We start from the raw sequence: 115,343 nt of genomic DNA, 5'->3' as shown, positions 1-115,343 counted from the left end.
CAAATAAAAAAGGAACTAAAAAAAATATTTATTGGGATTATAAAACATCTGATACGAATGTAAAATGGCTGGATAATGACACAGTATCTATAAACGGGCACGAAATTAACGTAGAAAAAGATGTATATGACTTTAGAAGAAAATAATCCGATAGTTTGTATTGAAACTAAAAGAAATTCTTGAATAATTGCGTAATATGAAAACCCTAGTAAACAAAATGTGTTAAATATACTACTTTACAATCCGTATACAGAATAAATATTGATGTGGAATTGAATTTTCCCTTTAAAATCAACATTTTCGGGGTAGTGTCATGATGTTCACACTACCCTTAATAAATAGTATTTTGTTACATTTAAACTATTTATTAATATATTTATACATAAATCAATTTCATAACTTGGAGCCTTAGAGCCCCAAGGGTTTCAGGAGCTTAAAAAAGTAGCACCTCCCCAAGTTTTACTTACAAACATGTGTTAAAAACTCGATAATCCCTGTAAAAACGCAGTTTTTAATGGGTAATTATGAAATTGATTAACATAAAATTCAATTTTGGTATTTACATCCATATTAAATTACATTATAATTCAATTATATTCCAATTTTTATAATATTTGAGGAGAGAGAAACTATGAAAAAAAGAAGTATTGCAGCAGTGATTTTATCGTAAGCATTAACACTAACAACGGGGGTTAGTGCAATGGCTTCTGAAGAAGCACCAAATTCAGTTCTACAAAAGACTGATGTGCAAGTATTAGCTAGTTACCCAAATATTACATCTAGCTTCTCGAAAACCTTGAAAAACAATGCTGCCTATATTGCATACTATGCTATGTGGGATAAAGATCAAGGAACATATCCTGCAGGTACAGGACTAGAATTTGCCTCCAAAGTTAAAAGCGGTGGGGAATGGGATTATAAAAGGACTCTCGGCCCTTCTACTAAATATGAATACAATGGATATGCTATGAGAGGTGAGGATCTCGGTAACGTACATTATGGTTTTGTTGGTAGAGCGGCAGGCTTCGCTCCTACAATTTTAAGAAGCGCAGCAGGTGCTTATCAAATTTATAGCGGAACTTCCATGCCTAACTGGTGGAGTTCTTATTTTGACGATCCGATAGACCAACAATATATTAATTTTGGAATAAATATGTGGGACAATGGTACTCTTCCTAAAACCCTTTCTGCAATGCAAACAGAATCTATGACCCCTTCTATTGAAGATGCACAATTATTTAACTTATTAACTGACAGCGAGAAAAAGGAGATAGAAGAGAAAGCTAAGAAAAATTCAGCTAAGATTAAAAAAGAATTAAAAGAACAAGAACAAAAGCAACAACAAGAAAATAAATAGTTTTTTAAAAGCAAAAAGCCGATTTTTTTTACCTGAAAAATCGGCTTTTTGCTTTTAATCAAAGAATGGCTGGAAAAATCATATTAAATAAAGATTTAGATCAATAAACACATACATCATGTTTATGTAAATCACTAGACTTGCCCAAAATTAGAAACAAAATTTGCCATCTACAAAGAAACGAAGGATTCCCTATGCAGCTTGCAGCTGTTTTTGAATAAAATCCAGCGACTCTCCTGCTCTTGCTGCCCGATAGACAAATTCAATCCAGCTTTGGCTTTTTTTACCCGCCATCGCTGTAATCCATCTAGAAGTGTAGCGTGTCCTGTAAGGATGCAAAAAGCAGCGGTAAAAGATAGCAGTGTCCAGAAACGATGAATTGCTTTTGTACTTCGTACTTGATAACGGTCAAACGAAAAATTACCCTTTATCGTTCGAAAGTATGTTTCAATTACCCATCGCTTGCTATAGTAGGATAGAATTTGTTCACTAGATAACGAAATATCTGTACTTAGAAAAGCTCGCATGTTTTTCAAGGTAAGCGACTCAGCGGCATCCCAACATAAAAGCACTACAGCATTTTCAACCATGTTTAGTTTTCCTTCATAACGATAAACACGATAGGAAGTGTGACCGACGGTCACAAGGTCGGTATCACTTTCTCTAATATGGTTCGCAAATTCTTTCAATGATTGACGAATCCCTTGCGGATAAAAAATGCGATTGGTTTTTAAGCCGCTGATTACATGACATCCAGATTGTGCGGCTGTTTCAAGTACACTTTTGGCAGGATACCATGTATCAATAAGAAGATATTTCTTCTGTGAACAACGTGGTAAATTCGCTACAAGCTCACAGGCCAGTTGAATTTTACTTTGCTTCTTGGATTCATATCGTTTGAAATCATAGGGAATCACGCAATCACCACAACGCAGTACTTGTTGAACCATCTCATACCCCCATACCTGTTTTCCTTTTGTATGGGAATAATGAAAACCAGTTCCCTGTATGGATAACATCGCCTGTGACGAAGGCTTTTTTTTCTCACAAATGGTATCGTCTATGATAATGAAGATCGGTTCTTCTGTGCGTTTCGCTTCTTGTCGAATCATTTTCCAGGTTTTTTCCTGGATGATGCGCATGAGGTAGTTTTCATCCCATTTTCCGTGTGATAAGAAATGACTGAGTGTACGCTGATTTCGTGAATGGCAGCCTTCTCGGTGAATATCGGTAAGGGTACCAGAGAAGCCACGGGTCATGACACCATCTATAAAGAAGCTGACCTGCCAAACAAAGGAAGTCAGCTTCTTTATACATAGAATTAATCATCTTGCTCCTCATGCTTATCGTTTTTTTCTGCCTGCTTATTGTCATCTGTGGCAGATACATCTTTCTTTTCCTTCTCTTCCTCTTTTGATTTTTTTTCCTTTTTTGGTTTGCGTGGCACTTGTTCCATTACGGCTGCCAGATTCGGATTCCCGTTTTTGCGAAGCGAATGGGCAATCTCTTTCGGATCTATTCCTTCCGCGACCATGCGGTCAATTTTCGCCAAATCCCCTTCGCGGATGCCGTAACTACGAAGCTGGTTTATTGTATTCGCATCTAATCCCTGACCTGCGGCCGAAGCCTCGGTTACGGCCTGTTGTCCTGGGTTAGCGGGTGTGACGCCGGAAGAGGTGGCTACCGAAGATGAATAAGAGGCACTCGCTTCTCTTTGTTTTTGGGATGTTTTCGTTTCGTTTTGTTCTTTGCTTGCCGAAGAGGAAGATACCGTATAGCCTGGCTCCGAATAAAGGCCTTCCGCTTTCGCTTCGTCGAGCGTTTTATTAAGTGGAATGAGTACGACTCCGGTTTCCGTAACTTTAGAAGAGGTTGCATTTTCTGTTTTGGATAAAGGGGTGTTGGTTGCCGATTGTCCGTTTGAAGGCGAAACGTTGTTAGGTTTTATAAACAGAGTGGCGAACGCGAAAGCGAGAAGAACCATCGCAGCTCCTCCAGCGATAATATACAGACGTTTTACTGACGTTCGCGATTGCAACCATTTGTTCATTTGCCGATGCTTCCTTTCTTTCAAAGTCCTCCTACATAATATTCGCATATTCTCTTCCCTTTTTGAAGGGTGTATATAAAATTGATAGCGTTTTTTAACAAATTGCAAACGATAAGAGGATGTGAATTTATCAAGTTAAATGTATTATTTAAAGAGAAAACGGGAAAGCAGGGGGAGTTATGCAAATCAAATGTTCAGATCAGCGCCCTGTTGTTGCGATAGCCGGGGCAAGCGGTTTTGTTGGACAGGCACTAATGAAGCGGCTTATGAACAATTACCGTGTGATTGGATTGACACGGAACGAGAAAAAGGTCAGCGAATCCGAACGGAGCAGATGCCTGAACCTGGAATGGCGACAAGCGGATTTGTTTTCCTTGTTGGAAGCGGAAAAAGGTTTGCAAGGGGTGGACTACGCTTTTTATCTTGTTCGCACGGGAGTACCGTCGGCGCGCCTGACACAAGGGAAGATTCAGGATATGGATGTCATCTTGGCGGACAATTTTGCGCGTGCCGCGAAAAAAGCGGGCGTCAAACAAATCATTTATCTGGGCGGCCTTATTCCGGAGCAGGCAAATGGTGTACCCGGCTGTTTGCAAAGCCGCCTTGAAGTAGAAGCAGCATTGCGGGCGCATGGCGTACCGGTTACGGTTTTGCGAGCTGGCATTGTCATAGGAGCTGGCGGTTCCTGTTTTCGGATGATTTTGCGTTTGATTCGCCATCTTCCGATGATGATCTGCCCGCGTTGGATGTCGTCCGAGGTGCATCCGATTGCGCTTCAGGATATTGTGGTATTGCTTGCAGCGTGCATAGGGCGGGAAGAGACGTATAGCCAGTCTATCGATGTAGGCGGTTCGGATACGTTGACATATAAACAGATGATTTTGCAAATTGCTGAGCTTATGGGGAAGAAGCGCCGCCTGTATTCCGTACAATTTTTGGCACCGGTAGTGTCGAGCCTGTGGTTGACAGCGGTAACCGGGATACCGTTACAACAGGTCAAGTCATTCGTTGGTAGCATGAAATATCCACTTATAGGGAAGAGAAGATGGTTACAGCAACGATTGGGGTTGCCCGGATTGCCGTTTGCTGAGGCGGCTTGCCTAGCATTGCAGGAAGAAGCAAGGGGAAAAACGGAAAAGAGAAAGCAAGCTGCTTTATTTGGCGGCAAGCACAGGAAAAAGAAACGGCTTAATAATGTGCGTTCAGTGCAGCGTTTCGTTCTCCCCAGGGGAAGAAACGCGGACTGGGCGGGACGAGAGTATGCAGAATGGTTGCCCAGGCATTTAAAACCGATGATTAGGGTATACCAAAAAAAGGATGGACGCTTATGGTTTTTGCTTGCAGGCGTGAAAAAACCATTATTGGAACTGACATACTCTAAGGAACGGAGTACACCTGACCGCACGCTTTATTACATTACCGGGGGAATATTGGCCCGGGTTGATACGCAACGCAGGGGAAGGATGGAATTCCGCCAAGTGTTGGATGGAAGATATGTAATTGTTGCGATTCACGAGTTTATTCCGCGAATGCCATGGTTTTTGTATAGAGCAACACAGGCGCTTGTGCATCTTTGGGTGATGCGCAGTTACGGACGGTATCTTCATCTACAGGCGGAACGTATTGGAGGCTAAGTAATAATAGTTCCGATTTGTTCACCGTATCGCAGAAAAGTTCCTCCCCTGATCCGTTCGTTAAGCGCAATTTTATCCTTTTTAAACAAAAGGATAACCGTGGAGCCGAACTCAAACAGGCCGACTTCTTCCCCCTTTTTGTATACCGGCCCATCGTTTAGGCGCTTTGAATACATTTGACCGTTTTTGACGTTTGTGGCGTGTTCGCCATACGCTACCTTTACGCTTCCCACGATAAACGCTCCGACCTTGACGATCGCTATCTCTCCGGCAGAAGTGCTGGCATACGTAATGAGGCGTTCGTTTTTTGTAAACAGACCTGGCACATGGTATACACCGATGCTGTTTACGGGAAACAGGCGCCCAGGAATGTATGTCAGTTTCGTTAACCGCCCGTCGAGCGGCATGTGAATGCGGTGATAATCACGCGGACTCAAATAAATTGTAAGAAATGTCCCACCTTCATATTTAGCGGCTGTTTCTTCTGAACAACCAAGCAATTGTTTGACGGTATAATTTATATTTTTTGCCTGAATAAGCGTTCCCTGATGAATGGGACCAAACTGTGCCACCTTGCCGTCTACAGGACTTACGATGGCTTCCGGAAGCGGGCAAACCGGCCGGGTGCCCGCTTTTAATTTCCGGGTAAAAAAAGCGGTCAGATGCGGATATTCGGCAACCGGCTTTTCAATCTCTTCAGTGTTTATATTAAAAATAGAGATATACGGCTTAATGAAGTATTTGCTCAATCGCGAGCGTCCCAGTCTTCCGGCCAGCCTGGAAAGCGTGTTTTGCGGCAGTAGGGTTATTATTCGTTTTGCCAAAGGACCAATCACTTTTGTTATCCTTTCTATAACAGTATAGTTAACTTTCTTATTGTAGCACAAAACCGTTTACCAATCTCTTATCTTTTCATCGTCCTCATTGTAATCTCCGTCTCCGTTTAAGTCCCACCAGTTTTTTCCTCGCAAAGACCTGGCGTATTCGATTTCTGACGCGGAGGCCCCCATGCTTTCCAGAGCTTGAATTTGAATTTCAAGGCATTTCATTTCTGCATCCATTCCTGTCCATACTTCATTGGGAACGGCCTCCTTATACGTATAGAGGTAGTCGTGGTACAGCTTGGAATGGTAAGCGTCATGGGCGATTGTGCTGGCGTACCATGTAAGCGAAGCGTTAACAGTCGACGCCCCGACTTTATAAGTTGGCGGTGTTTCGTACGCGGCCATTCCGCTAAAGTTATGCTGTTGGATTCTACCGATGTAAGTGACCGTTATCTTGTAAGCGTCTGGCGCTTTTTCTTGTAATAATTTTAAAGCAGCTTTTGTTTTAGTAATAAAATTTTTGTCTCCGGTGATTTGAATGGATGGAGAAGAGAGGGCGCTATGTCCGGCTGGTGCAGCTTTTACTTTAACCGTGCGGGTAGTCGCCGCGTTCACGGATAGATCGCCATGAAGAAAGAGTGTACAAATAATAAGAAGCAAAATAACAGGATTCATAGGGGCGCGGCTCCTTTCCTAGGGAAATGTTGTATCATTCATTTCGAGGAACGCACCAGAAATCCTTTAGTTATTATTTCTTAATATGGAAGAAACATGGAGAAGAAGTTGAAGAATAGGAGAGAGGAGTACGGCAAAAAATACAATCATCTAAAATAAACTTGAGAAGGAGTGTGAAATAGATGGGTGAAAGAAGATTTCGGCAGTATACTCACCAAAATCCGCTGGGGCATATTCATGAAGAAGATACCCCGTATCTCGGGGAAGCAAAAGAACCGGCAAAACCTGCCCCATCCGGACAGGTAAGAAATGCTTCGAAAATGGAAAATTCGGGGGATATGCGGCTAGGAAAAGAATAAATCAAGACTTTTAAGGGCGCTTTGAATGAGGCGCCTTTTTATATTAGATGGAACCGGTGAAGCGGCAAAAGACAAGCGCGCTCCCATTTTTTGAAAGCCATGATGTTGATGAAATATAGTAAGTTTGAAGACTTTACACTAATTGAGCAGTTTAATATTTTCATAAAGAACAAAAGTACATGTTTCTAGTGTATGATAAACCATAAATGAGACGTTAGATATAAAGGGACGAGGAATTGGAATGAAACAGGTGATAATTTGGCTTATTCGAGCTGGTTTATTTGGCGTATTTTTCTTATTGACTTTTTATTTATTTGATTGGGACTTTGTCAGGCGGCAGGGAGAGCGGCTGTTGTGTCATCCCGGCTGGTTGGTGTGGATGGCGCTTGCTTATTTGCTAGCATTCGGGTTACGCGCTCTGGCGTGGCGGACGTATTTGCGGGGGCATGTCTCTTTTTCCGCCTGCCTGCATGGGCTATTTTACAGTTTGTTTATAAACCATGTGCTACCTGTAAAAGCAGGGGATATCATTCGAATTGGATATATAGTGAAGCGGGAGGCGATCTCTTGGAGCGAAGCCGTTCATTCCGTGGTAGTACTACGCTTGCTTGATATGCTTGTGTTGGGCGGTATGGCAGCTGCTGGAATTTTAGCATTAGGGCTTTCATTGCCTACCGTCGTATTTTGGTTTGCGCTTGCGGGAAGTATTGCGGTGGTAGGTGTAGTGTATACGTGGTTAAAAAAAAGTGAGCGGGGCTTTTTGCGAAAACACGTCCACATGCTACGGGATGGATTGGCCGGCCAGCGCGGCTTCTTGATTGTCGTAGCCACAATTTTCAGTTGGGTACTTGAAGCGTGGGTGATCTATGGTGTTGTCCGCGCGCTTGCGCTCGACATTTCATTTCTGGAAGGAGTCTGGGCAAATAGCGTGACAATTGCCGGACAAACGTTTCATTTTACTCCAGGTGGTGTGGGGACATATGAAAGCGTGATGAGCTTTTCATTGGCAGCACTGGGCACGGAATGGCAGGACGCCTATCTTGCGACGCTACTAAGCCATGCGTTTAAGTTTGTATTTTCATATGTGGCAGGACTTTACGTTTTGTTTTGCGCTCCGCTTTCCGTAGGTGAGATGCGTGAATGGATAAAAGGAAGAATGCAGCCGAATAATGAAAAATGAAATGTGTCATACTATTATAATGACGAATTTTACGAAGATGAAAAAAGAGGTGAACGGAAATGAAGGCGGGCTGGTGGAGGCGCTGGTTGCGCGAAAAACGGAACACCAAGCGTAAAACGGAAGAGCGGGTGCTTCTTATGCCTGAAGAAAGGGAGTTAGCTTTAATACTTCAGGAGTTAAGAGGAAAAGTAGAGCAAGCTCAGGAAGAAAGGCGGCTGGATTATGAAATGTATGATGAATGTCGCCAGCTTTTGTTTCGGCTCGATTTGCTGGTGCCGTATTCAGGCATCATGCCGCCCGCTTTGCAGGAAAGGATCGCCAATCTGATTATGGAAGATACGCCCAGATTGCTTTATCCGTATTTGGCTCTGGGAGAAGAAAGCATGCGGAGTGTCCGGCGCGAGGCGGTTGCAGGCATCCGTTTCATGGCGGCGGAAGCGAAGCGGATTGTGGGCGCCATCCAAGAATATGAGCGCCAGGGATTGGCGAGCCAGGCTGCTTTTATTTCCAGCTGGTACAAAAAAAAGTAAAACACATTTTGCAAATATGATTGACAAAAAAAGTTCATCTGGTTTAATATTATGTTTAATTAAAAGATGTAACCGGTTACCTATTTTATAGCTTTTTGTTTTTGTATGTTTTTTTATAGTGTGTGTAACCGATTACATAAAATAGTGATGGGAAGGAAGAAACAGATGCCCACCATCAGAGACGTATCGAAGCTTGCGGGGGTTTCCGTGGCGACCGTATCACGCGTACTGAATCGTAGCGGCTATGTTCACGAGGAAACGGAGCGCAAAGTGTTAAAGGCGATTAAAGAATTGAATTATACGCCCAACTTCGTTGCCCGGAGCTTAACCAACAAGAAAACGGGCACAATTGGCCTGATGGTGCCCGATATTACAAACCCGTTCTTTCCGGAATTGGCTCGTGCTGTGGAAGACGTGATGCAACAGTATGGATATACAACCATTCTCGGCAATTCCGATGAAAACCCACAAAAAGAAAAGCAGTATATCCAATTGCTGAAACAAAAATATATTGATGGCGTGATCCTTGCTTCAACGGCGTTGACGGCAGAAGAGGTACATACGTTCAAAGTACCGGTTGTTGTATTGGATCGAGTGGTTTTATCCGACAACATTCCGATGGTGACTTCGAAAAACAGGGAAGGAGCCCGGGAGGCGACTCGCTTTCTTTTGAAACAAGGTTGCAGGAAAATCGCGCATCTTAGAGGGCCTGTGCAGCTCAGAATTGCTGATGAGCGTTGCCATGGATACCTCGATGTGGTAGAAAAATTGGAATGGTTCCATCCAGGGCTTATTGTTGCCAGCAATTACGATATGCGCCAGGCTATGCAGGCGACGCTGGAACTCCTGAAGAAGCATCCGGATATTGACGGGATTTTTGCTGGAAACGATATAATAGCCATCGGCGCGATGCGGGCGGTGCAGCTGCTTGGTATTTCAATACCAGAAGAAATGGCGATTATCGGCTACGATGGCATCACGATGGGAGAAATCGTGTATCCGGAACTGACGACAATGGCTCAGCCGATTTATGAGATGGGCGCGCTCGCCGCGCGTATGCTGATTAAGATGATCGAAAAACAGCCGCTTGATACTTTGTATTATGAACTGGATGTGCAGCTCATCGAGCGAGGGACTACGAGGAAGGGATAAATAATGAAACGACCAAAGATTGTTGTCATAGGCAGTATTAACATGGATCTGGTAACAGAGACACCGCGGGTACCCGCATTGGGGGAAACCGTGCTCGGCAGCAAATTTTCCACGCTTCCCGGCGGAAAAGGTGCTAATCAGGCAGTGGCCTGCGCACGACTCGGAGCTGATGTTTATATGATTGGGTGCGTAGGAGAGGATAGCTTCGGCACCATGCTTATAGATAATCTCAAAAAAGAAGGGGTTCGCGTGGACGGTGTGGAACCGGTTACACAAACAGCGACAGGCATTGCTTCGATTGTGGTCGAGAATGGGGATAATTCCATTATTGTCGTCCCGGGCGCTAACCATGCCCTGACCCCGGACAAAGTTCGCCGTGTCGAAGCCATGATTCGGGAAGCAGATGTGGTATTGCTGCAATTAGAAATTCCGCTGGACACTGTGGTAGAAGCGGTGCGTATTGCGCGCAAGGCTGATGTTCCGGTTATCGTAAATCCGGCCCCAGCGGCCGAATTGCCGCAGGAAGTGCTTAAAGATATTACCGTTCTGACGCCAAACGAGTACGAACTGGCTATTCTCCTTGGCAAGAAGCCGGGGGAGCATGGGGACTTCAGGGGCCTTATGGCGTCGTATCACGGAAAGTTGGTGATGACCAAAGGAAGCGACGGTGCATACTACAGCGATGGTAACGGAAATATTCGACATCAGCCTGGCTTTCAAGTCGAAGTGGTGGATACGACGGGCGCAGGCGATACATTCAACGCAGCGCTGGCCGTCATGATTGGCCAGGGCTGTTCGATAGCAGAAGCGGTACACTATGCGGTTGCGGCAAGTGCGTTATCGGTTACAAAGTTCGGGGCGCAAGGCGGCATGCCGTCTCATGAGCAGGTAGTCACTTTTTTGAAGCAAACATAGTAAGACAACAAGGAGTAGAGTCATGAAGAAAATTGGCGCTTTAAACAGCGAGATTACAGCCGTGATTTCTCAATTGGGGCATACGGATACGATTGTAATTGGTGATTGTGGGTTGCCGATTCCGGATGGGGTGAAGCGGATCGATCTGGCGCTGAAGCCGGGGCTTCCTTCCTTTATTGATACGCTGGAAGTTGTCCTGGAGGAAATGCAGGTCGAAGCAGCGGTGCTGGCGGAAGAAATTAAAACGCATAACCCGAAGATAGAGCAGCAGGTGCGGGAGATACTGCATGATGCAGAAATGTCTTACGTATCCCATGAACAGCTCAAACGTTTGAGCGAGCGGGCGAAAGCGGTGATTCGCACGGGGGAAGCGACACCGTATGCCAACGTGGTTCTAAGATCCGGCGTAATTTTTTAAGCAAAAGGATGTTGCGCAATGAGCAATCTGATTGAAATGACAGGCATTAGCAAATCGTTTGGCAAAGTGCAGGTGCTAAAAGATGTTTCATTTTCTCTAAAAAAAGGGGAAATTCATGCGCTGATGGGTGAGAACGGTGCCGGGAAGTCAACGATGATGAAAATATTAACCGGCATTTATCCGAAGGATTCTGGTACGATCCGGGTTCGTGGCCAAGAAGTAAATTTCAGTGGTCCGAAAGAAGCGGAACAGATGGGCATTGCTGTTATCCATCAGGAACTAAACATCATTCCGCAGCTGACGGTCATGGAGAACATGTTTCTTGGGCGCGATCTTTGCTATGGCAGAACAGGGATTTTACGCACGCGGGAAATGAAGCAAAAAACGCGTGAATACTTGGGGCGTCTAGGTGTCGACATTGACCCGGATGCGGAAGCGGGCTCTCTATCCATCGGGCAGCAGCAAATGATTGAAATCGCCCGCGCCTTGTCGTTGAACGCGGAGGTGCTGATTATGGACGAACCGACGGCGGCGCTGACCGACAGGGAAATTGAGGCACTGTTTGAAGTCATGCGCGATTTGCGGGCGCAAGGTGTCGGGATCGTATATGTATCGCACCGCATGGAGGAAATCTTCGCAATTTGTGATCGGATTTCTGTTTTGCGCGATGGTATCTTTGTCGGTACCGAAAATATTAAAGAGACGGATTTGGATACGATTGTCCACATGATGGTCGGACGTCAGCTTGGTGAACGTTTCCCGGAACGCAACGTGGCAATTGGCGAAGAGCGTCTGCGAGTGGAGGGACTGAGCGATAGCGGGGCGATTCGGGATATCAGTTTTTCCGCGCGACGCGGCGAAGTGCTTGGCATCGCTGGCCTGATGGGCTCCGGACGGACGGAAATTGCGCGCGCGTTGTTTGGTGTAAGCGAGAAGCAAAGTGGCCGAATCTTCTTGGATGGCCAGGAGATTCACATCCGGAAACCGGACGATGCGATTCGGCACGGTATTGCGTTTGTAACGGAGGACAGAAAAGGAGAGGGGCTTGTGCTCGGATTGTCCGTGCGAGAAAATATTGCGCTGACCAATTTGGGGAGACTCTCGAAAAATGGCGTGGTATCTTCTGTGAAAGAAGCAGGGTTTGTGCGGGAGATGATTCAGCGGCTGAACATTAAAACGAGCAGCGGCGAGCAAACGGTAAAGTCGCTGAGCGGCGGAAATCAGCAGAAAGTCGTAATCGGCAAATGGCTGGGCATTCAGCCGAAAGTGCTCATCCTCGACGAACCGACACGTGGCGTTGATATCGGCGCCAAAAAAGAAATTTATAACATTATCAATGAACTTACTGCTGTAGGTGTCACCATTATTATGATTTCATCAGAGCTGCCGGAAATTCTCGGTATGAGCGATCGCATTCTGGTTATGCATGAAGGAAGGCTGGCAGCAGTTATGGATAAAACAGAGGCTACGCAGGAAAAAATCATGCATGCGGCCACCGGAGGAAAGTAATATGGCAGATAAAAAATCTTTTGTGATGAATTTTCAAAAGCTGGGGCCTTTTATCGGACTTTTGATTATTACGGTTATTCTTGCAGTGCTGAGCCCTAACTTTTTAACGTTGGACAATATTTTAAATGTGTTGCGTCAGGTTTCGATTAACGCACTGATTGCGTTTGGCATGACTTTTGTCATTTTGACTGGCGGGATTGACCTGTCGGTTGGTGCGATTCTTGCGCTTGCGGGTGCGCTGACGGCCGGAATGATGACTGCGGGTATGGATCCGCTTCTGTCCATTCTCATTGCACTTCTCTCCGGCGTATTGATGGGGACGGCGAACGGTCTTTTGATCGCGAAAGGAAAAGTAGCGCCATTTATTGCAACGCTTTCCACGATGACGATTTTCCGCGGTCTTACGCTTGTATATACAGAAGGAAGACCGATTACCGGATTTGACAGCGAGATGTTCACCATGCTCGGCGCCGGATACTTTTTCGTAATCCCAGTTCCGGTGCTCTGGATGCTTGGATGTTTCGCGGTGCTGTATTTTATCCTGAAGAAAACAGCGTTCGGCCGCCGCATCTACGCAATCGGCGGCAACGAAGAAGCGGCGATTCTGTCCGGCATTAAAGCAGACAGGGTAAAAATTTATATTTATGCGCTGACTGGTTTGTTATCGGCGCTGGCAGGGGTTATCCTGACTTCGCGCCTCAATTCCGCGCAGGCAAACGCCGGAATGGGGTATGAATTGGATGCCATTGCTGCGGTCGTGCTGGGGGGAACCAGCCTATCTGGCGGTCGTGGCTGGATTTTTGGTACCCTTATCGGTGCGATGATTATCGGCGTGCTAAACAACGGTTTGAATTTGCTGGAAGTTTCTTCGTTCTACCAGCAGGTGGTAAAAGGAGCCGTGATTTTGCTTGCTGTTTTGCTTGATCGCAAAAAAACAGCGTAAAAAACATATCCATCACCATACAAATGTACAAACATTAAATCAATATTTGTCTAAGGGGGATCAGAAGAAAATGAAAAGATTAGTAAAAGGTTTTGCGGTAAGTTTGCTCGGTTTATCCATGCTGGTAGGTTGCACCACCCAGGCGCCAGGTACAGGAGATAAAGCAGCTGGCGACAAAAAAGAGCAGATTACGGTAGGGCTGGCTATTTCCACACAAAGCAACCCGTTCTTCGTGACGCTGAAAGAGGGGGCGGAGAAAGCGGCGCAGGAAAACAATATAAAGCTAGTAACGGTTGACGCACAGGATGACCCAGCGAAACAAATCTCGGGAATCGAAGATTTAATCCAGCGGCAGGTGGATGTCATTCTTGTAAACCCGACCGACTCCGCAGCCGTTGTGTCTGCCATTAAATCCGCGAATCATGCCAACATCCCGGTCATTACCGTTGACCGTAGCGCCGAGGGAGGCGAGGTCGTATCACACGTAGCTTCCGACAACGTAGAAGGGGGCAGAATGGCGGCTAAATATTTGCTTGAAAAAATCGGAAAACAAGGCAATATCGTTGAACTTGAAGGAATTCCAGGTTCTTCCGCGGCACGGGAGCGCGGCAAAGGTTTCCATGAAATCATTGACAAAGAAAAAGGTGTGAAAGTGGTGGCCAAGCAGCCGGCCGATTTTGACCGCGCGAAAGGTATGAGTGTTATGGAAAACATTTTGCAGGGGAATAAGGATATTAAAGCCGTATTTGCTCATAATGATGAAATGGCGCTAGGGGCTCTGAAAGCGATTCAGGCTGCTGGATTGAAGGATGTAGTTGTTGTCGGCTTTGATGCAACGGATGACGCAGTGGCTGCGGTGAAAGAGGGCCGCATGAGCGCGACTGTCGCGCAGAAACCCGAGCTTATCGGCAAGCAAGCGGTTGAACTTGCGAAGAAAGTAGCAAACGGCGAAAAAGTAGAGAAAAATGTGCCAGTGGAGCTTGAATTGATTAAAAAATAACGAATAGAATGATGAAAAATCCCCGGTTTCGGTTCGTAGCGGCCAATCCGGGGATTTTTTGATGCTTTTTTAATATTCATTATTTTGCAAAAGGGAATTTCTGTGCATATATGCCCGTTCAAATGAACCGCTGGAGGAATAGATGCTGTCTTTGTAATCTTCATACCATCTGCGGATAAGTTCCAGCTTTTCGCGGTCGGATGCTTTTTTTAAATAGAGTAGTTTTGCTTTTTCATCAGGCGGCATGTTGTCAGTAACTTCGGCTTTTTCAGCAGCGAACAGTTGGTTCATGTTGCTGATAAAGAAATTGAACATATATTTTTGCGTAATCTCAAACGCATATTCTTCCGGATGTCCCTTGTCGCGTCGTTCGCAGTAGACGCCCAGCAGATCCGGTTCCTCAAACATTGCCATATTGTTCTCCCCTTCATGTCCTTTTGCTTTTACTATAACAGAAAGTGAAACCGTATAAAAAGTCGGCCACTGTCGCTTTGTTCAACATGTAAAGCGGAGAAGTCAAAGTAAAGGACTAGACTTGCCCAAAATAAGAAACAAAATTACCATTTAGTGATAGAAAAAGAGAAGGGATTCAAAAATGAAAAGGGCAGGAGATACAAATGATTAAAAAAATCGAACACGTAGCATTGATTGTTTCCGATATGGATCGTTCCATTGCGTTTTATTCATCGATGTTTGGGTACAGGGTACGCCTTCGCGGTCAGAACGCGGTGCGCGAGATGGCGTTTTTGTACTGATTGCTCATTACAAGGCGAAGGGAATTGTTTTTAACACTGAGGAACCGAAACCGACGCTTGGAGGCGGTCGGATGATTTTATTTTATGGCCCGGATCGAGAGCTCTTGCAATTCGTTGAACCGGGCCAGCGGGAGCGGTAGCATTCGCTTGAACGGTAAGTTCAACATAGTGGCTATATTAATAATTTTTCTTAAAATATTGACGATTGGCTGTTTAAAACGATATAATTTCTGATAAATAGTACGATTTTAAAACGTAATATTATATTTTTATGATATTAAGGTATTGATTTTTTATGGAGGGGATACGATGGTTAAGCTGATCGCGATTTACAAAAAGCCGGAAAATGTGGAGGAATTTGATAAACATTACAAAGAAGTACACGCGCCGCTCGCGGAAAAAATGCCGGGTCTTCTAAAGCTGGAAGTTAATAAAATTTATGGCTCTCCTGCAGGTGACAGCAATCTTCATTTGATTGCAGAAATGTATTTTGAAACAAAAGAAGCGCTTATGAACGCGCTTTCTTCTCCGGAAGGAAAAGCAGCAGGCAAAGATTTAATGGGCTTCGCTGGCAAGGTTGTATCCATGCACTTCGCGGAAGTAGTATAGGAGAAAGGTTTAAAAAGCATGTTGAGTGAGACGGAAACACATCGCAGGTACCGGGAACAAATCACTCGGTATGTGAGTCGCGATCCGTACGCGCGCCATTTAGGAATCCGGCTGGTTGAACTTGGAGAGGGAACGGCTGTGGCGGAAGTAGACGTGCGTGAGGAAATGTTGAATGCGCATGGCACAACACATGGAGCCGTCATTTTTGCGCTGGCTGATTTTGCGTTTGCTGCGGCCTGCAATTCATATGGACGTCCATGCGTGGCGTTATCGATGAACGTTCAGTATATGGCTCCAAGTGGAAAGGGCGCACGGTTACGTGCAGTAGCGACAGAAAAGAAAAAAACAGCACGCGCCGGTTTTTACCAAATCGAGGTGGAACACGACGGCGAAAGCATCGCTCTGCTTGACGCGGTCGCTTACCGCAAGAGTGGGTTTTTTCTTGAGGAAATCGGACAGAACGCAGCTAATGAAGAGTAACAGGACGCGTTGGCAGCGCTGGATTGGCAGGAGAGACTACCATGAAATCAAACAATCGTTTTAACCAATATCTTGGTATTGAAATCGAGCACCAGGACGAAAATAGCTGCACGGCAGTGCTTCATATTCGCCCGGAATTGTACAATAGTATCGATGGAGTGGTGCATGGCGGAGTGACAAGCACGCTTGCTGATGTGGTCATGGGGCACGCGGCCGCGCCTCATGTTAACGGTGTGCAGCAGTGCGTAACATTGGAGAGCAAAATCAACTATTTGGCGCCTGCTAGGGGAAATAAGCTGATCGCACAATCTAGGGTAATCAAGCGCGGAGGCCGTACTATTATCATGCAAGCGGAAGTGCGCACGGACGATGGGGAGCTGGTTGCCGTCGCGCTTGGCACATATGCCCGTGTAAAGACAACTCCACAGTGATGTGGAGTTGTCTTTACATTCGTATAAGAAAGTATATGTTGCTTTATAAGGAAGGAGAAGAACGGGTGAAAGGATTACAACCGGGAGAGACAGAGACGTTGGAAATTGTCGTGCAGGACGATATGCGTCCTACGTTTGACGGCAACGTGGTTCACGATGTAATGTCGACCGTGACTATGATTTATTATATGGAAAAAGTCGGACGCCATGTTATTTTGCCTTACCTTGAAGAGGGGGAGGAAGGAGCCGGATACGAAATTCAGGTTAAGCACATTGGGCCTGCGGTGGTGGGGCAACGGGTAAAATTTACAGCCTTATGTACGGAAGTTACTCCGAAGCGAGTCGTTTGTGAAGTGACCGCGGAAACATCAGAAAATATTGTTGGTACCGGAATTTTTACACAGGCGATTTTTAAAAAAGAAAAAATGGAGGCACGTATCACGGAGTTACGGCAAACCATTGCACAAAAATAATGAAACAGGAAGACCGTGGAATTTTCAATCGCGGTCTTTTTTATCGGATCATTAACAACCTTATCAAAACAAATATTGCTACTATTCGATATAGTATTAAGAATTAAATGTAAATTTATTGACCGCGAAAATATACAGCTACTATAATCAATATAAATATGGTGTTATCTGCATATACAATGATAAACTGTGATGGTTTTTATATGTCTCAGCAATGTAGGAGAAAATTAAAAAATCTATAATTCCTAGTTGACATTATGGTTTAATGTGTTAGAATAAAATCAACAAATTGAAAAGGCAAATGATTAGGACTCTTATCCAGAGAGGTGGAGGGACTGGCCCAGTGAAGCCTCGGCAACCATCAAAGAAACTCTTTGACACGGTGCCAATTCCAGCAGCGCTCGCGCGCTGAAAGATGAGAGGTCCGGCAAACTTGTGATGAGTGTACGCCGACCTCTTGCAGCGCAGGAGGTCGTTTTTATTTCCCCTTGTGCAATCTAGGAGGAATAAAGGAGTGAGGAGTATGATTAAATTACAGAGTATTAGTAAAAGTTATACCACACCGAACGGGACATTTCAGGCAGTAGCTCCAACGTCGCTGCATGTGGAGCCAGGGGATGTGTACGGTATTATCGGGTTCAGCGGTGCTGGTAAGTCAACTTTGCTTAGACTGGTTAATTTGCTGGAGCGACCGGACGAGGGAAAGGTATATGTGGATGGTCAGGAGTTAACCGGTCTATCAAATCGAGAGCTGCGCAAAGCGCGCCAGTCCATCGGCATGATTTTTCAGCATTTTAATCTGTTGAATAATCGGACGGTGGCGGACAATGTGGCGTTTCCGCTAGAAATAGCCGGTCTTCCAAAAGAAGAGAGAAAAAAAAGAGTACAGGAGTGCTTGGAGATTGTAGGGCTGGCCGAGAAGGTGGACAGCTATCCTGCCAAGTTGAGCGGGGGACAAAAGCAGAGGGTCGCTATCGCCCGGGCGTTGGCCAGCCGGCCGAAAGTGCTGCTATGTGATGAGCCTACCTCAGCGCTTGATCCGCAGACGACGCGTACCATTTTATCTTTTCTTAAAGAAATCAACCAAAAGCTAGGCGTAACGATTCTCATCGTCACGCATGAAATGAGTGTAGTGAAAGAGATTTGCAACAAAGTAGCAGTCATGGAAAGAGGTCATCTCGTCGAAAAACTTTCGCTTTCTGAACGGGAAGTAAAGCCGAAAACTGAAATCGCCCAGCTATTATTCGAAGAGGAAACAGGCAAGGAGAGAGGGATAGCCAATGTTTGATAATGTGATTGCTTTATTGCCGGAAATTGGGGTTTCTATCGTAGAAACTTCTATTATGGTCGGCATTTCAATAGGCTCAGCGCTTTTGCTTGGCATGCCGCTGGGGGTTCTGCTTTTTCTGACAGGTAAAGGACAATTGCTGGAAAGCCCCATTTTATTTCGAATTTTAAGTTCGCTCGTTAACATTGTCCGATCGTTTCCCTTTCTTATTTTGCTCGTGGCATTGATTCCGTTGACGCGAACATTGGTCGGAACGACGATCGGTCCGGTGGCTGCGGCTGTTCCGTTGTCGATTGCAGCCATTCCATACTTTGCACGTCTGGTGGAGCAATCGCTTCGTGAAGTTTCGAGAGGAGTTATTGAAGCCGCGGTGGCAATGGGGGCGTCTACATATCAGATTGTTTGGAAAGTGTTATTGACAGAAGCGCGCGCTGGGCTTACGCTCGGACTCACAGTATTGATTGTCAGTTTTCTTTCCTATTCTGCGATGGCCGGCGTTGTCGGAGGCGGAGGGATCGGGGATTTAGCGATTCGCTTCGGCTACTACCGATTCCAGACGGATGTTATGATTGTGACCGTGCTTTTATTGGTGGTGCTTGTACAAGTCATTCAATTTGCGGGCAATCGTCTTGCACATTATCTTGATAAACGTTAAGGGAGAGATCTTTGTGAAACAAAAACCGTTTATTCTTATTGCATTAATTTCATTAATAGTAATCTTTTTGACAGCTTGCGGAGGACAAGAGAGCGAAACGGCAACAGGAAAAACGCAGGGGAACAGTAAAGAACTGGTTATTGGTGCGACGGCGGGGCCGTATAGTGATCAGGTGCGTTTAGGAATTAAACCTATTTTAGAAAAAAAAGGATACAACGTGAAGATTGTTGAGTTCAACGATTACGTGCAGCCGAACCAGGCGCTGGCTGAAGGTTCGCTGAATGCGAATGTGTTTCAACATGTCGTGTATTTGCAGAACTTTGCGAAAGAGCATAACTTGGATATTCAAGATGTTATCCAGGTTCCGACGGCTCCGATCGGCATTTACTCGCATAAGCATAAAACACTGGAAGAAGTGCAGCCGGGAGCGACCGTTTCGCTTCCGAATGATCCTACTAATCAGGCCCGCGCGCTTGTCATGATGCAACATTTCGGTTGGATCAAGTTAAAAGAAGGTGTAGATCTGCTTCGCGTATCGGAAAAGGATATCGTGGAGAACAAGAAAAATATCAAGCTCCTGCCGCTGGAAGCAGCCCAGCTTCCGCGCTCGCTTGAAGACGCAGACTACGCATTTGTCAACGGGAACTTCGCCATCGCATCGGGCTTGAAACTTACGGAAGCGCTGGCGCTCGAAAAGATTCCGGATCAATATATGAACGTGGTCGCTGTGAAAACGGCGGACAAAGACAGCCAGTTTGTTAAAGATTTAATCGAAGCATATAAATCTCCGGAGTTTAAAGAAGTTATCGAGAAAGAATTCCAGGGATTTGTCAAACCTGATTATTTAAAATAAGCACATAGGGGGGAAGAAAACGATGAGCACAACAATCGGAGATGTTCTTGAATGGTCAGTCCGTAATTTTCCGGATAAAATTAGCTTAATTTATGAATACGAAACGAAGCATCACCGCTGGACATATACAGAATTGAATCAAAAAGTAAACCAATTTGCCCGGGCGCTTAAGCGCCTGGGTGTCCAAAAGGGTGACGTTGTTTCTTCCTTCTTATATAATACGAGCGAGTTTGTGGTTACATTGTTTGCGACGGCAAAAATCGGCGCCATTTTTAATCCGATTAACTATCGGCTAGCTGCACATGAATTGCAATATATCCTACAGGATGGAAAAGCAAAAGTATTGTTATATGAAAGACAGGGCTCAGACGTGGTGGAGAAAGCGCGTGAGCTTGGGAATCCGGTCGAACATTATATATATGTGGATGAACCGTTGACAGAAGGAGCGCTTGGATTTTACGAACTGCTTGAAGCAGAAGATGTTTCCCGTCCGGAAGTGGAGGTATCGGAAACCGATTATTGCATTATGATGTACACAAGCGGTACTACCGGACGCCCGAAAGGCGTACTTCACACGCATCGCAGCAAAATTCATCATAATTTTATGATGATGCAATGCATGGGCCTAACAAAGGATGACATTGGTCTTGCCGCCGCGCCGCTCAACCATACGGCGGAATTGCATACTTCTTTCCTGCCGCGTGTGCAGGTGGGAGCGACTAATGTGCTTTTGCACCATTTTGACGCTTCCCGTGTGCTGTACACGATCGAAAAAGAAAAAGTCACGCATATGTTCGCGGCACCAACAATGGTCAATATGTTGCTGTATGCCGACGATTTTGAAGCGTACGATTTATCATCATTGCGTCTGCTCGAATACGGCGGAGCGTCCATGGCTCCTGTCCTTATCCGCGAGTTTGAGGAGAAAGTAGGCGCGGACTTAATCCAGATTTACGGTACAACCGAAATGGGCCCGTGTATGTCTGTGCTGTACGCAGACGAACAATTAAAAAAAGCCGGCTCTGCTGGAAAGGCAAGTTTGACGCATGAGTTGCGTATTTGTCGCGTCAATCCGGACGGCACGCCAACGCATCCAGATAACATTTGCGAGCCAGGCGAAATCGGCGAAATTCTTGTCAAAGGTCCGTGCATGATGGAAGGTTACTACAACCGCCCCGAAGCGACGGAAAAAGCGCTGGCTTACGGCTGGTATCATACGGGCGATATGGGCGAGTACGATGAAGACGGCTACATTTGGATTCGTGATCGCATAGATCATATGATTATTTCCGGTGCAGAAAATATTTATCCGCGCGAAGTGGAGGATCAATTGCTGGAACATCCGGGCGTACGCGAAGTGGCCGTGGTGGGCAAACCGGATCCGAAGTGGGGACAAATTGTGTTTGCCTACATTGTCCGCAGCAAGGAAAGCAATGTGACTGCGGAAGAGCTGGATACGTTTCTTGTGGAAGGAGAGCGACTGGCGAAATACAAACGTCCACGCGCTTACTGCTTTGTCGACGAGCTTCCGAAAACGGCCAGCGGCAAAATACAAAAATTCCTTCTCGAAAAGCAAGCGGTTCATGTGTAACCGAGAATCCCTCACTGCTCATTGCAGGGAGGGATTTTTTAGCGTACGTATAAGTAAGAAAATAAATGATAACGTTACGGGGTTTTATGCGTGGCTACACAGTAGAGAAAGGAAATATCAAGCTCATATCGAATATTTATACTTAAGGAAAAATGGAGATGGGGTGGAAGCTTGAAACTGTATATTTCCGTTGATATGGAAGGAATTACTGGACTGGTGGATCAAACGTTTGTTGATTCAACAGGACTCAACTACGCGCGTGGTCAAAAATTGATGACAGATGAGGTAAACCACGTGATTGAAACCGCGTTTCAGCAGGGGTTTAAAGAGATTATTGTCAATGATAGCCACTCCAAGATGAACAATTTATTAATCGAACGACTGCATCCGGAAGCACAATTGATCTCTGGAGATGTGAAACCGTTCTCTATGGTGCAGGGGCTGGATGATACATATACGGGCGCGATATTTCTCGGCTACCATTCGCGCGCTGGCAGGAAAGGTGTATTGAGCCATACGATGATTTTCGGTGTGAGAAATATGTATATTAATGACGCGCCTGTAGGTGAACTCGGTTTCAACGCGTATGTGGCCGGCCACTATGGCGTACCGCTTTTGATGGTAGCGGGCGATGACGGTGTGGCAGAAGAAGCGGAAGCGCTCATCCCTGGCATTACCACTGCGGTGGTGAAAAAACAAATGTCCCGTACATCCGCGCTGTGCCTGACACCGGAGAAAGCAGGCTGGTTGCTGCGCGAGAAAACGAAACTGGCGATTGAAAGCAGAGAAAACGTCGCCCCGCTTACACCGCCGGAAAATCCGGTATTAACGATTGAGTTTGCGAACTACGGGCAGGCGGAATGGGCACATCTATTGCCGGGAACGGAACTGGACGGGGAAGCGCCGCTCGTTCGCTATAAGGCGCAAGATATTCTTGAGGCGTATAAAGCGATGATTGTCATGACGGAATTAGCGATGAAGGCGAAATTTTGCTGATGTTTATTGTATCAGACTACAAGAAAGGAAAATGAAGGGGGATATAACATGGATTTAAAACTAAACGGAAAAGTAGCGCTCGTTGTAGCATCAAGCCAGGGCCTTGGCCGGGCGATTGCCGAACAGCTCGTAAAAGAAGGTGCGCATGTTATGATTACGAGCCGTAACGAAGAAAAGCTTCAGCAAGTAAAGCAGGAGCTTGAACAGTATGGGATGGGCAAAGTAGCCTATCACTGTGCCGATATTACGAAATATGAAGATATTAAATCGCTCGTGCAGGCGACACGTGAGAAGCTTGGCAAGATTGACATCCTTATCAACAACGCGGGCGGCCCGCCGGGCGGCACGTTTGAACAACTGGACGACGAACAGTGGCAACAAGCGTTTCAGTTGAACCTGTTAAGCTACATCCGCCTTATTCGCGAAGTATTACCTGATATGAAGCAGGGTGGCGGACGCATTATCAATATTGCCTCTTCTTCCGTTAAACAGCCGATTCCAGGCCTTATTCTTTCCAACACGTTCCGTCTCGGTATTGTCGGGCTTGCCAAGACACTGTCCGTAGAGTTAGCACCCTATAATATCCTTATTAACACGGTGGCGCCAGGTCGTATTGCAACTGACCGCGTAGCGCATCTGGACGAGATGAACGCGCAGAAGCAAGGGATTTCCAAGGAAGAAGTGGAAGAAAAAGCGAAGCAGGACATCCCGCTTAAGCGGTATGGGGAACCGGAAGAGTTTGCAAAAGTGGTTACTTTCCTTGTATCAGACGCAAGTACATATATTACTGGAAGCACGTTGCTTGTGGACGGTGGAATGGTGAAGTCGATATAAACCAGAGTTCAAACCGCTGAAACAATAGTTATTGGACTGATATATTTATAGAAAGAAGGATTCTGATGAACGAAATACGAAATATTTTTTGTGTGGGAAGAAACTATCGGCTGCATGCAGAAGAACTGGGGAATGCGGTGCCGACTTCCCCTTTTCTTTTTTCCAAACCGACCCATGCGCTTGTAGAGGCGAACGGGCAAACGATTACGTTGCCGGGCAACCGTGGTGAAGTGCATTATGAAACAGAGCTTGTGCTCTATATTGCTCGCCCTTTTGAACCCGGAATGAAAGTGGAAGATGTCGTGAACAAGATGGCGCTTGGTATTGATTTTACGTTGCGTGACGTGCAGAATGAACTAAAGGAAAAGAGCCATCCCTGGCTGAAAGCTAAAGGTTTTCCGAATTCGGCCGTACTTACGTCTTTTCGTCCATTTCCCGGTGTAGAAGCATGTCGTGGCACAGACTTTTCGCTATTTAAAAATGGGGAGCAGGTACAGTGTGGCAATATAAGCAATATGTTATTTGATATGCAGACCATTATTGAATTTACAGACGAACATTTCGGCCTGGGTGAAGGTGATATTATTTATACGGGTACACCGGAGGGTGTCGGTGCCGTGGCGGACGGCGATAAGCTGGAACTGCGCTGGGGTGAAGAGGTCTGGGGCACGTTCACTGTTCAATTGCAAAAATAAGAAGAGCAAAGCAACAAAAGAAGCCACCGTATAGCCATCGACTGACGGTGGCTTTGCTTTACGGGCGGTACGTCACGCCAAGGATAGGATCAGCAGCCCTTTTTTCGGATCACGTCGCACAGAAGTGCTGGAAGGAAGGAGGATAACATTTTGAAAAATCTAGTCAGAAATTAGTTTTTTTGTTCATAGCATAATAGCAGATGATTGGAGGAACGCATCTTCTTCGCTTTGCCTGTACGTACGACTAAGAGCGTCAGCAGCACTCCGGATTTGTTCTGGGGTTGCATTGCCCAAGCCGATATCGGCAAGCGTGGTCGGCAGTCCAACAGAACGGCAGAACACAATAACTTCCTCAAGTTCCTTCATGCTACGGTTCTCTAGGACAAGCTGAATAATCGTGCCGAACGCAACTTTTTCTCCGTGGCAGTATGGATGTGTTTCTTCGAGTATGGTTAATCCGTTGTGAATGGCATGGCACGCGGCGAGCCCTGCGCTTTCGAAGCCAAGACCGCTTAGAAGCGTATTTGCTTCTACAATATTGTTCAATGCTTCCGTTACCACGTTTTGCTCGCAGGCAATTTTCGCTTGATAGCCGTCACGTAACAAAATTTCATAGCACAGCTTAGCGATAGCCAGCGCTGCCTGCGTCATGGTGCCGCCCGCTATGTTCCTGGCCCGGGCACGGGCGCAAGCGGCCGCTTCAAAATATGTGGATAGTGCGTCGCCCATTCCAGCTACCAGTTGACGAACCGGCGAATGGGCGATTACTTTTGTATCAAGTAAAACCAAATCCGGATTTCGCGGAAGCACAAGATACTGTTCGAATACGCCCTCGTCATTGTAAATAACGGAGAGGGCGCTGCATGGTGCATCAGTGGAAGCGATGATTGGTACGATAGCGACAGGACAATTTAATTTAAAGCTTACTGCTTTAGCCGTATCGATCGCCTTCCCACCGCCCACGCCGATAATAATATCAACCGCTTGGGCTTGTCCGATTTTTTTCATTCGGTTAATTTCATTGTTGGAGCATTCCCCTTTAAATGGTTCAATTTGATAGCTTATGCCGTGAGAATTTAAGCTTGTCGTAATGTTTTGCTTTATCGCTTCAATTCCTTGTTGTCCACCGAGAATAAGTGATTTTTTACCCAAAGGAGCAATGTAGTGGCCAATTTCCTTTGCTTCTTTTTTTCGAGCCAGTTCCGTTAATCTTTGCAACAGAATATGTTGGGGCGTATGCGTAACTTGCTCGATAGGCACATTTAATTCTTCAGACAGCCTTTTTGCGGTTCCTAGGGAGACAGGATTTGGTTTTATAGTTCTATAAATATTATATGGAGATGAAGATGCTTATTGCACTTGTGAGCTTTTTTTCTGCGTGTTAGATTTATCATGATAAGCAAACGGAGGAACTGCATGGAAAGAAAATATCATTGCTGTGCTACATGCCGTCATTTTCAAGTGGTAAAGCAACCGGGACAGAAAACATCGTATCGATGCGCACGGCTCGGCTATGAGACCCGGCCTGTCTACCAATTTAACTGCTGGAATCCGAAAGAAATTGTTTCGGAACGAATGAAACAAGAAAAAAAGAGCGAATAAGGAGGATACGATGGGCGCTCTAACACTTCGTGACATTGTGGATGTGGAAGTGTTGCAGGAAGTTCAAGACCGTTTTGCGGACGCTACCGGCTTTGCGGTGATTATTGGTGATGAGCAAGGAAATCCGATTACTAGGCCGAGCAATTTTACCTCTTTTTGCTCCTATATCCGTTCCTGCCCGGAGGGTTTGCGCCGCTGTATTCTGTCGGATGAGCGGGTAGGAATTCTCGTGGCAAAAAAAGGAAGACCGGTCATTCATCGTTGCCATTCAGGGTTGGTAGATTTGGCGGCACCTATTATTCATAATGAGAAATATCTTGGTTCCGTACTATGTGGACAGGTGTTGATGGCAGGGCATGAGGAAGAACAATTGCAAAATGTTTATCAAAATATCAGCGAGCTTCCGGAAGGGAAGGCGATGATGGTTCGTGTATTGGGCCGGTATGAGGAAGACAAGATTTTATTTGAGGTAGAGGATAATGGAAAAGGGATGCCAGACATCCGGTTGGAAGATATGTTGTCCACCATCCAGCGTCATGCCGTCGGACATACTACCGGGATTGGGATTTATAATATTCATCGCAGACTTCAATGTCAATTCGGTGAACAATACGGTTTTCCGGATTCGAATTATTTTTCGCGTATATTCCGTAAACGTGAAGGGATAGCACCGACTGAATATCGGAAATGGCAGCGAACGATAACAGTTTTGCCTACTTATCAATTCCAAAACTCGCTTTTCTAGTAAAGAAAGTGCTAATAAAGGTTATTTGAATACAGATACAAAAAATAGATTGAAAATTATAATTATTCTTGAAAGAGAAGGATTAAGAGGAGAAGAGGTGAAATGATGCAGGTTTCACAGTTGACAAAGCGCTCTCAGCGCTTTTTGATGCTTGAACGGCAACCGATTAATCAGGATGGGTTTGTCACGGAATGGCCGGAAATGGGGTTTGTGGCTATGTCGAGCCCGAACGATCCGAATCCTTCCGTGAAAGTGGAGAATGGAAAGATCGTTGAGTTGGACGGAAAGTCGAGAGCTGGATCGTTTTATCGCCGATTATGCGATAAACGCGAAGATAACCGAAAAAGTCATGGAGATGGACGGGCTGGATATCGCGCGTATGCTCGTGGACATTCATGTTCCGCGCGCAGAGATTGTTAAACTGGCGGAGGGCATGACCCCGGCGAAAGTCGTTGAAGTTCTTAATCATATGAACGTGGTTGAAATGATGATGGAGCTTCAGAAAATGCGGGCCCGGAAAACTCCTTCCAACCAATGTCATGTTACCAATGTGAGGGACAATCCGGTTCTTATGGCCGCTGATGCCGCGGAGGCGGGGCTTAGGGGATTTGATGAACAAGAAACGACCGTAGGCATTGTGCGCTACGCACCGTTTAACGCCTTGGCGCTTCTTGTGGGTTCCCAGACTGCGCGCGGCGGTATTTTAACGCAGGATGCGCTGGAAGAAGCGACTGAATTGCGGCTTGCTATGCTGGGTCTGACTTCTTACGCGGAAACGATTTCGATCTACGGTACCGAGTCCGTATTCGTTGACGGGGATGATACGCCGTGGTCGAAGTCATTTCTTGCTTCCGCATACGCATCCAGAGGAGCAAAAATGCGCTTTACGTCAGGCACAGGATCAGAGGTACAGATGGCAGGCGCGGAAGGAAAGTCAATGCTTTATCTGGAAGTGCGCTGCATCATGATGGCCAAAGGCGCAGGAGTCCAAGGATTACAGAACGGATCGATCAGCTGCATCGGCGTACCGGCAGCCGTGCCGAGTGGCCTTAGAGCCGTACTGGCTGAAAATTTAGCGGCCATGATATTCGGTTTAGAAGTAGCATCTGGAAATGATCAGACGTTTTCCCATTCGGCAATACGCCGTAGCGCTAAAATGCTTTGTCAAATGTTGCCGGGAACAGACTTTATTTTTTCCGGCTACAGCGCTGTACCGAACAGTGACAATATGTTTGCGGGATCGAATATGGATATCACCGATATGGACGATTATTTAGTATTGCAGCGCGATATGATGGTGGACGGAGGCCTCAGGCCGGTAGACGAAGAAAGCGTGATTCAAATCCGGTATGAAGCGGCCAAGGCGCTCCAGGCAGTGTTTGATGAACTGGGCTTCCCCGTCATTACGAACGAAGAAGTGGAATGCGCGGCGTACGCCAGCAGCAGCGAAAACATGCCGCCACGGAACGTGGTAGAAGATTTAAAAGCAGCAGAACGGATTTTAACTGAAGGGATTACAGGATTGGATGTGGCATTAGCGCTTGCAAAACGTGGATACAGAGAAATTGCCGAGCGTGTGTTTGCTATGCTGAAACAGCGGGTCGCCGGAGATTATTTGCACACGTCGGCTATCATTAATAAAAACAATGTCGTCATTAGCGCGGTAAATGATGAAAACGATTACGGAGGTCCGGGTACGGGATATCGCCTCAGTCCGGAAAGATGGGAGGAAATAAAAAATATTCGCCAAGCTATCAGCCCGCAGGACTTTGACTAAGGAGGAGAGGGTATGCCATCTACTGCTGTTGCGTTCAAAATAAACTGGAAGGAAAAAGGAACGGCAAAAAAAGGTGACGATCCGCATGAAGTAGTGGTTGCCGTCGGCCCGGCCTTCGGTGCGGCGATAAATAAGACGATCGTTCAAGTGGATCACGCGAGCGTGTTGCGAGAAGTTCTCGCCGGTATTGAAGAGCAGGGTGTAAAAGCACGTGTTATCCGCAGTCTTTCAACAGCGGATTTGGCATTTATGGCGCATCAGGCAGCTAAGCTTAGCGGTTCCGGTATTGGCATCGGCATTCAGTCGAGGGGGACGACCGTGATCCATCAACGAGATTTGGACCCGCTTAGCAATCTGGAACTGTTTCCCCAATCCCCGCTCATTACGTTGGAAACGTATCGGGCCATCGGGCGTAATGCTGCGATGTACGCGCTCGGTGAAAGCCCAAGTCCAGTGCCGGTTGTAAACGATCAAATGGCCCGTCCGAAATATCAGGCGGTAGCTGCCATTCTTTATCTCAAAGAATGCCAGTCGCTTATTCCGGACATGAAGCCAGTTGAGTTGGACGTTGAATTCACAATAAGGGAGCAGGGGGGAATGTAATGGAGGCACTTACTAGGGAACATTATCCGCTCGGTTTAAAAAAGCCGGATTTATTGCGAACACCAACTGGAAAACAGTATCGCGAGTTGACGCTGGATGCGGCGATTCGTGGGGAAGTACAGGCTGAAGATTTGCGGATCAGTTCAGAAACCCTGCAAATGCACGCACAAATTTGCGACAGTCTGGGCAAAACGCAACAGGCGAAAAATTTCCGCCGTGCAGCCGAACTTATCGGTATCTCTGATACGAGAATTCTTGAAATTTATCATGCATTGCGCCCGCGACGCTCAACCAAAGAGGAGCTTCTTGCCATCGCTGAAGAACTGGAGAAGCAATACGGTGCCAGAGAAAACGCTGCGCTTATACGCGAGGCCGCCAAAGTGTATGAAAAGCGGAATTTGCTAAGGCAAAGTGAGGAGTAACGGTGGATTCCCGAATTATTGCTGGTGTAGATATCGGAAATTCCTCGACAGAAGTAGCGCTTGCCTGTGTAGGAAACGGACGAGTCGAGTTTCTTTCTCAGTATTTGGTCAAAACAACCGGGGTTAAAGGAACGGTGGATAATGTCCTTGGAATTCGGCAGGCACTAAAGGAGGCTGCGGGAATGGCGGGCGTATCCTTTTCGGAAATTGCTGCGCTCTATCTGAATGATGCGGTTCCGGTTATCGGCGATTTGGCGATGGATGTGATAAGCGAAACGGTCATTACCGAATCATCTATGATCGGTCACAATCCAGATACACCCGGCGGCACCGGATTAGGAATCGGGACGACCGTGCAACTCGATGAACTTCCTGATACATGTGACGGTCAGGATTATATTGTAGTTATTCCTGAGGGAACTGACTACGAATGGGCGGCTGTAGAGGTAGCATTGCCTGGACATGTGATTCGCACGCTTAGCAACCCGTATGGTCTGGCAACCGTTTTCGGGTTAACGCCGGAGGAGACGAAACGGATCGCCCCAATTGCCCGGGCGCTTGTCGGTAATAGGTCCGCGGTTGTTATCCGCACACCGCAGGGGGAAGTGATAGAGCGGAAAGTGGAAGCTGGTCGCATCACTTTCCACGGTCAAAGAAACAAGGTAGAAGTATCGATAAACGACGGAGCTGACATAATTATGCAGGGAATGGAGAGAGCGGGGCAGTTGCTGGATGCGGTTGGAGAAGCTGGTACCAACGTAGGGGGGATGCTCAACGGATTACGCCAGAATCTGGCCGATGCAACCGGACAACCGTTTGACGCGATAACCATTGGCGATTTGCTGGCGGTCGATGCGATGATTCCGGTATCAGTTAGCGGGGCGATAGCAGGAGAACTTTCTATGGAAAGCGGTGTGGCCATTGCGTCCATGGTCAAGACGGGGCGGGTTCCGGTGCAGAAAGTGGCACAGGCCGCGGTCAAAGCATTTGAGAAGATGGCAACGCAGGTTAAGGCATAACTTTTCATTATGTAAAAAATGAAAAAAACAAGCTCGCGGTCATTGCCTGCGAGCTTGTCTTACTACAATAACCGCTTTTTCATAACATAATTCAAAAAAACCGAACCGTTGTGTTCTTTATTTTGGCTTTGTACGCACTGATAGCCCTGTGCTAAAAAGAACGGACGGGCTGTAATGCTCGCTTCTGCAAATACTTCCGTAAGACCGAGCGCTCTGGCTTCGGTTTCAAGCTGAGCTAACAAGCCGGAGCCTACGCCTTTGCGCTGAAAGTCTTTGTGCGCATACAGGCAATTGATATAGCCGTTGCGCGCCAAGTCGCCGAAGCCAATAATAACGCTATCTTGTTCGGCTACGTATGAGATATTATACGCAAGCATTTGTCCCCACTTATCGGCAGCCAGTGCTTCCGGAGCCCAAGCGTCTACCTGTTCTTTTGAATAGTCTCTGGCGTTAATCGTATGAACCGTATCGTAGAACAACTGCCGAATTTGTTCTGCGTCCTGTGGTTCAAATCTTCTAATCTTCATTTTTCTCCGTTTTTTCTTGTTTGGCCAGTTCGGTTATTTTTTGGAGCAGAATGTGCTGGGGCATATGCATAATCTGCTCAATCGGTATATTTAGCTTTTCAGATAGCATTTTAGCTGTTTCAAGTGAAATAGGGTTTGGTCTCATAGTATAAGCCTCCTCTTTTTATATCATACCATTATAGCAGACAAAAAAAGAACGACGCTAAGGTCGTTCCCGGTTAACATGACAGGGAGGAGAGAACCTCGCGCAGCTCACGGACAATCGTCTCCTGGTATTTCGTGCCTTCACCATACTCCGCAAGCATTTTTGCGCGCGCTTCTTTGATTTTTTCTTCGTAATCGGGCGCGTTGCGTACTACGTCGCCGCACCAATCGGCTGCAAGGATCAAACAACGCCAGTCACTCTTTTGGCGCAGAGATGTGAAAAACGCCTTTTCTCCTTTCGGCCACGTAAAGCGGTGGTACCAATCATGGAACACTTCCTTGTTTTTTGTCATTCCTTCCATAAATTGAGCCGGAGTCAATCCTGTGTTGAACTTTTCTTTCAAGTTTATGCCCACTATTAAAGCCTCCTTACAGGATATATATTTCCTAATGTTTCGACATTCTGTTTTGCCAAAGAGCATATATTATGTGTGTTTCGGTAAAAGAAAAAAACTCCTGCCTACAGATGTGCGATAAGGTTCTTGATTTTTTGGTGGCAATAAGGAAAAGTGTACATGTGCGGAAGAATGGTATATCGTACCAGGCGCACAATTACGACGGAAGCACGGGTGGAAGCGGAAAGCGGAACGTTGCTGGCGATGGCGACGGGAAGTTTTCGGGTGTTGAAATCATCAAGCGACACAAGCGATAGGAGGAAAATCAAAAGAAAAGAACGAGGCGATCTTATGCATGATTACGAACCGCCTCGTTTTTTATTCATTCCTTTTAAATATCCGAACAAAATTTATTGAACTCTTCACGCGAGACTTTGCATCGTCCATCCGGAAACAGGAGGTAGACGTCGTTCTCCGTTTCTTTAATCACCATGCCGTGTTGCGGCAGAATTTTATCGTAACCTTTTGTTGTACGGATTTGTACAAGTTTCATGACATACAACCTCCTCGTTTGGATTGGTTTTGTAATTAACATATTAACATTTCATTAATTTAATGTAAAGATTTTGTTAAAAAATATTCCAATCTATTGACAAACCTGTCTTTTTTGAGTTTTCATGGCTTTTCGCAAAGAAGAAGATTGGCCCGTATTATTCTTATATATATATATGAGATAAAATTTTTTAATTCCAAAGAAATTTCTATATCGTGGATATTTATTGGCAGTGGTTTTTCTATTCTGTAAAATAAAAAAATACAAAAAATAAAACGGCAGAGAGGGGAGAGGAAATGAAAGTTTCTTTGTTTATCACCTGTCTTTCAGATGTGTTTTTTCCACATGTTGGACAGAGTGTGGTAGAAGTATTAGAACGGTATGGAGTAGAAGTCGATTTTTCGCAGGCGCAAACGTGTTGCGGCCAGCCCGCGTACAATAGCGGTTACCATAAAGACGCTCGCAAAGCGGCGAAACACATGGTGGAAGTGTTCGGAGACAGCGAATATGTGGTTGCCCCTTCAGGTTCCTGTGTGGCGATGATTCGCCATTATTATCCTGAGTTGTTAAAAGACAATGCGCTCTGGTATAAGCGTGCTAAAGCGGTAGCCGAGAAAACATATGAGTTCTCCGAATTTCTTGTTCATGTGTTAAAAGTGGATAAAGTTGACGCCCATTTGCGGACGACTGCGACATATCATCACTCCTGTCATATGAGCCGCGGCCTTGGGCTTAAGCAAGAACCAGCGGCGCTGCTGTCGCAGGTGGAGGGTCTCAGAATGGAAGAGTTGCCCTATTGTCAGGATTGTTGTGGCTTCGGGGGAACGTTTGCAGCGAAAATGAGCGCGATTTCAGAAGCGATGGTAGATGAAAAAATTAAGCATATCGAAGAGACGGGAGCGAACGTCCTTATTGGCTCAGATATGGGGTGCTTAATGAACATTGGCGGACGGCTGCGCCGGAGTGGAAAAGAGATACAAGTGATGCATGTAGCCGAAGTGCTGGCGAGAGGAGGAACGAAATGAGCGGGCAACCGATCACGTTTTTTGGGCGTGTAGAAAAAGCGCTTGGTGATGAACAGCTGCGCAAAGCGGTGCCGTTTACGCAGGATAGGCTGCGCGCTGGTCGATTTCAGGCGGCGGACGAGCTGGGGAATATAGAAGAATGGCGCGATTTAGCGGCACAAATACGGGCCCATACGCTTGAAAATTTAGATAGCTATTTGGAACAGCTGGCGCTGAACGTAGAGAAGAACGGGGGGGATGTTCATTTTGCTTCTACGGCGGCGGATGCGGTAAATCACGTACTTCGCATCGCGCAAGAAAAAAACGCACGTTCCGTTGTGAAATCAAAATCCATGGTTTCGGAAGAGATTCACTTAAACAAGCACTTGGAAGCACAAGGGTTGCGCGTCATTGAATCCGACTTGGGCGAATATATTATCCAGCTGGCCAAAGAGACGCCCTCCCATTTGATCGCGCCCGCTATTCATAAAACGAGGGCGCAAGTAGCGGAGCTGTTTTCAGAAGTGGCGGGACGTGCGCTTTCGGATGAGACGGAAGTGTTGTGCCAGTTCGCGCGCGAAGAATTGAGACGCGAGTTTCTGGAAGCGGACATTGGCATTTCTGGCTGTAATTTCGCTGTAGCAGAATCAGGCTCAATTGTGTTAATCAGTAATGAAGGCAATGCGCGTCTGACGACGACACTGCCGAAGGTTCATATCGCCATTATGGGCATGGAGCGGCTTGTCCCGACTTGGAGCGAACTCGACATTGTGGTTTCGATGCTGACACGCAGCGCGACCGGACAAAAAATCAGCGTATACATGACGGTAATGAGCGGACCGCGGCGTCGTGGAGATATTGACGGGCCAGAGGAGTTTCACTTGATTGTGCTGGACAATGGGCGCTCCGACATTCTTGGCACGGCTTATCAAGAGGTGCTGAAATGCATTCGCTGTGGAGCTTGTTTAAATGTATGTCCGGTATACCGTCATATCGGCGGCCATGCGTACGGCGGCGTATACAGCGGACCGATCGGAGCTGTGTTGACACCGCTTTTCGAAGGGTACGAAGAATGGAAAGAGTTGCCGTATTCATCGAGCTTGTGCGGCGCCTGTACCGAAGTTTGTCCGGTCAAAATTCCGCTTCATGATTTGCTGATTGAGCACAGGAAAGATGAAGTGGAACAGGGACATGTCTCTTGGCAGGAGAAGTTTGCATTTAAAGTGTTCGGCTATTTAACCTCTCATCCTTCCCTGTACGACAAAGCGGTACGTACGGGGCACGTAGCCACCGGTTGGCTTGCGAAAGAAGGTGTCATCGAAAAGGGACCTGGCCTGCTTGCTGGTTGGACAAGCATACGCGATTTGCCGCGCCCGGCCAAGCAATCGTTTCGTGAATGGTGGAAGCAAGAGAAGGAGGGACGAGGACGTGACAATTAAGCAGCGGGAAGAATTTTTGGCACGGATCGCTAACCGCCTTGGACGTCCACGGCGCAGTGGAGTGATGCCGCCTGATTGGATGGTGAAACCGTATGTGCATTTGCATGCAGGGTTGAACCAGGAAACGTTAATCAAGCAGTTTATCGAAAACCTGCGGGCATTGCACACTGAAGTGCTACGGGCTTCGCGCGGGGAGCTCGGGAAGGCGTTGGAGCGTATTGTTGAAGATTCTGCGGCACGTTCTGTCGTTTATTGGAATGATGAACGGTTACAGAAGATTGGACTCGACGATTGGCTGACACAGCGCGGGATTGCGCATCAAGTTTGGGATGTTTTGTTAGATGAACAGGAACTCCGCCATTGTGCAGCAGGGGTTGATATGGGGATTGCATACGCCGAACTGGGATTGTCGGAAACAGGAACAGTTATGCTCTGGAATGGCGGCGGACGCGGTCGCTTGGTAAGCTTGCTTCCGCCTGTGTTTGTCGCTGTGCTTTCCGAAAATACGATCATTCCGCGTCTTACCGAAGCGATGGCGTATGTACGTGGGAAGATGTCAGAAGGATTGCCGGCTTGCATTAATTTTATTACGGGACCGAGCCGGACAGGGGATATTGAGGCAGATCTTGCGTTTGGTGTACACGGGCCTGGCAAGGTTTATGTCATACTGTTGCAAGAGCAAGAAAATATCTACGAATAAAGGGGACGAAAAGCTTATTTCTCTTTTAAAGATGAAACAAAAATAATAGAATAAAAATGAGATAGAAGCGGCACGCGGGCCGCTTTTTTCTTTGTTGGCTCGCGGAATAAAGACGATGTTTTCTTTCGCTTAATGCGCGAGCTGAGAGAAAGGAGAAAAGATGGATCAAGAAATGACATGGCTAATTGGCTACGCTGTGGTGATAAATGTAGCAGGGTTTATTTTGATGGGGGCTGACAAGCGGAGGGCCCGGCGCGGTTTGTGGCGGATTAAAGAAAAAACGCTGTTTCTTGCGGCGCTGCTCGGCGGAGCGGTTGGTTGTTTGGCGGGAATGTACACATTCAGGCATAAGACGAAGCATTGGCGGTTCGTTGCCGGGATTCCCACTATTTTGTTGCTGGAAATACTACTCGTATGGTTCTTGATGAATGAGAGGTAAACTTTGGACATGATGAAGAGAATTTTCATGAAGAAAAAAAGAATCGTATTTGGTGCGTGCGTATTTTTTTTGATTGCTATTTTTTTATTATACAAACCGATTTTAAATGGAATGGCACACTATCTTGTATATCCTGACAAAAAGCAAAAAAGCGATTATATCATTCTGCTTGGCGGAGAGAGGGATGGCCAGCGCACGCGTAAAGCGGCTGAATTATATAAAGCCGGGCTTGCACCCAAAATTATCGTATCGTCCGGCGCGCAAATTTCCTGGCGCACAACCGAGAGCAAAGAGATGGTGGCGCTGCTTAAGCAACTGGGTGTTCCGAATGAAGACATTATTCTTGAACAGAAATCGCGCAGCACGTACGAGAACGCATTGTATACGCGGGAATTGCTGAAAGGGAAAACGCTGCATCATAAGCGCATTACACTGGTAACGGACAACTGGCATACACGTCGCTCCATATTTATTTTCCGGAAGGTGTTTATGGACAGTGGGATCGAAGTGAATAGTGTTGCCTCTTATTCATTGGAAAAGGTGTGGCTGGACAACTGGTGGCAAGACCATGAAAGCACGCAGGAAATTTTAACGGAATGGGCGCGCCTGGTTGTATATTGGATTAAATACTAGCTTTCTTATGCTTTCTGGTGCGAATAATTTGGTAAGATGGAAATGAGTACGTAATCCAGCGTGAAAGGAAGATAGTATGGAGCAACTGAAGCAATACGGCATTCATCAGGTTACCGTACCGCTGCCGTTCCGTCTAAATCATGTACATTGCTACCTTGCACGTGTTGAGAATAAATGGACGGTTATCGATACGGGATTGAACCGTGAAGAAACGAAGCGGACGTGGCAGGCAGCGTTTCGTGAATACGGAATCGCGCCTGAAGATGTGGGAAGGATTATTCTTACGCATTATCATCCGGATCATTTTGGGTACGCAGGCGGCTTGCAGAAATGGACAGGCGCCGACGTTTACATAAGCGAAACTGCTCAAGACCGGGGGCTTTACGTCTGGACCGAAGAAAATTTTGAACGCAATGAACAATTTTATCTTGCCGCCGGAATGCCGGAGGAGTTGGTTCGTAAGCTCAGAGAAAATGACGATGCGTTTTACGGATTAGTTCGCCCGTTTCCTGAACAAACACAAATCATTCATGAGGGCGATACATACCGTATTGGAGAGCTTACATATGAAGCGATTCATACGCCCGGCCATGCGGAAGGACATATGTGTTTTTATAACAAAGAAGAAAAAGTATTGCTGGCAGGTGATCATCTGCTGAAGAAAATTACGCCTAATATATCTTACCATGGCTATGGAGACCCGAATCCGCTACGCACCTATCTTGCCTCGCTTGAAAAAATCAAGACATTGGAGATTTCACTTGTGGTGCCGGGGCACGGTCCTGTATTTACGGATGCGCAGGAAAGAATTGAAGAATTATTGCGCCATCATGAAGAACGGCTGGCCTTCGTGCTGGAACAAGTTCGGGGTGAAATGACGGCTTATCAGGTTTCGCAACAATTGTTTTCCCGTGTTCTGACCGTGCATGAGCAACGGTTTGCTATTGGTGAAACCATCGCCCACCTTTCGTATCTGGAGGAAAAAGGGGAATTGGAGCTGTGCCGCGATACAACTCCGTACGTGTATAAAAGGAGATAAGCAAAGGAAAAACTCGCGGGCTCTGCCTGCGAGTTTTTCCTTCTAACTTGCTTGCAAAAATATGATTGGTAAATCATTGGCCTGAATGTACAAAAAGAGAAAAAACCCGGGAAGACCCGGGATATTAGTCAGCATATAAAAGAATTTATTCCGCTTTCGGTGCGGCATTTTTGATGCTTTCCGGCATATCGGCGAACTTCTCGAAGTTTTTAATGAACAGATCGGCAAGTTTCTTTGCCTGCGCATCATATGCTTCTTTATCTGTCCATGTGTTGCGAGGATTGAGAATTTCGGATGGTACGCCTGGGCAGTTCTTCGGCATAAGAACGCCGAATACCGGATGGCTTACGAATTCCTCTTTATCCAGTTCACCGTTCAGCGCGGCGGTTATCATCGCGCGGGTATATGGTAAATTCATGCGTTTGCCGACACCGTACGGTCCGCCGGACCAACCAGTGTTTACAAGATATACTTTCGCCTTATGCTTGTCGATCTTTTCACCCAGCATTTCTGCGTATACGCGAGGCGGGAGCGGAAGAAATGGGGCACCAAAGCAGGTAGAGAACGTCGCTTCCGGCTCGGTTACGCCGCGTTCTGTTCCAGCAAGCTTGCTAGTGTAGCCAGACAAGAAATGGAACATTGCCTGTTCTTTTGTTAATTTTGCGATGGGCGGCAGCACGCCGAACGCGTCCGCAGTCAGGAAGATAATAACGTTCGGATGCCCGGCCACGCTCGGAATTAGAGCGTTCGGAATATAATGCAGCGGATAAGCCGCACGTGTATTTTCCGTCAGGCTGTTGTCATTATAATCAGCTTCGTGCGTTTTTTCATTGATTACAACATTTTCAAGTACAGAACCGAATTTAATTGCATTGAAAATTTCAGGTTCTTTTTCAGCGGATAGGTTAATGCATTTTGCGTAGCAGCCGCCTTCGATGTTGAATACGCCGTCATCTGACCAGCCATGTTCGTCATCCCCGATTAGTTTACGATCCGGATCAGCGGACAGCGTCGTTTTGCCTGTACCGGAAAGACCAAAGAATAGCGCCACATCCCCGTCTTTTCCCATATTGGCAGAGCAGTGCATAGAAAGCACGCCTTTTTGCGGTAACAGGTAGTTCATAACGGAGAAGATGGATTTCTTCATTTCGCCTGCGTAACGCGTGCCGCCGATAAGTACGATTTTTTTCGCAAAGTTAATAATGATGAACGTTTCAGAGTTCGTGCCATGAATTTTTGGATCAGCTTCAAATGTTGGGGCGCTGATTACTGTGAATTCAGGTGTGTGAGTTTTCAGCTCTTCTTCCGTCGGACGAATAAAGAGCTGGTGCGCGAACAGGTTATGCCATGCAAATTCGTTTACCACGCGGATTGGCAGACGGTAGCGTTTATCGGCGCCGGCGAAACCGTCAAAGACGAGCAATTCTTTTCCGTACAGGTAGTTGATAACGTCTTGGTATAGTTTATCGAACTTTTCTTCGGAAATTGGCTGATTTACGGTACCCCATGCGATTTTATCATGTACGGAAGGTTCGTCTACAATAAATTTGTCTTTCGGGGAACGACCTGTATATTTTCCGGTTTTAGCAGTGAGCGCACCTGTGGAGGTCAGTTGGCTGCGTTTGCGTAGAACAGCCATTTCAACAAGCTGTGCTACGGATAAATTAAAATGTACATTCTCTCCGTTGAGAATATCCTTCAACTCTTTGTTTGTTTGTGTTTCCATTTTCCCTATCCTTTCCTGCATTCTTTCATTATTATCGAAAGATTAGTATGTCACTTATACAGTTATTAGTATGTCTTAATAATAGTATGCTTTCCTCCATTGTGCAACCTTTCCGCGAAAAATTCCTAAGAAGTTGCTGGTTTTTAAAAGGAATATTAAAGAAATGTTAAGATAAAGCGGTCATTCAGAAGAAATGTTCTAAATTCGATGAAATATTACAAAAAATGACCGGATGTTTCATTTTTCATCCGCTTTTTTTTATGATAAGATAACTTTACAATTAAATATTCGTTGCAATGCCACCACGAAGTTAACTTCTCGCATGATTTGTAGCCCTATTTCTTGTAAGTGTATAACAAGAAGGAGGATGGAAGAGTGCTGAGAAATAAGGAACTGTCAGGTGTTTCGAAGCCGTTGAGTCTGGTGGAAGAAATTTTAACAAAACAGGGGTTCCAGCGCAAGGGAAGCAAGGAAGAGCCGGTGTTTCGGATTCATATGCGGGATGCCTCGACCAATAAAATATACGCGCTGGAGATTCCTTTTAAAGAAGAAGGAACCAGTTCCGAACGTATTGCCCGTTTTGGTGAACCGTATATTGCTGTAAGTTCGTCTTCGGCTATGCACAATGGAGGGATTGATGATATTCCGCTCTCCATCTCCTGGGCTGCGGAAAGCAAATTGGCGGAGGTGGCTGATTATTTAGCGACGGCATACCGTTCCAATCATGCAGGATAACTGTAAGTGACAGATATATCAAAACCTCTCCCGCAGTGGAGAGGTTTTTTATTTACCAATTGTTGGAGAGGAAAAATTTGTGAAAGGTTTACCTGCAATGATATAAAGCTGTCATTTGGCTTTTCGGAGGAAAAAGGGCGAGAGGCAACGCCCGGGAGTTTTTCTAACATAGAGTGAGGAATTGGCTTCCTCGTCCGTAGAATGATAATGGAAAGACGGTGGAGGATAAAAACGGATGAAGGTTTATCATGAGGCTTGGCCTGTCGAAGAAGAAAGAGGCAGCGTTGTGATTATCCACGGTGCAGGAGAATATTTTGGACGTTACCATTGGGTGGCGGAAAAATTAAATGAAGCTGGCTATTCAGTATTTGGCGGGGATTTACCGGGATTAGGCCGTTCAGAGGGACGCAGGGGTCACATTGACACCTTTGACGAATATTTGGCGGCTGTTGATGATTGGCTTGCAGCGGCTCATGACAGAAAGCGTCCTGTGTTTTTGCTCGGACACAGCATGGGAGGGCTTATTGTAGTGAGGTATGTAGAAGACAGAAGGCCGGATGTGGATGGGCTCGTTCTTTCTTCTCCTTGCCTTGGAATTGCACGTAAGATTCCCCCGGTTTTGGAACGTTTTGCTTCGCTTTTAAATAAGGTAGCGCCCGGCGTTCGGCTTTCCACAGGAATTAAAGCGGAAGCGATTAGTCGGGATGAAGCTGTAACGATGAAATACGTAAATGATCCGTTCATCACGATGAAAGTGAGCGTACGCTGGTATAAAGAACTGAAAAAAGCGGTTCGGCTTGCTCATGAAGAAATAGACGCGTATCCCAATATTCCTACGCTTGTGATGCAGGCAGGGGCCGATCAGATTGTTCGTCCTTCCGCTACGAGGGAGTGGGTAAGAAAGTTGCCTGTTGATGCAAAGAAATACATAGAGTGGCCGGAGTGTTACCATGAGATTTTCAATGAACCGGAGAGAGAAGAAGTGGTAGCGGCTATGCTTGAATGGATGAAAATTATAGCGTAGGCGTAAGTAGTGGGAGTGTTCAATATAGTAGAGAGGAACGATGACAGAAAAAATATTGCGAAGAAAGGACTTGCATAATTTACTAAACTTTATTATCGTTGTTTTAGCTATAGGCAAAAAAAGAAACTTTTCTTTTTGCCAAAGCGTCAAAAAATAGACTACTAGTTTAGGAGAAAGCTGGAGGTGCGAGATTCCTATATGTCGCAGGAACTATCTCGCAAAGCGAGTAAAAGCAAAGAAAAAGCTCGCAAAGCGAAACGGAAGCGAAAGTGGTTGACTATTTTTACTATTATATTATTTATTATGGGCGGCTCGGCGACCGCCGCGTATTTGAAGTTTCAAAGCTTTATACATAATATTCAGGATAAAGCCGAGCTGTCGACGAAAGAGGCTGGTGTGGCCAAAGCAGAAACGATTTATGAAGCGGATAAGCCGATGTCAATTGTGCTGCTCGGCAAAGACTCACGCGGAGAAAATGAGGAGTACGGAGGCGGTCTGACAGATGTTATGATTTTGATGACGCTGAATCCGGAAACGAAGAAAATCACAATGCTTTCTATTCCGCGTGATACACGGGTTGTTATTCCGGGAGAAACGCTTGATCATAAGATTAACTTCGTATATAAGCGTGGCGAGATGATGCGTGAAGAAGCGGAACAAAAAAAGGAAGAGCCAGAAGAGACCGGGGTTTCACTGGTAAAAAAAACGCTTGAGAGTATCTATGGTATTCCGGTTAATAATTATGTGCTTATCGACTTCGAAGGATTTAGAAAAGGGATTGACGCGCTTGGTGGCATTGAGGTCAATGTGGATCGCAGGCTTGTATATCACGACCCGACGGACGGGACGAGCATTGATTTAAATCCCGGATTGCAAACATTAAATGGGAAGCAGGCGCTTGACTTTGTACGTCATCGCCACGATGATCGCGGCCTGAAATATTATTCAACCGATTATGAGCGAAATGATCGACAGGTGGCTGTTATCCAGGCGGCAATGGAAAAGATGAAGTCGTTTTCAGGTATCGCGAATTTCTTTAAAGTGTTGGATGCGGTTGGAGAAAATGTAAAGACCGACCTTTCCCTTGAGCAAATGAAGGCACTTGCTATGACATTCGGCAAACTTGACGCCTCCAGCATTGTAAAGCTTGAGAATACGGGCGTTGATTGGGATGCTAAAACAAGTCGCACAATTATCCCGCAGGAAACGTTGGACAAAAACCGGGTTGCGCTGCAATTGTCCATGGGTATTGATCCTTCTACGGTAACCAGCTATAATGATTCACCGGCTGGCGGAAGAACTCGTTCTAAAAAAACGCTTGGTGAAGAAGAGATAAAGAAAACCGCTGCAGAAGGAGAAAAAAAGCCAGCCCATTCGAAGCGAGGCGAAGCCTGGAAAGAAGAGGAGCCCAAGAAGCAAACAAGAAAGACAAAATCGAGCGAGGAAGAGGATAAGCACAGCAAATCTTCTGAACGCAAGAAAAAATCATCCGATAATGACAGTGAACATAACAAAGAGAGTAATCGGTTAGACCGGGAAAAGTCGGTAAGTGAAAACGTATCTTCTCATTCTAAAAACGAGCGTCCGGATGCACCGGAGGCCCCGACTCCGCCGGAGGCTCCTGAGGAGCCTCGTGTTCCAAAGGTTGAGGGAAATAAGGATGAAAAGTAAGCGAAAAAAGAGAGCCAAACTTGGCTCTCTTTTTTCGCTTTACACGTTGACTCCATATTTCGCTTGCTTTGCGGCCTTTTCACGCTCGGATTTTTTCAGATATTTTTTGCGTAAACGGATCGATTGCGGCGTTACCTCACAATATTCATCGTCATTCAGGTATTCCAGCGCCTCTTCCAATGTCATGATGCGCGGCGTTTTCAGTTTTACCGTCTCTTCCTTTGTCGCGGAACGAACATTGGTGGCGTGCTTCTCTTTACAGATGTTGACCACCAAATCATTGTCGCGGTTGTGTTCACCAACAATCATACCTTCGTAAATCTCCGTTCCTGGATTCACAAATAGGGTGCCACGGTCTTCTACGCTCAGCATGCCGTATGTGGTGGCTGTACCATCAATCATAGATACGAGAACACCTGCACGGCGTCCGCCGATACTTCCAGATACAACTGGACGGTAACTGTCGAATGAATGGTTCATAATGCCGTATCCACGCGTTTGGGTCAAAAATTCAGTCCGGTAACCAATAAGCCCGCGGGATGGGATTAGAAATTCCAGGCGTACAGAACCAAAACCATTGTTTACCATATTAATCATTTCTGCTTTGCGCGCGCCGAGAGATTCCATAACAGCTCCTGTATATTCCTCTGGAACGTCAATGATAAGACGTTCGGTTGGCTCGCATTTTACGCCGTCGATTTCCCGGATAATGACTTCAGGTTTAGATACTTGAAGCTCATACCCCTCACGGCGCATATTTTCAATCAGGATGGACAGATGTAATTCCCCACGCCCGGATACAGTAAATTGCTCTGGTGTTACTTCTTCGACGCGCAGGCTAACGTCCGTTTCCAGTTCAGCCATCAGACGCTCGCGCAGTTTGCGGGAAGTTACGTGTTTCCCTTCGCGTCCGGCAAATGGGCTATTGTTGACGAGGAACGACATTTGTAGGGTCGGCTCGTCAATTTTTAGCAGCGGTAATGCTTCCGGCTGTTCCGCATCCGCGATTGTTTCTCCGACATTAATATCTTCCACTCCAGCAACCGCGATAATATCTCCGGATTTTGCTTCTTCAATTTCAATTCGTTTCAATCCGCTAAATCCGAACAGTTTATTGATGCGTACTTGCTTGATGGAGCCGTCACGTTTGATGTGGGCGACCGTATCGCCTTTGCGGATGGTTCCTCTGTGAATGCGCCCAATACCAATTCGGCCAATGTAATCATTGTAGTCAAGCATGGTTACCTGGAATTGCAGCGGGGCGTCAGCATCGCCACCAGGACCTGGGATATGCTCTAGGATGGTATCGAACAGAGCTCGTAGATCGCTATCCTGTTTATCCGGTTCTATGCTTGCGGTTCCGTTAATGCCAGAAGCATAAACAATCGGGAAATCTAATTGTTCTTCTGTAGCGTCCAAGTCGATAAAGAGGTCATACACTTCGTCGACCACTTCCGCTGGACGTGCATTTTCGCGGTCGATTTTATTAATGACAAGAATGGGTGTTACGTTTTGCTCGAGCGCTTTCTTTAGTACGAAGCGCGTTTGAGGCATACAACCTTCGAACGCATCCACAACGAGCAGGACACCGTCTACCATTTTCATGATACGCTCCACTTCGCCGCCGAAATCGGCATGTCCGGGCGTATCCAGAATGTTAATGGTCACGTCTTTATACGTAATCGCGGTATTTTTAGCAAGAATTGTAATTCCGCGTTCCCGTTCTAGATCATTCGAATCCATTACCCGCTCTTGCACCTGTTCGTTAGAGCGGAAGGTTCCGGATTGGATCAACATTTTGTCGACCAGTGTCGTTTTTCCGTGGTCGACGTGGGCAATAATCGCGATGTTGCGAATATCGTGGCGTATACTCATACAGTATGAAAGCTCCTTTCCATATTTCCGCTTGTAGCGGGCAACATGCAGGTTCAATTATACCATGCATATTTCGTATTATAAAACGGTACGGTGTTTTCCGCCTACTTCTTTTTTGGATATTAAGGAAGTTTCCCTATCAAAAAAAGCCTTCCGGAAGCCGGAAGGCAGGGAGGTTAGAGTGTATAATCTGGGGGGTTCACTATATAGCATACGAAACGAAATGGAAAAAGGTTTCGTTTTTTGTCATCATCAAACGCGCTCTCTATCCACACTTACATAAAAGGAGTATACTGTTATAGGTGTGGAATTAAGAGTGTCAACTGCCCAATTATGACCGTTTTCATTATACAATCGTTTTTAAGTTTTTAGTGGATGGAAACGAGGGATTTACGCAAAACATGAAAAAGAAATGAACAACAGATTGAAAAGGGAACATGCTCATCTTCGCAGGAAGAAGGCGCTGTTCTTTCTCATTTGGAAAGGAGAGAGAGTCGGTGGATGCTTTTATTATATTAGCAATTATTATTGCGCTCGGTATTTTTTCAAAAAATGCGGCAGTCTGGATCGCGTCCGGCGCGCTTATTGTGTTCAGGTTACTTCCGAACGAGCAACTGTTGAACTGGACGAACCAATATGCGGTCAAAATTGGCATCGCCATTCTTACAATGGGGGTACTTGCACCAATCGCACTGGGGAAAATTACAATAGCAAACTTGCTTGATACCGTAAAAAGCGGAGCGGGTATTTTGGCGATAATTATAGGGATTGGTGTGGCTTATCTTGGCGGAAAGGGAACTGGCCTGCTGGCTGCTCAACCTCAAATTGTAACAGGACTGATGGTTGGGACAATTATTGGTGTTGCGTTTTTTCGCGGTGTTCCGGTGGGACCGCTTATTGCTGCAGGTATACTGGCCCTGTTTGCGAATTTGCTAAAGTGATTTATACTTTCTGTATGGAGGTTAAGAGTAATGAATCAAGCCCAACCAACAACACTCCCATTGATGTGGGGGGATAAAAGATACCATACATGGAATTACCATTTGCGTCAGCAATTTGGTGATAAAGTGTTCAAAGTGATGCTTGACGCAGGATTTACTTGCCCGAACCGAGACGGTACGATCGCGATCGGCGGTTGCACATTCTGTAGTGCCCGGGGATCGGGAGATTTCGCCGGTTGGCGCCGTGATGATTTGGTGACACAGTTTAATGAGGTAAAAGAAAGACAGCATAAAAAATGGCCGAATGCTAAGTACATCGGATACTTTCAGGCATACAGCAACACATATGCTCCGGTAGATGTACTGCGGGATTACTATGAAGTAATTCTGAAGCAGGAAGGCGTGGTCGGGCTCTCCATTGCGACGCGTCCAGATTGCCTGCCGGATGATGTGGTGGAACTTTTGGCGGAGATAAACGAGAGGACGTATCTTTGGATCGAACTCGGTCTGCAAACGATTCACGAATCAACATCAAAATTGATTAACCGCGCGCACGATACGGCTTGTTACTATGAAGGCGTAGAGAAACTGCGCAAGCATAATATTCGTGTATGCTCACATATCATTTTTGGTCTGCCGGGCGAAACGGAGGAAATGATGATGGAGACCGTGCAGGCAGTGGCCAATATGGATGTACAGGGAATCAAGATTCATTTGTTACATTTGCTGCGCAAAACACCGATGGTAAAGCAGTATGAAGCTGGTCTAGTGAAATTTTTAGAGAGAGATCAGTACGTTCGTCTTGTCGTAGACGCGCTTGAAATCTTGCCGCCGGAAATGATTGTCCACCGCTTAACGGGAGATGGGCCACCGGATTTGCTTATCGGTCCGATGTGGAGCCGGAAAAAATGGGAAGTGTTGAACGCGATTGATGCGGAATTAAAGCGCAGAGACACGTGGCAAGGAAAGAAATTTGCTCGGAAATGGTAATAAAGCCCGGAATACGGCTACGTATAGCCGCATTCCGGGCTTTTAGTTTTCTTCTTATTTATTTTTATTTGTATTCTACGCGATGCAATTCGGAACAAAACTGATAAACAAAGTTAGCTAACCGGCAAAGGAGTAGGGGTCGGCTTGGCAAATCCTTCTTTATATTTGTTGTCGATATATTTACGGATGTCCAGCAGGCTTTTGCCTTCCTGCTTCATCATGATCGATTCTGCCGCGATATGAAGGCAATTCACACAAGTCGTCCCATGCGAATTCCATACGATCTTGCCGTCCGGCTTTACTTCGTGAATGAAACAATCGCGGTTGCTTTTGTGTCCTACGCTTTCGCCACATCCGCAATAGCAGGCTATATTTTCTACCACTTTGTAATTGTGCCCAACCGCCTGATACACTTTGGCGACTTGCGGATCGAAATCTTTGAGAAATGATGGAAGCTGGTCTGGGCCGGCTGTTGTTTCCAAAATGTCTCCTCCCGGCAATTGTTGCTGATGAGCCGCATGTCCGCCTTGGTCTGGCTGCTCTTCCTTGGACGAGCAGCCCGTAAGTGCTCCTGTAAGCAGCATAAAAGCGCAGGCAGCAAATAAAAGTTTTTTTGTTCTATGCATCATGCTCAGTTTCCCTCTCTTCCGCCAAATTTCTTTTCGTAATTTTCAATGAAGAAATTAGCTAGTGAATCTTGCGACAAAATACTCCCATTCTTCTTCCGTGTCCGTATTCATAATTTCGTCATACACTTCCAGCAACCATCCTTCTTCATCTTCTGGTTCGGGGAGCGAATTTCCGGTCATCAATTCCGCCGCTCGATTATCATATCGCCACTTTTCTTTATAGAGGGACAGAAGGGGAGTGATAGCTTCTTTTAATAGCGCAGTTTCGCGCAACGGGTCCCGTTCTACTCGTGTTTCGTACAGTTCAAGGTATTCTTCCTGCGTTTTTGGCTTTGTTCCCTCTTTTAGTTCTTCACCGAGAAATATGGCATGCCTTGCTTTATCCAGAAAGCCGCGAATCTGCTCCTTGTTCATACATCTCCCTCCATCGTTATTATTACATTTCAGTCTTGTCTGTAACTGATAACTATAGTAGCGTATTTTGCATAAAGAATCGACTGGAGATAGAGACGTAATATGAAGAAAGAGGGAAAAAATGAATCGAAGAAGTTTTTTAAAGCGTCTTATTGCTGGGTTTGGTGGACTGATGCTGCTTATAGGCTTGGATGCTCTGTTTATTGAGCGGCGTCAGCTTTTGTGGCACGATATGACGATTTCGTTGCCGGAGCTGCCAAAAGCTTTTGAAGGAATGCGCATTGCACACTTTTCAGACATGCATCTTGGACACGGCTTGACCGCGGAAGACATTAAGCCGCTTGTCTCCCGGATAAATGAAGCGCGGCCGGACATCGTTGCGTTTACGGGAGATTTAGTTGATGATGGAATGGAAGAACTGGAAGCGGCAGCGGATGTGTTGGCAGGCCTCCAGGCTCCTTACGGCAAATATGCGGTATTGGGAAATCATGATGTGCGCGGAAAAGCGGACCCGGACCGGATTATCCAGGCATACCGTGCGGCGGGATTCGTGCCACTTGTTAACGAACATGTAAAGATTACGCACGAAAGAACAGGGCAAAGTATTTGGATTGCGGGTTTAGATGATTTTTGGAGGAAGCCGAATTGGAACAAAACGTTTGCTGATATTCCGGAAGGCGGTTGTACAATCGCATTAATTCATGAGCCGGATTTAGCCGATCTTGCGAAAGATTATGGTGTTTGCTTGCAACTTTCGGGGCACAGTCACGGTGGGCAGATTCGCTTTCCGTTTGTAGGAGGTATATTATACCCGCCATATGGCCGAAAATATCCCGATGGTTTGCAGAAGGTGGAGAATAGTTCCATGTTTGTCCATACTTCACGCGGCATCGGTACGACGATTCTGCCGATTCGCTTTTTGTGCCGTCCGGAATGGCACGTTCTTACCTTGAGTCGTTTCACGAATTTGTGATAATTAGGTGGGCTTATTTTATGTATTTTTTTCAATTTTCGTTTATAATAAGATTATGAATGTCTATATAAGGAGAGAGCACGTATGTTTACAAACATCGGATTTCCCGGCGTTATTTTAATTCTTGTAATTGCGCTCATCGTGTTTGGCCCCAAGAAATTGCCTGAAATCGGACGTGCGTTTGGACAGACATTGAAAGAATTTAAAAATTCGGCGCGTGAGTTGACGTTAGATGATGATGATGACAAAAAGACATCGCAGTTAAAAGAAATTAAATAAAGAAATGAAGGGTGCATAAGCATCCTTTTTTGTTGTATTAAGAATATAGTTGCGGAAAAAAGCGAGCGGGCATAAGTCTGCGAGTTTCCCTATTTGATAAGTTCTTTTACTTTTTATAGCAAGGGAGCTATAATAAAATATAGTAGCGATAAAGTAACGGTAAGCAGTTGAAGACTCGGCTCTGGTTTGTCCCTTACACGTACGGTGTGTTAGGGCTTTTTGTGTTTGGTCAGCTTTAGGCGAAAGGAAGGTGAGTATATTTATGGAAATATGGAAGCGGAATTTATATATATTGTGGTTTGCCCAGTTTATGGTGCTTGCCGCTATGAATTTGATCATTCCGTTTTTGCCGATGTTTTTGCAACATGATTTGGGCGTCAGCGATCCGGTTGCGGCTCAGCGCTGGACCGGTTGGATTTTTGGGGCGAACTTTCTGACTGCATTTCTGCTGGCGCCGGTCTGGGGCAAGCTTGCTGACAGAGCTGGGCGCAAAGTGATGCTGATTCGTTCCAGTATCGGAATGTCACTTGTGACGTTCTGCATGGGATTTGTTGCTTCGCCTGTGCAACTGCTTGTCCTCCGTCTGCTTAACGGTTTAATTTCTGGATTTGTGCCCGCGGCTGTAGCGCTTGTATCTACCAATACACCGAAAGAAAAGACCGGCTACGCGCTTGGTTTTTTGCAGTCCGGCGCGGTCGCAGGAACGATTCTTGGCCCATTGCTTGGCGGACTTTTGGCGGAATGGGTTACTTTTCGCGACATTTTCCGCATCACCGGGATGATGCTGTTTGGTGCCTCGATGCTGGTTATTCTTTTCGTTAGGGAAATCAACAAGCCGCAGCCGAAGTCAAAAGCGGCGATAGAGACAAAAGAAGAAAAAGGATTCCGCAAAATTTTGCACACATCTCCCCTGCCAGGATTGTTTTTGACTGGTTTCTTGATTCAATTTGCAATAATGAGCACGAATCCATTCATGTCTTCGTACGTACAGGAATTATGGGACAGCGGAGCGTTTGTGTCGCTTATGGTAGGCATCGTCATTTCGGCTTCAGGCATTTCCACCATGCTATTTGCGCCTCTGCTTGGTAGGTGGGGTGACAAAATCGGTTCACAGTACGTATTATTAATTTGCCTTATCGGTGCAGTTGTCTTTTTTATTCCGCAGGGTCTTGTGCATTCCGTCTGGCCTTTGATTATCCTCAGATTCCTGCTTGGCATGTGTATAGGTGGCCTTGTGCCTTCGGTCAATAACCTTATTCGCAAGTATGCGCCGGAAGGGATGGAGAGCCAGACGTTTGCATACAGTACGAGCGCGATGAATCTGGGGAATTTGCTTGGTCCGATAGCAGGTGGGATGTTGAGCGGCTTCATTGGTTTGCACGGTCTATTTTTTATGGCCGCTTCGCTATTTTTGATGAACACCTTGTGGGTGAAATATACGTTGCACCGTACGGAAACGCCGCGTACTTTGCTCGCTCATATGTTGCATTCAAAATGAGAAAAACTCGCAAGTGGTTCCTCATTTGCGATAAAAAACGGCCGGGAGATTCGCATTCCCGGCCATTTTTAGAATGGAATAAAATAATATGTTAATTTTTGTTATTTTAGAAGATCGGCATACGGAGAAAGGTCGATTTGGTTTGCTTCAAGTGCCGTTACCGCCCGGCTTTTGTCCGGTGCGGCCATAATATAGCCGCGCACAACGTGATCCTTGTTTACTTCTTCGGCCCCTGCCTGCTGGGCTACTTGCTCGACTTTACTTTTGATTGATTTTTTTGCCATTGGTCGCACAAATACCGGCAGCGGTTTCATAAGTTCATCAAGAAGTTGGGCTGACTCATCCTGCCATTTCATGATTTTTTGAACATCCTTTCTGGATTCATAATCGTCCTTATTATTATACCTGCAACAGGAGAAAAATAGAAGGTTACCCATTTTTATTCGCTATGAAGGAGGGCTTCAATTTCCTGTACAGTGCGCTCTCCCCAGTACGTAGCGAGCAAACTGCGGGCCCATGTCCATGCTGGAACGTAGCCTTCAGGCGCAAAGTAGTTTTTTGGTGAGCCGGCGGGGCGGCGTTTTGGATTGACGCATGCGTAATTTTTCCTATAATAATCGCCCCACCGGCTAAAACTTTCTGTTTCGCGGATGGCTGCCGTGATTAAAAGACCGAGGTCGCACTCGATGATTTCGAGAGGGAACAAAGAGCAGCTAAAAGGTTTAATTTGGGATGGGTTCATTCCTTTATCCAGCGCGTACTTATGGATGGCGCAGATACGCTTTCCATTTTCTTCTATTAAATAAAGACAATTTTCTTCAAACGTACGGATAGAAGAATAGTAGTTCGTATGGATCGTTTTCTCGAACACCCCTTTTTCCCTTGCTTCTTGCGCGCGCCCGTCGTTCGTATACGTTTCCAAGATCGTAAACGCATGTTTTTCAAATAGCGCCAGGTTATCGCCGTGCATGGAGTAGGGCTGCCCCTTTTCGCAGCAATTGTGGCCGTGCACGAGATGGCAGTGGAAGCAATCAAGATTTACCGGGGTAAGCAGGGCATTTATATCAATTAAGTACGAACCGTGTCGGAGAATGGTTTTCCCGAGACGTGGCACGATGTATTCATATACTGCTAACGATTCGGCGAATCCTAGTTCTTCCGGTGTGCCATAATAACGACTGCGCATAAACATCACACTTTCGTTTCGTAATTCTTACTTATAATAATCAAAAAAGCTTCTTATAGCTACCCTCTATGTGATATGATATACTTTACAGAAAAAAATAATCAATTGCGAATAATCGCTCAAAGGAGCTACTGAGAGATTAAGAGAAGGGGAGAATGATGGAACAATGAAAACTCAGATATTTATTTATGATACAACACTGAGGGATGGCACCCAGGGAGAAGGTGTCAGTCTCTCGGTGGATGACAAACTGAAAATCGCAAAAAAACTCGATCAGCTTGGTGTCCATTATATTGAAGGTGGCTGGCCGGGAAGCAATCCAAAGGATATGGAGTTTTTTTTACGGGCAAAAGAACTGAAGCTGAAACACGCGAAGATTACGGCGTTTGGCAGTACACGCCGCTTTGGCGTAACGGCGGAAGCAGATGCAAATTTGAATATGATTCTCAAGAGCGGAGTCGAAGCTGTTGCAATTTTTGGGAAAAGCTGGGACTTTCATGTGACTGAAGCGCTCGGTACGACGCTGGAGGAAAATTTGAGCATGATTTATGAATCGGTTCGCTTTCTGAAAGACAAAGGTTTGGAAGTCATTTACGATGCTGAACACTTTTTTGATGGCTACAAGCACAATCCGGAATATGCGATGGTAACGATCCGCAAAGCCATGGAGGCCGGAGCGGACTGGTTGACGCTTTGCGACACGAACGGTGGTTCCTTGCCGCATGAAATCAGCGAGATTGTAGCGCGAGTATGCGAAGAAGTAGGAACGAAGATCGGCATTCATTGCCATAACGACGGAGAGCTGGCAGTGGCGAATTCCCTGGCAGCGGTGGCGGCGGGAGCAACGCAAGTTCAGGGAACAATCAATGGATTGGGAGAACGATGCGGCAATGCCAATCTGATTTCTATTATTCCGAATCTTCAGTTAAAGCTTGGCTATGCTTGTGTATCGGACGAACAATTGAAGCAGTTGACCAACACGTCGCGCTATGTGTATGAAATTGCAAACATCGTACCCCAGAACACACAGCCATTTGTAGGTCAGAGCGCCTTTGCGCATAAAGGTGGAATGCATGTGAGCGCGATTTTGAAAGACGCGGAAACGTACGAGCATATTAAACCGGAAACAGTAGGAAACACGCGTCGGGTATTGGTGTCAGAATTATCTGGACAAAGCAATTTGCTGTTTAAAGCGCAGGAACTGAATATTGATTTAGACAAAAATAAACCGGAAGGGCGCGCCATTATCCAGAAGGTAAAAGAGCTTGAATACCAGGGGTACCAGTACGAAGGTGCAGAAGCTTCGTTTGAACTGCTGGTGCGTAAAGGACTCGGCGATTATGAAGAAGTATTTACCGTCGAGTCATTTAAAGTTTTGATGGAAAAGATCGGGGAACAGGACGTTGTAACAGAAGCGACCGTCAAGGTGAAGGTAAATGGACAGACCGTACATACGGTAGCGGAAGGAAACGGGCCGGTTAATGCGCTGGACAATGCGCTGCGCAAAGCGCTTGAAGTATTCTTTCCTGATCTTAAGGAAATGTATTTGACCGATTATAAAGTACGCGTGTTAAGTGAACACGAGGCGACTGCTTCAAAAGTGCGTGTGCTGGTAGAATCAACAAAAGATGGCCGCGATAGTTGGAGTACGGTCGGCGTGTCGACAAACGTAATCGAAGCAAGTTGGGAAGCGCTGCTTGACAGTATGCGTTACGCGCTTTTGGGGCGCCATGAAGAAGCGGTGGACATCCAGCTGGAAGAGAAGGAACGTCTGGGAATTTTAAATCATTGATGACAAGAGGATGAAGAAGGGGAAGGGGAGAAACGATCCGAACAGCGATAAAGAGTGATGTCGTTCTTTTCCTTCTCCTCTTCAACCTCAAGTCATGATTTATCAAGCCGAATAGTATTGAACTGTTTGATGATATCTTTATTCCTCGTCTTATTATAACTAGGCCCCTCAACCTCATGGACATTTCATTATATCCTCTTTAATCATTTATGACCGCTTTATTCATTCAGCTTTATACATTTATGTTTCGTTTTGACGTGGTTATAGTGCTGAAAAAAAAGTTTTCACTATGTATATATTACTTAATTTCTTCTAATAATAAATGATGTCTTAATAAAATAATGGTTTAACATCCAAAAAATGTATTACTAAAAATGAAAAGACAAGCGTGCATGCTAAATCGTCAACTGCAGATTTTGGTGTTGAACCTAAATGTTACATTTTAACAAAGGGTGATTTCGTGAAAAACGAAACCAAAGGATTAGACTCTTTAATCATAGGGATCGACGTTGGTTCTACGACCGTCAAAGCAACCGTGGTAGACCCAAAAACCAAAGAAATTCTTTGGTCAGACTATCAACGTCACCACACGAAGCAGGCGGAGAAGGTTTTAGAATTCTTGATTGTTATCGGTAATGAGTTTTCCCACGTTAAACAAGAAAATATTCGCGTATTTATGACGGGCTCCGGTAGCGGCCCAATTGCTGAGCACATTGGTGCGAAGTTCGTTCAAGAAGTGAATGCTGTCACGATGGCGGTAGAACATCTTCATCCCGATGTAGGAAGCGTAATTGAATTGGGAGGTCAGGATGCTAAGATTATCATTTTCAAGGAAAACGAGGAAACAGGCAACAAGCAAGCGCTTACCTCGATGAATGACAAATGTGCATCCGGTACAGGTGCCACGATTGACAAGTGCATGATCAAAGTGGGAATGCCGATGGAAGAGGTCGGCCGGCTACACTTTGACGATACCAAACTGCACCATGTAGCCGCAAAGTGTGGTGTATTTGCTGAAACGGATATTGTTAATCTGGTGAAAAGCGGGATTCCGTCCGCGGAAATTATGTGTTCTCTGGCGGATGCCATTGTTATGCAGAACCTTTCCGTTCTGACTCGCGGAAACACGCTGCGGCACCGCGTTCTTTTGCTGGGTGGTCCGAATACATATTTGCCTTTTCTGCAAGAATGCTGGCGAAAACGTATCCCTGAAACCTGGCAAGAACGAGGATACAATTACCCTAAAGACATACCGATTGATGAATTGATTTTTGTGCCTAAGAATTCACAGTATTATGCAGCTTACGGTGCCGTTATGTACGGGATGCATGAACCGACTGGTGTAGGTACTTACACGGGCTTGAAAGGGCTGAAGGAATTTATCGCTCATGGCCGAAAAGCAAAACTGGGTGAGAATGCCGGCCCGCCTCTGGTGAGTAGTGAAAAAGAACTGGAAGAATTCCGCAAGAATTATACGATTCCTTCGTTCACACCAGCTTCCTTTGCGCCGGGACAGAAGGTAAGGGCAGTTATTGGCCTCGACGGTGGTTCCACGTCATCCAAAGCCGTGCTCGTTGATGAAAGCGGGAATATTCTGCTTAAGGAATATCAACTTTCTAAGGGGAACCCGCTCGAAGATACGAAAGAAATGTTAAAGCGGATTCGGGATAAGGTAGAGGGTCAAGGAACCGAATTAGAGATCATTGGTTTTGGCGCCACAGGATATGCGGCAGATGTGCTGGAAAAAACGTTGAAGGCGGATGTCAATATTGTGGAAACGGTTGCTCATATGATGAGCGCTGTTCATCAATTTGGCGATATCGATGTTATCTGTGATATCGGCGGGCAGGATATCAAGGTGCTTTTCCTTAAAAACGGAGATATTCGTAACTTTAGATTGTCAAATCAATGCTCCGCCGGGAACGGGATGTTGCTGCAAGCCATGGCCGACCAGTTCGGCATTCCGATTCAGGAGTATGCGGATACTGCTTTCAGGGCTGACCTCACTCCGAAATTTTCATATGGTTGTGCTGTATTTCTTGATGCAGATCGGGTGAATTTCCAGAAGGAAGGGTATTCTAAGGAAGAATTGTTGGCAGGTTTGGCACTGGTATTGCCAAAAAATGTATGGCAGTATGTGGTGCAGATCCCGCGTATGGCTGAATTGGGGCGCAAGTTTGTCTTACAGGGAGGAACCCAATATAATCTAGCCGCAGTAAAAGCTCAGGTCGACTACATTAAACAGCGGGTTCCCGATGCAGAGGTTTACGTTCATCCCCATCCGGGGGAAGCAGGAGCGATCGGAGCCGCGATGGAAACGTTGCGTGTTGTAAAACGTCGGGGGTATTCAACGTTCTTAGGGCTGGATGCCGCTATTCATTTACGTTATGTGACTCGCAACGATGAATCTACCCGGTGCACCTTCTGTCCCAATCATTGCAGCCGAACCTTTATTGATTCGCAAACGCCAGATGGACAAACAGCGCGTTATATCTCCGGTTTTAGCTGTGAAAAAGGAACCGTTGAAAACAAAGAAGCCGTCATCAAACTGACTAAGGAGCGGCAAGAACTCAAAAAGCATTATCCAAACTTGGTGGAGTACGAGGCGCGCCGCATGTTTCAACACTTCTATGAACCGCAAGCTTTGCCTGAACCAGGTACGATAGTGGATGATATACAGGTAGCACGCCGCTGGTTTGGGCTAGGTGGGCTCCGAAAAACATCATATAAGCGACGTTTTAGGCGCTCTTCGCATGAAGCGATGGAAAGGCGGAAGCAAATTCGGATCGGAATTCCCCGGGTGCTCAATATTTGGTCTACAGCTCCTTTTTGGCGTACATATTTCGAGACGCTTGGTGTTGACCAACGAAACATTGTTTTCAGCGACTATACAAGCGAGGAAATGTGGCAGGAAGGTGGAAAGTACGGCTCGATAGACCCTTGCTATCCTTCGAAGGTAGCTCAGGCCCATATCCATAATTTATTGTTTAAGCATCATGAGCGAAAGCCTCTTGACTACATCTTTTTCCCATGCATTACCCATATTCCGACCCACTTGCAAAATGTGATGGATTCGGCCAGTTGCCCAATTGTGGCCGGTGCTCCGAATGTAATTAAGGCCGCCTTTACAAAAGAAATTGACTTTTTTGCCACGAAAGGGGTTACCTATCTTGATCCGGCGGTAACCTTTACGGAACATAACTTGATGAAAAAGCAGCTGTATGAAGCGTTTAGAGAACATCTTCAAATCACAGAAGATGAAAGCGATTTCGCTGTGGAGCAAGGCTTTAAGGCGATGGAGATGTTCGATATGGAAATGCAGGAAAAGGGTCGGATAATTCTTGAACAGGTAGAAAAAGAAAATCGTCTTGCCATTTTGATGATTGGGCGTCCTTATCATTCCGATCCGGGACTTAATCACGGTGTATTGGAAGAGTTTCAAGTGCTGGGCTATCCCATTCTGTCCATGCGCTCTATTCCGAAAGATGAAACATGGCTGAGACGCTTTTTTGAAGATGATTTAAAAAGTGGGCGTGTCGATTACGCATTGGAAGTAACCGATGTGTGGCCAGAAAACTTCAGTTCCAATAGTGTACAAAAGGTCTGGGCGGCCAAATTTGCCGCGCGCCACCCCAATGTGGCGGTATTAGATTTGTCCAGTTTTAAGTGTGGACATGACGCTCCTACCTATGGGTTGATTGATTCGATTATTTCAACCGCAGGTACCCCTTATTCGGCATTGCATGACATTGATGCCAATAAACCAAGCGGTTCGATTAAGATTCGGGTGAAGACATATGCTCATAGCCTGGGACTTAACGAAGAGCGTCTACAGGATATGGCTCAGAAAAAGGTAGAATTGCAGCAGCGTCTTGAACAAAAACGCGCCGAGCTGCTGAATCGGCAACAAACCAAACAAATTGAGTTATATGTGGAAGGAAGTATTTCCAAAACAGGAAATTAAAACATGTCTGAATGTTATTAAGACAAGGAGTGGAGTACATCAATGAATAGGATAGGGAAGTCTGTAAACACCAAGGACAATGGTCAATTCCAAGTTCAGCATTCTCACGAAGACGAATTGCGTCGGTTTCAGATAGAACTGGAAAAAGAGTTGGGTTTACATCAGCAAAAAAAGAACCAATGGTTTGATCCGGTTCCCCGCCAGTTTTTGGCTAAAGACAGAGCGACCACGACTATTTTGTTTGGTGGACTGACGATGGTTCACGATTATCTGGTAGAGGGCGCTCTAAAAGGGTTGGGATATCAGATCAAGCATTTGGACTGCCCGGACAACGAGTCGCTTCGGTTCGGCAAGGAGTTTGGCAACCGTGGGCAGTGCAACCCGACATATTTCACTGTAGGCAATTTAATCAAATACCTGTGTTATTTGCGGGATGTGGAAGGGAAATCGAAAGAGGAAATCATCCGCAACTATCTGTTTATTACTAGCGGTTCCTGCGGCCCTTGTCGCTTTGGCACTTATGTCACGGAGTACCGGAAGGCCTTGCGGGATGCTGGATTTGACGGTTTTCGTGTTCTGTTGTTTCAGCAGCAAGACGGTTTAAAGCAGGCAACTGGTGGAGAATCAGCCCTCAAATTAGACACTTCCTTTTTCATCAGTTTTCTAAAAGCGGTTCTTTTAGGAGACATTTTGAATGCATTAGGGTACCGTATTCGTCCTTATGAAGTGGAAAAAGGCGCGACGGAGGCAGCCTTAAGCCGTTGCAAACAACACTTGTATGACGCCTTAAGCAGGCGGAGGTGGCTCATTCCAGCGCTCATTAGATGCCGTAAGGAATTGCAAGCTGTTCGGGTAGACCGGACACAGGTAAAGCCTAAAGTAAGCATTATCGGTGAGTTTTGGGCCATGACAACAGAAGGGGACGGCAATTATCAATTGCAGCGTTTTCTGGAGCAGGAAGGGGCTGAAGTCGACGTACAGTCAGTGACAGCTTGGATTCTGTATCTTATCTGGGAGGGTCGCTATGATACTCTGAGGCGAATGAATCTGCGCGAGTCGGACTCTGGACGTTACGGCCTGCAGGGAAAAAAACCTATTTTGCATTTGCGTATGTTATGGGTGGCTGATCGTGCTCTTCGGATCATGTTTCAGATGTACGCCAAGATAATCGGTTTGTATAATTACCATTTACCTGACATGGATGAGATTGCCCGAGTTGCCCATGAACACTATGACAATCACTTGCGCGGCGGGGAAGGGCATATGGAAGTAGGCAAGTTAATCCTTAATGTGAAAAAACGAAAAGTAAACATGACCATCTCCGTTAAGCCATTTGGATGCATGCCGTCTTCCGGGGTATCCGACGGGGTTCAGTCATTGATTACTGAGAAGTATCCCGAAACGATCTTTCTTCCGATTGAAACGACGGGAGACGGAGCGATTAATGTATACAGCAGAGTGCAGATGATGCTATTTAAGGCAAAACAGGCTGCGCAGCAGGAGTTTAACGAAGCATTAACGAAAAAAGGTTTTACGGTCGAACAGCTTCAGAAGGTAGCGACTCGTTCAAAGTTTATCCATCCTTTGCAAACAAGCCGTCACGTCGTTGCTTGTACGGCGGCGAATGCGGTATATGGTACGTGCAGGTTTACAGGCGAATTGTTCTTCCGACGCAACAAAGAGGAAATAGAAGGAGTGTGAACTACCCACCACCTGCGCTTCGCTTAGAGGTGGGGGCTTCTCAGCTCCACGAAGAAAGCAACCTTTCTTCTCCCTGAGCGTTACTTCGGGTAGTCCCTACCCTAGATGTCCGACGTTTCGGAGTTCTTCATTCCCTTGGATATTTTACGCATGGAAGGGATCGCTTGGTTTTCGCATTTTTCATTTCTCCATGCAACCTCATATATCCAGTTGTCGAAGAATATCATATTTTTAGTTTACCAAATTGTTGGATAACTGAACAGGCTAACGCTTGTCCTTATCCGAAGCCCATTCATCTCACCGCTTATCGAAGCGGGAGACTTTTGGGCTATTCGGTTAAAAAAATTCCTTAAAGTAAAGCCTCCATATTTTTTTGGAGGTTTTTTATTTTGCCATAAATGATCGAAACGTCGAATTGACGCTGTAGAGTCACTTTTGGAGTGGAGAAGTCGCCAGCATTTTCTGCGTTTTATGATGATGAATTTGATAAAGAATTTGAAGGGGAGAAGAGATGTGAGAAACGACGTCGGGATGGAGTGGGGAAACGCTCAGGGAAATATAAGGTTCAGATGAGTGTGATAGGTGGTAAAGAATAAAAACATGAAAATTGAGTGGTGCATGTGGATGGAAAGAAGCACACGTTTTTCGATGATTTTGGAAATTGTTACATTAATGGTATTAGTGGCTAAGGGGATAGCCATGCTCGTTACCCTCTAAAAGATATTTCTCCCATCACATCAATGATGGGAGAAATATTTGGATAAACGATCCGAATGATTGATTTAGTTAACCATGCCCTCCATCGGACTGCTAGCTTGGGCATATCGTTTCTTCGGAATTCGACCCGCTTCAAAGCCCAGTCGTCCGGCTTGAATAGCCAGTTTCATGGCTTCCGCCATTTTTACAGGGTCTTGTGCGCCGGAGACTGACGTGTTCAACAACACACCATCCGCGCCGAGTTCCATCGCAATCGTTGCGTCGGATGGCGTGCCGATTCCGGCGTCAATAATGATTGGCACGGTAGCTTCTTCGATGATGATGCTGATGTTAAGCGGATTAAGGATTCCCTGTCCGCTGCCGATCGGGGATGCGCCTGGCATCACCGCATGTGCCCCGGCTTCTTGCAGGCGGCGGGCCAGCACCGGATCGTCATTTGTGTATGGCAATACGACAAATCCTTCTTCTACAAGGATTTTAGTCGCCTCTAGCGTGGCGAGTGGATCCGGCAGCAAAGTTTTCGTATCTGCGATCACTTCTACTTTAATCATGTCACACAATCCGGATGCGCGCGCCAGACGAGCGATGCGAACCGCTTCTTCCGCTGTGCTGGCTCCGGCTGTATTGGGCAGAAGTTTGTATTTGGTTAAATCGAGCTGTTCCAAAAAGTTCGGTTGTGCTGGGTCGTAAATATTCATCCGGCGAACGGCAAATGTCAAAATTTCCGTTTCCGAAGCTTCCACCGCGCGGCGTTGCACTTCAAAATCTGGAAATTTTCCTGTGCCGAGCAGCAGGCGGGATGAAAATTCGTAGGGACCAATTTTAAGCATATGTATCAACCTCCACCAACAAAGTGTACTAATTCAATCGTGTCGCCGTTTGAAAGCCTAGTTACGGCGTGCTGTTCCTTTTGCAAAATTTCGCGGTTCACTTCCACAATAACGATGCGGTTTTGGATGTGTAAGTACTCAAGCAATTGCCGTACGTTTTCAATTGTGTCGGGAACGGTTTGCGTTTCGCCGTTGATTGTCAAAGTCATGCGGCTTCACCTTCCTCTCTTATGAAGTTACAGGGACATGACGTTTGTCGGAAAAGGGGGCAAGTTCAACGTCCAGAGCCTCCCCGGCAATCATTTGCGCGATGATCTCCCCGGTCAGGGGACTCAAAAGAATACCATTACGGTAATGTCCTGTGGCGATTAGCAAATTTTTGCAGGAAGAGACAGAACCGAAATAAGGGAGGCCGTCATTGGTTTGTGGGCGCAAACTAACCCACGTTTTTTCGAGCGTGCAATCTTTGAGCGCCGGCAGAAGACGCACCGCTTTCGTCATCAATTCCTGCAAACCGCCTAAAGTCAAGCGCTCGTCAAATCCACAGTCCGCGGAAGATGCACCGACGAGTAAGCGATTGCCGCTTTTCGGAACGATGTAGCATCCGTGTGAGTAAATGGTTTTCTGGATTGGCTGCGGCATGCATAGTACGGAGAACGCTTCGCCTTTGATCGGAAAAACGGAAACAGATAGGCCAAGTTTACGCGCGATTCGTCCGCTCCAGGCTCCGGCGGCGAGCACGTAATGTTCGGCTGTAAATGGCCCCTGCGTAGTGCTAAGCCTGGTGATCTGTCCATCGGCGACTTCGATATCCAGCACTTCACAACGCTCGAGAATCGTAGCTCCGTGTTTGACGGCGGCGACAGCGAATGCGCGTGTAAGATCCGGCGCGGACACTTGCGTATCATCCGGCAAATAGAGCGCTCCGTTCATTTCGTCGCTGACAGCGGGTTCAATATGTTTTACTTCGGTTCGATCCAGCCATTCGACACGCAGGCCCAGGTCATGCTGCCAACTTGCCCGATGTTTTAGCATGTCGCCTTCTTCTTCTGTCCAAGCAACACGCAACATTCCCGCATGATTAAGTCCGATATCAATGCCTGAAACAGCGTATAGTTCTTGTTGCAAATCGGGAAATAGGCTGCGGCTGCGTAGAGAAAGCTCTACTAATGGTCCCGGCTCAGAAAATTCGACCTGCGCTCCTAGCATGCCGCCTGCTGCGCTCGAAGCATGCGCGCCGATGGTATCTTTTTCAAGAACGGTGACTGTTTTTCCGCGCTTGGCCAACTGATAGGCAATGGAGACGCCAATAATTCCGCCGCCGATAATGACGGCGTCCTGTTGTTTTTTCAATGTGATCCCTCCGTTTTTGCCGTCGGCCAGACGTGACGTGGAGATGTTCGTACCTGGCTGATGGCCTGTTGAAATTGTTGCACAGAAAGCACAGGTTCCTTCGCTTGCATGACAGCTGACAGTACCGCGATGCCGGTGCAGCCGGTTGCAAGTATCTCTACTGTATTTTCTGGTGTGATCCCTCCAAGGGCAATGACGGGAATGGAAACGATTTCCACTACTTCCCGAAGCGCCGCTAGCCCACGGCCTGCCTGTCCTGGTTTGGAAGCGGAGGCAAACACGTGGCCGAATAATACATAATTCGCCCCTGCTGCTTCTGCCGCCTTTGCTTCCTCTACGCTGTGTACGGAGACACCGAGAAGGAGAGAAGGGGCGAGGTGGCGCATAACCGGGGCTGGAAGGCTGTGATAAGCCGTTTGAATCCCGACAGCTCCAGCTGCAAGGGCAACATCGGCCCGGTCGTTTATGATTAGTTTTTCGCGCGTAAGTCCGACCTTGCCGAGCGTTTGCGTCCACTCCCATAGTTCGCGTGCGGTTCGCTGCTTTTCCCGCAAGTGGAAGGCATCAATATAGGGATGAATATTTGCAATGATTTGTTTTGCTTCAACGAGCGATTGTTTGCCGCTACTGATTACGTGAAAAACATGTTTTTGCATTTGCATACCTCTTTATATCTCGCTCCCGTTCCACACGCTTCCTTAGGAAGAAATGGACGGTGGGCGTAAGCGCAGGAAGAAGAGGCGGAGTTTTTATTCCTAAATCTTAGTCATTGTACATTAAAAAAAGCCGGGATCTTATGCTGGGACCCGGCCTGTACGTTACAGTAACGAATGGATTAAATGCCTACTACTTTCCTACGCTGGTACGAACCAGATCAGGTCCCAAGAGTTTAGAAACTTCATCGCGTTTCATTCTCAGCCCGGCTCATCGGGCTCCCCTAGTAGTGCTTTCTATATAATATTTTTTTATCATTATAATAGATTTAGAAAAGCATGTGAAGATGCTTTTATTATAAAATGAGTTTATATCAATAAAATTCAGAATTAATTTTCGATTTTTAGAAAGAATGAAGAATAGGAGCAAACGTCGGGAAGTTTTGTTCCTGTTTTCCTTTTTTGGGTAGAAATAATTAAGAGAATTCGGGTAGAATAAAAAATAGTTTGTTTTTGCGAAGAAAGGAAGGAAGCTATGAGTTCATTCGCGGATTTTCAGTTAAAACCGGAAATTCTGCAAGCGATTGCGGATCTGTATTATAAAGAACCGACACCGATTCAGAAAGAAGCGATTCCGCTTGCGCTTCAAGGCAAAGATGTTATTGGTCAGGCGCAGACCGGAACGGGTAAAACCGCCGCTTTCGTTATCCCGATGCTTCAGATGTTAGAGATACAAAAGAAAGATGTGCAGGCGCTGATTATGACGCCGACGCGGGAGCTTGCTATTCAGATTGCAGACGACGTTGCCGATTTGGGCAAGTATTTGGGCGTACATGTATTGTCGTTACACGGCGGACAGGATATTGCGCGCCAGATTAGCAAGTTGTCCGGCCAGGTGCATATCGTGGTCGGTACACCGGGGCGTATTCTTGATCACCTGCGCCGAGAAACGCTACATTTCGGCCGCATCAAAATGCTCGTGCTGGATGAAGCGGACAAAATGCTAGAGATGGGTTTTTTGGAAGAAGTGGAAGAGGTATTCATTCAGACGGCGCAGAAAAAGCAAGTATTATTGTTCTCGGCGACGATGCCGGATGCGGTACGTAAGCTTGCTCATCGTTTTATGAATCAGCCGCAAATTGTGCGGATTGAAAAGCGGCAGATTACGGCAGAAAATACGAAAGAATCATATTATGTAGTAAATCAGAGCGATAAATCGGATGTGTTAATGGAACTTGTCAAGGAGGCCCGTCCGTATTTGGCTGTGATTTTTGCTAATACAAAACAACGGGTAAATGAACTGGTACGTCGCCTGCAAGAAAACGGAATCGAAGCGGAGGCATTGCATGGCGATTTGACCCAGAAGAAAAGGGAGCAGATTATGGAGCGGTTCCGCCAGGCCAAATTCCAGTATCTTGTCGCTACAGACATTGCGGCGCGTGGCCTTGATGTGGAAGGGATTACCCATGTATTCAATTACGATATGCCCTCCGATTTAGAAAGTTATATTCATCGTGTTGGACGTACTGGCCGGGCCGGGCAGCAAGGTGAAGCCATTTCTTTAGTTTCGCCGCGCCAGAAGCAGTGGTTCAACCGCTTCGCTCGGGCGATTAGCGGCGGCGTGGAGCAGAAGTTTCTTGGCGGCAAGCCACGTGAGGAACGAAAACTGCGCAAGCGGGACGAAGCGGTCACGATAGAGGCACAGGAAGCGAAAACAACGGAGCAGGTCGCAGCGAAGGAGACGGAGAAGAAGCGCCAGGGCGGACGCGCCAAAGCGAAGCCGCCGAAAGTAAAGCCAGGTTATAAAAAGAAAATGCGGCTTGAACGGGAAAAGCAGTTGCGCAAAGAACGCCGCCGCAAGATAGAAGAAATATACAAGAGAAGAAATAAGAAATAAGAAATAAGAGGGGCAGGGAGACGTGTTCTTGTGAACGCCTCCCTTTTTGTATCCTTCTATTTCCTCGTTTATAGCCAAAATGTCGGATTGACAGTAAGCCTAATACATTGTACTTTATAGTTAAAAGTAAATAAGCCCATAGGGGAGTAGCTTTGAAAACGATAGGGTCGTCATTACGGGAACTCGGCGGGAACCCCGGCTCTATCGGCAGCATATTCATGTTGTAAGCAAGACCTTTGCCGTATTCGGCAAGGTCTTTTTGTGTTTTTTAGAAAGAAATCCATTTTTTTAGGTTGCTTTTCACACAGTAGAAAATATTGAGAGGAGGATGATTGTAATGGATTTTTTATCCACAGAATTTTTTTCCATGCTTTTTTCCATTATTATTATTGATTTGGTACTGGCCGGCGACAACGCGATTGTAATCGGGCTCGCGTCTCGCAATTTGCCGAAAGAGCAGCAGAAAAAAGCGATTATCTGGGGGACAGCCGGTGCAATTGCGATACGCGCGCTGGCTACAATCTTTGTCGTTTGGCTGTTGAAAATTCCGGGCTTGCATTTTGTCGGCGGCGTGATTCTTGTATGGATCGCGTATAAGCTTCTTATTGGCGAGGAAGAAGAAGAAAATATTAAGAGCAGTTCATCGTTGTTGGGAGCCATTCGTACCATTATTGTCGCTGACGTGATGATGGGTCTTGACAACGTACTGGCGGTAGCGGGAGCCGCTCAGGGACATATGGGCATGGTCGTGCTCGGTCTGTTAATAAGCATTCCGCTCGTTGTTTGGGGCAGTCAAATTATCATCAAATTAATGGAGCGCTTCCCGATTTTGATTTATGTTGGAGCAGGGGTACTTGCTTTTACTGCTGCTAAAATGCTCGTTACCGAAAAATTGGTTGTTCCTTTCTTTGCAGAAAATCCGGTTATTAAATGGGCCGTTATTGTTGTTGTCGTTGCAGGTGTGCTCATTAGTGGTAAGATAAAAAAAGACAAACAATCAACAACAACAGCCTCTGCGTAATGTAGAGGCTTCTTTTTTTACTCGTATATGAGTTTGCTTACATTTCTTCTTTATCTTGTTGATGGATTTCATTACTATATTATTATGAATTATTATGAGAAGCTCATGGATTGTGAGAAACTCGTGCTTTTTTACTTTTCCGGGTCTAATATATTATTAAATGTAAAGAAGTAAAGGAATTGACGAAAGAGAGAAGGTGATGCACGTTGGAGCCACTTTCCCGTGTGGAGAAGTATCGCCAACGCAAGGAAAGAAAAAAAGGGAATCGTTCCCTTTTTTGGATGGTATTAATTATTTTGTACATATTTGTTCTATATATCCTTATTTATTTTATTAAGCTACCTACTGATTATGCGTGGCGCATCGGACTAGAAGCTGGATTGTTTTTTTTAAGTGTGATTTTTCTTGACGCATATTTACAGGCGTTTACTACCATTTCTACACGGCCGGTGCAGAAGATGGAAACGCGCTTGATTCGTCCTAATTCGTTTATTATCGGGGCGTGGGTAATTTCTCTTTGTTATCATTTGGGCGTTGGTTTGTTTAGTTCAATGTATTTGCCGGATTGGATGTATTACGCGGGTTTTGTGTTTACACTGGCTTTATTTTTGGCGACGATCATTCATTTTCTCACCTATTTCGCCTACAACAAAAAAGAGCGCCAGTGGTTGCTTGAAGAGATGTACGCAAGCGACCAGCGCAGAGCGTATGAAATGATTCGTGATAACCAGTCGCAGTATTACTGGATTCGTAATGTCATGGAAACGAATGAAGAAGTACGACAGATGATGAAATGGAACGGTTTTGACCGTAATTTGGAAGAAAGGATGTATGAGCTACAACCGTATTTTCAGCGCACGATTTTTACGAAGAAAGATTTGGATAAGATTGCAGGTATAAGTGCGTGGTTGGAGAACATGCGCCGTATTATTGAGGAGCATCCGAGCTATAGTTCATTGAAGATCCATTCCGATCATCTGCCGCTGCGAAGCAAAAGGGGACAGGATTGATGAATATGCTCGCTATCTTCTTCCCGCGCCATTGAGCTCGGGAAGAAGAGGCAGGATCATCAACCATCTGATTGTATCTTTTATCTATCGATTTCAAAATACTCGATTTTACCATTTTTGCCGACGCGGACGGTAATGATGACGGGATAGAGTTTATCGGGTTTGGAAGTGAATACTTTTCCTGCAAGGCGATATAATGTTTTTCCTTCGTCTAGCTGATTTTTTTCTACAAGCTGCAACGAAGAAAGCGAAGGTAGATTGAGCGATTCGATCGGGCTTTGCTTTTCCTGTTTCATTACACTTGCGAGTAATGCCGGTTTGTCGTTTCCGTTTTTTTCAATTAGCGATACGATATTTTTAGACAGAACATTGATCGCTAACTGCGCGATGGCTCGGTCAGCCGCTGATGCGTTTTTCTGCGCGGCGGCTGTCTCCCAGTCATTGATGGCTTTTTGCTTCGCTTGCATCTGCTGTTTTACCCAGGTCGTCGATTCGGCGGTTTGTACGCGCGTGTCGTCGGAAGAACAGCCTGTCCCTGCCAGTGCAATTCCTGTCCCTAATAAAAGCACAGCTGCGATATGTTGCCACCTCATTTTCGTCCATTCCCCTTTTTCTTAAGCTTTCACATGCGTTTCATAAAGTTAAACGGTTCACAGGCAAATTAGTTGCGCTTACGTAAAAGAAATTCTTCCGTATAATCCAATGAGGCGACATAAGTTTATTTTGCGGGATTGCAAGGACGTACATAGAACATCCACAAAAAGCTTAGCGCTTGGCGTAATTCTAACGAAAGCGTGTTTGTCATTTCTTCTGTAACGCCCCGCTTGTATACGCCTTCCTGATGAAGGATGGTATAGCCGATTTCTGTGAGCAGTCTCCCGCATTCCCACGGCATCATCGTGTTAATTACAACATCTTCGCCGTACAAGCGCCGGTAGCCGTGTTCACGTGGAGCGGCGGTTGGACCGAGGATGCCGAGCGCCAGCAAGCCACCCGGTTTCAGATATTCCTTTAACGAGATGAGCATCCTGCGCGGGTCATCTGTCCACTCGATAACATTAATGGCCATAATTGCCTGGAAGCTTTGTTTTTCAAACGGCAGTTCGCGCAGGTCAGCTTTGACGAATGAAAGCCGAAGGCCGGGTTTTATTCGCTTTTCCGCCTTTTTGATCATTTCTTCTGAAATGTCGAGCCCGATGACACTAAATCCGAGTTCTGCCAGTTTAGCGCTGCCGTAGCCGTCGCCGCATCCTGCGTCAAGCACGGGTCCAAGTTCCGGCTTGATATATGACGAAAGCGTTGGCAATATTGTTTTACGACTGCCGTTCTCCCACATTTCTCGGCTGTTTGCTTGCCAGTGCCCGGACATTTTGTTCCAATGTGTTTCGCATGCTGCGTGCCAATTAAACGCCATTTTCCTTCTCTCCTTTTTCTTTATTTTATTGTTTACTGAAAAGTAACACAATTATTGTCAAAAAGCGAGAGGGATGGCACATAGTGGTCAAGCAAAAAAATTTCTTTATACGCCCCAAAGAAATAGGGTAAAGTTATAAAGAGAATGACGAAACGAGAGTGTGAGGCGAGAAGATTGCAGAATACGGAAAAAAAAGATTGGGGAATGTTAGCCAGACGTTGTGCGTTAAGCGCGGGAAAGCTAATTGAGGAAATGCTGGTTCATCCGTTGGAAGTTATGTACAAGACGTCTTCTTCCGATTTAGTTACGTCGGTGGATCGGGCGGTTGAACAAATGGTGATCGATGAAATCTTTAAAGTATATCCGGATCACGGAATTCTTGGAGAAGAGGGATTGGTCGCCTGCGAGCCGTCCAAATTCGAGACAGTATGGATGATTGATCCGATCGACGGGACGACCAATTTTGTTCACCAGCGGCAGAACTATTGTGTCTCGATTGCCGCATATCATCGAGGCGTATGCGAAGTGGGCGTTGTGTATGACCCAACACGTCAGGAATTGTTTTACGCGGAGCGGGGTGGGGGCATTTTTTTGAACGATGCCCCTCTTCGAGTGAAGCGGAATAAAGAAATGAAAGAGGCGCTAATTTCGACAAGCCTTTTTTGGAATCGGCGGGCAATGAAGAATGGCCTTTCGGAAAAAGCGCAACGGCTCGCGCACAGGGCGCGTGGTGTCCGGATTTATGGTGTGGCAGCGCTAGAACTTGCGTACGTCGCGGCTGGACGGCTTGATGCCTATATCAGCCCCGGTCTGAATGCGTGGGATCTGGGTGCTGGAAGACTGCTGGTGGAAGAATCCGGCTGTAAAATTAGCACAATAGAAGGGAAAGAGCTTCCGTTTGCAGAGCGGACGAGTGTGCTTGCTGCCAACCCGAATATATATGACTTTTTGCTTGAATTCTTAACAGAACATACTGTATAATATAATATTAAGTAAAGCATGATCTTTGATAATTGAATCATACTCTACGCGTTAGCGTAGGTGAGAAAGGTTCATTATATCGTTGTTTGTGGCGAAACCAACGTTAAAAATACCACCGGAGTATTGTCTGTTTCATCCCCTGGTGAAGGGGATTTTTTTGTTTTTTGTATAAAACGGACAACGCAAGGGGCCGCCGCAGGTCCCTTTTTCTTTTCCGGATGGTGAGCTTTGAATGTTAGATGGGAGGGGAAAACATGTCCGAATTCCAGATTCCACGCAAGGTGCAGCGATTGCATGAAGACATTCGGCCGGAACAGCTGCGCTACCACAGTCGGAGGGTTGCCGTAACGAAAGAGTTTACGTTTGATTCCGCGCACCATCTTCACTTATATGAAGGAAAATGCAAAAGCTTACATGGGCATACGTACAAACTGGTAATTACCATGAGCGGTTTTGTCAACGAAATAGGGATTTGTGTCGATTTCGGAGATATCAAGGAAGTGTATGAAGAAATAATTAAATCGCAGCTTGACCATAAATATTTAAATGAGGTGCTGCCGCCAATGAATACAACGGCAGAGAACATGGTTGTCTGGATATGGGAAGAACTGGATTGCGCTATTGAACAGCGCGGCTGGAAACAGCGCGGAACGCGCCTAGAAGAGCTTGTGCTGTATGAGACACCGACAAGCTACGCGACGCTTAAGCGGGAATGGATGGAAAGCAATGCATAATTTGGCTTGGGAAGAGCTGCACACTGACCTGAAAGTGCCGATGGTTGAGCTGTTTGAAACGGTGGAAGGAGAAGGCAGGATGGCCGGTTATCCGACCGTTTTCATCAGAATTTTTCACTGTAATCTACGCTGTACATGGTGTGATACTACGTATAGCTACGCGCCGGAGAAACCGGCTTTTACCGCTAGCATTTGTGAGATTGTTGACCGGGTCTCCGCCTATGGACATGGCGTAGTTTGTCTGACTGGTGGCGAACCGTTGATGCACGGTGTAAAATCGCTTGCGCTTGTCTATCATCTAGCACGGATTCCACACGTTTGGGATATCCATATTGAGACGAATGGGGCGATTGATTTGCAGCCGTTTCAAGCGCTGCGCGAGCGCGAGAAAGAAGTGCGGGAGAAAGTACGTTTTGTCATGGACTACAAACTTCCAGCGAGCGGAGAGACGGAGCGCATGCATGTGCCCAATCTCGCGCTTCTGGAAGAACGTGATGAAGTGAAGTTTGTTGTAGGGAATGAAGCAGATTTTATGTACGCTTTGGATGTGCTAAAACGACATCCGACGCGCGCTACCGCGCTTTTCAGTCCCGTATGGGAAACGATGCCGCCCGCGGATTTGGTTTCATTCTTGCTTAAATATAGGCCGCAGGAAGGGCGGGCGCGCTTGAATATGCAGATTCATAAAGTGATCTGGGATCCGGAGGCGCGCGGAGTATGAGGATCGTTCTGTGCGTATTTTCGCCTAGCTTATTTTTTGATCACTTCATGAGATAAAGGGGGAAAAAGACGGTGAAGAAAGCAGTAGTTGTGCTGAGCGGTGGTCTGGACAGTACGACTTGCATGGGAATTGCCCGCGATGCGGGATATGAATTATATCCGTTGACGTTTCACTATGGCCAGCGCCACGATCGGGAAGTAGAGCAAGCGAAGAAAATTGCTGCCTTCTATCGTGTACCGCATCACCGAATTGTTACGCTTGATTTTTTGAAGCAGATCGGTGGCAGCGCGTTGACGGATGAAACGATCGCTGTGCCGGTAGGAGGTGTGAACGAAGCCGGGGAGAATGATATTCCGTCTACGTATGTGCCGGCGCGCAATCTGATTTTTCTCTCATTGGCTACCGCGTATGCGGAAGTGGTCGGAGCGGAAGTCGTTTATATCGGCGTTAGCGCTGTTGATTATAGCGGCTATCCCGACTGCCGGCCGGAATTTATTCGCGCGATGAATGAGACGATCGGTCTAGCGACTAAAGCGGGCATAGCCGGTGCAGGCATCCGGATTGAAGCACCGCTTGTGCATTTATCCAAGAAAGAAACGATTGAATGGGGGCTGCGTCTTGGCGTTCCATACGAATTGAGCACCTCGTGCTATCAGGGAGGCGAGGAAGCATGCGGCGAATGCGATAGCTGCCGTCTGCGCCTTAAAGGATTCGCTGATGCCGGAGCTAAAGATCCGATTCCGTATAAGAAACGATAAGAAAGGATGAGTCAACAATGGCACAAGTAGAGCACAATCACGCGAAATATAACAACATTCGATTTGACATTCAGGACGAGTCGGCGATCATGGTCGATATTCTTGAAACCATTCCTTACGAATACGTCGGAAAAAAAACGGAAGTCACCATTCCGACAAGTGAGTTTACATCCGTATGTCCATGGTCCGGTTTGCCGGATTTCGCGGATATTAAGATTACATTTATTCCTAACGAAAAATTAATCGAGATGAAATCGTTGAAATACTATTTGACTTCTTACCGGAATGTGGGCATTTATCAGGAGCACGCTACGAATAAAATTTTGGAAGACCTCGTCAAATTGGCAGATCCGCTGTATATGCGCGTGGAAGCGATCTGGAACGCCCGCGGTGGACTTGGAACGGAAGTTATTGTAGAATACCGTAAGGAAGGATATGAAGGGTAGCGTGCAGTAAATGGATGAAATCAAAACCATCCTTGATGTAAAAGCTTTGCTTCGCCGGTTTGGCATCGTTATTTACACGGGCGACAGGTTGACTGACTATGAATTGTTGGAAGAAGAAGTGCGCGAACTTTATCAGGAGAAGCTTATCAATATTACGGAATTTCGCGCAGCGATGACCGTTCTGCAACGGGCGAAACGGGATAATGAAGAAATATAGAGAAAAAGAGCCTGCGCTACGGCTCTTTTTCTTTTTGCGGATTGCGCGGGAGAATTTTGCAATATTTTGCAACTTTTGTCGGTTTTATGCTGTGTTATTATGTGTATTATTATGTAGTATTGTTATCCTTCCGCATATTTTAGGGGGTTAAACGAAACATGAGGACAAGACGAACAACAAAACAGGGCCGGAAAAAGCGCAAACCATTTTGGAGACGAGGGCCTTGGGGCATCGTGCTTCTGATGACCGCGCTATTCGTCCTGTTAAGCGTTGGAGGCTGTTCGGCGCTGTACATCGCCGGCAACCAGATGATTGACATGAAAAAGCTAGATTTGATGGAGACATCGACGGTATATGATGCTACAGGCAATGAAATTACAAAGCTTTGGGTTGAAAATCGGGAAAAAGTGCCATTTTCTCGAATACCGAAGCACGTTGTTGACGCCTTCGTTGCGACGGAGGACAGCCGTTTTTACGAGCATAACGGGATTGATCCAATCGGGATCGGGCGCGCTATTGTCAAGGACATTATTACACGAAGCAAAGCGGAAGGCGCAAGTACAATTACTCAACAGTTAGCGCGCAATGTGTTTTTGACGAATGATAAAACGTTTATGCGAAAAACGAAAGAAATGATGATCGCGCTGAATCTAGAACGCCAACTTTCAAAACAACAAATTTTAGAAATGTATTTAAACCGCTTCTATGCGGGCGACGGTATTTTTGGCGTGCAGACGGCTGCTAAATATTTTTTCGGTAAACCAGTAGAGCAATTATCGCTGGCTGAAGGTGCGATGCTTGCTGCCTTACCGAAAGCGCCCAACACGTATGATCCGCGCGATCATCCGGATAAAGCGCTCCAGCGACGCAATCTTGTGCTGAAATTGATGCAAGAGAATGGCTATATTACGAAAGAGCAAATGGAACAGGCACAGAAAGAAGAGCTGAAGACGGTGCCTAAACCGACGAAAAAAGCAAATGAAGCGTATCAGGCATACATTGATTACCTTGAGAAAGAAGCCGAGGATTTGCTTGGAATTACTGGCGATCAGTTATACCAAGGTGGCTATCAGATTTATACGTATCTGGATCGCGATGCGCAAAAGGCAATGTTTGAAGAATATGAGCGAGAGAGCAACTTCCCACAAGGAAAATCAGATCAGAAGGTGCAATCCGCCATGGTCATCATGGAGACGAAAACCGGCGGCATCACCGCCATGGTGGGGGGGCGCGATTATGAGCGGAAAGGATTGAACCGTGCTACAGTGAGACTGCAGCCAGGTTCTACCATTAAACCGTTGATTGCTTACGCACCAGCGCTTGAAAAGGGATGGACACCGTATACGATCGTTAAAGATGAAAAGAAGACGTACCGTAAATATAATAACTGGACACCAAGGAACTATCGCGGTGAAGGATACGCGGGAAGCATTACGATGAACAAGGCGCTCGTTGAATCCCGCAACGCCGCAACCGTTTGGACGCTTGATAAGATAGGTCTTTCAACAGGCGTCAGCTACTTGAAAAAGTTTGGCCTTACCGTGGAACCTGATGAAGAAAATAATTTAGCCTTAGCTTTGGGGGGCATGAAACACGGGGCATCTCCAATTCAAATGGCGCAGGCGTATTCCACCTTTGCCAATGAAGGAAAGATGCACAAAGCGCATGTCATTAAGAAGATTACAACGAAGGACGGTACAGTCGTTGCCGAAGAAAAGAACGATGAAATGCAGGTCGTTAGTCCACAGACCGCGTATTACATGACGGAAATGCTTCAGAATGCCGTTCGAGAAGGAACGGGCAGAAAAGCGCAATTCGGCCATCCGCTGGCCGGGAAAACTGGAACGCAGCAGTATGACAGCAAGAGAGTCTCGGGCGGTACGCGCTACGCGTGGTTTGTGGGATATACTCCAGATTACGTTGGCGCCGTTTATATGGGGTATGATAAGACGGACGACGAACATTATTTACGCACGTCAGGAGGCGGCGCGCCTGCTCAGTTGTTCAGCCGCGTGATGCGGAAAGCAATGGAAGGTAAGGAGCGCAAAGACTTTAAGCGCCCAGAAGGCGTGGAGCCGGTGAAACCGCCTGTATCGCTTCCATCGATCAGTGATTTGTCCGCGACTGTCGTGGATGAAGGCGGACTAAAAGTCAAAGTGAATTGGAGCGGCAGCAATGATGATCGGATTAAATATCGTCTGTATCGTTTCCTTGGCTCACCGGCCGACAAGCAATTGATTGCTGATACCGGGTCTTCTAGCTATATGGATGCGTTTGACCCGAATCAGTTATATACGTATGTAGTTGTTCCGTATAACGCGGAAACTGGAGAGGAAGGAACGATGTCCAATATGGCGACGGTAACGGTTCCGGATGTGCTTCCGGGTACGGAGGAGCCGAACAAGTCTCAGGACCCGAATAACCCGAACCAATCACAGGATCCGAACAATCCGAACCCGGCTGATCCAAACCAACCGCAGGATCCGAACAGCTCGAACCCGGCTGATCCGAACCAGCCGCAGGATCCGAACAGCTCGAACCCGGCCAATCCGAATCAGCCGCAGGATCCGGGCAGCGTAAATCCGGCGAATCCGGGCGAACAGAACAAGAACACGGAAGCGCCGATGAAAGAGTGGTCGAATGAAAGGTCGGGCAAGAGTCACGGACGCAAGCACAGCGGTGAAACTTCTCCGGAATACATTCAGTAACTGTCAAGAAAAGTCCGCAAACAGAGCGGGATTTGGTATAATGAAGAGCAAGGAGAAGATAAGGAGGTGTGGTTATGACCACAAGCCGAAATATAGCCCGTTTTTTTGAAGAACAGCTATCCAATGCTAAGACGCATTTTGAACGTGCACTGGATTGTAAACATACAGAGTTTGACGATTTGTATCCGTATATGAATGAACATCCGCAGTTCTTCTGGTATAAACGTTATGTGGCGTGGCAGGAACTCCTCACCGTTGTCCGTCTGGCGAAAGAGCTGGAAATTGAATGGAAGCATCTGTTTACCGACAAGCAGGTGCAGTACATTGAATGTAAAGTATTGGAAGCCCGCGTTTTGGATTACTGGTATGAAAACGACCAGCAGGAGCTTAAAGAAGAAGTAGGCGCTGACGATTAAATGCAATAAAGATAAATAGCAATGCTAAACATAGGGAGGGAGCGCAGCTCCCTTCTTTTTTGCAATATAAGAAAGGCAGAGTGGATATGAAAATTCCTGAGGCTTTTAGTAATAGAATGAAAAAATGGCTAGAGCCGGACGAATATCAAGCGTTCATTGCATCATATGATAACATGCGCGCGCAGGGACTGAGAGTAAATCGACTCAAGATCTGCCCTGACTCTTTTGTTCAGCGGGTAGACTGGCAGCTTGCCCCTGTGCCATGGACGGAAGACGGATTTTATTATCCGGATACGTTCCGCCCGGCTAAGCATCCGTATTATCACGCAGGTTTGTATTATATACAGGAGCCGAGTGCGATGGCGCCAGCCGCCATATTAAATCCACAGCCGGGAGAGAAGGTACTGGACTTATGCGCCGCTCCCGGTGGAAAAACAACGCAGTTAGCAGCCGCCATGAAAGGAAAAGGAATTCTTGTCGTCAATGATAATAATCCAAACCGTGTCAAAGCGCTCGTAAAAAATGTGGAATTGTATGGTGTCACCAATGCGATTGTGACCAATGAAATCCCGGACAGGCTAGCCGAAGTATTTCCTGGGTATTTCGACCGGATTCTCGTAGATGCGCCATGTTCAGGGGAGGGAATGTTTCGCAAAGAGCCGGATATGGTGAAAAGCTGGAGTGAGCAGGCGATTGAGATGTGCTGTGGGATGCAGCACGACATCCTGAAAGGCGCAGCTCGTATGCTGCGTCCGGGCGGCTGGTTGCTGTATTCAACCTGTACGTTTGCACCGGAAGAAAATGAACAGATGATTGCCAAATTTTTAGATGAGCATCCCGATTTTTTGGTTGTGCCGATCCCTCTTTATGAAGGATGGGAACACGGGAGGCCTGAATGGACGCTGAATGCTGGTGCGGACAGTCGGATAAGCGGAACTGCCCGTCTCTGGCCGCACCGGGTGCGGGGGGAAGGCCATTATCTTGCGCTATTGCAAAAGCGGAAAGATGCGGTGGCTACGTCTTTTTCCGAATATACACCTGAGAAAAAATGGAAAAGAAAAGAGCTTGAGAGCTTTTACGTGTTTGTAAAAGAGACGTTACCACAATGGAAAGGGCTTGTAAGTGGGGAATTTGCTGTGACGATGCACGAAGATCGCGTGTTTTTGTCACCGGTTGGGCTTCCGTCGCTTAAGCCGCTTCGCTTGGCAAGACAAGGATGGCTGCTCGGAACGGTGAAAAAGAATCGTTTTGAGCCTTCCCAGGCGTTCGCGATGGGGCTTGTAAAAGAAGATGCGGCTCGTGTCATTGATTTTGCGGCAGATGATCCAGATGTCATCCGGTATGTAAAAGGCGAGACGGTGATGCGCCAAGTCGGAAAAGGCTGGGTTCTCGTCTGCGTGGATGGATTTCCGCTTGGCTGGGCGAAAGGAGCGGGCAATATGCTGAAGAACATGTACTCAGCCGGCTGGCGGTGGCAGGACGGCGCATAGTCGCGCCGCTAACAGATGGGTGCTCTTTTGAAAAAGAATTGGAAAAAGGATGTGGAAACGGTGAGGTTGGATAAACTGTTGGCCAATATGGGATATGGGACACGCAAAGAAGTTAAAAAGCTATGCAAAAGCGGCGCAGTTAAAGTGGACGGTGAGCCGGTAAAAGATAGCAGCATACACGTGAACCCCGATACGCAGGAAGTAGAGATTTACGGAGAAATTATACAGTACCGCGAGTTTGTTTATTTAATGATGAATAAGCCGCAGGGCGTGATTTCGGCCACGGAAGATCTTGTAGAAGAGACGGTGGTAGATTTGCTGGACCCGGAATTTTACACATTTGACGTTTTTCCGGTCGGGCGGCTTGATAAAGATACGGAAGGGTTATTGTTGCTTACAAACGACGGAAAACTGGCTCATGAGCTACTTTCGCCGAAAAAGCACGTACCTAAGCGGTATTTCGCCCGAATAGAAGGACGGGTAACAGAAGCGGATGGCGCGGCGTTCCGCGCGGGTGTGACGCTTGATGATGGATATAAGACGCTACCAGCCGAACTTACGATTCTGTCACAAGGAAGCGTTTCCGAAATAGAGCTAGTTATCTATGAAGGCAAGTATCATCAGGTTAAGCGTATGTTTGAAGCAGTAGGAAAGAAAGTGGTGTATTTGAAGCGAATTGCGATGGGTGCGCTTCAGCTGGACGAAGCGCTTGAGCCTGGTGAGTATCGTGAGCTAACAGAAGCAGAGGTGGAGCTTTTGCGGGAAAAAGTTTAACAGTATCAAGGATCAAAGAGCGCTCGAGAGGCTTAGCAGCCGTCCGGGCGCTTATTTGTATAAATAGAAATGTCAGGAATTGAACATAATGAAAACGAGGCGGTGAACGTATATGAGCAAAAAAATAATTCTACTTCTCATTGACTCGTTTATGCCCCATGTTCTGCAGGAAGCACGGGAAAAGGGGCTTGTTCCGGCTCTTTCTTTTTTGATGGAAAAAGGGGCTTACTGGGATAATTGTGTGACGGTATTTCCTACAATGTCTGCTACAGTGGATGCATCACTCGTCACCGGTGAATACCCGGAAAAACACGGTGTGCAGGGATTAATCTGGTACCACCGACCGGAAGAAAGAGTCGTTAATTATATTAATGGCAGTAAGTCAGTCTGGCGCATCGGGGTAAGCAAATGTACGAAAGATGCACTGATTGAGGTAAATGAAACACACCTTAGCCAGGATGTGACTACAGTATTCGAGGAATTGACAAGGCGGGGAAAAACGAGTGCTTCGTTCAATTTTTCCGTGCATCGCGGTCCTTGTCGTTACCGACTTCGCAAGCCTGGAATTCTTAAACTAATACTAGCCGGCTTATCTTTTGAGCGCATGGTAAGCGGTCCGGAAATATGTACAATCGGCCGGTTTATTGATTCGGAATTTTTGCGCTCGTTTCCATGGAAATGGAGCCATAGTATATTTCAGAAATATGGCTTAAATGATTGGTTTGCCATTGATGCTACCTGTCGTCTCGTAAAAGAAAATAAACTGCCAGATCTAACGGTTGTGTATTTGCCAAACATGGATTATGCCTATCATCGTAAGCCGGATCAAGGGCCGCAAATTTTGGCGAAAGTGGACAGGGGAATTCAACGGTTGCTTGATAGTTTTGGCGGCGGAGAAGAAGCAATTCGGCAATGCAGGTTTATTGTCGTGGGCGATCATGGCCAGACGAAAATCGGAGCTGAGGTGGAAGCAAACATCGACATACCGCAGCATTTTGTCGGCATGAAAATGGCCGAGATGAAGGAAATTAAGCCGGATAGCGACGATGTCGTTATTTGCAATAATGAAAGAATGTGTTACTTTTATCCGCTGAAAGAAGGTGTGCAGGAGGAAACGATAAAACGTCTTTTGCGAGATTCCCGTATTGATGTGCTTGCGTGGAAAGAAAGAGGAGGCGTGCGTGTCCGGCGGGGGGAACAGGAGCTGTTTTTTGCTCCGGGAAATAAGATCGCCGATGAATACGGACGGATGTGGAATACGGAAGGCGATCTTTCCCTTATTGATGCGCGGCAAAAGGAAGAGGGCGGCTCCGTTTTTATTGCGTTCGGAGATTATCCCGATCTTTTTTCACGGTTGTACGGTGCATTGTATGCCCGGGAAGGCGATGTAATTGTAGCCACAGCGGCTCACGGATGCGAATTTTTTACCCCCGATGATCCTGTACATCGCGGCGGCGCAAGCCACGGTTCACTGCATGCGCTCGATTCCTTCGTTGGGCTTATTATTACCGGGGAAACCAAGGAGCGGTTTGCTCGTCCGCGCATTGTAGACTTGAAGTCGTATATTTTACAGCAATTAACATAAGTTTCAGCACAAGCGGTCTGGTTCGCTCGAATGAGGGGATAACATCAGACCGTTTTTTCATCGTTATCCCGTATATTCTTCGTTTGCGTTATAATTAAGAAAAGCCATAGCAAAAACGCATGAGGGACAGGAATCACACTGATTGACATACCGCTCTTCGGCTCCGTCCTGAGACGGAGAAAAAACCAATCCGCAGTCAGTTTTACGTACGGGGTGCAGCCGGCTAAGATAATATAAAGGGATAAAATACTTACGCTTTCTATCCTGAGTGCGTACGGGAGAAGCTCCCGGGATGTATACCCGCCTTTGCTTTTTCATGATCGTATAAGGGTGCTCTGGAAAAAGCGCAGCAGGCATAAGCATGTGAGTTTGTTGCAACATGGGAGGTGGAGAAGTGACGAGAGAATCGCTTTTGTTTTCATATTTGCTGGGAGCTGCTATTATTTTTACCGGGCTGGGTATTTTGTTTGATATGTTAGGCCTGAAAGATTTTAACTTGGTAGGCCTCTTTCCGTTTCTTTTTTTATATTTTGGTTTGAAGTGGTGGAGCCGCGGGAAGAAAATCCGCGGCAGCGTACTTTTGTTTATCGGAATTACGAGTTTTTTTGCTTATTGGTTAAATATTGATCCGGGCCGGATTATGGGACTTATGCTATCCATTTTGTTTATTTATTTTGGCTATCGCATGATTCGCGGGAAAAGCAAGAAAATCGAGATTCCACAATCCTCCAGGCCGGGGGACGGATTGGCTCGTCCGATTTCGCATGAGCCCCTGGAACAAGCGACGGTGTGTGGAGATGAGTTCGGATTTACTTATTCGTTTCATTCTCCGGAGCATAAACATTCGCTTATCGGCAATCTATTTCTTACAGGAAGTCGTTGGCAATTACAGGATATGAATATCTGGCACGGAATTGGAGACGTAAAAATTGATCTATCCCGTGCTTACATTCCGGACGGTGAAACCGTCATTATTATAAATGGGTGGATTGGAGATATTGACATTTATGTACCTTACGACCTTGCAGTATCTTTGACGGCGAGCGTGAATTTCGGCGATATTGATGTGTTCGGGAACAAGCAGGGAGGCATTAACCGCAGCATGACACTTTCAACTTCCGGTTACCTGAACTCGGATAAGCGCGTACGCCTTGTTGTGAGTTTATTAATCGGCGACATTGACGTTATTCAGCTATAGGGGAGGAGTATGGTGTCAGAGCGTAGGCTTGCCAACATTCAGTGGCAATTAATGAGGCGGTTCCTCTGGGGAAGCGTCGGCGCGGCTTCGGTGGGAAGTGTCGTGTTTTTCTTTATCTGGCATGGGGTGGCCAGTGTGCCGATACTGAGGAATTGGTTGTTTGACAAGCTGGGATTTCGGCTTCCGGTTTTTCCCGATCTTTCGTTCGTGCTTGTGCTGCTGCTTTTTCTTTGCATGATCGCTGCGCTTGTTGGTGCGAGTATCGGATATATATATGGAAATTTAATGAAAAAGCGGATTGAAATTTTGCTGCAATCGGCGATGATGATTGAACGTGGACATTTGTCAACAAGGGTGCCTTATCTAGGGGACGATGAAATTGGAAGGCTGGGAGAACGGCTCAATGAGATGACGATCCGCTTTCAGCAGCAAGTGATTTCGTTGCAGCGCTTGTCTGCCCATAATGCGGAGTTGACGGAGCAGGTGAAGCAGGCGGCGGTGACGGAAGAAAGGCAGCGGCTGGCCCGCGAATTGCATGATGCGGTGAGTCAGCAACTGTTTGCCATTTCCATGACGATGGCAGCGGTGAAGCGTACACTGGCTCAAAACCCGAAAAGAGCTGTCCAGCAGGTAGAATTAGTGGAGGAAATGGCGGCAGCTGCCCAAGCCGAGATGCGCGCATTGCTTTTACATTTGCGTCCCACCCAATTGGAAGGCAAATCACTTAAAGAAGGAATTGAGGGATTGCTTATCGAATTGCAGGCAAAGCACGCCCTTTCCTTTTCTTGGCAGATTGAAGATCTTCCATCACTTCCCAAGGGGATGGAAGATCATCTGTTTCGCATTTTGCAAGAAGCATTGTCGAACACGTTGCGCCATGCCAAGGCTAAAAAGGTTGAAGTGAAGCTAACGAGGATACAGAATCGTTTAAGATTGAGAGTAACGGATGATGGAATTGGATTTTCTCAAGGGGAAGAGAAGAAATCATCTTCGTATGGAATGAAGTTAATGGAGGAGCGGGTCGCCGAAATCGGCGGCGTACTGGTCATTTCATCGGCGCCAGGCCATGGAACGATGATTGAAGTAACCATTCCATTTGTCGGATAGAGAAGAAGCGGAGGAGACAATATGAGTGAGTCGATAAAAGTACTGTTGATAGACGACCATGAGATGGTACGGATGGGCTTGGTTGCTTTTCTGTCAACAGAAGAAGGAATTGAAATTGTTGGAGAAGCTAGTAGCGGGGCGGAAGGGCTTAGAATTGCCGAGCAAACAAAGCCGGACGTTATTCTGATGGATTTGGTGATGGAAGGAATGGACGGCATTGAAACAACGCGGCGGATGAGATGTGTCCATCCGGAAGGCAAAGTTATAGTTCTGACGAGCTTTATCGATGACGAGAAAGTATATCCGGTAATCGAAGCCGGGGCTTTCAGTTACTTGCTAAAGACGGCGCGTGCTTCGGAGATTGCCGAGGCGATTCGTCAGGCTTACCGCGGGCAGCCAGTTTTGGAAGCACAGGTGGCGGGAAAGATTATGTCGCGCTTTCGCCAGCGGACAGTGGAGAAAGCGCTGCCGCATGAGCAGTGTACGAATAGGGAACTGGAAGTACTTCGCCTGATCGGGGAAGGCAAATCCAATCAGGAGATTGCGGAAGAATTATATATAGGCATTAAGACGGTAAAAACACACGTTAGCAATATTTTAAGCAAGTTGGGGGTAGAAGACCGGACACAGGCTGCCATTTACGCTCATCGCCATAGAATTTGTAAATAATAGCGATAATAAGAGAAGTACGCACTCCTATTTTGCGCTTGGGTTGGTTTTTTGCTTATAAAATTAATGTTTCCAGTGGTAGACGTTGCCCGGATTTTCTTCATCTTTGCGCGCTTTTAGATAGAAGCCCGGGGCGTTGGGCTGGTGAAAACCGGGCGCAGCTTTTTCAGTGATGGTGACTTTTGTGCCGATAGAAATCATGCTGAATATCTCTTCAACTTGAAAGTTATGCAGCCTGATGCATCCTTTTGAAACTGCTTTTCCGATTGATGCTGGATCGTTCGTTCCGTGTATGGCGTAGTCGGTGTCACTTAAGACAAGCCCGCGCGTGCCGTATACTTTGCTTTGTGAGAGTGGCTGGTTTACTTTTTTGGTAATAAAATAAACACCGGCAGGAGTACGATCTGCCGCTCCTAGGCCAATGTAGTAAGAACGCACTGTGTAGGGTCCTGCATATACGATCATGCGAAAAGATGGCTGATAGACAACGATCTCAAGCGGCTGAAGTTCAATGCTTGGCTCCGGCATTCCGCCGATGCGGAGCACTTCTGCAATCGTCTGCCACGCCTGCTGAGGATCGAACCGTTCCGGTTGATAGATAATACCTGTATTTTCGAGAGCTGGGGCGCGACCATCATGTATCGGCTGAACGAATGGAATTTGTGATAGATAGTTGTGTGGAAAAGGAGCAGTCAGCGCGTCCAGCTGTTTGGGTAATGTATCATGATACAAATAGTAGTTGTATAGTGCGCTGCGCATCACAAGAAGCTTTTCTAGACTGTTGCGCTGCAGAGCGATCGCTTTTTTAATTCGTTTAACTTCAGGTTGATCGTCGCAGGTACAGAACGGATTGAAAAATGTGATATCTTTTCCCTTGTTATAAGCGATATAAGAAAGCGTATTCGGTTGATAAAAGGGGAGCGGGGTATATACAGGAATAAACCGCACTTGCGGCACACCTACAATGACTGGTTCTTTACCTGGCGGATAATGGCGACGCTCGATATAGCGGTGCAGCTGCTGCTTTAACTGTTCTTGTGTCTGGCCTGTCGGAACACCGATAACTTCGTAGAACGGAGCCGCAGGACGTGCGGGCGCTTCTAGACGCGATTGAGGGAAGAATTGAAAGTAGAAAAATAGCAATACTACAAGAATGATTCGAATAAAATTTACCATCATGAATATCTCCTCGATTTCATCCCAAACTCTTGTGGCTTCGTTTCTTATCTCTATATCATCTATATATCTTCATAGAAAAAAAGATACATAGCATTGCTAGCTATGTATCTCAAGTATCGGCAAAAAATTAGACTTTCATAATACCGCCTGTGCTGGCTGATGTTACAAGTTTGGAATAACGGGCCAGATAACCAGTTTTTACTTTTGGTTCGAAACCTTTCCATTCCGCTTTGCGGCGTTCCCATTCTTCTTCGGGTACATGTACGTCCATACGGCGCGCTTCGATGTCGATGACGATATGGTCGCCATCTTGTACAAACGCGAGTGGTCCACCCTCAGCGGCTTCCGGGGAAGCATGTCCAATGGAAAGACCACGGGAAGCTCCAGAGAAGCGTCCGTCTGTTACGAGCGCTACTTTTGGCCCTAAGCCCATGCCAACGATTTGTGAAGTCGGCGCTAACATTTCCGGCATGCCTGGTCCACCTTTTGGCCCTTCGTAGCGAATGATCACGACATGACCTTCTTTTACTTTACCGCCAGCGATTCCTTCCAGTGCTTCATCCTGTGAATCGAAAACGATGGCAGGGCCTTCGTGGCGCGTGATGCCGCCTTGGATACCGCCCGTTTTGATGATCGCACCATCCGGAGCCAGATTGCCGAACAGAACGGCCAGACCGCCGGTTTCCGAATATGGTTTATCAATTGGATAAATAACGTTGTAGTCTTTAACATCATGGCCAGCGATGTTTTCACCAAGAGTTTTGCCAGTAACGGTCATTGTGTCCAGATGCAGCACTCCTTCTTTTTTAGACAGTTCGTTGAGTACTGCGGATACGCCGCCTGCCGCGTGCAAGTCTTCAATATGCCAGTCGGATGCTGGCGCCAATTTGGCGAGATGTGGTACGCGTGCCGCTACCTCGTTGATGCGTTCCAACGGATAGTTTACGCCTGCTTCGTTTGCTAGCGCGAGCGTATGCAGAACCGTGTTAGTTGAGCCGCCGAGCGCCATATCGAGTGCGAATGCGTTGTCGATCGCTTTTTCTGTTACGATATCACGTGGTTTCAAATCCATTTTGATAAGTTCCATTAATTGCTTTGCAGCACGTTTTACTAGCTCTTTTCGTTCCGGAGCGGTAGCGAGGATGGTGCCGTTGCCAGGAAGAGCAAGCCCCAGCGCTTCCGCCAGACAGTTCATGGAATTAGCGGTAAACATTCCAGAACAGGAGCCGCAAGTTGGACAGCCGTACTGCTCAAGCTCTTGCAGTTGTTTGTCGTCGATTTTTCCGGCTTGGTATGCGCCTACACCTTCAAATACAGAGGAGAGCGAAATTTTGCGTCCATCGCTTGTCTGTCCAGCTGCCATTGGTCCTCCGCTTACGAAGATCGTTGGGATGTTGAGGCGCATTGCTGCCATCATCATACCGGGCGTAATTTTGTCACAGTTTGGAATGCACACCATACCGTCGAACCAGTGCGCTGCCACAACCGTTTCCACGGAATCGGCGATGATTTCCCGGCTTGGCAGGGAGTAGCGCATGCCGATATGCCCCATAGCGATACCATCATCTACACCGATGGTATTGAACTCAAACGGTACGCCGCCCGCCTCGCGGATTGCTTCTTTTACAAGTTTTCCGAACTCTTGCAGATGGACGTGGCCCGGAATAATGTCGATGTAGGAGTTTACTACCGCGATAAAAGGTTTATCGAAGTCTTCGTCTTTGACGCCTGCGGCCCGAAGCAGACTTCGGTGCGGTGCGCGGTCAAACCCTTTCTTGATCATGTTGCTTCGTAACTCTGCCAAGATAAACCCCTCCACTTTTTCTTTTACCAAAATGTCAGAAAAACAAGACATGTAAAAACAGACGGTCTTTTGCCTTGCTTTTCTTAACTTAAAATTTTTATCATTGTACCACTATTTTATTAGATTGTATATTTAGTAAAATTTCTTCTTTTATAAAATTGTAATTTTTTTAATTTTATAAAATTAACATTTTTCGGAATATAAATTTACCTATAACATTTTTTTTAAAATTGGTTTAAAGTATTAGAGGGGTAAAACAAATTAGAGCAGAGCAGAGGTGAGCTAAAAGAATGAAAATTCATTATTTTCTAAAGGAAAGCAAAGTTAGGAGAAGGTGGTGATGTAAATGTCACAGAAATCTAATTCTGGGCAAGAACAAAATCCAGGCGGTTTTGTGCCGTACATTCCTCCGCATGAACATCGACCAGAAATGACGTGGACGGCGCTTATTCTTGGTGGTATTCTTGCTGTTTTGTTTGGTGCTGCTAATGCTTACCTGGGATTGATTGTTGGGATGACCGTGACCGCTTCGATTCCAGCAGCGGTTATTTCGATGGCGATTTTGCGAGGAATCTTGCGCCGCAATTCGATTCTGGAAAATAATACGGTGCAAACGATTACATCAGTCGGGGAATCACTTGCTGCAGGTGTGATTTTTACGATTCCGGCACTATTTATATGGAAGTTGCATCCAAGTCTGACGACGATTGCGATTATTGCGCTTGCGGGCGGAATTCTCGGCATTATTATGATGATCCCGCTGCGTAAAGCGTTAATCGTAAAAGAACATGGAGTGCTTCCGTATCCGGAAGGGACAGCTTGTGCTGAAGTGTTGATTGCCGGAGAAAAAGGCGGCGGGCTTGCCAAGCTTGTTTTCAGCGGGCTGGGAATTGGTGCGCTGTTTAAATTCATTGCTGATGGAATTAAAGCGTTTCCATCCGAGATCGAAACGGGAATCCGCGGTTTTAAAAACGCAGCGGTCGGAATGGATACGCTTCCAGCGCTTCTCGGTGTCGGATTTATTATCGGGCCGCGCATCGCGGGATATATGCTTGCGGGTGCTGTTCTTGGCTGGCTCGGTTTCATTCCGTTAATTAGTTATTTCGGCTCGTTTGCTGCAAATCCGATTTTTCCGGCGGAAGGGCCAATTAGCCAGCTTGGATTTTGGGATATTTGGAGCAACTATTTGCGTTATATCGGAGCCGGTGCTGTCGCGTTTGGTGGAATTGTGAGTCTGTTTAAAGCGATGCCAACCATCGCATCTTCATTCGCGATTGCGCTGCGGGGGTTTAGCAGTACGCGCGGTTCGAATGGAGGGGCAGTGCTTCGCACGGAACAAGATATGCCGATGCCCTATATTATTGTGCTTGTGCTTGTTCTCATTTCTGTCTTGGCTTTCTTCCCGAAGATTCATATTGGCATTCCGGGTGCTTTGCTCGTAATGTTATTTGGCTTTTTATTTGTTACTGTTTCATCTCGTATCGTCGGTATTGTCGGTAGTTCATCCAACCCGGTGTCCGGAATGACGATCGCAGCTCTAATTTTGATTACCCTGGTTTTGAAAATGATTGGCTTCGGCGGAGAAACCGGCATGATTGCCGCTATTACGATTGGGGCGGTTATCTGCATTGCTGCGGCTATGGCCGGAGATACGTCACAAGACTTGAAGACGGCGTTCCTTGTCGGCGCAACGCCTAAGTATCAGCAGTACGCATTAATGTATGGCGTATTTATTACGAGTCTGACCATTGGTTTTGTACTTATGTTGCTTGATCAGGCCTATGGATTCGGTTCGAAAAACTTACCGGCACCGCAGGCAACGTTGATGATGATGGTTGTTGAAGGGATTATGAGTGGCAATTTGCCGTGGACGCTTATCTTTATTGGTGCGGCTGCTGCAGCTATCGTTGAGCTTATGGGAATCGGATCGCTGCCGTTCGCGGTCGGTCTCTATTTGCCGATTCATCTGAGTATGCCGATTATGCTGGGTGGCATTATTCGGGTTTTGGTGGAACGACGCGAGAAAAATGAAGAGATGCGCAAGCAGAAGATTGAGCGGGGGATTTTACTGTCTTCCGGTTTTATTGCCGGGGAAGCGCTCATGGGCATTTTGATTGCCGTCGCAGTGTCCGCAGGTGTTGTCTTGCCGGAAAACCCATTCTTTGGGCCGCTTGTGTCGCTCATTGCGTTTTTGCTTGTTGCCATGATCTTATTTGCTGTGAGTTCAAAAGGCAAGCAAGTATCATAAGCTAAAAAAGTTCAAAACCTCCATATCCTCCTACCGAAGGATATGGAGGTTTTGTCATGCTTGTTGTCAAGCAATTGCCGCATATTTATTTTTTACGATGGTGGAAACGGGGAGTTTTTACGAAAAAATGCTTGCGGTGTTTATCTGAATATGATATTTTCTTGATAATGTTACTTCTAATAGCGTATATATGTGGAGAAGTACCCAAGAGGCTGTAAGGGGCTCCCCTGCTAAGGGAGTAGACGGGTCATGCCGTGCGCGGGTTCGAATCCCGCCTTCTCCGCCATTCCGGGTAAAAGTAAGACGCTGTCGCTTTATGTGACAGCGTCTTTTTTGTGCGATGTTTTGCCGATTCGCCTGCTGTGACGCAAAGCGGCCGTCCTCTCGCATTGGGTAAAAAGGACGGGATATAAGAACGCGGGCTTTTCTTATTTTTAATCGGTTTCCCATGTGATATGATGTTTTCCATTTTCGACATGTTCGAAGGCAAATCGTATTTCATACTCGCCTTCCTTTTCAAAATGAACGTTATAGCCGTCTTGGTATGTTCCGGGCTCGAAAGTTTTTTCAAATACTGTTTTGCCGCCCGGGTCGGTTACGGTAATAGTGACACGGCCTTTTTTGAATTGCAGTTCGTGCAGTTGGATGGCAAGAACGGTATCGGGGATAGACGGCACTTTCCTGGTAATGGTTTTGTTATAAGTTTCATATGTAGCTTTAATTTCTTTATCGGTAATAGATTCTACGGTTTTTGTCCCGTACTCTGTGCATCCTGCAAGCATGAAGCAACATAGCAAAAAAACGAGCAGATGAGTCAAACGTTTTGCCATGGCGCTTTTTCCCCTCCTTATTTTTTGGGTTAATATTTTTTAGCCGTCCTTCCCACCCTTTGTGCGCATTTCCAATATAATACCATTTCATTGCATCGGGCAAGGAATATTTATTTTCTTCTTCTTTCTCAAACCTAGCCAAAGCGAGAAATCATGCTACAATAATTGAGGATGGTGCCTCACTTTTTGGCAAAGGTGGTAAGCAAAGGTGCAGGCGTGCAAGTGATAGATACGGCACAACAGAAGAAGCGAAAGAAGCGGAGAAAGAAAGGAAGAGACGTTCCAATGAACTGGCTTGAACGATTAAAGAGATGGCTTCTGGCAGAGGAAGAATTCAAGAGCAGAGCCGTAAGGGAAGAATATGGGGAACAGGAGTATGATGTTCCCGCTGTTCCAATTGGAAATAGAAATTTAACCATCCGCACGGCCAATATTTATCCGAAGCGGACAATTAAGGGAAAGGAAATAGCTGAACGCATCGAACGACGCCGGGCCGTCCGGCGCGAGGCTTCTACTCCCGCGCCTCGTAGGCCACATAAGGATAACCGGGAAAATTTTAGATTTCCGCTCATTCCCGATGAACCGGAAGCTAAAGAAAAACGCTTTCATTATGAGGAGGAACAAAAGCTAGCTTTTAACGGCCAGTATAAACGAGATCCCTCAACCATTCACCAGGTAAGACGAGACTCTACAGATGGGGAACGCCAAGCCTCTTCTACACATCAAGCGCGGCCAAAAGGAAATGGTTCTTTCCGGCCAACGGAAGTCATATCGCCGATTTATGGTCGTCAGCGCCCGGAACAAAAAAAATGCAAAGAGATAGCGGAATCCCCTGTTCCTGCTTCTAATACTCTTATTCATCCGATGGTTTTAAAAAAATTGAAAATGCCGGACGCTGGAAAGAAAGAAATGGTTTTGGCATCGGTCGAAGAAGAACAGCGGCGACCGGAAGAAGAGGCACCGAAAGCGTATGCGGAGACACTGGAGCATGTGAAGACGTCGGCAGTAGAAGAGAAGAGCCGGATGCATACGCAGGCGAATGATGAAGAAATTGATGGAACGAAGCAGAATTTGCTGGAAGAGCAGCGGACAGAACCGGAGAAGCCGCGGGTACAAATCGGGCAACCGCCTGTTTTTGTGGATGTAAACCGACCAAAAGCTGACGAAGAACCGCGTTTTGTCGAGAGACAGGATGTAAGACTGGGATGTGCAGAATCCGGGGAGGGAATGCCCGCCACGGCTAAACCTCAAACAGGTAAGTACGAAAAGCCGCCTTTTTCCTTGCTGCTTCAACCGCCGCATGTGCAAGCGGAAGACGAGGAGTACATTAAGCGTCAGCGCGAGATACTGGCGACAACATTGCACAATTTTAACGTAAATGCTGAAGTTATTGGTGCCGTCCGCGGTCCAACGGTAACCCGATACGAAATTCAACCGGCTCCAGGCGTAAAGGTAAGTAAGATTACGAATTTGAGCGATGATATTAAGCTGAGTCTGGCCGCACGCGATATCAGGATTGAAGCCCCAATCCCGGGGCGTTCCGCTGTCGGAATCGAAGTGCCGAACGAGCAAAGCATGCCGGTGTATTTGCGTTCGGTGCTTGAGTCGGCCGCATTTTGTGAAGCTTCTTCGCCGCTTACGGTAGCGCTCGGCATGGATATCGGTGGCAAGGTGGTTGTGGCAGATTTGGCTAAAATGCCGCATGGTTTAATTGCTGGATCGACTGGTTCCGGAAAAAGCGTATGTATTAATTGTATCATTTTAAGTTTATTGTATAAGGCAACACCGGATGAAGTGCGCCTGCTTCTTATCGATCCGAAAATGGTGGAACTTGCTCCGTATAATCGCATTCCGCATCTTGTTGCTCCGGTCGTTACCGATCCAAAACAGGCAACCGCCGCGTTGAAGTGGGCCGTACAGGAGATGGATAGCCGTTACGAAAAATTTGCGGAAGCGGGCGCCCGCGATATTTCACGTTATAACGACCTGATGCGCCGCGCGTATCCGGGCGAGGCGGAACGCTTGATACCGAGCATTGTGATTGTGATTGATGAGCTCGCTGATTTGATGATGGTTGCGCCGCACGACGTAGAAGAGTCCATTTGCCGGATCGCGCAAAAAGCACGCGCCTGTGGCATTCACCTTCTTGTGGCGACGCAACGCCCTTCTGTCGACGTTATTACTGGTTTGATTAAAGCCAATATACCAACGCGGATCGCATTTTCCGTTTCGTCTCAAACGGATTCCCGAACCATTCTTGATATGAACGGGGCAGAGCGTTTGCTGGGGCGCGGCGATATGCTGTATTTGTCGAGCGGCAGCTCGAAACCGATACGCCTACAGGGTCCTTATGTATCTGACGAAGAAATTGAGGCTGTGACCGAATACGCAAAAAGCCAAGCTGCACCGAACTATCTATTTGAAAAAGAAGATTTAACTCAGGCGCTGAACAATGAAAGTACGGATGAATTGTTTGCTGAAGTGGTGAAATTTTGCGTCGAGAATGGACAGGCATCTGCTTCACTTCTGCAGCGCAATTTCCAAATTGGCTATAACCGTGCCGCCAGGTTAATTGATATGATGGAGGAAAGAGGCTTCATTTCCGGCTATACAGGCAGCAGCAAACCGCGTGATGTGTTTTTGACGCGTGCGGAATATGACAACATTTTTGCCGGGGAAGGAAGACGGGAGTAGAGCTGATGCCCGCTGTTTCATGATATAATAAAAGGAAACACTCGTAAGGTAAGGAGTTGAAATGTCTTGCCAAGTGAACGCGAATCGTCGGTTCTTGTCGATTTTTTCGCCGAGCGGAAGGCGAAACAGCGGGCGTTTAACGAGATGCATGAACGGCTGATGGAGAAGATGCATGAGTACGCGTGCCGGACGCTGAATTTACGTGAGAAAGTGCGGGCCAAGCATGTGTTTCGGAGCAAGCTTACCCTTCCTTCCGAGGCGTTGCTTATTCCGTTCTGGGAAGCGCAGTACGGTATATGGCTATTGCTTGAGTACCAGAATATTAAAGGCGAACGGATCATTGAGAAATATTTGATGGAAGAGAACGCGGATTTGTCTGAGCAGGAGCTTCATCTTGCAGCGCGCTGGATGGCCGCGTATCCTTCTATATATCGCGTGATAGAAGCGTGGGAGGAAGGGTATCGGGTCGACGATATATGGGCGGAAGAAACAATGGATGTGGCACTTGGTGAGAGGGAACAGGTACGTAGCGAATTTATGGTCGGGCAATACCTATTTGCCCGCTTGGCCAAGGTTGGATTTATTCACCGGTTTATTGGGCCGTATGCATTGATTCCCAAAGAACGGATTCCTCTCATTAAGCAGAGCTTGGAAGCTGATTTTGAACGAAGCAAAAAAGAAAACAACAGCCAATGGTCATGGCGTTTATTCATGCAGCAACATGGCATTAAAGCACTAAGAATATATCAGTAAAAAACGAGGCAGCGAAAACGTTCGGTTTACGTTTCGCTCCTCGTTTTTTAGCAGTGACATAAAGCGGCCGTCCCTTTTTATCCGCGAGTTCTTCTTATGCTCCTATATATTTGGCATAGAGAGAACGGGCAATTGTGATGTCATCGGTGCCTTGCACGACGACACGTCCGTTCGGGAATACAACGAGAATATAATGGTTATCGACATGAAAGCGAAGTAGAAACTTGTTCCGTTCGACTTTGCCGAGCGGAGTAAACCGCTCCATGAGCTCGTCCAAATTGACGTGTCGGTCACGCGTCGGGCTAATTTGGACGCTGTTGCGACCACACAGCGATGTAAATGTATCTTCTTTACCGGACAGATCAAGGAATTCAAACACACCTTTTCCACAAGCGGGACAGTCTGGATTTTTCTTATCCGTCAGGTTTATACGGGTATGGAAATTGCGCCAAATTTCCATATGCTCGAGGTGCGGGTTACGATGTTTTTGATCGCCTACGAGTATTTTTAGCCCTTCGACAGCTTGGTAGGAAGCGACAATATGAATAATCGGACCGATCACGCCCGCTGTATCACATGTTTCTCCGCCGCTTGGCGGCTCAGGAATCAAGCATCGCAGGCAGGGAGTCACGTGCGGGCGAATGGTTGCAAACATACCTTTCGCGCTTACCGCGCCGCCGTATACCCAAGGAATGTTGTGTTTGACGGCTACGTCATTGATCAGAAATCGAATGGCGAAATTGTCGGTACCGTCCAAAATCAAATCGCAGTCGGCCAGCAGTTCCTCAGCGTTCACAGCTGTTACGTCAGCAATAACCGGATCGATGATAACTTCGCTGTTTACTTTTTTTAATTTTTCCGCTGCCGCTGCGGCTTTCGGAAGGTGGTTTGCCGCGTCTTCTTCATCGTATAGCATCTGCCGCTGCAAATTACTCGGTTCGACGAAGTCGCGGTCAATAATGCGCACGAACCCGACGCCGGCCCGAACCATGTGGTTAGCAAGCACCGCGCCAAGCGCGCCCGCGCCAACGATGGCGACTCGGCTTGCGCCCAGTTTCTTTTGGCCTTCTTTTCCGATTGGGGCAAATAGCAATTGTCGTGAATAACGCGTATCCATACTCGGGCATGCTCCTATCAATGAATTACCCGCCACTTGTGCTTCGCTTAAAGGTGGGGGCAAGTGATTTGTATGTTTTAGCCGAACGATAAGCAACATACAGGAATCTCCTTACGATTACCCTCGCTTTGAAGTCGTTCGTTCTAGCATGATTATAGCATACGTTTTAGGCGACTCCTAATCGAAAATTACCCCTTATATATAAATTGCTTCATTGAAAAATTATAAAAAAAACTATCTTGAAAATATTTTTATAATTTGATAATATTGGTATTGCATTGGAAATCATTTGACAACTTAAGGAGAGAAGGCCAAGAATGCCATCTTACATCTTTGGTAAGATTGAGTTGGACGACACCCAGTTGCAGAAGGATTTAGAAATAGTTAAAGGATTTCCGAGAATTTCAGAGGAATACGATGAGTTTGGGACCGGAGTCTGGATTAACAACTCGTTGTGGAACGCAAGTCAAGATGCTACTGATACTATGTACCGCGATTTCGACTATCCAGCAAAACAAACTGAGTATGGTCGGCAACTTCCATACATTAGCAAACTCGTCACTGAAAACTTTAATTTAGAGTACCTGAAAATGGTTCGTACCAGGAACCTAATTGATGGAATGGTTATTCCTCACAAGGATTTTGTCGAGCTTAACAAACCGAAAAATCAATATTTTCGAGTGTTTGTTCCTCTCGAAGATAATCAGCACGCTTTCCATTCGGATGAGGATAATGTGTTTCAAATGAAAAAGGGAGAGATTTGGTTTTTAGATGCGGCTATCGATCATGCTGCCGTGAATTTCTCTACCGAAAGTCGGATTTTCCTCTGCCTTGATTTTGCATTTCCAGGTGATTTCCACCCGTCCGAGATTTTTACCAACAAAGCGCTTTACAACGAACAGATCAAGCCAACTATTGCGAAAAGGGAACAATTAAAGCCGGAGGCCGTTGAACACATGATCCAGTCCCTTTCGCAAATCATTGATAAATACAATTTCAAAGATGTTTTATTTATGTTGTCTAAGATTCACTTCTATAAGGATGTTCCAGTATCCGCTGCTTACGACTGGCTAGAGGAGATTACCCGTCGTTCCGGAAAGGAAGAGCTTTTGGACAAGACTCAAAAGTTACGTAAGTACATGATTGAAAAAAGGGATTTGGGCGAGCGATTTTCCATTAACGACTGGAAAGAACTAACTGCATAAATTAAAATGGGCTTTGTCTTAGACAGAGCCCATTTTTAATGAGGTGAATGAAAGTGAAAAAGAATATTCAATTGCAACCTAGACCCTCACAAGAGTTAAGCAATTGGAAATGGATAGTTCCCGTAAGTTTTATCTTAACATGGAGCAGTGGAGCGATCTTTGTCAAACTGGGTTTAGAGTATGCCAATGCTTTTACGTTCGTATTTCTTCGTTTTCTATTGTCAACGGCATTACTCTGGGGGATTTGTCTGATGCTCCGATCCACTTACCCGAAAACAGTGAAAGAGTGGGGGTACATTGTACTTACGGGTCTTTTATTGCAAGCCGGATACCAAATTTTTTATTTCTTCGCACTAGATCAACACATGTCGCCTGGAATCTTAGCCATCATCTTAGGGGCACAACCGATTATCACGGCTTTTTTTGGGGAAACCAAAACTAGATACTATCAGTGGTTGGGGCTTTTCTTAGGGTTAAGTGGACTAATCCTAGTCGTTGCCGATAATATCTCAAAACCAAACTTCACACTATACAGCTTAATAAGTGCAATATTATGTTTGGTCTGTATAACGATCGGTACGTTTATGCAAAAGCAAATTCAGATCAGTCAACCAATCAACATGGCCATTCAATATTCTGGGGGCCTCTTGATGATCCTAATGCTTCTTCCGTTTTTTGGAGGATGGCACGTTCAATGGAATTTCACTTTTCTCTTTAGTTTGTTTTGGATGGCTTTTGTTATTTCGGTTGGAGCTTCAATGATATTGTACTTTATGATCCGAAAAGGAAATCTAACAAACGTCACGAGTTTGTTGTATGGTGTCCCACCTGTCACTGCACTACTGGATTACATAATCTTTAAAAATCAACTGTCGTTAGTGGCTTGTTTAGGAATGGTGTTTATTATTGTCGGTCTATTCCTAATCAATCGGCAAGGAAAGGTCGTATAATTTGTTTGCGAATTTATGGTTTTTAAACAAGCGACTACGAAGGTGTTTTTTAGTCCAAGTTCATTCATAAAAGAGATTGCAGTTATATCCTTATTTTTCCACCTAAGGTACAATTTATAAAACCCTTGATATCTTTATTTAAATCCAAAACCAATCTTTTATTAATCTTTTTATTATCCTGTTAATATCCCAAATACGATTCTGTTAATATAAACGAACTATCCGGAAATCCCTTGAGATCATTAGGTTTGTCAGTTGTCTTTAATGGATTGATGGCACCGAATTTGACGGATGCTCCTTCTACCACTATGAGTATGTTTAAAACCGGACACATTGCAATTTCACCACGATACGAATAGGAGAATAATCAAGAAAATGTGTATAATATATACATTCAACCTTTTTCGATTGTTAATTTGCGTAGTTTGCTAAAATTCGAAGTGCTTTTATATATAAGACTTCAAAATTTAGGTGCAAGGAGATGCGAGCTTCATGAAAGTTTTAGTTGATAGATTTGGCCGCGTCCACGATTATTTGCGAATTTCTGTTACTGATCGCTGTAATTTGCGCTGCGTGTATTGTATGCCGGAGGAAGGAATGGAGTTTGAACCGGCGGATCGGATTCTAAGCTACGAAGAAATTACCGAGGTGGTGGCGGCCGTAGCCAAGCTTGGCGTGCGTAAATTGCGCATTACTGGTGGTGAGCCGCTTGTACGCAAAGAGATCGAAAAGTTGCTCGCCATGCTTTCCGCCATCCCAGGCATTGAAGATATCGCCTTGACAACCAATGCGATTTTTCTTGCGCAAAAAGCGGAAGCGCTGCGGCAAGCAGGCGTTACCCGCGTGAATATTAGCCTTGATTCTTTGAGACCGGAACGGTTTGCGCTGATTACGCGCGGCGGAAGCTTGAAACGGGTGCTTGACGGTTTGGAAGCCGCGCTGCGTGTAGGATTTCATCCGGTGAAGTTGAATGTCGTGCTCATGCAGGGACAAAATGATGACGAAATCGAAGACTTCATTCGTCTGACGCTGGATAAATCGCTACAAGTTCGTTTTATCGAATATATGCCAATTGGACACGCTGATGATGGTTGGCGCGCGAAGTACCTTTCGCTTGAAACGGTATTCGAAAGGGTAAAGCAGATGGGATTGACGTATGAACCGGCGGAGGATATTTACGGCAATGGCCCGGCGGAAAATTACCGGGTGCCTGGAGCGGTGGGGACATTCGGCTTGATTCATCCGGTTAGCGATCATTTTTGCGGCAATTGCAATCGGCTTCGTTTGACAGCTGATGGAAATATTAAGCCTTGTCTTTATTGGGATGACGAATGGAATGTGCGTCCGCTCATCGGAAATGAGGCCGCAATTCAGGATTTGTTTTTGCGGGCAATTGACGCGAAGCCTGAAAATCATGAGATGGCGCAGGTGCTGATGAAGCAGGAACAGTCCCACAAGCCGACCGTGCGCCGCATGTCGCAAATAGGAGGTTGAGGTAGATGAACGAATCGCTGACACACTTTAATGATCAGCAGCGGGCTCGCATGGTAGATATTACGGGAAAACAAGTGACAGAGAGAACGGCGGTTGTTCGCAGTCAGGTGACAATGAAGCCGGAGACGCTGTCCCGTGTCAAGGAAGGCCGTATTGGCAAGGGGGACGTACTGGCAGTGGCACAGGTCGCCGGAATTATGGCGGCTAAGAAAACGTCAGATGTGATTCCAATGTGCCATCCGCTCGCGCTAACGGGTGTGGATATCCGTTTTTCTGATAATGGGAAAGATACGCTTTACATTGAGGTAACGGTTAAGACGACAGGTAAGACCGGCGTGGAAATGGAGGCGCTGACCGCCGCTTCAGTGGCCGGTTTGACCATCTATGATATGTGTAAGGCGATGGATAAAGAAATGATTCTTGGCCCGACATACCTAGTCTCAAAAACAGGCGGCAAGAGCGGCGATTTCTTGAGCAACGTCAGAGTCGCTCTCGCGTTTGAATAGAAGGTACCAGGGGGATCAAATCATATGAATGGAGCCAAAGGCAAGACCTATAAACAGGATGGTGTATAGCATCCCGTGCGTCTTTTCCAGTTAAGGAAAGGCGCTTTTTTTGTCTTGAGATACCATCCGAAAATCATATATGATTTTTTTAGAAAATATATTGAAATCATATATGATTTTGTATATGATAAAAACATGAAGAAAAACATAATGAGCAAAACGCACTATGCTTACAACTTCATGCGTACCGGTATTCTTAACGGCACGTTCGGGCCGGGCCAACGAATTGTCATTGATCAAATTGCGAAGGAGCTGGGGTTAAGCATCATTCCGGTAAGGGAGGCGATTCGACAGTTAGAGTCTGAAGGGCTTATTCAATATAAACCTTACAGTGGTGCCATCGTTAGCACGATCAATGAAACCGAATACGTGGATACACTTTCCGTATTGGCTATTCTGGAAGGATACGCAACCGCGCTGAGCGCAGCGCACATTACACCTGATGAAATCAGCGAGCTTGAGCGGCTGAATGAACAGATGAAAGAGGCGTTGCTTGCGTTCGAGTTTGAAGCATTCGGTGAGCTAAACCGTGAATTCCATTGCGTCATTTACAGGAAATGCGACAACCAGTACCTAAAAGAGGAAATAAAGAAGGTAATGGGCAAAATGGATACGCTCCGCCGTTCTGCTTTTACGTTCGTGCCACAACGCGCGCACAATTCGGTAGAAGAACACGCGCGCATCATTCAGATGCTGAAAGAGGGTGCCCTGTTCGAAGATATCGAAAAAATGGCAAGGCAGCATAAGTTGAACACTGCCAGCGCCTTAAGAAATCGGAAAGCTTCACTGTTTGCCACCAAAAAGAATCCATTTTGATTCATTTTTAAGGCAAGTAATTTTTTTTATGATAAATTTTCGCAAAACATATTATTTTCAAATAATATATTATTTCTTAAGGAGGCTATGGAAAAGATGTATCAAGAGGCAAAACGACGTCTGCGTGGCTCTATCGCACCGATTGTCACTCCTTTTGATGAACAAATGAATGTGGATGTTCAGGCGCTAAAAGGTTTGATTGAATGGCATATCGCAAGCGGCACACATGGTATCTCCGTAACGGGCACTACCGGTGAGCCAAGCTCGTTGACGATTGAGGAGCGGGAACTGGTGATGGAAACTGCCATCAAAACGGCAGCTGGTCGCGTTCCGGTCGTGCCTGGCACAGGTTCCACCAACCATGCGGAAGCACTGCATCTTACAAAGCGTGCGCAGGAAATGGGGGCCGATGCGGCGATGGTAATTGTTCCATACTATAATCGGCCGAACCAACAGGCGCTGTACAACCATTTTAAGACGATCGCCGATTCGGTAGACATCCCGATTATCATTTACAACATTCCGGGACGTACGGCGGTCAATCTTGAAGTAAAAACGTTGGCGCGTCTTGCTGAAGATTGCCGAAATATCATTGGTGTAAAAGAATCAAACAAAGATTTTGAGCATGTGAACAGGGTATTGTTGAATTGTGGCCGCGATTTCCTGTTGTATTCCGGAATTGAGCTGCTTTGCTATCCGATGCTTGCCATTGGCGGAGCTGGACACGTGAGCGCTACCGCCAACGTGATGCCGAAAGAGGTAGCCGATCTTTACAACCTATGGATGGCCGGTGAAGTGGAAGCGGCTATCGACCTTCATTATAAAATGATGCCGCTTAATGATGTACTGTTCAAAGATACGAACCCAGGCCCCTTGAAAACCGCGCTCGGCATGATGGGCAAAATGAATCCGGCGCTCCGCCTGCCCATGGGACCGCCTTCTGTAGAATTGCAGCAAGAAATCAGGCAGACGCTTATTAGTTACGGACTCTTGGATGAGAAAGTAGGAATGAAAGAATGAAACATGCACGATTTTTCCATGAAGGTCGCATTGTGAGAGGGATTGTGGATGGAGAGGTGATTATTGATCAAGCAGGAAAAGAATATTCGATGGAAAGTGTTCAATTCTGGTTGCCGCCGCTTACCCCCAACCATATGATTGGTCTCGCGCTTAACTATGCGGATCATGCCGAAGAACTTGGCTTGGAGAAGCCAGCGGAGCCGGTGTTGTTTATCAAACCGAACAGTTCCCTGGTTGGTCACAAGGCTCCGGTATACTATCCGAACGGAGCTACATATATGCATTATGAGAATGAACTGGCCGTTGTTATCGGCAGAGGTGGAAGAAATATCAAGCATGCCTATGCGTATGATCATGTAAGCGGTTATACAATTATTAACGATGTGACCGTTCGGGATTTTGTCAACAATTTCTACCGTCCACCGGTTCGGGCGAAAGGGCACGATACGTTTGGGCCGATGGGACCGTATTTCGTGGAGAAGGAAAATGTGCCGGATGTGGAAAACTTGGAACTTCGCACGTATGTGAACGGCGAGCTCCGCCAACGCGGTAATACAAAAGATTTAATGTACTCGATTCCAGATATTATTGAGTTCGTCAGTTCTTTTATGACGTTGGAGCCGGGTGATGTACTGCTGACAGGAACTCCGAAAGGCATCTCCCATGTGAGTCCGGGAGATACGATGCGCCTCGAAATTGACGGGTTGGGTTCGCTGGAAAATCCTGTGTTGGACGGGAGGACGAAGGTTTCGACCGGGGGTGAGACTTGTGAGCAAGTACAACGTTGAACGGGTACCGCACTATATTGGCGGAAAATTCGTTGAGGGAACGTCCGGCAAATTGTTTCAAAACATGAATCCAGCTACAAATGAAACGCTAAATGAAGTAGCCGAAGGGGAAGCGGAAGACATTCATCTCGCGGTGCAGGCGGCACGCCAGGCATTCGACGAAGGGCCATGGCGCACAATGGGTGTAGCGAAGCGGTTGGAATATATTGTACGTATTGCAGATTTGATTGAAGCAAACGCGGAAGAATTGTCCTATCTTGAATCGCTCGATACGGGGCTTCCCATTAGCCAGACGAAGAAGCAGGCGGCGCGTGCCGCGGAAAATTTTCGCTTCTATGCCGAGATGGTGAAAAGCCGCATGGTAGGCGAAGCGTATCAAGTCGACAGTTCGTTTATCAACTATACGATTCATAAGCCGGTGGGTGTAGCCGGACTGATTACGCCGTGGAATGCGCCGTTCATGCTGGCGACATGGAAAGTGGCTCCGGCACTTGCTACAGGCAATACTTGCGTGCTTAAGCCAGCCGAGTGGTCACCACTGACGGCGAATAAGCTTGCTCAGATCGTCCACGAAGCGGGCCTACCGCCGGGTGTATTTAATGTTGTGCATGGGTTCGGGGAAACCGCGGGCGCCGCGCTCGTTGCGCATCCTGATGTTCAGCTTATTTCTTTTACCGGCGAGACGAAAACCGGATCTGAAATTATTAAAAATGGCGCGGATACGCTCAAACGTTGCTCGATGGAGTTAGGCGGAAAATCGCCTGCGATCGTGTTTGCAGATGCGGATTTGGAGCGAGCGTTAGATGCGGTTGTTTGGGGAATCTATTCCTTTAACGGTGAGCGTTGTACCGCAAATTCCCGCTTGTTTGTGCAGGAGAAAATTTATGACCAATTCGTCGATGCGCTAAAGGAAAGGGTGGCCAACATTATAGTGGGTGATCCGATGGATCCGGCAACTGAGGTTGGGCCGCTCATTCATCGCAAACACTGGGAACATGTAACTAGCTACATTGCCCTTGCCCAGGCGGAAGGCGCTGAGGTTATAAGTGGTATCGTTCCAGCTGAATGTTCGACAGGAAACTATATAGCGCCCACGTTGCTTCTTAATTGTACGAATCGTATGCGCGTCGTCCAAGAGGAGATTTTTGGGCCGGTTTTGGCAGTGATTCCGTTTAAAGAAGAAACGGAAGTACTACAGATGGCGAACGATGTAAAATATGGTCTTGCCGCGTATGTTTGGACGAACGACATGAAACGAGGGCATCGCCTGGCTCAGGGAATAGAGAGTGGCATGGTATGGATAAATTCGCAGAATGTGAGAGATTTGCGGATTCCGTTCGGTGGCGCCAAGGCGAGCGGTATTGGCCGGGAAGGTGGTCATTATAGCTTTGAATTTTACACGGAGACCCAGGTGATTCATGTAGCAATAGGTGAGCATCCGATTCCACAGTTCGGTAAAAAGAAGGAAGAACGGACGGGAATAGTCGCTAAGTGATAAACGGAAGGATAGGGGATAGAGATGGTGCGGAGCTATATGCCTTAGACTTGATAGATAAGCATCTTATCCCCTTATCACGATACTCATGTATATAAATTTAAAAGCGGGGAGGATGAGTCATGCCGGCACGCACAGGCAAGCAGTATTTGGAGGCGCTGGAGGCGGCGAAAAACAACATATGGATTCATGGACAAAAAGTAGAAAAAATAACGGAGCATCCAGCCTTTCGCAATATCGTTCAAAGCATGGTAAATCTGTATGATCTTCAGCATGAAAAAGCAGATAAAATGCTTTACACATCTCCTACGACGGGAGACAAAGTCGGCCTGTCGTTCATCGAGCCGAAAACGAAAGAAGATTTAATGGCACGCCGCGAAATGATTACGGAGTGGGCGCATTATTCGGGTGGAATGATGGGGCGTTCCCCTGATTATTTGAATACAAGCATTATGGCGTTCGGTACGGCGTCGTCTTTTTTCGCGCAGGCCGATCCTCGCTTCGGCGAAAACGCGCGCAGCTATTACGAATATTGTCGGGAGAACGATATTAGTCTTACCCATACATTGATCCATCCGCAGGCTAATCGCTCCAAAATCCAGTCCGAGCAAAAAGATCCATATTTATCAGCCCGTATTACGGAGAAAAACGCGGATGGTATCGTAATTAATGGTTGCCGTCTACTCGCTACGCTGGGCGGGGTCACGGACGAAATTGTTGTGTTTCCGTCCACGCTTAATAAAGGCAGTTCCAAAGATGATCCGTACGCGTTCGCGTTTGCGATTCCGAACAATACGCCGGGGCTGAAATTTATTTGCCGTGAGTCCTTTGACTATGGGAGAAATCAATGGGATCATCCTCTAGGCGCCCGCTTTGACGAGAGTGATGCAATTGTAGTGTTTGAGAATGTATTGGTACCTTGGAACCGCGTATTTGTTTGTGAAAGTACGGATATTTGCAACCGAACGTATGTGGAGACGAATGCCGTCGTTCATATGACTCACCAGGTCGTGGCGAAAAACACAGCCAAGACAGAATTTGTTCTTGGCGTTGTGCTGAGCATTATTGATGCCATCGGTATCGAACAATTTCAGCATGTCAAGGAAAAAGCGGCCGAAATCATGATTGTGCTTGAAACGATGCGTTCTCACCTGTACCGCGCAGAACAAAACGCCGCTATCGACAAGTACGGCAATATGACGCCGGATTTTGCGCCACTTAACGCCGCTCGCAACTGGTATCCGAAAATATACCAGCGCATGGTAGAAATTATCCGCATTCTCGGAGCGTCTGGTTTGATGGCTATTCCGACAGAAGCAGACTTTAACAGCGAGGAAATTGGCCATCTTGTGCACCGTTACACCCAGGGAGCCAACATTGACGGTTATGAACGCGTTCAACTGTTCCGCCTTGCTTGGGATATTTCCATGAGCGCGTTCGGCTCGCGCCAGGCGTTGTACGAATATTATTTCTTCGGCGATCCGGTTCGCATGTCGAATGTGTACTATGACATATACAACAAAGAGCCTTATAAAGCAATGGTCAAAGAGTTTCTCAACCGGGTGAAAAAATCGACTCGAAATTATACTAAAGTGTAAAATGTAAGCGTTTTATAGGGCTGGTGAAAAGCTGATTCGTCTTTTCGCTAGTCCTCTTTAAAAAAGGAGGAATGAAAGCGTGATCGGTTTTGACATTATCCGTTTGGCTCACGCCGAATTTAATGTGACGGATTTGGAGAGAGCGCGCGATTTTTACGTGAATGCACTTGGGTTTATCGAAACGGAAGCGGATAGTAACCATATTTATTTGCGGGCGATTGAAGATGGAAATCACCATTGCCTAGTGCTAACAAAAGCCGATACGCCAAGTTTGAATCATATCGCTTATCGCGTTGGTTCCGAAGAGGAGCTTTACAAACTGGAAGCATTTTTTCAGGCTCAAAATTTGCCGATGCGCTGGGTGGAAAAAGACGAAGAACGTGGGCAAGGGCGCGCTCTTCGTATCCAGGACCCTGCAGGGTTTCCAGTGGAATTTTTCTTTGAGATGGAAAAAGCGGAGCGCATGCTGCAAAAATTTAATCAACATACAGGCGCTAAAATTAAGAGAATTGATCACGCTAATTGTTTGGTGACAGATATTTATTGCATTCATAAGTGGTATATGGAAGAATTAGGGTTTAAATGTTCCGAGTACACGGTGGTGGGCTCAGCTGAAAACGAAAGGCTTTGGGCCTCTTGGCTTCACCGGAAGCCGAGCGTACATGATTTGGCGCTGGTTAACGAACGCGGGCCGCGCCTACACCATATTGGTTTCTGGGTGGATGACGCCAAAACGATCCTGGACGCTTGCGATTATCTGGCCGCTTCTGGCTACGCGCTACATATTGAGCGGAGCCCGGGTCGTCATGGTACATCCAATGCATTTTTTGTCTATGTGCGTGATTGGGACGGACACAGGCTTGAGCTTTATACAGGTGATTATTTTACGAATGATCCGGATTGGGAACCGATCAAATGGCATCTGGAAGATCCGCAGCGCGCGACATTCTGGGGTACGGAGCCGCCGCAAACGTGGAAAAAAGAAGCGATGCTCGTCCAGAATATCCTGACAGGGGAGTTAGTGGAAGTGAAGGAACCGGTATCCAAAAAAGTGACAAAATAATAGAAATAATAAACGAAGAGGGGAGCTTTTGCCGTGAAGAGGTTATTTGTTCTTATATTGAGTCTGATATTCGCATTTTCTATTGTGGGATGCGCGGGCAAAAGCAGCGAAACGAACGCCGACCAAAACAAAAAGGCGTCGGAAAACAGTGAGCCGATTAAGATCGGCGGCGTATTCTCGGCATCCGGAAGCGCGGCTTCTCTTGGCAAACCGGAGATGGATACGCTGAAAATGATGGCGGATAAAGTGAATGCGGAAGGTGGCATTAATGGGCGGAAAATCGAAGTGGTCGCCTATGATGACAAGTCTGACCAGAACGAAGCGGTCATAGCGATTAAGAAGCTGATTGAACAGGATAAAGTGGTAGCCGTTATCGGGGGAACGATATCCGGAAATTCGCTGGCGATGATTCCGCAGGCGGAAAAAGCGAAAATTCCGTTTATCTCGGTCGCGGCCAGCAAAAATATTAATAAGCCGGTGAAAAAGTATGTGTTTAAAACCGCGCAAGGCGATGATGTTGTCATTCCGCGCGTCGTTGAATACTTAAAATCTCAAAATCTTACAAAAGTGGCGTGGCTAAGTGTAGATAATCCTTACGGTTCAAGTGGAAAAGAAGAATTTGTGACGTTGGCGAAAGATGCAGGCATTGAAATTGTCAGCTCAGAAGTGTTTGAAGCTACAGTTAATGATGCGAAGCCGATGCTGACACGTGTAAAGCAAAAAAATCCACAGGCGATTGTGATCTGGGGAACCGCTCAGGAGTCGGCAATAGTAACAAAAAATGTGCGGGAGCTTGGTATTCAGGTGCCAATTATCGAATCTCACGGTATTGGAAACAAGAAATTTATCGAACTTGCGGGTGAAGCAGCAAACGGTGTCATCTTCCCGGCAGGCCGCCTGCTCGTTGTGGATCAGGTTCCAGCCGACAACAAGCAAAAGCCGGTGCTTGAAACGTATATGAAAATATTTCAAGAAAAATACAACTATGCACCGAGCACATTTGGTGGCCATGCCTGGGATGCGTTTGAAATTTTAATTGCTGCCATTAAAGCGGCAGGAGATGATCCGGAAAAAATTCGTGCGGCCATTGAAACAGGCACCAAAGATTTTACAGGCATTACCGGGACATTCAATATGTCCGTGGAAGACCATAACGGTTTGCAGTCTGATTCGCTTGCCATTATTGAAATTAAAGACGGAAAGTGGACGTTAAAAGACAACTAGAAAAGCACAGGAGGCTGATTCGCTCTCTGGCCGTTACGTGGGAGGAACCAGCCTTTATTTTCATACGGTCGGACGGATAGCGTAAATAAGTAGACAAGGAAGTGAATCATACATGGGAGACATGAGCCAAATTGTTCAGCTGCTTTTTTCCGGGTTGACCATTGGCAGCATCTACGCTTTGATTGCGATCGGTTTTGTTATTATATACAACATTACAGGCGTCCTCAATTTCGCACAAGGAGAGTTCGCTATGTTTGGGGCGTTGATTTGCATTTCGCTTGTAGGGACAGGGATGCCTTATTTACTTGCAATTTTACTGAGCATTGTGGCAGTTGTTATGATTGCTGCTATGTTTGAGCGCGTAGCGATTTATCCGGCGCGCCATTCGAGCGTTCCGACGCTAATTATTATTACGATCGGCGTATCCATCGCGCTGCGCGGTATTGCCTTGTTTATTTGGGGGACGGATCCGTATCATCTCATTCCGTTAACAGCGGGAGACGCTTTTAACCTTGGGGGGGCAATTATTCAGCCGCAAAGCTTGTGGGCGATCGGCATTTCGGTCATTAGTCTTGTTTGTATGTATATATTTTTTGAAAAGACGTTCATTGGCAAAGTGGTTACCGCGTGTGTTGTTAACCGTTTCGCGGCAAGGTTGATGGGAATTAGGCCGGAGAAGATGTCGCTTATTTCCGTCAGTGTAAGTGGAGGTCTCGGTGCTCTTGCCGGGATCATTATCGCGCCGATTTCCGGCGCGACGTACAACATGGGATTGATGCTCGGAATCAAAGCGTTCATCGCCGCGGTAATCGGTGGTTTATCCAACGCTCCAGCGGCGATTATTGGTGCGATGATTATCGGACTTTTGGAAGCGTTCACAGAAGGATTATGGACGACAGGATTTAAAGATGCAGTAAGTTTCGGCATCTTGTTGCTCGTACTGTTCCTGTTGCCAAACGGCATTTTGGCCAAATCTTCTGGAAAACGGGTGTAGAAGGAGGATGCGTGATGAAAACAAATATCAAGCTGATTTACAGCCGCAGCCTCAAGGGGCCGCTTGTTCTTACGTTCGTTTTGCTGGCCCTGCCTTTCTTGATTCCATCCCCTTATTTTTTGGGCATGATGGTATTGATCGGGTTTTATACGATTGTGGGAACGGGATTGTCTATGCTTATGGGATATGCCGGCCAAATCTCGCTTGGCCATGCGGCTTTTTACGGTGTAGGAGCTTACACATCAGCGATTTTGACGGCCAAGATGGGAATGCCTGCCCTTGCCGGGATCGCTGCCGGCGCGCTCGTGGCGCTCATCATTGCGTATATTGTCGGGGTGCCGACATTGAAGCTCACTGAACATTATTTGTCGCTGGCCACGCTTGGATTTGGTGTCATTGTGTTTATTTTTTTTAAGCAGCTCAAAGGGTTAACCGGAGGATTGGATGGATTTTTCGGCATTCCGCCGCTTGAAATTTTCGGTTTTGAATTTACGACTGATTTCGCTTACTACTATCTTGTTTGGCCGCTTGCGATTTGCAGTATTTTGTTTGCACGCAACGTGATTCAATCGCGCGTTGGTCGTGCGCTCCGTTCCATTCATGGCAGTGAGACTGCATCCAGCGCTCTTGGCGTCAACACCCAGAAATACAAGTTGCAAGTGTTTATGATGAGCGCTGTATATGCCGCGGTCGCTGGCAGTCTGTACGCGCATTATGTTACATTCATTAGCCCGCAGCTATTTGAGGCGATGGCGTCGATTCATTTCCTCATTATGGTGATTATCGGCGGCATGGCGAGCATATGGGGCGGTATGGTTGGTGCAGCTGTATTCGTTTTTTTAAGCGAAGGGCTGAAAGAGGTGATCCCGCTTGTCATGAGCAATGCAAGCGGTGAATTCGAGATTGTTTTTTTTGGGGTATTGTTAGTAGCTCTTCTGATTTACATGCCAGAAGGACTTGTACCGGCACTTTCTAAAACATGGAAGAATCTTAGGAGAAAAAAGGACAGCGGCGGTCAGAACAGCAGGAATGCGCACATGGAACTTGAAGACGAGAAGGAAGTTCAGGTGAGCATGGTCGGAGGTGGTGAAAGATGAACCAGGCAGCACCATTGCTTGAAGTGCGCAATCTGACCAGAAGCTTCGGCGGTGTTATGGCAGTACATGATGTTTCATTTGACATTTTTCCTGGGGAAATCGTCGCTGTTATCGGGCCGAATGGCGCCGGCAAAACGACGCTTTTTAATATGATTACGGCTATCCTTCCCGCTACGTCAGGTTCCATTCGTTTTTACGGCCAGGAACTTATCGGAAAAAAAACGTTTGAAATCGCACAGATGGGAATTACACGCACATTTCAGAATCTGCAAATTTTCGACAATATGTCGGTCATTGAAAATGTGATGACCGGCATGCACATCCGTGGTAAAACCGGTTTGCTTGGCGCAGGGTTTCGCCTTTCGCAGGTGGCAAGAGAAGAACGGACGATGTTGGAAAAGGCGCTGGAATATCTCGAAGCTGTCGGGATGGCGCATAAAGCGTATGAAAGCGCGGCTATGCTTCCATACGGTAACCAGCGACTTGTCGAGATTGCGCGCGCAGTTGCTGCGGACCCGAAACTTATCTTACTCGATGAGCCAATGGCAGGTCTTAATCCAGAAGAGTCACGTGAATTGGTAGATGTTATTTTAAAAATGCGAAATAAAGGTATGACGTTTCTGTTTGTGGAGCACGACATGGAAACCGTGATGTCGACCGCCGACCGGATTGTTGTGCTTGATTACGGAGGCAAAATTGCGGAAGGAACTCCGGAGGAAATCTATAATGATCCGCGTGTCATCGCGGCCTACTTGGGAGATGAGGGGGGTTTGGAATGTTAGAAGTAACGAATTTGCATACGTATCACGGGTACCTTCACGTGCTGCGCGGCATTCATTTTTCGCTGCAAAAAGGCGAGACTCTGGCGATTGTTGGTTCGAACGGCGCTGGCAAAAGCACGTTGCTCGGAACGCTTGCGGGTATTTATGCTCCGCAAGCAGGAAATATTGTTTTCGAAGGCGAAGATATTTCAGAGTTGCGTGCCGAGCAGGTTGTTGCGAAAGGAATCGCTCTTGTTCCGGAACGGCGGCAAATCTTCGATTCTCTTTCAGTAAAAGACAATCTCATTCTCGGTTCCTATCACCGCTTTAGACGCGACAGGCAACAAGTGTTGCGCGATTATGAAAAAATGTTGCACTTTTTTCCGCGGCTTCAGTCAATGCTAGATCGCCCGAGCGGTTTGCTGAGCGGGGGAGAACAGCAGATGCTTGCCATTGCGAGAGGGTTGATGGCGAATCCGAAACTTCTTATGCTTGATGAGCCGTCGCTCGGGCTTGCTCCGCTTATCGTTAAAAGCATCATGGAAATTTTACAGCAATTGAAACAAGAATTCGGAACGACTATTATTCTGGTAGAACAAAACGTAAGAGCGGCGCTCGGCATCGCGGATTATGCTTGTGTACTGGAGAGGGGACAGATTGTTATCAGCGGAGCCGCGCAGGAAGTAGCGGAGAACCCAGCGGTGCGCGACGCCTATCTCGGCAAAGGCAAAAAAGCGATGTAATACAAAGGAGTGGTTATCATGGCAAAGAAAACGGAAGCGCCTACAACTTTAACAGAACAACAAATGGCCCTGCTCAATGAAGAAACGCTTGTGCTCTTAAGTACGGTAGACGCGGAGACACAGACGCCTACCGTTAACGCGATTTCCTGGGTGAAAGCGCCATCCGAAAGCAAAGTTCGCTTTTCCGTTACGAACTCTTCCCGCATCGTTACGAACGTGAAAGCGAACCCGCGTGTTACCCTGTGTGTCATTGGTCTGGAAACGGTTTATTCCATCGTTGGTAAATGCACGATCCTGGAAGAAAAGATGGAAGGTGTGGCTATGCCGCTCGCAAAGATTGAGGTTGATATCTCTGCCGTTTATGACAGCATGTTCTGGGGCGCAAAAATTACCCAGGAACCGAAATTTGAAAAAACGTATGACCTAGAAAAAGCGAAAGCATTGGACGAACAAGTATATACCGCGATGCTTAAATAAGAAGAATGCTGGAAAAAGCGAAGCCGAAACGGTTTCGCTTTTTTTGGTTCATATGGGCACAGAACGGGAACAACATATAATGTGATGGTTTTTGCAAGAATACGCAAGAAAGAAAGGATGGCTTATGATGGCAGAACAAAAACAGGCAGATACATTGACGTCAATGGCTCCACAACACGGATATCTTCAGCCAGATATTGAATCGAAAATGTCTCCACGGCCAAATGCGGAGGACTATAACTATAAAGGCAGCGGCAAGTTAGCAGGCAAAGTGGCGCTCATTACGGGAGGAGACAGCGGCATCGGGCGCGCGGTTGCCATCGCGTACGCCAAAGAAGGGGCGGATGTGTGCATTATGTATTTAGAAGCGCATAGCGATGCGGAAGAAACGAAGCGTCAAGTAGAAGAGGAAGGGCGCAGAGGCTTGCTCATAGCTGGCGACGTCGGCGATGAGAAGATTTGTCAGAATGCGGTTCAGCAGGTCATTAACGAGTTTGGTCGCTTGGATATTCTTGTAAACAATGCGGCTGAGCAGCATGTGCAGAACAGCATCGAAGATATTACATCGGAGCAGTTGCATCGGACGTTTCAGACAAATATTTTTTCCATGTTCTATTTAACGAAAGCGGCGTTGAAGCATTTAAAACCTGGGAGTTCAATTATCAACACGGCTTCAATTACCGCCTATAAGGGCCATCCGTTACTAATCGACTACTCTTCTACTAAAGGGGCAATCGTTACGTTTACCCGTTCTCTGTCTCAGTCGCTTGTTAACAAAGGCATCCGGGTAAACGGTGTGGCGCCGGGGCCAATTTGGACTCCGCTAATTCCTTCGACATTCCCACCGGATAAAGTGGAGAAGTTCGGCAAAGACACGCCTATGCGGCGTCCGGGTCAACCGCAGGAGCTGGCACCAAGCTATGTATTTCTTGCTTCGGATGACTCTTCTTACATTACTGGGCAAATGATTCATGTCAATGGCGGGATTATTGTGAATGGATAACGCGGGAAATGTATCGTCCGGTTTTTACGGCTCCACAAGAAAATATTCCAGCTTGTTTGTCGGAGAAGCAGATTTACGATGGGACACCAGACCCAGGGTGTCCCATCATTTGCTTTTCGGCACTCTTTGTTATTGCAGCAAGTTATCCTAGTGAAATTTATATCTTTCTGCTCCTTTTTCAACCTTTTCCTATGATTTATAATAATTCGCATGAAAATATTTGCGATATTTTATGTTACATTCTGCACAGTCAGAAGCTTTCCCTGTCTATTATTAATAATACTGCTGCTTTTGCCGGTAAATTGCTCGTTTGCAGCATCTGAAAGAAGTGTCGGCGCGACGGAAGAAGCGAACCATTTAACTTTGAACAGCGAATCGGCTATCCTTGTTGATTCACGTTCTGGGGATGTGTTATATGAAAAGAACGCGGATCGCGCAATGGCACCAGCCAGTATTACAAAGATCGTAACCGGCATTATTGCTTTGGAATATGGGCGGCTTAACGATAACGTAGTGGTGTCTCGAAATGCGCGTGAAGCGGAAGGGACGCGGATTTTTCTGGCTGAAGGAGAACAAAAACGGCTTGAAGATTTAGTATACGGTCTTTTGCTGAATTCGGGAAACGACGCTGCTGTGGCAATTGCTGAACATATTGACGGAAGCGTTGCGGCGTTTAGTCAACGAATGAATGAATTTGCTGCTTCGGTCGGAGCGCATCATACCCATTTTACCAATCCGAGCGGTTTGTATGAAGAAGACCATATAACAACCGCTTCCGATATGGCCAAAATTACGGCCCATGCAATGAAAAATGAAAAGTTTCGACAAATCGTCCGGACGCGGGTAAAACCGTGGGAAGGAAAAGAATGGAAGAGCAAGCTGATCAATCATAACAAAATGCTTGTATCTTATCAGGGAGCAAACGGTGTCAAAAACGGGTATACCACTCAATCAGGGTTTACGCTTGTAGCGTCAGCCGAGCGCGAAGGGACGGAATTTATCGCCGTGTTAATGAAAGCGGATGGTGACAGGCAAATTTATAAAGACGCGATCAAACTGCTTGATTACGGATTTAAAAATTATAAAACCGTTCCTGTGCTACAGGCAGGTGCAAAGATTTCGGAAGGCGGAGAACGTTACCGGATCAGACAAAACGTTTACGCTTCCATTCCAAAAGAGGATCATTTTCGCGTCCATGTAAACGGAGCAGACGGTCTAATTGTTGAAACTGATTCCGGAGTGGTAAGAGAGTATCCATCGGTACTTATGAGGGAACAACATCTCCAAATCGCGGATCCCGATAGAAAGATGGAGAAGATCAGTTCGTCCGGAGATAAATATCAAAGCTTACCCGAATTTTTGATGTTGTGTTTCTGGCGATTGATGATTTTTTTCATGTGCTGGATGGTGATTTTGTTAATAAAGAAAAAACAGGTCTAATTTCTCGCTTGTCTCTATAAATATTATAGGGACAAGTTTTTTTGTAATATGTAATGAATAAGGAAAACATGTATGTTGTTTGATTGCAGAGATCAATGATCAATCAAGGAAAAAATTTAAAAAATATGGAACTAATTCTCATATGTGCTCGTCAATATTAGTGAAAAAATAAGAGGGAGGAAGAAGCATGAAAAAAGAAAAGAAGTGGACAAGTTCTTTGCTGGCGGTATCCCTCATCGCGGGCGGGATATTGCCTTACAACGTAATGGCAGCAGAGGTCAAAGCGGATTCAGCAACACCTTTCGTCCAATCACAACCGATAAAAACAGCGAAAATCTCGCGTGAAGAGGCGCTGCGCATTGCACAAACGGTGATATCCATTCCAGCTGGGTACAGGAACGACCAAGTAGAATTAGAAAACAATAAAGCGATAGGTCGTACGCTTTGGCACTTATCCTGGAATTTGGGGCAACCGGGAGACGATTACGGCCATATTAACATTTTGATTGATGCACAAGATGGAACGATACTAGGCATGGATCGTTGGTCGCGCGATATGGAACGGAGGAATGTTTTACCGGGCAAGATTGATACGGCAAATTTGCTAACGGAAGCGAAGGCATTTGTTTCCAAGCATTATGGTGCATATGCGAATGAACTAAAATTTGATGAGACATCGCTGGACAGTTTCAAACGTGGAGTTTCTGGCATGGAGAATACGCTTGTTTTTACGCGTCAGCATGACGGAATCCCGGTATTTGACCAGGGCGTACGCTTTACATACGACAAGAGAGGAAAGCTGCAGAGGCTGGAATTTAACTGGCATAATAAGCTACAGTTTGAGAGCAATAAAGGCATAAAGAGTGAAGCTGAGATTTTGCAAAGTGTTGAGCGAGATTTAGAACTGGAACTGGCTTATTTGCCGAATGGATCACGTCCGGGCGGAAAGATTGCGCTTGCATATGCGCCAAAATTAAAAACGTCAAATGACACATACAGTGTCATTCCGAACTTTATTATTGACGCAAAAACAGGCAAACAGCTTTCCATGGTAGATGGGAAAGAGCTGACGAGCGCTTCCGGATTGAAAAGCGTACTTTCCACGAGTCCGACTTCTCCTCCCGCCAATATGCACTTGAATGAAGCGGGAGCAATAGAAAAAGTAAAAGAATTGGGTTTAGTTGATAAATCTCTAGAAATTCAGCAAAGAAGCTACCGCGAAGAAACTTCTCCTTATGAAAGGAAAATATGGGAGCTTTTTTGGCAGAGTAAAGACGGTTCTGACAAGCACATTTATGTATCGTTAGATGCGCAGACTGGGGAATTAATCAGCTTAAATCGGTATGATACAAGATACGGCATGAAAATGGAAAAGCCGGAGCAAGTGAAGGTGAATGTGACAGCACAACAGGCGGAAAAAACAGCGGAGGCTTTTGTTAGAAAGGTGCTTCCGGGACGTTTGAGTAACCTGTATACGATGGAAGCTTCTCCAAATTATTTCGGAACAGACACAAACAAAATTATGAGTTATGACGTTTCATTCGTACGCAAGGAAAATGGGATCCGGGTAGTGGGAGAAGGAGCGACGGTTACTGTAGACGCCGAGACGGGAGAAATTGTGAATTACAATATGAACTGGTCCAAATCTGAGCTTCCGGATATCGGTACTATAATTTCCCCTGAGCAGGCGAAAAAGAAGATTATGTCTTTATTGAAAGCGGAGCTTGGCTATTATACATTCCCCCCGTTTTTCTCTCTTTCAGCTGATCAAATCCGGAAAGCGAAGCCTGTATACCAGATCAGCATAAAAACAAAAGGGCAGACAGATGATGCAGGCTTAAGCTATTTGGATGCAAAAACCGGAGAATGGAAATCAGATGGTATTCAGAAAATCAATGATTCTACGCAACCTGTGACCGATATTGCCGGTCATCCGCTTCAAAAAGAATTGCAGGAGATGGTGGATGCAAATCTGCTTGAAGTAAAGGATGGTAAAGTAAACCCGGATCAAAAACTGACTCGCGGAGAATTGCTGAAAGTGTTTTACATAGCAGCGCGCCAACCGTACGATTATTACAACCCGCAGCAAGACTCTTTCTTCTCGGATGTTAAGGAAGAAAGCGAGTATAGACAGGCGGCAGAATGGGCTTTGCAAAATCGCTTGCTGTCGAGAGAAGACAAAATGCTGCGCCCGAATGAGCCGGCCACCCGTGAATTTTTGGCGGAACTGATTGTCAGGGGATTGGGATACGACAAACTGGCAGCGAAAGAGGGAGTATTTGAAAGCAAATTCAAAGATGAGGCTGCGATTCAGAAAAGAGGAAACGCTGCCCTTGTTACTCGTCTTCATATCATGGAAGCGAATTCCAAAGGCGAGTTTGAACCTGCACGCCAGGTGACGAAAGCGGAAGCAGCAGTAGCAATATACCGGTATTTACAAACAAAAGAATTGTTTGCTGACTAAGAGCGACAGTCTGGCGTTGGTTTTGGCGCCAGACTGTTGTTGTCTTTTTCCGGGGCTGGTTCACCGTTGAAATTCGGGGAAATGAACGGCGGCAAAATACAGCATTTGTTTTTATGTCGTTAGTATCCTATGAGACAACCTTGTTCCAGTTTTATTTATATAAAAAAGTAATTGCTTTTACGTAAGAATCGTGATATATTTTCTCTTGTCGATTCGAAAAAATAGCTTTTATATCCAGAAAATAAACATCCCTAAATTAAGTTAAAAAATGCTTGTAATTTTATCAGGGATGTAATAAAATATAAAAGTCACTGATAAAAAGTGATAGAAACAGAAGTTCCTTGAAAACTGAACAGTGACACTCGTTTGTGTGCGAGGTAAATATCCCATGAAAGTGAAGGTCAGCTTCAAAGTTGATTTCAGGCACTTTTATGGGGCCCGAAAAACATTCTTTCTTTATGAGCTAGCTTACGAGCTTGCGTATCAATCTTCAACTTTTTTGGAGAGTTTGATCCTGGCTCAGGACGAACGCTGGCGGCGTGCCTAATACATGCAAGTCGAGCGAACCGATGGAGTGCTTGCATTCCTGAGGTTAGCGGCGGACGGGTGAGTAACACGTAGGCAACCTGCCTGTACGACCGGGATAACTCCGGGAAACCGGAGCTAATACCGGATAGGATGCCGAACCGCATGGTTCGGCATGGAAAGGCCTTTGAGCCGCGTACAGATGGGCCTGCGGCGCATTAGCTAGTTGGTGGGGTAACGGCCTACCAAGGCGACGATGCGTAGCCGACCTGAGAGGGTGAACGGCCACACTGGGACTGAGACACGGCCCAGACTCCTACGGGAGGCAGCAGTAGGGAATCTTCCGCAATGGACGAAAGTCTGACGGAGCAACGCCGCGTGAGTGAGGAAGGTCTTCGGATCGTAAAACTCTGTTGTCAGGGAAGAACCGCCGGGATGACCTCCCGGTCTGACGGTACCTGACGAGAAAGCCCCGGCTAACTACGTGCCAGCAGCCGCGGTAATACGTAGGGGGCAAGCGTTGTCCGGAATTATTGGGCGTAAAGCGCGCGCAGGCGGCTTCTTAAGTCAGGTGTGAAAGCCCACGGCTCAACCGTGGAGGGCCATCTGAAACTGGGGAGCTTGAGTGCAGGAGAGGAGAGCGGAATTCCACGTGTAGCGGTGAAATGCGTAGAGATGTGGAGGAACACCAGTGGCGAAGGCGGCTCTCTGGCCTGTAACTGACGCTGAGGCGCGAAAGCGTGGGGAGCAAACAGGATTAGATACCCTGGTAGTCCACGCCGTAAACGATGAGTGCTAGGTGTTGGGGAGTCCACCTCCTCAGTGCCGCAGCTAACGCGATAAGCACTCCGCCTGGGGAGTACGGCCGCAAGGCTGAAACTCAAAGGAATTGACGGGGACCCGCACAAGCGGTGGAGCATGTGGTTTAATTCGAAGCAACGCGAAGAACCTTACCAGGGCTTGACATCCCGCTGACCCCTCCAGAGATGGAGGCTTCCTTCGGGACAGCGGTGACAGGTGGTGCATGGTTGTCGTCAGCTCGTGTCGTGAGATGTTGGGTTAAGTCCCGCAACGAGCGCAACCCTTGTCCTTTGTTGCCAGCATTCAGTTGGGCACTCTAAGGAGACTGCCGTCGACAAGACGGAGGAAGGTGGGGATGACGTCAAATCATCATGCCCCTTATGTCCTGGGCTACACACGTGCTACAATGGACGGTACAACGGGCGTGCCAACCCGCGAGGGTGAGCCAATCCCTAAAAACCGTTCTCAGTTCGGATTGCAGGCTGCAACTCGCCTGCATGAAGCCGGAATCGCTAGTAATCGCGGATCAGCATGCCGCGGTGAATACGTTCCCGGGTCTTGTACACACCGCCCGTCACACCACGAGAGTTTGCAACACCCGAAGTCGGTGAGGTAACCTTCTGGAGCCAGCCGCCGAAGGTGGGGCAGATGATTGGGGTGAAGTCGTAACAAGGTATCCGTACCGGAAGGTGCGGATGGATCACCTCCTTTCTACGGAGTCTCGGCACGCACGAGCATTCACTGTTCAGTTTTGAAGGAACTTCGTTCCTACAAAAAGAAAATATGAAGACGACCGATGAAAACATACAATGTTTTGTTAGAATGTCGGTATTTTCATTTACATTGTGGG

114 protein-coding genes, 2 tRNA genes, 1 rRNA gene, 1 pseudogene and 2 riboswitches (2 of these 120 cut by a window edge) are annotated in these 115,343 nt (G+C 46.5%); of the genes and pseudogenes, 92 read left to right on the top strand and 26 right to left on the bottom strand.

Features of this window, described 5'->3' with window-relative positions; genetic code table 11:
- A protein-coding gene (locus ACH33_RS14580) for a DUF5412 family protein (protein ID WP_162265043.1) crosses the window boundary here: on the top strand, nt 1-146 show its 3' portion. 223 nt of this gene lie to the left of the window's left edge; 146 of the gene's 369 nt are visible here — the last part of the coding sequence; its start codon lies off the left edge, out of view; the stop codon is at nt 144-146.
- Nucleotides 147-700: 554 nt separating this feature from the next.
- Entirely contained in the window at nt 701-1,357 is a 657-nt protein-coding gene (locus tag ACH33_RS14575; RefSeq protein ID WP_057899671.1) for a polymorphic toxin type 44 domain-containing protein, read from the top strand.
- Between the two features lie 170 nt (nt 1,358-1,527).
- Here ACH33_RS14575 and ACH33_RS14570 read toward each other — a convergent pair whose 3' ends face one another.
- Both ACH33_RS14570 and ACH33_RS14565 read right to left on the bottom strand, forming a co-directional pair.
- Complete coding sequence (locus ACH33_RS14570) at nt 1,528-2,628, bottom strand: IS701 family transposase (protein ID WP_257721612.1); 1,101 nt, start codon at nt 2,626-2,628, stop codon at nt 1,528-1,530.
- A 50-nt stretch (nt 2,629-2,678) separates the two neighbouring features.
- A complete protein-coding gene (locus tag ACH33_RS14565; RefSeq protein WP_057899670.1) occupies nt 2,679-3,407 on the bottom strand; it encodes a hypothetical protein in 729 nt (242 codons plus the stop codon).
- Nucleotides 3,408-3,586: 179 nt separating this feature from the next.
- Between ACH33_RS14565 and ACH33_RS14560 the strand changes: the two genes are divergently transcribed.
- Complete coding sequence (locus tag ACH33_RS14560; RefSeq protein WP_057899669.1) at nt 3,587-5,041, top strand: NAD-dependent epimerase/dehydratase family protein; 1,455 nt, start codon at nt 3,587-3,589, stop codon at nt 5,039-5,041.
- Here the strand turns inward: ACH33_RS14560 and asd are convergent.
- The gene (asd, locus tag ACH33_RS14555; RefSeq protein WP_057900408.1) at nt 5,038-5,865 is read right to left on the bottom strand and encodes an archaetidylserine decarboxylase; all 828 of its coding nucleotides are present in this window, start codon (nt 5,863-5,865) and stop codon (nt 5,038-5,040) included. The genes ACH33_RS14560 and asd overlap by 4 nt on opposite strands.
- Before the next feature lie 69 nt (nt 5,866-5,934).
- A complete protein-coding gene (locus ACH33_RS14550) occupies nt 5,935-6,540 on the bottom strand; it encodes a hypothetical protein (protein ID WP_057899668.1) in 606 nt (201 codons plus the stop codon).
- A gap of 182 nt (nt 6,541-6,722) precedes the next feature.
- On the opposite strand from ACH33_RS14550, the gene ACH33_RS19460 reads away from it, so the two are divergent.
- The 9 genes from ACH33_RS19460 (at nt 6,723) to rbsB (ending at nt 14,546) form a co-directional block, all read left to right on the top strand.
- A complete protein-coding gene (locus tag ACH33_RS19460; RefSeq protein ID WP_156424087.1) occupies nt 6,723-6,899 on the top strand; it encodes a hypothetical protein in 177 nt (58 codons plus the stop codon).
- Nucleotides 6,900-7,140: 241 nt separating this feature from the next.
- On the top strand, nt 7,141-8,079 hold the full coding sequence (locus ACH33_RS14545; protein WP_057899667.1) for a lysylphosphatidylglycerol synthase transmembrane domain-containing protein: 939 nt from the start codon (nt 7,141-7,143) through the stop codon (nt 8,077-8,079).
- Between the two features lie 59 nt (nt 8,080-8,138).
- Nucleotides 8,139-8,609, top strand: coding sequence for a hypothetical protein (locus ACH33_RS14540; RefSeq protein WP_156424086.1), 471 nt, complete (start codon nt 8,139-8,141; stop codon nt 8,607-8,609).
- Between the two features lie 165 nt (nt 8,610-8,774).
- Nucleotides 8,775-9,761 (top strand): LacI family DNA-binding transcriptional regulator, encoded by a 987-nt coding sequence (locus tag ACH33_RS14535; protein WP_057899665.1) that lies wholly within the window; start codon nt 8,775-8,777, stop codon nt 9,759-9,761.
- Between the two features lie 3 nt (nt 9,762-9,764).
- On the top strand, nt 9,765-10,676 hold the full coding sequence (gene rbsK, locus ACH33_RS14530) for a ribokinase (RefSeq protein ID WP_057899664.1): 912 nt from the start codon (nt 9,765-9,767) through the stop codon (nt 10,674-10,676).
- A gap of 22 nt (nt 10,677-10,698) precedes the next feature.
- Nucleotides 10,699-11,094: a D-ribose pyranase gene (gene rbsD / locus ACH33_RS14525; protein ID WP_057899663.1), complete on the top strand. Its 396-nt coding sequence runs from the start codon at nt 10,699-10,701 to the stop codon at nt 11,092-11,094.
- Between the two features lie 18 nt (nt 11,095-11,112).
- The gene (locus ACH33_RS14520) at nt 11,113-12,603 is read left to right on the top strand and encodes a sugar ABC transporter ATP-binding protein (RefSeq protein ID WP_057899662.1); all 1,491 of its coding nucleotides are present in this window, start codon (nt 11,113-11,115) and stop codon (nt 12,601-12,603) included.
- 1 nt (nt 12,604) lies between these two features.
- Nucleotides 12,605-13,546 carry an ABC transporter permease subunit gene (locus ACH33_RS14515; RefSeq protein ID WP_057899661.1) on the top strand — a complete coding sequence of 314 codons (942 nt, stop codon included), beginning with the start codon at nt 12,605-12,607 and terminating at the stop codon, nt 13,544-13,546.
- Nucleotides 13,547-13,616: 70 nt separating this feature from the next.
- On the top strand, nt 13,617-14,546 hold the full coding sequence (gene rbsB / locus ACH33_RS14510) for a ribose ABC transporter substrate-binding protein RbsB (protein WP_057900407.1): 930 nt from the start codon (nt 13,617-13,619) through the stop codon (nt 14,544-14,546).
- A 69-nt stretch (nt 14,547-14,615) separates the two neighbouring features.
- Here rbsB and ACH33_RS14505 read toward each other — a convergent pair whose 3' ends face one another.
- Nucleotides 14,616-14,960 (bottom strand): hypothetical protein, encoded by a 345-nt coding sequence (locus ACH33_RS14505; RefSeq protein ID WP_057899660.1) that lies wholly within the window; start codon nt 14,958-14,960, stop codon nt 14,616-14,618.
- Nucleotides 14,961-15,163: 203 nt separating this feature from the next.
- On the opposite strand from ACH33_RS14505, the gene ACH33_RS20170 reads away from it, so the two are divergent.
- The 12 genes from ACH33_RS20170 to ACH33_RS14450 all read left to right on the top strand — a co-directional run bounded on the left by ACH33_RS20170 (nt 15,164) and on the right by ACH33_RS14450 (nt 24,206).
- Nucleotides 15,164-15,301, top strand: a complete 138-nt coding sequence (locus ACH33_RS20170) for a VOC family protein (protein WP_236781896.1) — start codon at nt 15,164-15,166, stop codon at nt 15,299-15,301.
- Between the two features lie 309 nt (nt 15,302-15,610).
- Nucleotides 15,611-15,910, top strand: a complete 300-nt coding sequence (locus tag ACH33_RS14500; protein ID WP_057899659.1) for an EthD family reductase — start codon at nt 15,611-15,613, stop codon at nt 15,908-15,910.
- Between the two features lie 18 nt (nt 15,911-15,928).
- Nucleotides 15,929-16,390 (top strand): PaaI family thioesterase, encoded by a 462-nt coding sequence (locus ACH33_RS14495; protein ID WP_057899658.1) that lies wholly within the window; start codon nt 15,929-15,931, stop codon nt 16,388-16,390.
- Between the two features lie 41 nt (nt 16,391-16,431).
- Nucleotides 16,432-16,821, top strand: a complete 390-nt coding sequence (locus ACH33_RS14490; protein WP_057899657.1) for a PaaI family thioesterase — start codon at nt 16,432-16,434, stop codon at nt 16,819-16,821.
- Between the two features lie 65 nt (nt 16,822-16,886).
- The gene (locus ACH33_RS14485; RefSeq protein ID WP_408863281.1) at nt 16,887-17,294 is read left to right on the top strand and encodes a thioesterase family protein; all 408 of its coding nucleotides are present in this window, start codon (nt 16,887-16,889) and stop codon (nt 17,292-17,294) included.
- A gap of 311 nt (nt 17,295-17,605) precedes the next feature.
- Nucleotides 17,606-17,716, top strand: a riboswitch (SAM riboswitch).
- A gap of 101 nt (nt 17,717-17,817) precedes the next feature.
- Complete coding sequence (locus ACH33_RS14480; protein WP_057899655.1) at nt 17,818-18,582, top strand: methionine ABC transporter ATP-binding protein; 765 nt, start codon at nt 17,818-17,820, stop codon at nt 18,580-18,582.
- Complete coding sequence (locus ACH33_RS14475; protein ID WP_057899654.1) at nt 18,575-19,237, top strand: methionine ABC transporter permease; 663 nt, start codon at nt 18,575-18,577, stop codon at nt 19,235-19,237. The genes ACH33_RS14480 and ACH33_RS14475 overlap by 8 nt, the downstream gene beginning before the upstream one ends.
- 13 nt (nt 19,238-19,250) lie before the next feature.
- Entirely contained in the window at nt 19,251-20,090 is an 840-nt protein-coding gene (locus ACH33_RS14470) for a MetQ/NlpA family ABC transporter substrate-binding protein (protein ID WP_057899653.1), read from the top strand.
- A 22-nt stretch (nt 20,091-20,112) separates the two neighbouring features.
- Nucleotides 20,113-21,681, top strand: coding sequence for a fatty acid--CoA ligase (locus tag ACH33_RS14465; protein WP_057899652.1), 1,569 nt, complete (start codon nt 20,113-20,115; stop codon nt 21,679-21,681).
- A 171-nt stretch (nt 21,682-21,852) separates the two neighbouring features.
- The gene (locus ACH33_RS14460) at nt 21,853-22,677 is read left to right on the top strand and encodes a M55 family metallopeptidase (RefSeq protein WP_057899651.1); all 825 of its coding nucleotides are present in this window, start codon (nt 21,853-21,855) and stop codon (nt 22,675-22,677) included.
- 48 nt (nt 22,678-22,725) lie between these two features.
- Complete coding sequence (locus tag ACH33_RS14455) at nt 22,726-23,511, top strand: SDR family oxidoreductase (RefSeq protein ID WP_057899650.1); 786 nt, start codon at nt 22,726-22,728, stop codon at nt 23,509-23,511.
- Nucleotides 23,512-23,576: 65 nt separating this feature from the next.
- Nucleotides 23,577-24,206, top strand: coding sequence for a fumarylacetoacetate hydrolase family protein (locus tag ACH33_RS14450; RefSeq protein ID WP_057899649.1), 630 nt, complete (start codon nt 23,577-23,579; stop codon nt 24,204-24,206).
- 183 nt (nt 24,207-24,389) lie between these two features.
- Here ACH33_RS14450 and ACH33_RS14445 read toward each other — a convergent pair whose 3' ends face one another.
- Nucleotides 24,390-25,523 (bottom strand): YycC family protein, encoded by a 1,134-nt coding sequence (locus tag ACH33_RS14445; protein ID WP_156424085.1) that lies wholly within the window; start codon nt 25,521-25,523, stop codon nt 24,390-24,392.
- Nucleotides 25,524-25,622: 99 nt separating this feature from the next.
- Here ACH33_RS14445 and ACH33_RS14440 point away from each other — a divergent pair, with 99 nt between their 5' ends.
- The 6 genes and pseudogenes from ACH33_RS14440 (at nt 25,623) to ACH33_RS14415 (ending at nt 30,374) form a co-directional block, all read left to right on the top strand.
- The gene (locus ACH33_RS14440; RefSeq protein ID WP_057899648.1) at nt 25,623-25,808 is read left to right on the top strand and encodes a hypothetical protein; all 186 of its coding nucleotides are present in this window, start codon (nt 25,623-25,625) and stop codon (nt 25,806-25,808) included.
- A gap of 10 nt (nt 25,809-25,818) precedes the next feature.
- A complete protein-coding gene (locus tag ACH33_RS20165; protein WP_057899647.1) occupies nt 25,819-26,553 on the top strand; it encodes a PocR ligand-binding domain-containing protein in 735 nt (244 codons plus the stop codon).
- A gap of 105 nt (nt 26,554-26,658) precedes the next feature.
- Nucleotides 26,659-28,330, top strand: a pseudogene (locus ACH33_RS14430) (propanediol/glycerol family dehydratase large subunit).
- Between the two features lie 12 nt (nt 28,331-28,342).
- Nucleotides 28,343-28,933, top strand: coding sequence for a propanediol/glycerol family dehydratase medium subunit (locus ACH33_RS14425; protein ID WP_057899646.1), 591 nt, complete (start codon nt 28,343-28,345; stop codon nt 28,931-28,933).
- Nucleotides 28,933-29,355 (top strand): diol dehydratase small subunit, encoded by a 423-nt coding sequence (locus tag ACH33_RS14420; protein WP_057899645.1) that lies wholly within the window; start codon nt 28,933-28,935, stop codon nt 29,353-29,355. The genes ACH33_RS14425 and ACH33_RS14420 overlap by 1 nt, the downstream gene beginning before the upstream one ends.
- Nucleotides 29,356-29,357: 2 nt before the next feature.
- Nucleotides 29,358-30,374 carry a diol dehydratase reactivase ATPase-like domain-containing protein gene (locus tag ACH33_RS14415; RefSeq protein WP_057899644.1) on the top strand — a complete coding sequence of 339 codons (1,017 nt, stop codon included), beginning with the start codon at nt 29,358-29,360 and terminating at the stop codon, nt 30,372-30,374.
- Between the two features lie 62 nt (nt 30,375-30,436).
- Here ACH33_RS14415 and ACH33_RS14410 read toward each other — a convergent pair whose 3' ends face one another.
- From ACH33_RS14410 to ACH33_RS14405, 3 genes are all read right to left on the bottom strand, one after another.
- Nucleotides 30,437-30,901, bottom strand: coding sequence for a GNAT family N-acetyltransferase (locus tag ACH33_RS14410; protein ID WP_057899643.1), 465 nt, complete (start codon nt 30,899-30,901; stop codon nt 30,437-30,439).
- Nucleotides 30,891-31,046, bottom strand: a complete 156-nt coding sequence (locus ACH33_RS18810) for a YycC family protein (RefSeq protein ID WP_082706085.1) — start codon at nt 31,044-31,046, stop codon at nt 30,891-30,893. Before ACH33_RS18810 ends, ACH33_RS14410 begins: the two co-directional genes overlap by 11 nt.
- Nucleotides 31,047-31,119: 73 nt before the next feature.
- Nucleotides 31,120-31,461, bottom strand: coding sequence for a thioredoxin family protein (locus ACH33_RS14405; RefSeq protein ID WP_057899642.1), 342 nt, complete (start codon nt 31,459-31,461; stop codon nt 31,120-31,122).
- Nucleotides 31,462-31,620: 159 nt separating this feature from the next.
- On the opposite strand from ACH33_RS14405, the gene ACH33_RS14400 reads away from it, so the two are divergent.
- Nucleotides 31,621-31,857, top strand: a complete 237-nt coding sequence (locus ACH33_RS14400; RefSeq protein WP_057899641.1) for a hotdog family protein — start codon at nt 31,621-31,623, stop codon at nt 31,855-31,857.
- On the opposite strand, the gene ACH33_RS19455 is transcribed toward ACH33_RS14400, so the two are convergent.
- A complete protein-coding gene (locus tag ACH33_RS19455) occupies nt 31,832-31,993 on the bottom strand; it encodes a hypothetical protein (RefSeq protein ID WP_156424084.1) in 162 nt (53 codons plus the stop codon). The genes ACH33_RS14400 and ACH33_RS19455 overlap by 26 nt on opposite strands.
- A gap of 296 nt (nt 31,994-32,289) precedes the next feature.
- On the opposite strand from ACH33_RS19455, the gene ACH33_RS14395 reads away from it, so the two are divergent.
- The 6 genes from ACH33_RS14395 to ACH33_RS14370 all read left to right on the top strand — a co-directional run bounded on the left by ACH33_RS14395 (nt 32,290) and on the right by ACH33_RS14370 (nt 37,247).
- Nucleotides 32,290-33,018 (top strand): (Fe-S)-binding protein, encoded by a 729-nt coding sequence (locus ACH33_RS14395; protein ID WP_057899640.1) that lies wholly within the window; start codon nt 32,290-32,292, stop codon nt 33,016-33,018.
- Nucleotides 33,015-34,436: a LutB/LldF family L-lactate oxidation iron-sulfur protein gene (locus ACH33_RS14390; RefSeq protein WP_057899639.1), complete on the top strand. Its 1,422-nt coding sequence runs from the start codon at nt 33,015-33,017 to the stop codon at nt 34,434-34,436. The genes ACH33_RS14395 and ACH33_RS14390 overlap by 4 nt, the downstream gene beginning before the upstream one ends.
- Nucleotides 34,426-35,136, top strand: a complete 711-nt coding sequence (locus tag ACH33_RS14385) for a LutC/YkgG family protein (protein WP_057899638.1) — start codon at nt 34,426-34,428, stop codon at nt 35,134-35,136. Before ACH33_RS14390 ends, ACH33_RS14385 begins: the two co-directional genes overlap by 11 nt.
- A 160-nt stretch (nt 35,137-35,296) precedes the next feature.
- Nucleotides 35,297-35,575 carry a DUF1294 domain-containing protein gene (locus tag ACH33_RS14380; protein WP_057899637.1) on the top strand — a complete coding sequence of 93 codons (279 nt, stop codon included), beginning with the start codon at nt 35,297-35,299 and terminating at the stop codon, nt 35,573-35,575.
- Nucleotides 35,576-35,602: 27 nt separating this feature from the next.
- Complete coding sequence (locus ACH33_RS14375) at nt 35,603-36,208, top strand: YdcF family protein (protein ID WP_057899636.1); 606 nt, start codon at nt 35,603-35,605, stop codon at nt 36,206-36,208.
- Nucleotides 36,209-36,284: 76 nt separating this feature from the next.
- Nucleotides 36,285-37,247: an MBL fold metallo-hydrolase gene (locus ACH33_RS14370; RefSeq protein ID WP_057899635.1), complete on the top strand. Its 963-nt coding sequence runs from the start codon at nt 36,285-36,287 to the stop codon at nt 37,245-37,247.
- A 145-nt stretch (nt 37,248-37,392) separates the two neighbouring features.
- Here the strand turns inward: ACH33_RS14370 and pckA are convergent, their stop codons facing one another.
- A complete protein-coding gene (pckA, locus tag ACH33_RS14365) occupies nt 37,393-38,973 on the bottom strand; it encodes a phosphoenolpyruvate carboxykinase (ATP) (RefSeq protein ID WP_057899634.1) in 1,581 nt (526 codons plus the stop codon).
- A gap of 375 nt (nt 38,974-39,348) precedes the next feature.
- Between pckA and ACH33_RS14360 the strand changes: the two genes are divergently transcribed.
- From ACH33_RS14360 to ACH33_RS14350, 3 genes are all read left to right on the top strand, one after another.
- A complete protein-coding gene (locus tag ACH33_RS14360) occupies nt 39,349-39,708 on the top strand; it encodes a hypothetical protein (protein ID WP_057899633.1) in 360 nt (119 codons plus the stop codon).
- Between the two features lie 235 nt (nt 39,709-39,943).
- Nucleotides 39,944-40,732: an alpha/beta hydrolase gene (locus tag ACH33_RS14355; protein WP_057899632.1), complete on the top strand. Its 789-nt coding sequence runs from the start codon at nt 39,944-39,946 to the stop codon at nt 40,730-40,732.
- A gap of 198 nt (nt 40,733-40,930) precedes the next feature.
- Nucleotides 40,931-42,403, top strand: coding sequence for an LCP family protein (locus tag ACH33_RS14350; RefSeq protein WP_139184888.1), 1,473 nt, complete (start codon nt 40,931-40,933; stop codon nt 42,401-42,403).
- 39 nt (nt 42,404-42,442) lie between these two features.
- On the opposite strand, the gene typA is transcribed toward ACH33_RS14350, so the two are convergent.
- Nucleotides 42,443-44,278, bottom strand: coding sequence for a translational GTPase TypA (typA, locus tag ACH33_RS14345; RefSeq protein ID WP_057899630.1), 1,836 nt, complete (start codon nt 44,276-44,278; stop codon nt 42,443-42,445).
- A gap of 497 nt (nt 44,279-44,775) precedes the next feature.
- Here typA and ACH33_RS14340 point away from each other — a divergent pair, with 497 nt between their 5' ends.
- Together ACH33_RS14340 and ACH33_RS14335 are read left to right on the top strand one after the other, a co-directional pair.
- The gene (locus tag ACH33_RS14340; protein WP_204244840.1) at nt 44,776-45,219 is read left to right on the top strand and encodes a DUF441 domain-containing protein; all 444 of its coding nucleotides are present in this window, start codon (nt 44,776-44,778) and stop codon (nt 45,217-45,219) included.
- A gap of 30 nt (nt 45,220-45,249) precedes the next feature.
- Complete coding sequence (locus ACH33_RS14335) at nt 45,250-46,209, top strand: tRNA modification radical SAM protein MnmL/YtqA (protein WP_057899628.1); 960 nt, start codon at nt 45,250-45,252, stop codon at nt 46,207-46,209.
- Nucleotides 46,210-46,322: 113 nt separating this feature from the next.
- Here ACH33_RS14335 and ACH33_RS14330 read toward each other — a convergent pair whose 3' ends face one another.
- Both ACH33_RS14330 and ACH33_RS14325 read right to left on the bottom strand, forming a co-directional pair.
- On the bottom strand, nt 46,323-46,835 hold the full coding sequence (locus tag ACH33_RS14330; protein WP_057900405.1) for a PCYCGC motif-containing (lipo)protein: 513 nt from the start codon (nt 46,833-46,835) through the stop codon (nt 46,323-46,325).
- Nucleotides 46,836-46,892: 57 nt separating this feature from the next.
- The gene (locus ACH33_RS14325; protein ID WP_057899627.1) at nt 46,893-47,252 is read right to left on the bottom strand and encodes a hypothetical protein; all 360 of its coding nucleotides are present in this window, start codon (nt 47,250-47,252) and stop codon (nt 46,893-46,895) included.
- A 121-nt stretch (nt 47,253-47,373) separates the two neighbouring features.
- Between ACH33_RS14325 and ACH33_RS14320 the strand changes: the two genes are divergently transcribed.
- From ACH33_RS14320 to ACH33_RS14310, 3 genes are all read left to right on the top strand, one after another.
- Nucleotides 47,374-48,225 carry a metallophosphoesterase gene (locus ACH33_RS14320; protein WP_057899626.1) on the top strand — a complete coding sequence of 284 codons (852 nt, stop codon included), beginning with the start codon at nt 47,374-47,376 and terminating at the stop codon, nt 48,223-48,225.
- A gap of 84 nt (nt 48,226-48,309) precedes the next feature.
- Nucleotides 48,310-48,504 (top strand): twin-arginine translocase TatA/TatE family subunit, encoded by a 195-nt coding sequence (locus ACH33_RS14315; protein ID WP_057899625.1) that lies wholly within the window; start codon nt 48,310-48,312, stop codon nt 48,502-48,504.
- Between the two features lie 262 nt (nt 48,505-48,766).
- Complete coding sequence (locus tag ACH33_RS14310) at nt 48,767-50,002, top strand: MFS transporter (RefSeq protein WP_057899624.1); 1,236 nt, start codon at nt 48,767-48,769, stop codon at nt 50,000-50,002.
- Between the two features lie 101 nt (nt 50,003-50,103).
- Here the strand turns inward: ACH33_RS14310 and ACH33_RS14305 are convergent, their stop codons facing one another.
- Together ACH33_RS14305 and ACH33_RS14300 are read right to left on the bottom strand one after the other, a co-directional pair.
- Entirely contained in the window at nt 50,104-50,358 is a 255-nt protein-coding gene (locus ACH33_RS14305) for a DUF2621 family protein (RefSeq protein WP_057899623.1), read from the bottom strand.
- Nucleotides 50,359-50,441: 83 nt separating this feature from the next.
- Nucleotides 50,442-51,188 (bottom strand): DUF3109 family protein, encoded by a 747-nt coding sequence (locus ACH33_RS14300; protein WP_162265042.1) that lies wholly within the window; start codon nt 51,186-51,188, stop codon nt 50,442-50,444.
- 166 nt (nt 51,189-51,354) lie between these two features.
- Here ACH33_RS14300 and cimA point away from each other — a divergent pair, with 166 nt between their 5' ends.
- The 4 genes from cimA (at nt 51,355) to ACH33_RS19450 (ending at nt 59,241) form a co-directional block, all read left to right on the top strand.
- Nucleotides 51,355-52,980: a citramalate synthase gene (cimA, locus tag ACH33_RS14295; protein ID WP_057899621.1), complete on the top strand. Its 1,626-nt coding sequence runs from the start codon at nt 51,355-51,357 to the stop codon at nt 52,978-52,980.
- 460 nt (nt 52,981-53,440) lie between these two features.
- Nucleotides 53,441-56,944, top strand: coding sequence for a BadF/BadG/BcrA/BcrD ATPase family protein (locus tag ACH33_RS14290; protein WP_057899620.1), 3,504 nt, complete (start codon nt 53,441-53,443; stop codon nt 56,942-56,944).
- A 42-nt stretch (nt 56,945-56,986) separates the two neighbouring features.
- A complete protein-coding gene (locus ACH33_RS14285) occupies nt 56,987-58,645 on the top strand; it encodes a 2-hydroxyglutaryl-CoA dehydratase (RefSeq protein ID WP_091259826.1) in 1,659 nt (552 codons plus the stop codon).
- A 440-nt stretch (nt 58,646-59,085) separates the two neighbouring features.
- Nucleotides 59,086-59,241 (top strand): hypothetical protein, encoded by a 156-nt coding sequence (locus ACH33_RS19450; protein WP_156424083.1) that lies wholly within the window; start codon nt 59,086-59,088, stop codon nt 59,239-59,241.
- Nucleotides 59,242-59,427: 186 nt separating this feature from the next.
- On the opposite strand, the gene ACH33_RS14280 is transcribed toward ACH33_RS19450, so the two are convergent.
- From ACH33_RS14280 to ACH33_RS19710, 4 genes are read right to left on the bottom strand one after another with little or no spacing between them, the layout of a single operon-like run.
- Complete coding sequence (locus ACH33_RS14280) at nt 59,428-60,192, bottom strand: thiazole synthase (RefSeq protein WP_057899619.1); 765 nt, start codon at nt 60,190-60,192, stop codon at nt 59,428-59,430.
- 5 nt (nt 60,193-60,197) lie between these two features.
- Entirely contained in the window at nt 60,198-60,401 is a 204-nt protein-coding gene (thiS, locus tag ACH33_RS14275) for a sulfur carrier protein ThiS (protein ID WP_057899618.1), read from the bottom strand.
- A gap of 19 nt (nt 60,402-60,420) precedes the next feature.
- The gene (gene thiO, locus ACH33_RS14270; RefSeq protein WP_057899617.1) at nt 60,421-61,545 is read right to left on the bottom strand and encodes a glycine oxidase ThiO; all 1,125 of its coding nucleotides are present in this window, start codon (nt 61,543-61,545) and stop codon (nt 60,421-60,423) included.
- Entirely contained in the window at nt 61,542-62,201 is a 660-nt protein-coding gene (locus ACH33_RS19710; RefSeq protein ID WP_057899616.1) for a thiamine phosphate synthase, read from the bottom strand. Before ACH33_RS19710 ends, thiO begins: the two co-directional genes overlap by 4 nt.
- Nucleotides 62,202-62,379: 178 nt before the next feature.
- Nucleotides 62,380-62,494, bottom strand: a riboswitch (TPP riboswitch).
- A gap of 239 nt (nt 62,495-62,733) precedes the next feature.
- Between ACH33_RS19710 and ACH33_RS14260 the strand changes: the two genes are divergently transcribed.
- From ACH33_RS14260 to ACH33_RS14250, 3 genes are all read left to right on the top strand, one after another.
- Entirely contained in the window at nt 62,734-64,095 is a 1,362-nt protein-coding gene (locus ACH33_RS14260) for a DEAD/DEAH box helicase (RefSeq protein ID WP_082706079.1), read from the top strand.
- A gap of 337 nt (nt 64,096-64,432) precedes the next feature.
- On the top strand, nt 64,433-65,116 hold the full coding sequence (locus tag ACH33_RS14255; RefSeq protein ID WP_057899615.1) for a TerC family protein: 684 nt from the start codon (nt 64,433-64,435) through the stop codon (nt 65,114-65,116).
- Between the two features lie 224 nt (nt 65,117-65,340).
- Nucleotides 65,341-66,126, top strand: a complete 786-nt coding sequence (locus ACH33_RS14250; RefSeq protein ID WP_139184890.1) for a hypothetical protein — start codon at nt 65,341-65,343, stop codon at nt 66,124-66,126.
- 80 nt (nt 66,127-66,206) lie between these two features.
- Here ACH33_RS14250 and ACH33_RS14245 read toward each other — a convergent pair whose 3' ends face one another.
- Together ACH33_RS14245 and ACH33_RS14240 are read right to left on the bottom strand one after the other, a co-directional pair.
- Complete coding sequence (locus ACH33_RS14245; protein WP_057899613.1) at nt 66,207-66,719, bottom strand: hypothetical protein; 513 nt, start codon at nt 66,717-66,719, stop codon at nt 66,207-66,209.
- Between the two features lie 125 nt (nt 66,720-66,844).
- A complete protein-coding gene (locus ACH33_RS14240) occupies nt 66,845-67,540 on the bottom strand; it encodes a class I SAM-dependent methyltransferase (protein ID WP_057899612.1) in 696 nt (231 codons plus the stop codon).
- A gap of 144 nt (nt 67,541-67,684) precedes the next feature.
- On the opposite strand from ACH33_RS14240, the gene ACH33_RS14235 reads away from it, so the two are divergent.
- The 14 genes from ACH33_RS14235 (at nt 67,685) to ACH33_RS14170 (ending at nt 81,344) form a co-directional block, all read left to right on the top strand.
- Nucleotides 67,685-68,521: an inositol monophosphatase family protein gene (locus ACH33_RS14235; RefSeq protein ID WP_322787632.1), complete on the top strand. Its 837-nt coding sequence runs from the start codon at nt 67,685-67,687 to the stop codon at nt 68,519-68,521.
- Nucleotides 68,522-68,775: 254 nt separating this feature from the next.
- Entirely contained in the window at nt 68,776-69,255 is a 480-nt protein-coding gene (gene queD, locus ACH33_RS14230; protein WP_057899611.1) for a 6-carboxytetrahydropterin synthase QueD, read from the top strand.
- Entirely contained in the window at nt 69,248-69,976 is a 729-nt protein-coding gene (locus tag ACH33_RS14225; protein ID WP_057899610.1) for a 7-carboxy-7-deazaguanine synthase QueE, read from the top strand. The genes queD and ACH33_RS14225 overlap by 8 nt, the downstream gene beginning before the upstream one ends.
- 71 nt (nt 69,977-70,047) lie before the next feature.
- Nucleotides 70,048-70,734 (top strand): 7-cyano-7-deazaguanine synthase QueC, encoded by a 687-nt coding sequence (gene queC / locus ACH33_RS14220; protein ID WP_057899609.1) that lies wholly within the window; start codon nt 70,048-70,050, stop codon nt 70,732-70,734.
- A 17-nt stretch (nt 70,735-70,751) separates the two neighbouring features.
- The gene (gene queF / locus ACH33_RS14215) at nt 70,752-71,180 is read left to right on the top strand and encodes a preQ(1) synthase (protein ID WP_057899608.1); all 429 of its coding nucleotides are present in this window, start codon (nt 70,752-70,754) and stop codon (nt 71,178-71,180) included.
- Between the two features lie 10 nt (nt 71,181-71,190).
- Nucleotides 71,191-71,397, top strand: a complete 207-nt coding sequence (locus ACH33_RS14210; protein ID WP_322787634.1) for a YqgQ family protein — start codon at nt 71,191-71,193, stop codon at nt 71,395-71,397.
- A gap of 158 nt (nt 71,398-71,555) precedes the next feature.
- Entirely contained in the window at nt 71,556-74,105 is a 2,550-nt protein-coding gene (locus ACH33_RS14205; protein WP_057899607.1) for a transglycosylase domain-containing protein, read from the top strand.
- Nucleotides 74,106-74,179: 74 nt separating this feature from the next.
- Nucleotides 74,180-74,521 (top strand): hypothetical protein, encoded by a 342-nt coding sequence (locus ACH33_RS14200; RefSeq protein ID WP_057899606.1) that lies wholly within the window; start codon nt 74,180-74,182, stop codon nt 74,519-74,521.
- A gap of 86 nt (nt 74,522-74,607) precedes the next feature.
- A complete protein-coding gene (locus tag ACH33_RS14195) occupies nt 74,608-76,011 on the top strand; it encodes an RsmB/NOP family class I SAM-dependent RNA methyltransferase (RefSeq protein ID WP_057900401.1) in 1,404 nt (467 codons plus the stop codon).
- 60 nt (nt 76,012-76,071) lie between these two features.
- On the top strand, nt 76,072-76,785 hold the full coding sequence (locus tag ACH33_RS14190; protein ID WP_057900400.1) for a pseudouridine synthase: 714 nt from the start codon (nt 76,072-76,074) through the stop codon (nt 76,783-76,785).
- Nucleotides 76,786-76,897: 112 nt separating this feature from the next.
- Nucleotides 76,898-78,370: an alkaline phosphatase family protein gene (locus ACH33_RS14185; protein WP_057899605.1), complete on the top strand. Its 1,473-nt coding sequence runs from the start codon at nt 76,898-76,900 to the stop codon at nt 78,368-78,370.
- Between the two features lie 394 nt (nt 78,371-78,764).
- Nucleotides 78,765-79,568: a cell wall-active antibiotics response protein LiaF gene (liaF, locus tag ACH33_RS14180; RefSeq protein ID WP_057899604.1), complete on the top strand. Its 804-nt coding sequence runs from the start codon at nt 78,765-78,767 to the stop codon at nt 79,566-79,568.
- A 12-nt stretch (nt 79,569-79,580) separates the two neighbouring features.
- Nucleotides 79,581-80,675: a sensor histidine kinase gene (locus ACH33_RS14175; protein WP_408863338.1), complete on the top strand. Its 1,095-nt coding sequence runs from the start codon at nt 79,581-79,583 to the stop codon at nt 80,673-80,675.
- Between the two features lie 21 nt (nt 80,676-80,696).
- Entirely contained in the window at nt 80,697-81,344 is a 648-nt protein-coding gene (locus ACH33_RS14170; protein ID WP_057899602.1) for a response regulator, read from the top strand.
- A gap of 63 nt (nt 81,345-81,407) precedes the next feature.
- On the opposite strand, the gene ACH33_RS14165 is transcribed toward ACH33_RS14170, so the two are convergent.
- Nucleotides 81,408-82,523 (bottom strand): L,D-transpeptidase, encoded by a 1,116-nt coding sequence (locus ACH33_RS14165; RefSeq protein ID WP_082706076.1) that lies wholly within the window; start codon nt 82,521-82,523, stop codon nt 81,408-81,410.
- Between the two features lie 127 nt (nt 82,524-82,650).
- Nucleotides 82,651-84,327, bottom strand: a complete 1,677-nt coding sequence (gene ilvD / locus ACH33_RS14160) for a dihydroxy-acid dehydratase (protein WP_057899600.1) — start codon at nt 84,325-84,327, stop codon at nt 82,651-82,653.
- A gap of 346 nt (nt 84,328-84,673) precedes the next feature.
- On the opposite strand from ilvD, the gene ACH33_RS14155 reads away from it, so the two are divergent.
- Nucleotides 84,674-86,575 (top strand): OPT family oligopeptide transporter, encoded by a 1,902-nt coding sequence (locus ACH33_RS14155; RefSeq protein ID WP_057899599.1) that lies wholly within the window; start codon nt 84,674-84,676, stop codon nt 86,573-86,575.
- A 194-nt stretch (nt 86,576-86,769) separates the two neighbouring features.
- Nucleotides 86,770-86,861, top strand: a tRNA-Ser gene (locus ACH33_RS14150).
- Nucleotides 86,862-87,009: 148 nt separating this feature from the next.
- Here ACH33_RS14150 and ACH33_RS14145 read toward each other — a convergent pair.
- Nucleotides 87,010-87,405, bottom strand: a complete 396-nt coding sequence (locus tag ACH33_RS14145) for a hypothetical protein (protein WP_057899598.1) — start codon at nt 87,403-87,405, stop codon at nt 87,010-87,012.
- A gap of 195 nt (nt 87,406-87,600) precedes the next feature.
- Here ACH33_RS14145 and ACH33_RS20465 point away from each other — a divergent pair, with 195 nt between their 5' ends.
- A complete protein-coding gene (locus ACH33_RS20465) occupies nt 87,601-90,099 on the top strand; it encodes a DNA translocase FtsK (RefSeq protein WP_269465347.1) in 2,499 nt (832 codons plus the stop codon).
- A gap of 66 nt (nt 90,100-90,165) precedes the next feature.
- The gene (locus ACH33_RS14135; protein ID WP_057899597.1) at nt 90,166-90,852 is read left to right on the top strand and encodes a hypothetical protein; all 687 of its coding nucleotides are present in this window, start codon (nt 90,166-90,168) and stop codon (nt 90,850-90,852) included.
- Between the two features lie 94 nt (nt 90,853-90,946).
- Here the strand turns inward: ACH33_RS14135 and ACH33_RS14130 are convergent, their stop codons facing one another.
- Nucleotides 90,947-91,969 carry a ThiF family adenylyltransferase gene (locus ACH33_RS14130; RefSeq protein ID WP_057900398.1) on the bottom strand — a complete coding sequence of 341 codons (1,023 nt, stop codon included), beginning with the start codon at nt 91,967-91,969 and terminating at the stop codon, nt 90,947-90,949.
- A gap of 317 nt (nt 91,970-92,286) precedes the next feature.
- Between ACH33_RS14130 and ACH33_RS14125 the strand changes: the two genes are divergently transcribed.
- From ACH33_RS14125 to ACH33_RS14025, 22 genes are all read left to right on the top strand, one after another.
- Nucleotides 92,287-93,174, top strand: a complete 888-nt coding sequence (locus ACH33_RS14125; protein ID WP_057899596.1) for an aspartyl/asparaginyl beta-hydroxylase domain-containing protein — start codon at nt 92,287-92,289, stop codon at nt 93,172-93,174.
- Nucleotides 93,175-93,227: 53 nt separating this feature from the next.
- Nucleotides 93,228-94,124 carry a DMT family transporter gene (locus tag ACH33_RS14120; protein ID WP_057899595.1) on the top strand — a complete coding sequence of 299 codons (897 nt, stop codon included), beginning with the start codon at nt 93,228-93,230 and terminating at the stop codon, nt 94,122-94,124.
- A 492-nt stretch (nt 94,125-94,616) separates the two neighbouring features.
- Nucleotides 94,617-95,618 (top strand): GTP 3',8-cyclase MoaA, encoded by a 1,002-nt coding sequence (gene moaA, locus ACH33_RS14115; RefSeq protein WP_057899594.1) that lies wholly within the window; start codon nt 94,617-94,619, stop codon nt 95,616-95,618.
- Nucleotides 95,619-95,623: 5 nt separating this feature from the next.
- Nucleotides 95,624-96,124 (top strand): cyclic pyranopterin monophosphate synthase MoaC, encoded by a 501-nt coding sequence (moaC, locus tag ACH33_RS14110; protein WP_057899593.1) that lies wholly within the window; start codon nt 95,624-95,626, stop codon nt 96,122-96,124.
- A 195-nt stretch (nt 96,125-96,319) separates the two neighbouring features.
- Nucleotides 96,320-97,000: a GntR family transcriptional regulator gene (locus ACH33_RS14105; RefSeq protein WP_057900397.1), complete on the top strand. Its 681-nt coding sequence runs from the start codon at nt 96,320-96,322 to the stop codon at nt 96,998-97,000.
- Between the two features lie 96 nt (nt 97,001-97,096).
- Entirely contained in the window at nt 97,097-98,020 is a 924-nt protein-coding gene (gene hpaI / locus ACH33_RS14100; protein ID WP_057899592.1) for a 2,4-dihydroxyhept-2-ene-1,7-dioic acid aldolase, read from the top strand.
- On the top strand, nt 98,017-98,808 hold the full coding sequence (locus ACH33_RS14095; RefSeq protein ID WP_057899591.1) for a fumarylacetoacetate hydrolase family protein: 792 nt from the start codon (nt 98,017-98,019) through the stop codon (nt 98,806-98,808). The genes hpaI and ACH33_RS14095 overlap by 4 nt, the downstream gene beginning before the upstream one ends.
- On the top strand, nt 98,789-100,303 hold the full coding sequence (hpaE, locus tag ACH33_RS14090) for a 5-carboxymethyl-2-hydroxymuconate semialdehyde dehydrogenase (RefSeq protein ID WP_057899590.1): 1,515 nt from the start codon (nt 98,789-98,791) through the stop codon (nt 100,301-100,303). Before ACH33_RS14095 ends, hpaE begins: the two co-directional genes overlap by 20 nt.
- A 122-nt stretch (nt 100,304-100,425) precedes the next feature.
- Nucleotides 100,426-101,901, top strand: a complete 1,476-nt coding sequence (gene hpaB / locus ACH33_RS14085) for a 4-hydroxyphenylacetate 3-monooxygenase, oxygenase component (protein WP_057899589.1) — start codon at nt 100,426-100,428, stop codon at nt 101,899-101,901.
- An 82-nt stretch (nt 101,902-101,983) separates the two neighbouring features.
- The gene (hpaD, locus tag ACH33_RS14080) at nt 101,984-102,964 is read left to right on the top strand and encodes a 3,4-dihydroxyphenylacetate 2,3-dioxygenase (RefSeq protein ID WP_057900396.1); all 981 of its coding nucleotides are present in this window, start codon (nt 101,984-101,986) and stop codon (nt 102,962-102,964) included.
- Nucleotides 102,965-102,997: 33 nt separating this feature from the next.
- Nucleotides 102,998-104,188: an ABC transporter substrate-binding protein gene (locus ACH33_RS14075; RefSeq protein ID WP_057899588.1), complete on the top strand. Its 1,191-nt coding sequence runs from the start codon at nt 102,998-103,000 to the stop codon at nt 104,186-104,188.
- 112 nt (nt 104,189-104,300) lie between these two features.
- A complete protein-coding gene (locus tag ACH33_RS14070; protein WP_057899587.1) occupies nt 104,301-105,182 on the top strand; it encodes a branched-chain amino acid ABC transporter permease in 882 nt (293 codons plus the stop codon).
- A gap of 14 nt (nt 105,183-105,196) precedes the next feature.
- Nucleotides 105,197-106,279, top strand: a complete 1,083-nt coding sequence (locus ACH33_RS14065; RefSeq protein ID WP_057899586.1) for a branched-chain amino acid ABC transporter permease — start codon at nt 105,197-105,199, stop codon at nt 106,277-106,279.
- Complete coding sequence (locus ACH33_RS14060) at nt 106,276-107,061, top strand: ABC transporter ATP-binding protein (protein WP_057899585.1); 786 nt, start codon at nt 106,276-106,278, stop codon at nt 107,059-107,061. Before ACH33_RS14065 ends, ACH33_RS14060 begins: the two co-directional genes overlap by 4 nt.
- Nucleotides 107,055-107,783 carry an ABC transporter ATP-binding protein gene (locus ACH33_RS14055; RefSeq protein ID WP_057899584.1) on the top strand — a complete coding sequence of 243 codons (729 nt, stop codon included), beginning with the start codon at nt 107,055-107,057 and terminating at the stop codon, nt 107,781-107,783. Before ACH33_RS14060 ends, ACH33_RS14055 begins: the two co-directional genes overlap by 7 nt.
- A gap of 18 nt (nt 107,784-107,801) precedes the next feature.
- Nucleotides 107,802-108,260, top strand: coding sequence for a pyridoxamine 5'-phosphate oxidase family protein (locus ACH33_RS14050; protein ID WP_057899583.1), 459 nt, complete (start codon nt 107,802-107,804; stop codon nt 108,258-108,260).
- Between the two features lie 127 nt (nt 108,261-108,387).
- Entirely contained in the window at nt 108,388-109,263 is an 876-nt protein-coding gene (locus ACH33_RS14045; RefSeq protein ID WP_057899582.1) for an SDR family oxidoreductase, read from the top strand.
- A gap of 8 nt (nt 109,264-109,271) precedes the next feature.
- Nucleotides 109,272-109,586, top strand: coding sequence for a hypothetical protein (locus tag ACH33_RS19705; protein ID WP_162265041.1), 315 nt, complete (start codon nt 109,272-109,274; stop codon nt 109,584-109,586).
- Nucleotides 109,555-110,703: a D-alanyl-D-alanine carboxypeptidase family protein gene (locus tag ACH33_RS14040; protein WP_057899581.1), complete on the top strand. Its 1,149-nt coding sequence runs from the start codon at nt 109,555-109,557 to the stop codon at nt 110,701-110,703. Before ACH33_RS19705 ends, ACH33_RS14040 begins: the two co-directional genes overlap by 32 nt.
- Before the next feature lie 187 nt (nt 110,704-110,890).
- Complete coding sequence (locus tag ACH33_RS14035; RefSeq protein ID WP_057899580.1) at nt 110,891-113,167, top strand: YcdB/YcdC domain-containing protein; 2,277 nt, start codon at nt 110,891-110,893, stop codon at nt 113,165-113,167.
- 496 nt (nt 113,168-113,663) lie between these two features.
- Nucleotides 113,664-115,204: ribosomal RNA gene (locus ACH33_RS14030) — 16S ribosomal RNA — on the top strand.
- Nucleotides 115,205-115,340: 136 nt separating this feature from the next.
- A tRNA-Ala gene (locus ACH33_RS14025) sits at nt 115,341-115,343 on the top strand (it continues 73 nt past the right edge of the window).

This window comes from Aneurinibacillus sp. XH2 (assembly GCF_001439585.2).
GTDB lineage: Bacteria > Bacillota > Bacilli > Aneurinibacillales > Aneurinibacillaceae > Aneurinibacillus > Aneurinibacillus thermoaerophilus.
Note: the sequence above shows the minus strand (reverse complement) of the source record. Positions and strands in the feature narration are given on the sequence as shown.

Bases quoted from the DNA above. Each gene is read 5' to 3' on its own strand.
- ACH33_RS14550 (WP_057899668.1), bottom strand. From the start codon at position 6,540: ATGAATCCTGTTATTTTGCTTCTTATTATTTGTACACTCTTTCTTCAT.
- ACH33_RS14170 (WP_057899602.1), top strand. From the start codon at position 80,697: ATGAGTGAGTCGATAAAAGTACTGTTGATAGACGACCATGAGATGGTA.
- ACH33_RS20165 (WP_057899647.1), top strand. From the start codon at position 25,819: ATGGGCGCTCTAACACTTCGTGACATTGTGGATGTGGAAGTGTTGCAG.
- ACH33_RS14300 (WP_162265042.1), bottom strand. From the start codon at position 51,188: ATGCGCAGTCGTTATTATGGCACACCGGAAGAACTAGGATTCGCCGAA.
- ACH33_RS14035 (WP_057899580.1), top strand. From the start codon at position 110,891: ATGAAAAAAGAAAAGAAGTGGACAAGTTCTTTGCTGGCGGTATCCCTC.
- ACH33_RS19455 (WP_156424084.1), bottom strand. From the start codon at position 31,993: ATGAAACTTGTACAAATCCGTACAACAAAAGGTTACGATAAAATTCTG.
- ACH33_RS14335 (WP_057899628.1), top strand. From the start codon at position 45,250: ATGAATCAAGCCCAACCAACAACACTCCCATTGATGTGGGGGGATAAA.
- ACH33_RS14440 (WP_057899648.1), top strand. From the start codon at position 25,623: ATGGAAAGAAAATATCATTGCTGTGCTACATGCCGTCATTTTCAAGTG.
- rbsB (WP_057900407.1), top strand. From the start codon at position 13,617: ATGAAAAGATTAGTAAAAGGTTTTGCGGTAAGTTTGCTCGGTTTATCC.
- moaA (WP_057899594.1), top strand. From the start codon at position 94,617: ATGAAAGTTTTAGTTGATAGATTTGGCCGCGTCCACGATTATTTGCGA.
- ACH33_RS14165 (WP_082706076.1), bottom strand. From the start codon at position 82,523: ATGATGGTAAATTTTATTCGAATCATTCTTGTAGTATTGCTATTTTTC.
- pckA (WP_057899634.1), bottom strand. From the start codon at position 38,973: ATGGAAACACAAACAAACAAAGAGTTGAAGGATATTCTCAACGGAGAG.
- ACH33_RS14475 (WP_057899654.1), top strand. From the start codon at position 18,575: ATGTTTGATAATGTGATTGCTTTATTGCCGGAAATTGGGGTTTCTATC.
- ACH33_RS14410 (WP_057899643.1), bottom strand. From the start codon at position 30,901: ATGAAGATTAGAAGATTTGAACCACAGGACGCAGAACAAATTCGGCAG.
- ACH33_RS14380 (WP_057899637.1), top strand. From the start codon at position 35,297: ATGGATCAAGAAATGACATGGCTAATTGGCTACGCTGTGGTGATAAAT.
- ACH33_RS14505 (WP_057899660.1), bottom strand. From the start codon at position 14,960: ATGGCAATGTTTGAGGAACCGGATCTGCTGGGCGTCTACTGCGAACGA.
- ACH33_RS14225 (WP_057899610.1), top strand. From the start codon at position 69,248: ATGCATAATTTGGCTTGGGAAGAGCTGCACACTGACCTGAAAGTGCCG.
- ACH33_RS14045 (WP_057899582.1), top strand. From the start codon at position 108,388: ATGGCAGAACAAAAACAGGCAGATACATTGACGTCAATGGCTCCACAA.
- moaC (WP_057899593.1), top strand. From the start codon at position 95,624: ATGAACGAATCGCTGACACACTTTAATGATCAGCAGCGGGCTCGCATG.
- ACH33_RS19710 (WP_057899616.1), bottom strand. From the start codon at position 62,201: ATGCAAAAACATGTTTTTCACGTAATCAGTAGCGGCAAACAATCGCTC.
- ACH33_RS14145 (WP_057899598.1), bottom strand. From the start codon at position 87,405: ATGGCAAAACGTTTGACTCATCTGCTCGTTTTTTTGCTATGTTGCTTC.
- hpaB (WP_057899589.1), top strand. From the start codon at position 100,426: ATGCCGGCACGCACAGGCAAGCAGTATTTGGAGGCGCTGGAGGCGGCG.
- ACH33_RS14305 (WP_057899623.1), bottom strand. From the start codon at position 50,358: ATGAAATGGCAGGATGAGTCAGCCCAACTTCTTGATGAACTTATGAAA.
- ACH33_RS14565 (WP_057899670.1), bottom strand. From the start codon at position 3,407: ATGAACAAATGGTTGCAATCGCGAACGTCAGTAAAACGTCTGTATATT.
- ACH33_RS14350 (WP_139184888.1), top strand. From the start codon at position 40,931: ATGTCGCAGGAACTATCTCGCAAAGCGAGTAAAAGCAAAGAAAAAGCT.
- ACH33_RS14060 (WP_057899585.1), top strand. From the start codon at position 106,276: ATGAACCAGGCAGCACCATTGCTTGAAGTGCGCAATCTGACCAGAAGC.
- ACH33_RS14240 (WP_057899612.1), bottom strand. From the start codon at position 67,540: ATGGCGTTTAATTGGCACGCAGCATGCGAAACACATTGGAACAAAATG.
- ACH33_RS14395 (WP_057899640.1), top strand. From the start codon at position 32,290: ATGAAAGTTTCTTTGTTTATCACCTGTCTTTCAGATGTGTTTTTTCCA.
- ACH33_RS14465 (WP_057899652.1), top strand. From the start codon at position 20,113: ATGAGCACAACAATCGGAGATGTTCTTGAATGGTCAGTCCGTAATTTT.
- queF (WP_057899608.1), top strand. From the start codon at position 70,752: ATGGCACAAGTAGAGCACAATCACGCGAAATATAACAACATTCGATTT.
- ACH33_RS18810 (WP_082706085.1), bottom strand. From the start codon at position 31,046: ATGAGACCAAACCCTATTTCACTTGAAACAGCTAAAATGCTATCTGAA.
- thiS (WP_057899618.1), bottom strand. From the start codon at position 60,401: ATGACTTTGACAATCAACGGCGAAACGCAAACCGTTCCCGACACAATT.
- ACH33_RS14330 (WP_057900405.1), bottom strand. From the start codon at position 46,835: ATGCATAGAACAAAAAAACTTTTATTTGCTGCCTGCGCTTTTATGCTG.
- ACH33_RS14050 (WP_057899583.1), top strand. From the start codon at position 107,802: ATGGCAAAGAAAACGGAAGCGCCTACAACTTTAACAGAACAACAAATG.
- ACH33_RS14255 (WP_057899615.1), top strand. From the start codon at position 64,433: ATGGATTTTTTATCCACAGAATTTTTTTCCATGCTTTTTTCCATTATT.
- ACH33_RS14065 (WP_057899586.1), top strand. From the start codon at position 105,197: ATGAAAACAAATATCAAGCTGATTTACAGCCGCAGCCTCAAGGGGCCG.
- ACH33_RS14535 (WP_057899665.1), top strand. From the start codon at position 8,775: ATGCCCACCATCAGAGACGTATCGAAGCTTGCGGGGGTTTCCGTGGCG.
- ACH33_RS14315 (WP_057899625.1), top strand. From the start codon at position 48,310: ATGTTTACAAACATCGGATTTCCCGGCGTTATTTTAATTCTTGTAATT.
- ACH33_RS20170 (WP_236781896.1), top strand. From the start codon at position 15,164: ATGATTAAAAAAATCGAACACGTAGCATTGATTGTTTCCGATATGGAT.
- ACH33_RS14455 (WP_057899650.1), top strand. From the start codon at position 22,726: ATGGATTTAAAACTAAACGGAAAAGTAGCGCTCGTTGTAGCATCAAGC.
- ACH33_RS19460 (WP_156424087.1), top strand. From the start codon at position 6,723: ATGGGTGAAAGAAGATTTCGGCAGTATACTCACCAAAATCCGCTGGGG.
- ACH33_RS14245 (WP_057899613.1), bottom strand. From the start codon at position 66,719: ATGAGGTGGCAACATATCGCAGCTGTGCTTTTATTAGGGACAGGAATT.
- ACH33_RS14420 (WP_057899645.1), top strand. From the start codon at position 28,933: ATGGAGGCACTTACTAGGGAACATTATCCGCTCGGTTTAAAAAAGCCG.
- ACH33_RS14355 (WP_057899632.1), top strand. From the start codon at position 39,944: ATGAAGGTTTATCATGAGGCTTGGCCTGTCGAAGAAGAAAGAGGCAGC.
- ACH33_RS14560 (WP_057899669.1), top strand. From the start codon at position 3,587: ATGCAAATCAAATGTTCAGATCAGCGCCCTGTTGTTGCGATAGCCGGG.
- ACH33_RS14425 (WP_057899646.1), top strand. From the start codon at position 28,343: ATGCCATCTACTGCTGTTGCGTTCAAAATAAACTGGAAGGAAAAAGGA.
- rbsD (WP_057899663.1), top strand. From the start codon at position 10,699: ATGAAGAAAATTGGCGCTTTAAACAGCGAGATTACAGCCGTGATTTCT.
- ACH33_RS14370 (WP_057899635.1), top strand. From the start codon at position 36,285: ATGGAGCAACTGAAGCAATACGGCATTCATCAGGTTACCGTACCGCTG.
- ACH33_RS14095 (WP_057899591.1), top strand. From the start codon at position 98,017: ATGAAACATGCACGATTTTTCCATGAAGGTCGCATTGTGAGAGGGATT.
- ACH33_RS14130 (WP_057900398.1), bottom strand. From the start codon at position 91,969: ATGGATACGCGTTATTCACGACAATTGCTATTTGCCCCAATCGGAAAA.
- ACH33_RS14450 (WP_057899649.1), top strand. From the start codon at position 23,577: ATGAACGAAATACGAAATATTTTTTGTGTGGGAAGAAACTATCGGCTG.
- ACH33_RS14500 (WP_057899659.1), top strand. From the start codon at position 15,611: ATGGTTAAGCTGATCGCGATTTACAAAAAGCCGGAAAATGTGGAGGAA.
- ACH33_RS14200 (WP_057899606.1), top strand. From the start codon at position 74,180: ATGACCACAAGCCGAAATATAGCCCGTTTTTTTGAAGAACAGCTATCC.
- ACH33_RS14545 (WP_057899667.1), top strand. From the start codon at position 7,141: ATGAAACAGGTGATAATTTGGCTTATTCGAGCTGGTTTATTTGGCGTA.
- ACH33_RS14070 (WP_057899587.1), top strand. From the start codon at position 104,301: ATGGGAGACATGAGCCAAATTGTTCAGCTGCTTTTTTCCGGGTTGACC.
- ACH33_RS14480 (WP_057899655.1), top strand. From the start codon at position 17,818: ATGATTAAATTACAGAGTATTAGTAAAAGTTATACCACACCGAACGGG.
- ACH33_RS14195 (WP_057900401.1), top strand. From the start codon at position 74,608: ATGAAAATTCCTGAGGCTTTTAGTAATAGAATGAAAAAATGGCTAGAG.
- ACH33_RS14125 (WP_057899596.1), top strand. From the start codon at position 92,287: ATGCCATCTTACATCTTTGGTAAGATTGAGTTGGACGACACCCAGTTG.
- ACH33_RS14375 (WP_057899636.1), top strand. From the start codon at position 35,603: ATGAAGAAAAAAAGAATCGTATTTGGTGCGTGCGTATTTTTTTTGATT.
- hpaI (WP_057899592.1), top strand. From the start codon at position 97,097: ATGTATCAAGAGGCAAAACGACGTCTGCGTGGCTCTATCGCACCGATT.
- ACH33_RS14210 (WP_322787634.1), top strand. From the start codon at position 71,191: ATGGATGAAATCAAAACCATCCTTGATGTAAAAGCTTTGCTTCGCCGG.
- typA (WP_057899630.1), bottom strand. From the start codon at position 44,278: ATGAGTATACGCCACGATATTCGCAACATCGCGATTATTGCCCACGTC.
- ACH33_RS14520 (WP_057899662.1), top strand. From the start codon at position 11,113: ATGAGCAATCTGATTGAAATGACAGGCATTAGCAAATCGTTTGGCAAA.
- ACH33_RS14325 (WP_057899627.1), bottom strand. From the start codon at position 47,252: ATGAACAAGGAGCAGATTCGCGGCTTTCTGGATAAAGCAAGGCATGCC.
- ACH33_RS14320 (WP_057899626.1), top strand. From the start codon at position 47,374: ATGAATCGAAGAAGTTTTTTAAAGCGTCTTATTGCTGGGTTTGGTGGA.
- ACH33_RS14540 (WP_156424086.1), top strand. From the start codon at position 8,139: ATGAAGGCGGGCTGGTGGAGGCGCTGGTTGCGCGAAAAACGGAACACC.
- ACH33_RS14235 (WP_322787632.1), top strand. From the start codon at position 67,685: ATGACGAAACGAGAGTGTGAGGCGAGAAGATTGCAGAATACGGAAAAA.
- rbsK (WP_057899664.1), top strand. From the start codon at position 9,765: ATGAAACGACCAAAGATTGTTGTCATAGGCAGTATTAACATGGATCTG.
- ACH33_RS14185 (WP_057899605.1), top strand. From the start codon at position 76,898: ATGAGCAAAAAAATAATTCTACTTCTCATTGACTCGTTTATGCCCCAT.
- ACH33_RS14310 (WP_057899624.1), top strand. From the start codon at position 48,767: ATGGAAATATGGAAGCGGAATTTATATATATTGTGGTTTGCCCAGTTT.
- ACH33_RS14490 (WP_057899657.1), top strand. From the start codon at position 16,432: ATGAAATCAAACAATCGTTTTAACCAATATCTTGGTATTGAAATCGAG.
- ACH33_RS14400 (WP_057899641.1), top strand. From the start codon at position 31,621: ATGTGCGGAAGAATGGTATATCGTACCAGGCGCACAATTACGACGGAA.
- ACH33_RS14390 (WP_057899639.1), top strand. From the start codon at position 33,015: ATGAGCGGGCAACCGATCACGTTTTTTGGGCGTGTAGAAAAAGCGCTT.
- ACH33_RS14280 (WP_057899619.1), bottom strand. From the start codon at position 60,192: ATGCTTAAAATTGGTCCCTACGAATTTTCATCCCGCCTGCTGCTCGGC.
- ACH33_RS19705 (WP_162265041.1), top strand. From the start codon at position 109,272: ATGTATCGTCCGGTTTTTACGGCTCCACAAGAAAATATTCCAGCTTGT.
- cimA (WP_057899621.1), top strand. From the start codon at position 51,355: ATGAAAACTCAGATATTTATTTATGATACAACACTGAGGGATGGCACC.
- ACH33_RS14515 (WP_057899661.1), top strand. From the start codon at position 12,605: ATGGCAGATAAAAAATCTTTTGTGATGAATTTTCAAAAGCTGGGGCCT.
- ACH33_RS14055 (WP_057899584.1), top strand. From the start codon at position 107,055: ATGTTAGAAGTAACGAATTTGCATACGTATCACGGGTACCTTCACGTG.
- ACH33_RS14155 (WP_057899599.1), top strand. From the start codon at position 84,674: ATGTCACAGAAATCTAATTCTGGGCAAGAACAAAATCCAGGCGGTTTT.
- ACH33_RS14575 (WP_057899671.1), top strand. From the start codon at position 701: ATGGCTTCTGAAGAAGCACCAAATTCAGTTCTACAAAAGACTGATGTG.
- ACH33_RS14205 (WP_057899607.1), top strand. From the start codon at position 71,556: ATGAGGACAAGACGAACAACAAAACAGGGCCGGAAAAAGCGCAAACCA.
- ACH33_RS14260 (WP_082706079.1), top strand. From the start codon at position 62,734: ATGAGTTCATTCGCGGATTTTCAGTTAAAACCGGAAATTCTGCAAGCG.
- ACH33_RS14495 (WP_057899658.1), top strand. From the start codon at position 15,929: ATGTTGAGTGAGACGGAAACACATCGCAGGTACCGGGAACAAATCACT.
- ACH33_RS14285 (WP_091259826.1), top strand. From the start codon at position 56,987: ATGAATAGGATAGGGAAGTCTGTAAACACCAAGGACAATGGTCAATTC.
- queD (WP_057899611.1), top strand. From the start codon at position 68,776: ATGTCCGAATTCCAGATTCCACGCAAGGTGCAGCGATTGCATGAAGAC.
- ACH33_RS14105 (WP_057900397.1), top strand. From the start codon at position 96,320: ATGAAGAAAAACATAATGAGCAAAACGCACTATGCTTACAACTTCATG.